This is a genomic window from Massilia haematophila (assembly GCF_042647645.1).
Taxonomy (GTDB): Bacteria; Pseudomonadota; Gammaproteobacteria; order Burkholderiales; family Burkholderiaceae_D; genus Telluria; species Telluria haematophila.
Genome location: NZ_JBHRVV010000001.1, coordinates 1 through 112933 on the forward strand (window position 1 = coordinate 1; position 112933 = coordinate 112933).

106 protein-coding genes, 1 other RNA gene and 5 pseudogenes (1 of these 112 cut by a window edge) are annotated in these 112933 nt (G+C 65.1%); 66 read left to right on the forward strand and 46 right to left on the reverse strand.

Annotated elements, in window-relative coordinates; translation table 11 throughout:
* Positions 1-469 precede the first annotated feature (469 nt).
* The 5 genes and pseudogenes from ACFOPH_RS00005 to ACFOPH_RS00025 all read left to right on the forward strand — a co-directional run bounded on the left by ACFOPH_RS00005 (position 470) and on the right by ACFOPH_RS00025 (position 2493).
* Complete coding sequence (locus ACFOPH_RS00005) at positions 470-832, forward strand: hypothetical protein (RefSeq protein WP_379732700.1); 363 nt, start codon at positions 470-472, stop codon at positions 830-832.
* A gap of 34 nt (positions 833-866) precedes the next feature.
* A pseudogene (locus ACFOPH_RS00010) lies at positions 867-1549 on the forward strand (TraB/GumN family protein); the annotation flags it as partial.
* 71 nt (positions 1550-1620) lie between these two features.
* Positions 1621-1791: a hypothetical protein gene (locus ACFOPH_RS00015; RefSeq protein WP_379738002.1), complete on the forward strand. Its 171-nt coding sequence runs from the start codon at positions 1621-1623 to the stop codon at positions 1789-1791.
* Positions 1767-1940 carry a hypothetical protein gene (locus tag ACFOPH_RS00020; RefSeq protein WP_379732702.1) on the forward strand — a complete coding sequence of 58 codons (174 nt, stop codon included), beginning with the start codon at positions 1767-1769 and terminating at the stop codon, positions 1938-1940. The genes ACFOPH_RS00015 and ACFOPH_RS00020 overlap by 25 nt, the downstream gene beginning before the upstream one ends.
* 391 nt (positions 1941-2331) lie before the next feature.
* A complete protein-coding gene (locus ACFOPH_RS00025) occupies positions 2332-2493 on the forward strand; it encodes a hypothetical protein (protein ID WP_379732704.1) in 162 nt (53 codons plus the stop codon).
* 556 nt (positions 2494-3049) lie between these two features.
* Here the strand turns inward: ACFOPH_RS00025 and ACFOPH_RS00030 are convergent.
* The 6 genes and pseudogenes from ACFOPH_RS00030 to ACFOPH_RS00055 all read right to left on the reverse strand — a co-directional run bounded on the left by ACFOPH_RS00030 (position 3050) and on the right by ACFOPH_RS00055 (position 7304).
* Positions 3050-3448, reverse strand: a complete 399-nt coding sequence (locus ACFOPH_RS00030; protein ID WP_379732706.1) for a VanZ family protein — start codon at positions 3446-3448, stop codon at positions 3050-3052.
* Positions 3449-3538: 90 nt separating this feature from the next.
* On the reverse strand, positions 3539-3742 hold the full coding sequence (locus tag ACFOPH_RS00035) for a hypothetical protein (RefSeq protein ID WP_379732708.1): 204 nt from the start codon (positions 3740-3742) through the stop codon (positions 3539-3541).
* A gap of 708 nt (positions 3743-4450) precedes the next feature.
* Positions 4451-5118, reverse strand: a pseudogene (locus tag ACFOPH_RS00040) (SDR family NAD(P)-dependent oxidoreductase).
* Positions 5119-5354: 236 nt separating this feature from the next.
* On the reverse strand, positions 5355-5786 hold the full coding sequence (locus ACFOPH_RS00045; RefSeq protein ID WP_379732710.1) for a TPM domain-containing protein: 432 nt from the start codon (positions 5784-5786) through the stop codon (positions 5355-5357).
* Between the two features lie 291 nt (positions 5787-6077).
* Positions 6078-6614 carry a TPM domain-containing protein gene (locus ACFOPH_RS00050; RefSeq protein ID WP_379732712.1) on the reverse strand — a complete coding sequence of 179 codons (537 nt, stop codon included), beginning with the start codon at positions 6612-6614 and terminating at the stop codon, positions 6078-6080.
* A 12-nt stretch (positions 6615-6626) separates the two neighbouring features.
* Positions 6627-7304, reverse strand: coding sequence for a LemA family protein (locus ACFOPH_RS00055; protein ID WP_379732714.1), 678 nt, complete (start codon positions 7302-7304; stop codon positions 6627-6629).
* A gap of 79 nt (positions 7305-7383) precedes the next feature.
* Here ACFOPH_RS00055 and pyrF point away from each other — a divergent pair.
* A pseudogene (gene pyrF, locus ACFOPH_RS00060) lies at positions 7384-8203 on the forward strand (orotidine-5'-phosphate decarboxylase).
* 240 nt (positions 8204-8443) lie between these two features.
* Here the strand turns inward: pyrF and sbcB are convergent.
* Together sbcB and ACFOPH_RS00070 are read right to left on the reverse strand one after the other, a co-directional pair.
* A complete protein-coding gene (sbcB, locus tag ACFOPH_RS00065) occupies positions 8444-9898 on the reverse strand; it encodes an exodeoxyribonuclease I (protein ID WP_379732716.1) in 1455 nt (484 codons plus the stop codon).
* A 66-nt stretch (positions 9899-9964) separates the two neighbouring features.
* A complete protein-coding gene (locus ACFOPH_RS00070) occupies positions 9965-10930 on the reverse strand; it encodes a GGDEF domain-containing protein (RefSeq protein WP_312552232.1) in 966 nt (321 codons plus the stop codon).
* Positions 10931-11036: 106 nt separating this feature from the next.
* Between ACFOPH_RS00070 and ACFOPH_RS00075 the strand changes: the two genes are divergently transcribed.
* The gene (locus tag ACFOPH_RS00075) at positions 11037-11846 is read left to right on the forward strand and encodes a helical backbone metal receptor (protein WP_379732718.1); all 810 of its coding nucleotides are present in this window, start codon (positions 11037-11039) and stop codon (positions 11844-11846) included.
* Positions 11847-11897: 51 nt separating this feature from the next.
* On the opposite strand, the gene ACFOPH_RS00080 is transcribed toward ACFOPH_RS00075, so the two are convergent.
* The 3 genes from ACFOPH_RS00080 to ACFOPH_RS00090 all read right to left on the reverse strand — a co-directional run bounded on the left by ACFOPH_RS00080 (position 11898) and on the right by ACFOPH_RS00090 (position 14820).
* Positions 11898-12275, reverse strand: coding sequence for an HPF/RaiA family ribosome-associated protein (locus ACFOPH_RS00080; RefSeq protein ID WP_379732720.1), 378 nt, complete (start codon positions 12273-12275; stop codon positions 11898-11900).
* 107 nt (positions 12276-12382) lie between these two features.
* Positions 12383-13633, reverse strand: a complete 1251-nt coding sequence (locus tag ACFOPH_RS00085; protein WP_379732722.1) for an MFS transporter — start codon at positions 13631-13633, stop codon at positions 12383-12385.
* A 158-nt stretch (positions 13634-13791) separates the two neighbouring features.
* Positions 13792-14820 (reverse strand): CDP-6-deoxy-delta-3,4-glucoseen reductase, encoded by a 1029-nt coding sequence (locus ACFOPH_RS00090; RefSeq protein WP_312552239.1) that lies wholly within the window; start codon positions 14818-14820, stop codon positions 13792-13794.
* A 160-nt stretch (positions 14821-14980) separates the two neighbouring features.
* On the opposite strand from ACFOPH_RS00090, the gene ACFOPH_RS00095 reads away from it, so the two are divergent.
* The 3 genes from ACFOPH_RS00095 to ACFOPH_RS00105 all read left to right on the forward strand — a co-directional run bounded on the left by ACFOPH_RS00095 (position 14981) and on the right by ACFOPH_RS00105 (position 16740).
* Entirely contained in the window at positions 14981-15871 is an 891-nt protein-coding gene (locus tag ACFOPH_RS00095; protein WP_379732724.1) for an NAD(P)H-binding protein, read from the forward strand.
* A gap of 19 nt (positions 15872-15890) precedes the next feature.
* Complete coding sequence (locus ACFOPH_RS00100) at positions 15891-16094, forward strand: hypothetical protein (protein ID WP_312554391.1); 204 nt, start codon at positions 15891-15893, stop codon at positions 16092-16094.
* 382 nt (positions 16095-16476) lie between these two features.
* Entirely contained in the window at positions 16477-16740 is a 264-nt protein-coding gene (locus ACFOPH_RS00105) for a hypothetical protein (RefSeq protein WP_312554394.1), read from the forward strand.
* A 160-nt stretch (positions 16741-16900) separates the two neighbouring features.
* Here the strand turns inward: ACFOPH_RS00105 and ACFOPH_RS00110 are convergent, their stop codons facing one another.
* The 3 genes from ACFOPH_RS00110 to ACFOPH_RS00120 all read right to left on the reverse strand — a co-directional run bounded on the left by ACFOPH_RS00110 (position 16901) and on the right by ACFOPH_RS00120 (position 21771).
* The gene (locus ACFOPH_RS00110; RefSeq protein WP_379732727.1) at positions 16901-17758 is read right to left on the reverse strand and encodes a glycine-rich domain-containing protein-like; all 858 of its coding nucleotides are present in this window, start codon (positions 17756-17758) and stop codon (positions 16901-16903) included.
* 232 nt (positions 17759-17990) lie between these two features.
* The gene (locus ACFOPH_RS00115) at positions 17991-19841 is read right to left on the reverse strand and encodes a CHASE domain-containing protein (RefSeq protein ID WP_312550253.1); all 1851 of its coding nucleotides are present in this window, start codon (positions 19839-19841) and stop codon (positions 17991-17993) included.
* Between the two features lie 172 nt (positions 19842-20013).
* A complete protein-coding gene (locus ACFOPH_RS00120) occupies positions 20014-21771 on the reverse strand; it encodes a glutamine--tRNA ligase/YqeY domain fusion protein (RefSeq protein WP_312550252.1) in 1758 nt (585 codons plus the stop codon).
* A 240-nt stretch (positions 21772-22011) separates the two neighbouring features.
* On the opposite strand from ACFOPH_RS00120, the gene ACFOPH_RS00125 reads away from it, so the two are divergent.
* From ACFOPH_RS00125 to ACFOPH_RS00170, 10 genes are all read left to right on the forward strand, one after another.
* Entirely contained in the window at positions 22012-22302 is a 291-nt protein-coding gene (locus ACFOPH_RS00125) for a DnaJ domain-containing protein (RefSeq protein ID WP_312550251.1), read from the forward strand.
* 65 nt (positions 22303-22367) lie between these two features.
* Entirely contained in the window at positions 22368-22883 is a 516-nt protein-coding gene (locus ACFOPH_RS00130) for a hypothetical protein (protein ID WP_312550250.1), read from the forward strand.
* A complete protein-coding gene (locus ACFOPH_RS00135) occupies positions 22880-23656 on the forward strand; it encodes a hypothetical protein (protein ID WP_312550249.1) in 777 nt (258 codons plus the stop codon). Before ACFOPH_RS00130 ends, ACFOPH_RS00135 begins: the two co-directional genes overlap by 4 nt.
* 17 nt (positions 23657-23673) lie before the next feature.
* Positions 23674-24552, forward strand: coding sequence for a hypothetical protein (locus tag ACFOPH_RS00140; RefSeq protein WP_312550248.1), 879 nt, complete (start codon positions 23674-23676; stop codon positions 24550-24552).
* 169 nt (positions 24553-24721) lie between these two features.
* Positions 24722-25936 carry an MFS transporter gene (locus ACFOPH_RS00145; RefSeq protein ID WP_379732731.1) on the forward strand — a complete coding sequence of 405 codons (1215 nt, stop codon included), beginning with the start codon at positions 24722-24724 and terminating at the stop codon, positions 25934-25936.
* A gap of 136 nt (positions 25937-26072) precedes the next feature.
* Positions 26073-28718: a type VI secretion system Vgr family protein gene (locus tag ACFOPH_RS00150; RefSeq protein WP_379732733.1), complete on the forward strand. Its 2646-nt coding sequence runs from the start codon at positions 26073-26075 to the stop codon at positions 28716-28718.
* A 133-nt stretch (positions 28719-28851) separates the two neighbouring features.
* Positions 28852-29718: a hypothetical protein gene (locus tag ACFOPH_RS00155; RefSeq protein WP_379732735.1), complete on the forward strand. Its 867-nt coding sequence runs from the start codon at positions 28852-28854 to the stop codon at positions 29716-29718.
* 31 nt (positions 29719-29749) lie between these two features.
* Positions 29750-30334 (forward strand): hypothetical protein, encoded by a 585-nt coding sequence (locus tag ACFOPH_RS00160; protein ID WP_379732737.1) that lies wholly within the window; start codon positions 29750-29752, stop codon positions 30332-30334.
* 80 nt (positions 30335-30414) lie between these two features.
* Positions 30415-31374 (forward strand): hypothetical protein, encoded by a 960-nt coding sequence (locus ACFOPH_RS00165; RefSeq protein ID WP_379732739.1) that lies wholly within the window; start codon positions 30415-30417, stop codon positions 31372-31374.
* 161 nt (positions 31375-31535) lie between these two features.
* A complete protein-coding gene (locus tag ACFOPH_RS00170) occupies positions 31536-31862 on the forward strand; it encodes a hypothetical protein (protein ID WP_379732741.1) in 327 nt (108 codons plus the stop codon).
* 78 nt (positions 31863-31940) lie between these two features.
* On the opposite strand, the gene ACFOPH_RS00175 is transcribed toward ACFOPH_RS00170, so the two are convergent.
* The 3 genes from ACFOPH_RS00175 to ACFOPH_RS00185 all read right to left on the reverse strand — a co-directional run bounded on the left by ACFOPH_RS00175 (position 31941) and on the right by ACFOPH_RS00185 (position 37538).
* The gene (locus ACFOPH_RS00175; RefSeq protein ID WP_379732743.1) at positions 31941-33179 is read right to left on the reverse strand and encodes a CaiB/BaiF CoA transferase family protein; all 1239 of its coding nucleotides are present in this window, start codon (positions 33177-33179) and stop codon (positions 31941-31943) included.
* A 52-nt stretch (positions 33180-33231) separates the two neighbouring features.
* The gene (locus ACFOPH_RS00180; RefSeq protein WP_379732745.1) at positions 33232-34986 is read right to left on the reverse strand and encodes a cation:proton antiporter domain-containing protein; all 1755 of its coding nucleotides are present in this window, start codon (positions 34984-34986) and stop codon (positions 33232-33234) included.
* A 230-nt stretch (positions 34987-35216) separates the two neighbouring features.
* Positions 35217-37538, reverse strand: a complete 2322-nt coding sequence (locus tag ACFOPH_RS00185) for a family 1 glycosylhydrolase (RefSeq protein WP_379732747.1) — start codon at positions 37536-37538, stop codon at positions 35217-35219.
* Positions 37539-37851: 313 nt separating this feature from the next.
* Between ACFOPH_RS00185 and trpS the strand changes: the two genes are divergently transcribed.
* Complete coding sequence (gene trpS, locus ACFOPH_RS00190) at positions 37852-38895, forward strand: tryptophan--tRNA ligase (protein ID WP_312550240.1); 1044 nt, start codon at positions 37852-37854, stop codon at positions 38893-38895.
* Between the two features lie 112 nt (positions 38896-39007).
* Positions 39008-39211: pseudogene (locus tag ACFOPH_RS00195) on the forward strand (serine endopeptidase); the annotation flags it as partial.
* A gap of 10 nt (positions 39212-39221) precedes the next feature.
* On the opposite strand, the gene ACFOPH_RS00200 reads toward ACFOPH_RS00195, so the two are convergent.
* The gene (locus ACFOPH_RS00200; protein ID WP_379737834.1) at positions 39222-39686 is read right to left on the reverse strand and encodes a DUF3597 domain-containing protein; all 465 of its coding nucleotides are present in this window, start codon (positions 39684-39686) and stop codon (positions 39222-39224) included.
* A gap of 668 nt (positions 39687-40354) precedes the next feature.
* Here ACFOPH_RS00200 and ACFOPH_RS00205 point away from each other — a divergent pair.
* The 3 genes from ACFOPH_RS00205 to alaS all read left to right on the forward strand — a co-directional run bounded on the left by ACFOPH_RS00205 (position 40355) and on the right by alaS (position 44525).
* Complete coding sequence (locus ACFOPH_RS00205) at positions 40355-40696, forward strand: DUF1294 domain-containing protein (RefSeq protein WP_312552126.1); 342 nt, start codon at positions 40355-40357, stop codon at positions 40694-40696.
* The gene (ugpQ, locus tag ACFOPH_RS00210; protein WP_379732750.1) at positions 40693-41460 is read left to right on the forward strand and encodes a glycerophosphodiester phosphodiesterase; all 768 of its coding nucleotides are present in this window, start codon (positions 40693-40695) and stop codon (positions 41458-41460) included. Before ACFOPH_RS00205 ends, ugpQ begins: the two co-directional genes overlap by 4 nt.
* A gap of 455 nt (positions 41461-41915) precedes the next feature.
* Positions 41916-44525 (forward strand): alanine--tRNA ligase, encoded by a 2610-nt coding sequence (gene alaS, locus ACFOPH_RS00215; RefSeq protein WP_312552130.1) that lies wholly within the window; start codon positions 41916-41918, stop codon positions 44523-44525.
* Between the two features lie 48 nt (positions 44526-44573).
* Here alaS and ACFOPH_RS00220 read toward each other — a convergent pair whose 3' ends face one another.
* On the reverse strand, positions 44574-45785 hold the full coding sequence (locus ACFOPH_RS00220) for an ISL3 family transposase (protein ID WP_379732752.1): 1212 nt from the start codon (positions 45783-45785) through the stop codon (positions 44574-44576).
* Between the two features lie 236 nt (positions 45786-46021).
* Between ACFOPH_RS00220 and ACFOPH_RS00225 the strand changes: the two genes are divergently transcribed.
* The 8 genes from ACFOPH_RS00225 to ACFOPH_RS00260 all read left to right on the forward strand — a co-directional run bounded on the left by ACFOPH_RS00225 (position 46022) and on the right by ACFOPH_RS00260 (position 54605).
* Positions 46022-47026: an OmpA family protein gene (locus ACFOPH_RS00225; RefSeq protein WP_312552132.1), complete on the forward strand. Its 1005-nt coding sequence runs from the start codon at positions 46022-46024 to the stop codon at positions 47024-47026.
* Between the two features lie 227 nt (positions 47027-47253).
* On the forward strand, positions 47254-47481 hold the full coding sequence (locus ACFOPH_RS00230) for a sulfurtransferase TusA family protein (RefSeq protein WP_290423782.1): 228 nt from the start codon (positions 47254-47256) through the stop codon (positions 47479-47481).
* A gap of 207 nt (positions 47482-47688) precedes the next feature.
* Positions 47689-48438 carry an electron transfer flavoprotein subunit beta/FixA family protein gene (locus tag ACFOPH_RS00235; RefSeq protein ID WP_312552134.1) on the forward strand — a complete coding sequence of 250 codons (750 nt, stop codon included), beginning with the start codon at positions 47689-47691 and terminating at the stop codon, positions 48436-48438.
* Positions 48439-48474: 36 nt separating this feature from the next.
* Entirely contained in the window at positions 48475-49407 is a 933-nt protein-coding gene (locus tag ACFOPH_RS00240) for an electron transfer flavoprotein subunit alpha/FixB family protein (RefSeq protein ID WP_312552136.1), read from the forward strand.
* Positions 49408-49609: 202 nt separating this feature from the next.
* Positions 49610-51400, forward strand: a complete 1791-nt coding sequence (locus ACFOPH_RS00245; RefSeq protein ID WP_379732755.1) for an acyl-CoA dehydrogenase — start codon at positions 49610-49612, stop codon at positions 51398-51400.
* A 126-nt stretch (positions 51401-51526) separates the two neighbouring features.
* Entirely contained in the window at positions 51527-52864 is a 1338-nt protein-coding gene (locus tag ACFOPH_RS00250) for an IS4 family transposase (RefSeq protein WP_379732757.1), read from the forward strand.
* 270 nt (positions 52865-53134) lie between these two features.
* On the forward strand, positions 53135-53683 hold the full coding sequence (locus ACFOPH_RS00255) for a hypothetical protein (protein WP_379732759.1): 549 nt from the start codon (positions 53135-53137) through the stop codon (positions 53681-53683).
* 268 nt (positions 53684-53951) lie between these two features.
* Complete coding sequence (locus tag ACFOPH_RS00260; RefSeq protein ID WP_379732761.1) at positions 53952-54605, forward strand: hypothetical protein; 654 nt, start codon at positions 53952-53954, stop codon at positions 54603-54605.
* A 13-nt stretch (positions 54606-54618) separates the two neighbouring features.
* Here the strand turns inward: ACFOPH_RS00260 and ACFOPH_RS00265 are convergent, their stop codons facing one another.
* Positions 54619-55032 (reverse strand): NINE protein, encoded by a 414-nt coding sequence (locus ACFOPH_RS00265; protein WP_312551532.1) that lies wholly within the window; start codon positions 55030-55032, stop codon positions 54619-54621.
* Positions 55033-55306: 274 nt separating this feature from the next.
* On the opposite strand from ACFOPH_RS00265, the gene rpsP reads away from it, so the two are divergent.
* From rpsP to ACFOPH_RS00315, 10 genes are all read left to right on the forward strand, one after another.
* Positions 55307-55555 carry a 30S ribosomal protein S16 gene (gene rpsP / locus ACFOPH_RS00270; protein ID WP_312551530.1) on the forward strand — a complete coding sequence of 83 codons (249 nt, stop codon included), beginning with the start codon at positions 55307-55309 and terminating at the stop codon, positions 55553-55555.
* A gap of 17 nt (positions 55556-55572) precedes the next feature.
* A complete protein-coding gene (rimM, locus tag ACFOPH_RS00275) occupies positions 55573-56139 on the forward strand; it encodes a ribosome maturation factor RimM (RefSeq protein ID WP_312551529.1) in 567 nt (188 codons plus the stop codon).
* A gap of 26 nt (positions 56140-56165) precedes the next feature.
* Positions 56166-56915, forward strand: coding sequence for a tRNA (guanosine(37)-N1)-methyltransferase TrmD (gene trmD / locus ACFOPH_RS00280; RefSeq protein ID WP_312551528.1), 750 nt, complete (start codon positions 56166-56168; stop codon positions 56913-56915).
* 126 nt (positions 56916-57041) lie between these two features.
* The gene (rplS, locus tag ACFOPH_RS00285; protein ID WP_312551527.1) at positions 57042-57428 is read left to right on the forward strand and encodes a 50S ribosomal protein L19; all 387 of its coding nucleotides are present in this window, start codon (positions 57042-57044) and stop codon (positions 57426-57428) included.
* 81 nt (positions 57429-57509) lie between these two features.
* A complete protein-coding gene (locus ACFOPH_RS00290; protein ID WP_312551526.1) occupies positions 57510-58181 on the forward strand; it encodes a CoA pyrophosphatase in 672 nt (223 codons plus the stop codon).
* Between the two features lie 104 nt (positions 58182-58285).
* Positions 58286-59245 (forward strand): CobD/CbiB family protein, encoded by a 960-nt coding sequence (locus tag ACFOPH_RS00295; protein ID WP_312551525.1) that lies wholly within the window; start codon positions 58286-58288, stop codon positions 59243-59245.
* A gap of 212 nt (positions 59246-59457) precedes the next feature.
* Positions 59458-59805 (forward strand): DUF3579 domain-containing protein, encoded by a 348-nt coding sequence (locus ACFOPH_RS00300; RefSeq protein ID WP_312551523.1) that lies wholly within the window; start codon positions 59458-59460, stop codon positions 59803-59805.
* Positions 59806-59969: 164 nt separating this feature from the next.
* Positions 59970-60419, forward strand: a complete 450-nt coding sequence (locus ACFOPH_RS00305; protein WP_312551522.1) for a CBS domain-containing protein — start codon at positions 59970-59972, stop codon at positions 60417-60419.
* Between the two features lie 125 nt (positions 60420-60544).
* Positions 60545-63295 carry a M16 family metallopeptidase gene (locus ACFOPH_RS00310; protein ID WP_379732765.1) on the forward strand — a complete coding sequence of 917 codons (2751 nt, stop codon included), beginning with the start codon at positions 60545-60547 and terminating at the stop codon, positions 63293-63295.
* 122 nt (positions 63296-63417) lie between these two features.
* Positions 63418-64206 carry a glucose 1-dehydrogenase gene (locus ACFOPH_RS00315; protein ID WP_312551520.1) on the forward strand — a complete coding sequence of 263 codons (789 nt, stop codon included), beginning with the start codon at positions 63418-63420 and terminating at the stop codon, positions 64204-64206.
* On the opposite strand, the gene ACFOPH_RS00320 is transcribed toward ACFOPH_RS00315, so the two are convergent.
* The 7 genes from ACFOPH_RS00320 to ACFOPH_RS00350 all read right to left on the reverse strand — a co-directional run bounded on the left by ACFOPH_RS00320 (position 64203) and on the right by ACFOPH_RS00350 (position 72188).
* The gene (locus ACFOPH_RS00320) at positions 64203-64724 is read right to left on the reverse strand and encodes a GNAT family N-acetyltransferase (RefSeq protein ID WP_379732767.1); all 522 of its coding nucleotides are present in this window, start codon (positions 64722-64724) and stop codon (positions 64203-64205) included. The genes ACFOPH_RS00315 and ACFOPH_RS00320 overlap by 4 nt on opposite strands.
* Before the next feature lie 119 nt (positions 64725-64843).
* Complete coding sequence (locus tag ACFOPH_RS00325) at positions 64844-65914, reverse strand: flavodoxin family protein (protein WP_379732769.1); 1071 nt, start codon at positions 65912-65914, stop codon at positions 64844-64846.
* Between the two features lie 146 nt (positions 65915-66060).
* Positions 66061-67380 (reverse strand): tetratricopeptide repeat protein, encoded by a 1320-nt coding sequence (locus tag ACFOPH_RS00330; RefSeq protein ID WP_312551514.1) that lies wholly within the window; start codon positions 67378-67380, stop codon positions 66061-66063.
* A gap of 247 nt (positions 67381-67627) precedes the next feature.
* Positions 67628-69190, reverse strand: coding sequence for a beta-N-acetylhexosaminidase (gene nagZ, locus ACFOPH_RS00335; RefSeq protein ID WP_379732771.1), 1563 nt, complete (start codon positions 69188-69190; stop codon positions 67628-67630).
* Positions 69191-69208: 18 nt separating this feature from the next.
* Positions 69209-70219 carry an SIS domain-containing protein gene (locus ACFOPH_RS00340; RefSeq protein ID WP_312552589.1) on the reverse strand — a complete coding sequence of 337 codons (1011 nt, stop codon included), beginning with the start codon at positions 70217-70219 and terminating at the stop codon, positions 69209-69211.
* Positions 70220-70227: 8 nt separating this feature from the next.
* A complete protein-coding gene (gene nagA / locus ACFOPH_RS00345; protein WP_312552578.1) occupies positions 70228-71313 on the reverse strand; it encodes an N-acetylglucosamine-6-phosphate deacetylase in 1086 nt (361 codons plus the stop codon).
* Positions 71310-72188 carry a BadF/BadG/BcrA/BcrD ATPase family protein gene (locus tag ACFOPH_RS00350; protein WP_312552579.1) on the reverse strand — a complete coding sequence of 293 codons (879 nt, stop codon included), beginning with the start codon at positions 72186-72188 and terminating at the stop codon, positions 71310-71312. Before ACFOPH_RS00350 ends, nagA begins: the two co-directional genes overlap by 4 nt.
* A 411-nt stretch (positions 72189-72599) precedes the next feature.
* Between ACFOPH_RS00350 and ACFOPH_RS00355 the strand changes: the two genes are divergently transcribed.
* Positions 72600-73643 (forward strand): IS110 family transposase, encoded by a 1044-nt coding sequence (locus ACFOPH_RS00355; protein WP_379732773.1) that lies wholly within the window; start codon positions 72600-72602, stop codon positions 73641-73643.
* Positions 73644-73953: 310 nt separating this feature from the next.
* On the opposite strand, the gene ACFOPH_RS00360 is transcribed toward ACFOPH_RS00355, so the two are convergent.
* Positions 73954-75282, reverse strand: coding sequence for a head GIN domain-containing protein (locus ACFOPH_RS00360; protein ID WP_379732775.1), 1329 nt, complete (start codon positions 75280-75282; stop codon positions 73954-73956).
* A 177-nt stretch (positions 75283-75459) separates the two neighbouring features.
* Here ACFOPH_RS00360 and ACFOPH_RS00365 point away from each other — a divergent pair, with 177 nt between their 5' ends.
* The 7 genes from ACFOPH_RS00365 to ACFOPH_RS00395 all read left to right on the forward strand — a co-directional run bounded on the left by ACFOPH_RS00365 (position 75460) and on the right by ACFOPH_RS00395 (position 80395).
* The gene (locus tag ACFOPH_RS00365; protein WP_312552582.1) at positions 75460-76284 is read left to right on the forward strand and encodes a metal-dependent hydrolase; all 825 of its coding nucleotides are present in this window, start codon (positions 75460-75462) and stop codon (positions 76282-76284) included.
* Between the two features lie 82 nt (positions 76285-76366).
* On the forward strand, positions 76367-76552 hold the full coding sequence (locus ACFOPH_RS00370) for a hypothetical protein (RefSeq protein WP_312552584.1): 186 nt from the start codon (positions 76367-76369) through the stop codon (positions 76550-76552).
* Positions 76549-77043: a hypothetical protein gene (locus ACFOPH_RS00375; RefSeq protein ID WP_312552586.1), complete on the forward strand. Its 495-nt coding sequence runs from the start codon at positions 76549-76551 to the stop codon at positions 77041-77043. Before ACFOPH_RS00370 ends, ACFOPH_RS00375 begins: the two co-directional genes overlap by 4 nt.
* Before the next feature lie 9 nt (positions 77044-77052).
* The gene (locus ACFOPH_RS00380) at positions 77053-78681 is read left to right on the forward strand and encodes an AAA family ATPase (RefSeq protein ID WP_379732778.1); all 1629 of its coding nucleotides are present in this window, start codon (positions 77053-77055) and stop codon (positions 78679-78681) included.
* 1 nt (position 78682) lies between these two features.
* Entirely contained in the window at positions 78683-79612 is a 930-nt protein-coding gene (locus tag ACFOPH_RS00385) for a general secretion pathway protein GspB (protein WP_379732780.1), read from the forward strand.
* On the forward strand, positions 79599-80159 hold the full coding sequence (gene mobB / locus ACFOPH_RS00390) for a molybdopterin-guanine dinucleotide biosynthesis protein B (protein WP_312553909.1): 561 nt from the start codon (positions 79599-79601) through the stop codon (positions 80157-80159). Before ACFOPH_RS00385 ends, mobB begins: the two co-directional genes overlap by 14 nt.
* A 35-nt stretch (positions 80160-80194) precedes the next feature.
* The gene (locus ACFOPH_RS00395) at positions 80195-80395 is read left to right on the forward strand and encodes a YjfB family protein (protein WP_312553911.1); all 201 of its coding nucleotides are present in this window, start codon (positions 80195-80197) and stop codon (positions 80393-80395) included.
* Between the two features lie 214 nt (positions 80396-80609).
* Here the strand turns inward: ACFOPH_RS00395 and ACFOPH_RS00400 are convergent, their stop codons facing one another.
* The 3 genes from ACFOPH_RS00400 to fumC all read right to left on the reverse strand — a co-directional run bounded on the left by ACFOPH_RS00400 (position 80610) and on the right by fumC (position 82790).
* Positions 80610-80897 (reverse strand): DUF883 domain-containing protein, encoded by a 288-nt coding sequence (locus ACFOPH_RS00400; protein WP_312553914.1) that lies wholly within the window; start codon positions 80895-80897, stop codon positions 80610-80612.
* Positions 80898-81116: 219 nt separating this feature from the next.
* A complete protein-coding gene (locus ACFOPH_RS00405; protein WP_312553916.1) occupies positions 81117-81329 on the reverse strand; it encodes an RNA-binding S4 domain-containing protein in 213 nt (70 codons plus the stop codon).
* 66 nt (positions 81330-81395) lie between these two features.
* Positions 81396-82790: a class II fumarate hydratase gene (gene fumC / locus ACFOPH_RS00410; protein ID WP_379732783.1), complete on the reverse strand. Its 1395-nt coding sequence runs from the start codon at positions 82788-82790 to the stop codon at positions 81396-81398.
* Positions 82791-82878: 88 nt separating this feature from the next.
* Here fumC and ACFOPH_RS00415 point away from each other — a divergent pair, with 88 nt between their 5' ends.
* On the forward strand, positions 82879-84138 hold the full coding sequence (locus tag ACFOPH_RS00415) for a FimV/HubP-related protein (protein ID WP_379732785.1): 1260 nt from the start codon (positions 82879-82881) through the stop codon (positions 84136-84138).
* A gap of 518 nt (positions 84139-84656) precedes the next feature.
* On the opposite strand, the gene ACFOPH_RS00420 is transcribed toward ACFOPH_RS00415, so the two are convergent.
* Complete coding sequence (locus ACFOPH_RS00420) at positions 84657-84914, reverse strand: flagellar protein FliT (RefSeq protein WP_379732787.1); 258 nt, start codon at positions 84912-84914, stop codon at positions 84657-84659.
* 325 nt (positions 84915-85239) lie between these two features.
* Between ACFOPH_RS00420 and ACFOPH_RS00425 the strand changes: the two genes are divergently transcribed.
* The 3 genes from ACFOPH_RS00425 to ACFOPH_RS00435 are packed head-to-tail and all read left to right on the forward strand — an operon-like array spanning position 85240 to position 88298.
* Complete coding sequence (locus ACFOPH_RS00425; protein WP_379732789.1) at positions 85240-87357, forward strand: M13 family metallopeptidase; 2118 nt, start codon at positions 85240-85242, stop codon at positions 87355-87357.
* A gap of 58 nt (positions 87358-87415) precedes the next feature.
* Entirely contained in the window at positions 87416-88084 is a 669-nt protein-coding gene (locus tag ACFOPH_RS00430; RefSeq protein WP_379732791.1) for a class I SAM-dependent methyltransferase, read from the forward strand.
* Positions 88085-88121: 37 nt separating this feature from the next.
* Positions 88122-88298, forward strand: coding sequence for a CsbD family protein (locus ACFOPH_RS00435; protein ID WP_312553581.1), 177 nt, complete (start codon positions 88122-88124; stop codon positions 88296-88298).
* Between the two features lie 200 nt (positions 88299-88498).
* Here the strand turns inward: ACFOPH_RS00435 and ACFOPH_RS00440 are convergent, their stop codons facing one another.
* Complete coding sequence (locus tag ACFOPH_RS00440; protein ID WP_379732793.1) at positions 88499-89593, reverse strand: AI-2E family transporter; 1095 nt, start codon at positions 89591-89593, stop codon at positions 88499-88501.
* Between the two features lie 206 nt (positions 89594-89799).
* Here ACFOPH_RS00440 and ACFOPH_RS00445 point away from each other — a divergent pair, with 206 nt between their 5' ends.
* On the forward strand, positions 89800-89985 hold the full coding sequence (locus ACFOPH_RS00445) for a CsbD family protein (protein ID WP_312553585.1): 186 nt from the start codon (positions 89800-89802) through the stop codon (positions 89983-89985).
* 126 nt (positions 89986-90111) lie between these two features.
* Here the strand turns inward: ACFOPH_RS00445 and ACFOPH_RS00450 are convergent, their stop codons facing one another.
* From ACFOPH_RS00450 to ACFOPH_RS00460, 3 genes are all read right to left on the reverse strand, one after another.
* The gene (locus ACFOPH_RS00450; protein WP_379732795.1) at positions 90112-91311 is read right to left on the reverse strand and encodes a hypothetical protein; all 1200 of its coding nucleotides are present in this window, start codon (positions 91309-91311) and stop codon (positions 90112-90114) included.
* A gap of 368 nt (positions 91312-91679) precedes the next feature.
* Positions 91680-93899 carry a S9 family peptidase gene (locus tag ACFOPH_RS00455; RefSeq protein ID WP_379732797.1) on the reverse strand — a complete coding sequence of 740 codons (2220 nt, stop codon included), beginning with the start codon at positions 93897-93899 and terminating at the stop codon, positions 91680-91682.
* Positions 93900-93998: 99 nt separating this feature from the next.
* Positions 93999-95402: an MATE family efflux transporter gene (locus ACFOPH_RS00460; protein ID WP_312548977.1), complete on the reverse strand. Its 1404-nt coding sequence runs from the start codon at positions 95400-95402 to the stop codon at positions 93999-94001.
* A gap of 217 nt (positions 95403-95619) precedes the next feature.
* Between ACFOPH_RS00460 and ACFOPH_RS00465 the strand changes: the two genes are divergently transcribed.
* From ACFOPH_RS00465 to ACFOPH_RS00485, 5 genes are all read left to right on the forward strand, one after another.
* Positions 95620-96525 (forward strand): DnaJ C-terminal domain-containing protein, encoded by a 906-nt coding sequence (locus ACFOPH_RS00465; protein WP_379732799.1) that lies wholly within the window; start codon positions 95620-95622, stop codon positions 96523-96525.
* An 11-nt stretch (positions 96526-96536) separates the two neighbouring features.
* The gene (locus ACFOPH_RS00470) at positions 96537-96848 is read left to right on the forward strand and encodes a chaperone modulator CbpM (protein WP_312548979.1); all 312 of its coding nucleotides are present in this window, start codon (positions 96537-96539) and stop codon (positions 96846-96848) included.
* A gap of 81 nt (positions 96849-96929) precedes the next feature.
* Positions 96930-97559, forward strand: a complete 630-nt coding sequence (locus tag ACFOPH_RS00475; protein WP_312548980.1) for a type 1 glutamine amidotransferase domain-containing protein — start codon at positions 96930-96932, stop codon at positions 97557-97559.
* A 166-nt stretch (positions 97560-97725) separates the two neighbouring features.
* Positions 97726-98055 carry a type II toxin-antitoxin system PrlF family antitoxin gene (locus ACFOPH_RS00480; RefSeq protein ID WP_379732802.1) on the forward strand — a complete coding sequence of 110 codons (330 nt, stop codon included), beginning with the start codon at positions 97726-97728 and terminating at the stop codon, positions 98053-98055.
* Positions 98052-98561: a type II toxin-antitoxin system YhaV family toxin gene (locus ACFOPH_RS00485; protein ID WP_312548982.1), complete on the forward strand. Its 510-nt coding sequence runs from the start codon at positions 98052-98054 to the stop codon at positions 98559-98561. Before ACFOPH_RS00480 ends, ACFOPH_RS00485 begins: the two co-directional genes overlap by 4 nt.
* 360 nt (positions 98562-98921) lie before the next feature.
* Here ACFOPH_RS00485 and ACFOPH_RS00490 read toward each other — a convergent pair whose 3' ends face one another.
* The 7 genes from ACFOPH_RS00490 to ACFOPH_RS00520 all read right to left on the reverse strand — a co-directional run bounded on the left by ACFOPH_RS00490 (position 98922) and on the right by ACFOPH_RS00520 (position 102886).
* Positions 98922-99179: a hypothetical protein gene (locus ACFOPH_RS00490; protein ID WP_379732804.1), complete on the reverse strand. Its 258-nt coding sequence runs from the start codon at positions 99177-99179 to the stop codon at positions 98922-98924.
* 138 nt (positions 99180-99317) lie between these two features.
* A complete protein-coding gene (locus ACFOPH_RS00495) occupies positions 99318-99929 on the reverse strand; it encodes a restriction endonuclease (protein ID WP_379732806.1) in 612 nt (203 codons plus the stop codon).
* A gap of 24 nt (positions 99930-99953) precedes the next feature.
* Positions 99954-100448 (reverse strand): T6SS effector amidase Tae4 family protein, encoded by a 495-nt coding sequence (locus ACFOPH_RS00500; protein WP_312548986.1) that lies wholly within the window; start codon positions 100446-100448, stop codon positions 99954-99956.
* Positions 100445-100867, reverse strand: a complete 423-nt coding sequence (locus tag ACFOPH_RS00505) for a Rap1a/Tai family immunity protein (protein WP_312548987.1) — start codon at positions 100865-100867, stop codon at positions 100445-100447. The genes ACFOPH_RS00500 and ACFOPH_RS00505 overlap by 4 nt, the downstream gene beginning before the upstream one ends.
* A complete protein-coding gene (locus ACFOPH_RS00510) occupies positions 100867-101358 on the reverse strand; it encodes an Hcp family type VI secretion system effector (RefSeq protein WP_312548988.1) in 492 nt (163 codons plus the stop codon). Before ACFOPH_RS00510 ends, ACFOPH_RS00505 begins: the two co-directional genes overlap by 1 nt.
* Positions 101359-101712: 354 nt before the next feature.
* Positions 101713-102071, reverse strand: a transfer-messenger RNA (tmRNA) gene (ssrA, locus tag ACFOPH_RS00515).
* 185 nt (positions 102072-102256) lie between these two features.
* Positions 102257-102886, reverse strand: a complete 630-nt coding sequence (locus ACFOPH_RS00520) for a glycine zipper 2TM domain-containing protein (RefSeq protein WP_379732809.1) — start codon at positions 102884-102886, stop codon at positions 102257-102259.
* A gap of 261 nt (positions 102887-103147) precedes the next feature.
* Here ACFOPH_RS00520 and ACFOPH_RS00525 point away from each other — a divergent pair, with 261 nt between their 5' ends.
* Positions 103148-104191, forward strand: a complete 1044-nt coding sequence (locus ACFOPH_RS00525) for an IS110 family transposase (protein ID WP_379732773.1) — start codon at positions 103148-103150, stop codon at positions 104189-104191.
* Positions 104192-104469: 278 nt separating this feature from the next.
* On the opposite strand, the gene ACFOPH_RS00530 is transcribed toward ACFOPH_RS00525, so the two are convergent.
* The 3 genes from ACFOPH_RS00530 to ompA all read right to left on the reverse strand — a co-directional run bounded on the left by ACFOPH_RS00530 (position 104470) and on the right by ompA (position 106723).
* A complete protein-coding gene (locus tag ACFOPH_RS00530; protein ID WP_379732811.1) occupies positions 104470-105177 on the reverse strand; it encodes an HAD family hydrolase in 708 nt (235 codons plus the stop codon).
* A 13-nt stretch (positions 105178-105190) separates the two neighbouring features.
* Positions 105191-105895, reverse strand: a complete 705-nt coding sequence (ubiG, locus tag ACFOPH_RS00535) for a bifunctional 2-polyprenyl-6-hydroxyphenol methylase/3-demethylubiquinol 3-O-methyltransferase UbiG (RefSeq protein ID WP_312548992.1) — start codon at positions 105893-105895, stop codon at positions 105191-105193.
* Between the two features lie 117 nt (positions 105896-106012).
* Positions 106013-106723 (reverse strand): outer membrane protein OmpA, encoded by a 711-nt coding sequence (gene ompA / locus ACFOPH_RS00540; RefSeq protein WP_312548993.1) that lies wholly within the window; start codon positions 106721-106723, stop codon positions 106013-106015.
* A gap of 397 nt (positions 106724-107120) precedes the next feature.
* Between ompA and gyrA the strand changes: the two genes are divergently transcribed.
* The 4 genes and pseudogenes from gyrA to hisC all read left to right on the forward strand — a co-directional run.
* On the forward strand, positions 107121-109736 hold the full coding sequence (gene gyrA / locus ACFOPH_RS00545; protein ID WP_379732813.1) for a DNA gyrase subunit A: 2616 nt from the start codon (positions 107121-107123) through the stop codon (positions 109734-109736).
* Positions 109737-109899: 163 nt separating this feature from the next.
* Positions 109900-110997, forward strand: a complete 1098-nt coding sequence (gene serC / locus ACFOPH_RS00550; RefSeq protein WP_379732815.1) for a 3-phosphoserine/phosphohydroxythreonine transaminase — start codon at positions 109900-109902, stop codon at positions 110995-110997.
* Between the two features lie 181 nt (positions 110998-111178).
* Positions 111179-112247, forward strand: a pseudogene (gene pheA / locus ACFOPH_RS00555) (prephenate dehydratase).
* A 25-nt stretch (positions 112248-112272) separates the two neighbouring features.
* Positions 112273-112933, forward strand: the 5' portion of a protein-coding gene (hisC, locus tag ACFOPH_RS00560; protein WP_312548997.1) for a histidinol-phosphate transaminase. 443 nt of this gene lie beyond the right edge of the window; 661 of the gene's 1104 nt are visible here — the first part of the coding sequence; it begins with the start codon at positions 112273-112275; its stop codon lies off the right edge, out of view.

The window sequence follows — 112933 nt, forward strand, 5'->3', positions numbered from 1 at the left end:
GGAGCTCGATCCGCGCCTGGTGGTCTACGACTGCATGGACGAGCTGGCTTCGTTCAAGAAGGCGCCGCGCCAGCTGCTGCAGCGGCGAGTCGGCGCTGCTCAACTGGCCGACCTGGTGTTCGCGGCGGGCCCAGCCTGTACGAGGCCAAGCGCCACGCCATCCGAGCAGTGCATGCTTCCGAGCAGCGTCGATGTCGAGCACTTCCGCCAGGCGCAAGGCGCCATGGCAGTCATCCGGCGCAGGAGGCCATCCCCCATCCGCGGCTCGGCTTCTACGGGGGTCATCGACGAGCGCGTCGACTCGAGCTGGTGGGGCGCTGGCCGACGCCATCCCGACTGGAGTGGTGGCTGGTGGACCGGTGGTGAAGATCAACGAGGACGACCTGCCGCGCCGGCCGAACATCCATTACCTCGGCCAGGGACTACGCCGACCTGCCGGCCTTCCTCGCAGGCTGGGACGTGTGCCTGAATGCCGTTCGCGATCAACGAGGCGACCCGCTTCATCAGCCCGACCAAGGTGCTCGAGTACATGGCTGCCGAGCTGCCCATCGTCAGCACCCGATCGCGGACGTGGTGGGACCCTACGGCGGGATGGTGGCGATCGCCGACGGCGCCGATGCATTCGGGGCGGCCTGCGCCGCCGCGGCTCGCGCTCGCACCGTCCGACCGCGAGGCCAAGGCGGCGGCAATGCGCGAGCAGGTGGCGCGGGGCCTCGTGTGGAGCGCACGGCCCAGGCGATGGCGGCCCTGCTCGACGCCGCGCCTATGCCAGGCCGCGCAGGGCGACGAGGAAGCCGCCAGCGCGCAGGTGGCCAGGCCGGCGCTCGCCTGAGGACCTTGCGGACGGGCTTGCCGGGGGATGCATCATGGGGCGTGGCGAGCATGGTGGCGGCGCCCGGCGGCCCTGCCGGCGCGCTTGCTCGCTGCGCTGCTGGCCATGGCGCCGCTCCAGGCGCCACAGGCCGGCACGCTTGCAGCGATGCCCGAGTCGCCGCTTGAGTCGCCGCTCGAATACCTCTCGCGTCGAGCGAGATGCCGCCCCGCGATGCCGACACTGCGCAGATGCCGACGGGCCGGCGCCGGTGCGGGCCGCCACCAGGGCGGCTTCATCGGATCAGCGGCCATGGCCGGGGGCCTATCTGTTCGGCACCGTCCACGTCGGTCAATCGTCGTTCTATCCGCTGGCGCCGGAAGCGCAGCGCGTGCTGGCCGGCGCCGATCACCTGGTGGTCGAGCTCGACACGGGCGCGAACGAGTCCTTTACGCAGGCGGTCGCAGGCATGGCGCTATCCCGACGGCGGCAACATCGCAAGCGCCTGGCGCCGGACACCCTGGCGCGCTTGAGCGACGCCCTGCACGCGGAAGGCGTCAGCGTGGCCAGCATGGCCACCTGAAACCCTGGCTGATCGCCAACCTGCTGCTGAGCATGCGGCTCGAGCGCGAAGGCTTTCGCCGCAGCGAAGGCGTCGAGGAAAAGCTGCTGACGCAGGCGCGCCGGCGCGGCATCAAGGTCGTCCAGCTCGAGAGCGCCGATACCCAGCTGGCATTGTTCGACAGCATGAACGACATCGAATCCGAGCGTTACCTGCGCGAGACGCTCGACGGACTGGCGATGGCAGCGTGCTGCGCAAGGCGGGGCGGATCATCGAAGCCTGGCGCAAGGGCGAGCCCGCCGCGCTCGACGCGCTGCTCGCGGAGGCAACGGCAGGCGGCACGACGATTGCCGACTTCACACGGCGCAAGCTCCTGGGCGGCGCAACGCGGACATGGCCACCCACATCGACGACTTGATGACCCACAGCGGTGGCGTGATCTTCGTGGGCGTCGGCTTGTTGCACCTGCTGGGCGACAACGGGCTGCCGCCTTGCTCGCGCAACGCGGTTACCTGGTCGAAAGGGTGTATTGAGCGGACCGCGGAGGGCTGCGTGCCGGCGCGTTGAGTGTGCGGACCCTTGCCCACTGCGGGTCGGCTCCCCCCGTGCTTTCCACGTGCCCGCATCGCCGTCCGCGAGGCCCTTCCTGCGTCACACGGAAACGCTTCCGACGCATGGCTTGGACCTGGCCCGAACCTTGGCCCGGGCTGTGGCCGCGCCATGCCCTCACTACTGGATGGCGCCGCCGCTGATGGTCACGCGGTCGCCGCTGCGAAAGGCGGGAGTGGTCTCCTGGGTGACGATCTCGGTGCTGCCGTCGTCCATGCGCAGGGTAACGCGGTAGACGCGGTTCCGAGTCTATCGAGCCGCTGGCGCTGCCGCCGACCGCCGCGGGCCCCGGCGCCGGCGCCGCTGATGCCGCTGGCCGGCCGCGGCACGGTTTCGATCGAGACCCACGGTGGCGTTCGGGCTCGCGCTCGCCGCGGTGGCGCTGCCGGCGCTGGTGCTGCCCTGGGCGCTGCCGGTGGCGGAATCGCTGGTGGCGCCAGCTGCGCCGGCTTCGCCCATGCTGCCCGTGGGCCCGGTGCCCGAGCTGCCGGAGGTGCTGGACTGGTCGTAGCCGCTCTCGAGGTGCCGGAACTGCCTGAGGTGCGCTGGTGCCGCTGGTGCCGGAGCTGCCCGAGGAGCCGGACTGGTCGTAGCGCGATGCCGAGGTGCCAGAGGTTCCGGACGTACCCGAGGAACCCGACGTGCCTGAAGAGCCCGAGGAACCGAGGAACCCGAGGACCCCGAGGACCCCGAGACCCCGAGGAGCCGCCGCCCGGCCTCCCGAGCCGCTCGTGCCGGTGCCTTCGCCGGTGCCCGACATGCCGCCGGGCCGCTGTGCCGTCGCTCCGCTGTCGAGCTGCCGCTGGCGCCTTCGCCACCGCGCCCATGCCATGCTGGAACAGCCGGCCAGGCCAAGCGCTATGGCCAGGAAGCCCGCAGGACCACGCTCTGTTGTTTTTGCTTCATGATCGACTCCTTCGTTGGATTTTGTCAGTGGGTATGCGTGACGATGTCGTCTGCCACTCGGGTAAGAGGCGCAAACGGGCACGACGTTCCAGCTGACCCGAGTTGGCACTGAGCCAAATCAAGCCATACGAGAAGGGCGAAACTCAAGTGTTTCCGGCGGCTCAGCCGCGTTCCAGCTCGGCCCTGGGCAGGACCATCCACAGGATCGCGCAGGCGACGACGGCGGCGCTGCAGTCGACCAGCCAGTCGTGCACGTCGGCACCGCGGTAGGGGAAGAAGCTCTGGACCAGCTCGTCGATGGCGCCCATTACGGCGATCGCGGCCACGCTCGAGCGGCTGCGTGCGGCGGCGCTGCCGCGTCCGGCCGTGAACACAGCAGGGCCAGGGGTCGCATAGGCGGCCGAGTGCAGGACCAGTCCCGACGCATACTGGCCGACATCGGCGCGGGCGCCGGGAATCGAGCCGGCGACCACGATGGCGGCGAACATCGCGATCGCACAGCCATAGCGCAACTTGCGCAGGCGCGGGTCGAGAAGGAGGAAGTACAGGACGGGAGGCATGGTCGACAAGCTGGCAAAATGTCAACCATACCATGCCCGCGACCGCGCATCCGCACGATCGCCGCTGGACGGTAACGAGGGGAGCGAAGCTCAGATGCTCAGCGCGGGCTCGCCGTTGGCGTACTGGGCGTCGAAGCAGCTTTCGCACTCGGCGCAGAAAGTGGGCCAAGCGTACCGAGGTCTGGGCAACACGAGTTTCAGGTTGCAGCGTTGGCACTTGGGACAGATTTCGCGCACGCTGCCGAAGGTCAGGAGGGTCAGGGGAACCTGCTCGCCGTCCAGGTGGTCGATCACGACCAACGGGTTCAGCTCGCGGAGAATCAGGTTGTCGGCGCCGTCATGGCAACGGCGGCTGGAGAAGGCTGAGGGGTATGCTTGTCAGGATGTTGAAAACTCATCGGTCCGGCTCCCTTCTGTCTGGTTGGCATGGCAGCGTGCGTTGCCGATACGCGCGAAGCGCACCGACGACACGTGCGAACTTCATCATAGTCAAATGCCCACGGTGTGCAAGGTCTCGGTCGGGACTTCGCCTCGGAAGCCCACAAAAAAATGCCCGCCAGGAGAGAAGTGGCGGGCAAACCCAAGATCGGGCCAAGAGACGATGTTCGGTGGGTGTGCGACGCGCGGGGCGCCACACCGGTCTGCAATCACGCATATCGGTTGCGTGTACTGCAGATGAATTCAGTATAGGCAGGGTTTGTGACGCAGGCATGACACAGCGCAAGCAACGACGCGATGAACTGAACGGTCCGCTAGAGGAATGGTCGAGCACGTATGCTGGGTTGTCCGTGCTACGGGAACCAGTTGTTTGAGGAAGACGAACGATATGGGCAAAAAAAAAGCCCGCTGTTTGCGCGGGCTTAAAACTATTTTCTTGGAGGAGAATAGTGGAGACAGGTGCATTATGCTGCGTTGCGATATATATGTCTAATTGCAAATACAGATACCTGACATGCGCAGTGTGAATATTGTTGGGTTGCACTGCTTGTTTCCATAAAAGGATCAGTCGCGTACCGGCACCGTATAGTTCAGCGGCATGCGTCCGCCGTCGGCGCACAGGGTCTGGCCGGTGATGTAGGACGCATCGTCGCTGGCCAGGAAAGCGGCGATCGCGGCCACTTCCTCGGGCTCGCCGCAACGGCCCAGCGGGTGTGCGCGAGAGGATGGTGTGACGCGCTTCCGGACTGCCCAGCACGGCCTGCTTGGCCAGCTCGGTGAGGATGGTGCCGGGGCCGATCGCGTTCACGCGGATGCCGTGCTGCGCCAAACTGATCGCGGCCACGCGGTGAGCTGGTTGACGCCGCCCTTCGATACCACGTAGGGCACCTGGTTCGGGATCACCAGTTCCGCGTTCACGCTCGACATGTTGATAATGCAGCCGCTGTTGCGCTTGACCATGTCGCGCGCCGCCGCCTGGCTGCACAGGAACATCGATTTCAGGTTAATGCGCAGCACGCGGTCGAAGTCTTCTTCAAGCAGGTCGAGGAAGTCGGCGGCATGGGTCACGCCGGCATTGTTGACCAGGAGTCGATGTGGCCGAAGGCCTCGATGGTGGCGGCGAACAGGGCGTCGACATCGGACTTCTGGCTGACGTCGGCACAAAAGAAGCGGGCGGCGTCGCCCAGGGCCGCGGCCGCAGCCGCGCCTTCCGGACGCACGTCGGCCAGCATCACGCGCGCGCCTTCGCGCACCAGGCGCTGGGCAGGCCAGGCCGATGCTGGCTGGCGCCGGTCACGAGGGCGGTCTTGTTGGCAAGTTTCATGGCTGGTCTTTCACGGATTCAGAAAGCCATGATTGTACTGCCCGTCCCCTCAGATCATGATCGGATTGTCGGGCAGTTCGTTGGAGCGCTCGCCGTTGGCCGGGAAGTGTTCGCGCAGCAGCGAATTGACCTGCTCGATCGCGGTCAGCGAGCCTGGTGGAAATCGCCGCGCCGGAAGCCCTCGGTCATGGTGCGGCACACGCCTTGCCAGGTGGCGGCGTCGATCCTGCGGTCGATGCCGCGGTCGGCCACGATGTCGACCTTGTGGTCGGCCAGGTTCACGTAGATCAGCACGCCGCAATTGTCCTCGGTGTCCCAGACGCCATAGTCGGCGAACAGGGCGAGGGCGCGCTGGCGGTTGGTCACGCCGTCCCAGATCTCGTCGGTGGGCAGGGCTTTCTCGACGATGAAGCGCACTTCGCCGCGGTGGGTGCGTTCGCCGGCGGTGATGGCCTCGGCCACGGCGGTGAGGGTTTCATCCGGGAAGGCGCGCTGCGCGGCGGCCTTGGTGCTTCGCCAGTGGCGCAGCACGCGTCCCAGGCGTTCGCCGAACGATCCTTGCGTTGCTTTCGTCATTACCAGTCTCCCGAGCGCGCCGCCGCCGTCGAAGGTGCCGCCGCCGCGGAGAAGCCGCCCCCGCCGAATCCGCCGCCGCCCGAAAAGCCGCCGAAGCCGCCACCGCCGCCCGGCCCATGTTGCCGATGATATTGCCGAGGATGAAACCGGTGGCGCCGCTGCCCCAGCCGCCGCGCGACAGGCGCGTGCGGCGCGGGCGGAACATCGAGCGCACCAGCATGAAGCCGAATACCAACATCAGGATACCGAACATACCGACCCCGCCTCCATCGTCGTTGTTCCCCGCCGGCGCTACCTGCTGGGCCGGCGCGGGAAATCGCTCCGGTTCAGCAGCGTGGCAATGGCGCCCACGCCTGCGACCAGGCCCTCGTAGTAATGGTTTTGCCGAAAATGCGGCGCGATCGTGTCCTGCAGGATGCGCTTGCTCTGGGCGTCGGTCAGCACGCCCTGCACGCCGCGTCCGGCCTCGATGCGCAGGCGCCGCAGCGAGCTCGGATTGTCGCGCGCGACCAGCAGCAGCACGCCGTCGTCCACGCCCTTGCGGCCCAGCTTCCAGGCGTCCGCCACGCGAATGCCGAACTGCTCGATCGCTTCCGGCTCGGTCGACTTCACCAGCAATACGGCGATCTGGCTGCCGGTTTTCGCCTCGTAATCGGCAAGTACCGCCTCCAGGCGCTGGTGCTGGCTGGCGTCGAGCATGCCGGCTTCGTCGGTCACATGGCCGGCCAGGGGCGGCACTTCCTTCAGCTGCGCCTGGGCCGGTCCGGCCAGCATGCAGGCCAGCGTAGTGGCCAGCACATACAACCACAGCGTGCGCAGGATCGTCATCGCGTGCCGGCCTTATTTGCCGAAGTCGACCGTCGGCGCGGTCGAGATCGCTTTTTCGTTCTCGACCGTGAACGAAGGCTTGGCTTCGTAGCCGAACATCATGGCCGTCAGGTTGGTCGGGAACTTGCGCACGGTGACGTTGTAGTCCTGGACCGAGGCGATGTAGCGCTGACGCGCCACCGTGATGCGGTTCTCGGTGCCTTCCAGCTGCGACTGCAGGTCGCGGAAGCTGGTATCGGCCTTCAGGTCGGGGTATTTCTCGGACACGGCCATCAGGCGCGACAGCGCGCCCGACAGTTCGCCCTGCACCTGCTGGAATTTCTGGAAGGCTTCCGGATTGTTCAGCACTTCCGGCGTGATCTGGAAGCTGGTCGCGGCGGCGCGCGCGCGCGTGACCGCTTCCAGGGTCTCGCGTTCGTGCGAGGCATAGCCCTTGACCGTGTTCACCAGGTTCGGGATCAGGTCGGCGCGGCGCTGGTACTGGTTGACGACTTCGCCCCAGGCCGCCTTGGTGGCCTCGTCCTTGGTCTGGAATTCGTTGTAGCCGCAGCCCGAGAGCAGCGAACCGGCCAGCAGGGCGCGGCCAGGATGCGGGCCCAGCGCGAGAAGAGGGAAGACGTCATCATGTTCTTGTCCATACGAGTTGTCGAATGAATAAAAATACCCCAAGACCATATTTGCCAGTCGCACGGCCGTGCCCGGCGGAGGCTGCGGTGCGGCCGACGGGTACAATATTGGGTTTGCAATGACACTGTTACAAGGGCCCGACGTGAATTTCATCAATAAGCTAACCGCAGCCTGGACCCGCAACGATTCGCTGCTGTGCGTGGGGCTGGACCCCGACCTGGCGCGCTTTCCCGCGCACCTGAAGGATACGCCGGACGGCATTGTCCGCTTCTGCAAGGCGATCATCGACGCTACCGCCGATTTGGCATGCGCCTTCAAGCCCCAGATCGCCTACTTCGCCGCGCTCGGCGCGGAAGACCAGCTCGAAGAGATCTGCCGCTACCTGCGCGAGACCTATCCGCACATCCCGCTGATCCTCGACGCCAAGCGCGGCGACATCGGCGCCACCGCCCGCCAGTACGCGCGCGAGGCGTTCGACCGCTACGGCGCGGACGCGGTGACGGTCAATCCCTACATGGGCTTCGATTCGGTCGAGCCCTACATGGAGTGGGCCGACCGCGGCGTGATCGTGCTGTGCCGCACCTCGAACGCGGGCGGCTCGGACCTGCAGTTCCTCGACGTCGGCGGCCAGCCGCTGTACCAGCACGTGGCGCGCCTGGTGGCGGAGAAGTGGAACCGCAACGGCCAATGCGCGCTGGTGGTGGGCGCGACCTTCCCGGAAGAGCTGGCCCAGGTGCGCGCGCTGGTCGGCGACATGCCATTGCTGGTGCCGGGCATCGGCGCCCAGGGCGGGGACGTGGCCGCGACCGTGCGTTCGGGCGGACCGCGAACGGGGCCGGATGATGATCAATTCGTCGCGCGCGATCCTGTACGCGGCGCCGCAGGAGGGCGAGGATTTCGCGGCGGCGGCGCGGCGCGTGGCGCAGGAAACGCGGGACGAGATCAATCGGTATCGGGGGTGATTGGGTTTCCCGTCTCGAAGCATGTGGCGCTGTTGCGTGGGCCGTTAGCGGTCTTTTGAATCCGCGTGGGCTCGAGAGCCCACCCTACGGGAGACGCTATTGGCGAGCTCTACCAGGGTTTCGTATGAACTCGCCTGGAACGCCTCCCGTAGGGTGGGCACCTGTGCCCACGCGGATCATGCGAACCACTAGCCGAACAGGCAACAGCCTCACGCCGCCCGCACACCGCACGCACTGAGCTCAATACCGCTCCGGCGCAATCATCTCCACGTAGTCATACAGCGCCCCCAGGATTTCCTGCGCGCGCTCGTCCGCCGTCTCCGACAGCGCATCGATCTCGCCGAACAGCTGGTCCACCGTGCGCGCGTTGCCGGCGCCATCGTAGAGCCGCGCCGCGCGGTGTTCTTCCCAGCGCTGCATGTCCGCCTCGCTCAGGGTGTGCGGGAAGTTGCGGGCGCGGTAGCGGAACAGGAGGTCGGCCAGGCGCTCGTCCTCGAAGGAGGGGCGCATGCCCGCCAGGCGCTCGGGCGATTCGCCGCGCAGCGACTCCAGCTTGCGCCGGTCGCCATTGCTGACGAAGCCGCCGTACAGGTCCTCGTCGACGTCGACCTCGGTGTCGCTGCTCGCCGCCGGCTTCTGGAACACCTGGGCCCAGGTCGCGGCCATGCTCGGACCGCCCTGGGCCAGCTGGGCGTGGCTGCGCTGCTGCGCGAGATCCATGCCCCAGCGCTCGGCCATCGTCACGCTCAGGGTCTTCAGGTTGCCGACCAGCATCGGCGACTTGTTCAGGTGCACGCTTTTGATCGGCAGCCGCGTGACGCCTTCGGGCAGCTCGCTGCTGCGCGTGAACATGCGCAGGCGGATCGTCTCGACGTCGAGCCCGAACAGTTCGGACGGATCGTGGCGGCAATCCCAGACCAGGATCTCGTTCTTGTTGGTCGGATGCTGGGCCAGCGGCCACACCAGGGCCAGGCAGCCCTGTTCGGCCGGGAACATGCCCGACACGTGCAGGAAAGGCTGGCGCAGCGAGGGGTCGAGGTGCAGGCCCATCTCTTCGGCGACACGGTCCTTGCGCCGCAGTTCCAGGCAGAAATCGAACAGCTTGGGTTGCTTGCTGCGGATCAGGCGCGCCAGGGCGATGGTGGCGCGCACGTCCGACAGTGCGTCGTGCGCCGATTCGTGCGCCAGGCCGTTGGCGGCGCTCAGGTCTTCGAGGCGGAAGCTCGGCCGGCCGTCCGGATGGCGCGGCCACGCGATGCCGTCGGGACGCAGCGCATAGGCCATGCGCACCACGTCCAGCAGGTCCCAGCGCCCGCAATTGTTCTGCCACTCGCGCGCATACGGATCGATCAGGTTGCGCCAGAACAGGAAGCGCGTCACTTCGTCGTCGAAGCGGATCGTGTTGTAGCCGACGCCGATGGTGCCGGGTTCGCTGAAGGAGGCTTCGACCTGGCGCGCGAATTCGTGCTCGGGCACGCCCCGTTCCAGGCATTGCTGCGGCGTGATGCCGGTAATCAGGCAGGACTGCGGATCGGGCAGGTAATCGTGCGCCGGCTGGCAATAGAGCATGACCGGCTCGCCGATCTCGTTCAGTTCGGCATCGGTGCGGATCGCCGCGAACTGCGCCGGGCGGTCGCGGCGCGGCTGGGCGCCGAAGGTTTCGTAGTCGTGCCAGAGGAAGGTGTGGGTGCTCATCGAAGTCCGTGTGTCAGGGTCCGCACGGATTGTCGGGGCGCCGCCCCGATCCGTCAACCGCCCGGCTCACAGGCTCACGCAATTGCGTCCGGCTTCCTTGGCGCGGTAGAGGGCGGCGTCCGCGGCTTCGATCAGGGCGGTCTCGTCGCCGTTCGGGTCGAGCATGGCGACGCCGAAGCAGGCCGTCAGGTGCGGCATCGGCACGCGCATGTCGGGGAACAGCACGACCTCGCGCATCTGCTGGCACAGGCGGTCGGCCACCATCCGCGCCAGCTCGCCGCTGGTGTCGGGCAGCACCGCCAGCAGTTCCTCGCCGCCATAGCGCACCGCAAAGTCCGACGGGCGCAGGCCATCGCGGATGACGTTCGCCGCCGCACACAGGGCGGCATCGCCGACCAGGTGGCCGTGGGTGTCGTTGAACTTCTTGAAGTTGTCGAGGTCGATCATGAGCAGGGCCAGCGGGCTGCCCTGGGTGCGCGCCCGCGCCACCAGCTTCGGCAGCATGTCGGCCAGCCAGGTGCGGTTGTACAGGCCGGTGAGGGTGTCGTTCAGCGACAATTGGCGGTAGAACTCACCGAGCTTCTGGCGCCGGCGCAGCAGGGCATTGGCGGCGCGGATGCGGAAGGACAGCAGGCGCAGCAGGTTGCGCGCCACCGCGTTCGAGTGGTCGATCAGTTCCCAGGCCAGGTCCGATTCGATCACCAGCAAGTGGCTGTCCTCGACCGCGCGCACGGCATCGAGGTTGACGGCGTCGTCCAGCACCGATTGCTCGCCCACGCTTTCGCCGGCCAGGATGCGGTTGACGCTGCCGTCCGACGCGCCGGCATGGCCGTCGGTCTCGACTTCCAGCATGCCCGAGAGCACGATGTACAGGCGCGCACGGACCGTGTCCTCGATCGGTTCGCCCGCGCTCACCCGCACCACCTCGCAATCGGCGAGCGCGCTCGCCGCGGCGGCCACGTCGGCGCCACGAAACAATTGCAGGTCCTCGACCTGGTAGCCCGACTGTGCAAAGTTACCGATGTGTTCCAAGACGAACTCCTCCGCGTGGTGGCTAAGACATACACATTGCATGATAAACCATGATTGTGGCTAGTCTGACTGGTGTTTCGGAAACATCGGTGTTCCAATAGCGGCCATGCATCCATCCCACACCCATCTCGTCGACGCGCTCGGCGTTGCCCATGTTCCCGCGCCCGGTGCGCGCATCGTTTCGCTCGTCCCTTCGATCACCGAACTGCTGTGCGATCTGGGCCTGGCCGGGCAAGTCGTCGGCCGCACCGGTTTCTGCATCCACCCTGCGCAGATCGTGCAGGCCATCCCGAAGGTGGGCGGCACCAAGGACGTGAACGTCGAGAAGATCCGCAAGCTGGCGCCGACCCACCTGGTGGTGAATATCGACGAAAACGAAAAGCCGACCGTCGAGGAACTGGCCCGATTCGTGCCGAACATCGTCGTCACCCATCCGCTGGCGCCGCGCGACAACCTGGCGCTGGCACGCCTGATGGGCGGCATCTTCGGCGCCACCGCGCAGGCCGAGGCCTGGTGCGCGGCCTTCGAGGCGGAACATGCGGCGCTGCAGGCGCAGGGGCGTGGCCCGGAACGCACGGTGTTGTACTGCATCTGGCAGGATCCGTGGATGAGCGTTTCGCGCGACACCTATATTGCGCGCATGCTCGGCGAGCTGGGGTGGAAGGTGCCGGACCTGGGCGAGGCGCGTTATCCGCGTTTCTCCTGGTCCGACGCGCTCGTGTCCGGGCTGGACGCGGTGCTGCTGTCGACCGAACCCTACCGCTTCACGCAGGCGCACGCGGATGCGCTCGAGAAGCAGGTCGGCATCCCGGTGTTCCTGGTCGATGGGGAGATGATGTCCTGGTATGGCAGCCGGGCACTGGCCGGATTGCGCTACCTGCGCGAGGTGAGGGGTATGGTCGAGGGCAAGGGTTAAAGCGGCGCCCGCCCGGAAGCCGGGCGGGCGGACCTCATCTGTCGCGGGCGATCAGGAATCGGTCAGGTGCTTGTCGGCCAGCGCGTCGACCGCCGGGGCGGCATGGCCGTGGCGATCCTTGTCCTGCAGGCGGCCGAGGGTGCTGTCGAGGGCGCGCGCCAGCTTGGCGCTGGCGTTCTTGATCGACTGGCGCAGGTCGTCGGCGTGCTCGCGCACGACGACCGGCTGGTAGCCGCGCACGCGTGCTTCCAGCGTGCAGCCATTGCCGCCGTCGGCATGCTTTTCGCGGTTTTCATTGGTCAGGTGAACTTCGACGCCGGTCAGGTAGTCCTCGAAGCGGCCGATGGCGGCGCGCAGGACGGTCTCGACGTGTTCGTCCAGGCCCTGGTGGTTCTCGATGGTGCGGTCGGTGTTGACGTTGATTTGCATAAGTGGCTCCGTATTCATCTGTTCTGGAGCCGATCTTACTCTTTTTGCCATTTTCGGCGCGCCCGGCTGGCGTCGCTCAGGTCTTGCGCGCGCTTTTCTCACGCTTCTTACGCCTCCCGCGCTTCCTTCTCGTGATGAGGGAAGCGGTCCATCTTCGACAGCACCGGGAACAGCACGGCCCAGAGGCCAGTGACCGCGAGCGTCGCCGCGCCGCCGAGCAGGATCGCGCGCACCAGGCCGAACCAGCCGGCGGTGATGCCCGACTCGAATTCGCCCAGTTCATTGGACGCGCCGATGAAGACCGCGTTCACGGCGCTGACGCGGCCGCGGATCTCGTCCGGCGTCTCGTACTGCACCAGCAGGTGGCGCACGTAGACGCTGACCATGTCGCCGGCGCCGAGGACGAACAGGGCGCCCAGCGCCACCGGGAAGTGGCTGGTCGATCCGAGCGTCAGGACCGCCAGGCCGAACAGCGCGACGCCGCCGAACATCCAGGCGCCGACGCGGCGCCGGATCGGGAAGAAGGCCAGGGCAATGGAACAGAGCGCAGCGCCGGCGCCGGGCGCGGTGCGCAGCCAGCCGAGCGCCGTCGGGCCGGCGTGCAGCACGTCGTGGGCATAGGCGGGCAGCAGGGCGGTGGCGCCGCCGAACAGCACCGCGAACAGGTCGAGCGAGATCGCGCCCAGCACGATCGGGCGCGAGCGGACGAAGCGCAGGCCCTCGAGCAGGGTATGCCAGCTGGCCGGCTGCGTGCTCTTCGCCTGGGGCGCGCTCTTCGCCGAGGCCATCAGGGTCACCGACACCGCCAGCAGCAGCGCCGACACGGTGTACACGAAAGTCGGGCCGAACACGTACAGCAGGCCGCCCAGCACCGGACCGGCGATCACGGCCACGTGGAAGGTCGAGGAGGAGAGGGCGACGGCCTGGCCGAAATCCTGGTCCGGCACCAGGTTGCGCAGCACCGCCTGCGAGGCCGGCATCATGAAGGCGCGCGCACTGCCGAACAGCACCAGCACCGCGAACACCGGCCACACCACGCTGCTGCCGCTCCAGGTAAAGGCCAGCAGCAGGCCGCTGACCAGCAGCTGCACCAGCATGCACAGCACGATGATGCGGCGCCGGTCATGGCGGTCGGCCACGTGGCCGGCCCACAGGATCAGCACCAGGAAGGGCGCGAACTGGGCCAGGCCGATCAGGCCGAGGTCGAACAGGCTGCCGGTGATCTGGTAGACCTGCCAGCCGACGGCGACGCTTTGCATCTGGACGGCCAGCGTGCCGAGGAAACGGGCGGACAGGTAAAACGAGAGGTTGCGGTTGCGCAGGACGCCGAGGCCGCCGCTTGGGGACAACAGGGACATGGGAGGGAGCACATTACTGGCAAGAAGTTGCCAATTGTGCCTGAATCAGGACGGTGGTGCCGATGATGCGTCGGGTGGGCGGGGGCCAACATGACGCGGACGTCACGCGTGGGCACGTCATTGATGCCCCCGGCATCAATGACCCCACCCTACGCGGCTTATCCCTGCGCCAGGTCGGCCTCGGTCGTGAACGAATCGGCAAAGAACTCGTCCGCCGGCAGGCCGCACTGCGCCACGTACTCGCTGCGCGCGGCATCGACCATCACCGGCGCGCCGCAGGCATACACCTGGTAACCGGACAGGTCCGGGATGTCCTGCATGACGGCGGCGTGCACGTAGCCGGTGCGTCCAGTCCAGTTGTCCTCAGGCAGCGCGTCCGAAATGACCGGGATGTACTGGAAATCGGGCAGGGTCGTGGTCCAGGCCTGGCACAGCTCGTCCATGTACAGGTCCTGGGGACGGCGGCCGCCCCAGTACAGGCGTACCGGACGAGTTGATTTCAGGTGCATCAGGTGCTCGACCAGGGCCTTGACCGGCGCGAAGCCGGTGCCCGAGGCCAGCAGCACGATCGGCTTGTCGGATTCTTCACGCAGGAAGAAGGTGCCGAGCGGGCCTTCGAAGCGCAGGATGTCGCGCTCCTTCATGGCGCCGAACACGTGGTCGGTGAACAGGCCGCCCGGCAGGTGGCGGATGTGCAGCTCGAGCGGACGCTCCAGCGAAGGCGCGCTGGCGATGCTGTAGGCGCGGCGCTTGCCGTCCTTCAGCAGGAATTCGACGTACTGGCCGGCGCGGTAGGCCAGGGCCTCGTTGGCCGGCAATTGCAGGGTGACGATCGCCACGTCCGGCGCGGCGCGGGTGATGCTCTGGACCCGGGTCGGCATCTTGCGCACCGGGTAGTCGCTGCTGCCGCCGACCTCGCGCGCCTCGATCACCACGTCGCCTTCCGGCACCGCGCAGCAGAACAGCGAGAAGCCCTGCAGCTTTTCCTGCTCGCTCAGGGCGCGCTGCTGGTGCGGCTTGTGGGAGACGAGGCCGTCGACGACCTTGCCCTTGCACGAGCCGCAGGCGCCATTCTTGCAGCCGTAGGGCAGGCCGACGCCGGCGCGGATCGCGGCCGCGAGCACGGTTTCGTCGGACTCGCACGCGAATTGGTGGCCGCTGGGCTGGACAGTGATCTGGAACGTCATGTTTGGATTCTTGGAGATAAATAAACGCGAAAGATGGCTAGTCAGCGGAATGTGTATTCCGCTGCAATGGAAGTGGGCTATTTTACACGGCGCGTGCAGGAGGGGCGCCCGAGGCGCGGCCGCTCCGCGCATGCCGTCAGTTCGGCGCGGCTCGCATACAATGCCTGCCGTGAATACCAAATCCTTGAAACGGCCACGCCTGCTGCTGGTCGGCTGCGGCGACGTCGGCATGCGCCTGCTGCCGCTGCTCTCCGGGCGCTTTCGCGTCTTCGCCGTGACGCGCGACCCCGAACGCTGCGCAGCGCTGCGCGCGCTGGGCGCGGTGCCGGTCGTTGCCGACCTCGACCAGCCGGCCACGCTGGCGCGCCTGCGCGGCCTGGCCCGCCAGGTCGTCCACCTGGCGCCGCCCCAGCCCAGCGGCGCTCACGACCGGCGCACGCGCAACCTGGCCGCGGTGTTGTCGGCGGGCACGCGCCTGGTCTACGTCAGCACGACCGGCGTGTACGGCGACTGCGGCGGCGCCCTGGTGCACGAGACCCGCAGCGTGGCGCCGAAGAACGACCGCGCCCGGCGCCGGGTGGATGCCGAGCGCACCTTGCGCGCCTGGGCGCGCCGCACCGGCGGGCAGCTCTCCATCCTGCGCGTGCCGGGCATCTACGCGCTCGACCGCCTGCCGCTGCAGCGCCTGCGCGAGGGCACGCCTGCATTGCGGCCTGAGGACGACGTCTACACCAACCACATCCAGGCCGACGACCTGGCGCGCATTGTCGCGCTGGCGCTGTTTCGCGGCCTGCCGAACCGGGTCTACCACGCGGTCGACGACACGCGCATGCGGATGGGCGATTATTTCGACGCGGTGGCCGACGCCTTCGACTTGCCGCGCCCGCCGCGCCTGGCGCGCGACGCCCTGCGCGAACAGGTGTCGCCGGTGCTGCTGTCCTTCATGTCGGAGTCGCGCCGCCTGGACAACGGGCGCCTGGGCGAACTGGGTGTGCGCCTGCGCTACCCGGACGTCGCCGCTGCGCTGGCGCAGTGGCGGCTGGTAAAATAGCGACATGAAGGAAACCGATATGACCTACGAAGAATACCTGGATGAAGTGACGACCCTGATCGTCGAAAAATACGATCTCGACGACGAGGCCGCGATCAAGATCGTCGTCGATGCCCAGGAGCGGGGCTATTTCATTGCCCACGACGACCAGAAATCGATGCGCACCCTCGAGCGCGCCCACGACGACGCGCGCGCCCTGTTCAAGGCCAGCCGCAAGAAGTAAGCCCGCCACGGGCGCCGTCCGGCGTCCGCCCCATCGCCTCCATTTCATCTTTTCCGCCCGTCCGCGCGCCGGGCCGGCGCCGCCATGGCGTCCGTCTTTCCATCGACCCGGTTCGTGTTGCAGCCGTGCCGTGCCTACGCATCAGCGGCCAGGCTGGGCCTGCGCACGCCATGTCTGTCGGAAAACTTCCACATTTTCCCTTCTGTCTGTAGGGGAAATCCTACAGTTGCTTGAATAAAATCTAACTTTCCCATTATCATTACAAGCTTGAAAAATCACCGTACAAACGGTGCTGTTTTGCTCTGCAGAAGCAATTTCTTACGTTCAAAATGTAGATGTAAGAAATTACGCACGGAGTGTGATAATTAGAAAGAATTCGGAAATGCCTATCAGAAGACTGCCGGAAGGCTCAGCCTACGACCCAAATCGCGTCCTCGACGCCATCATCGCCAAACTGCAACTGAAGAACGACGCCGCCCTGTCGCGCGCGCTGGAAGTCGCACCGCCGGTGATCAGCAAGATCCGCCACAACACCCTGCCGATCGGCGCCACCATCCTGCTGCGCATGCACGAAATCAGCGATTTCAGCATTCGCGAACTGCGTGCGCTGATGGTCGCACCGGGTGCGGAGATGTCGGCTGCCTGAAAAAAGAGCCGGCTCGGGGCCGGCTCGATGAAGGGCAGGTCGTGCGCCATGCCCGATGCTTCATGTCCATGCATGTCTGTCGCCGTTGCGCCGTCCTGGCAGACGGCGCCGGCGGCTATCCCTGCCTAGCCCCGCCTCGGCAGGGCCCGCGCGACCTGGCTCAGGCAGCCAGGGGCGCCCGGCCGCACCAGGCGGTCTGCACCTCGGCAGCGGTATTGGCCGGAGCACGGCCGCACCAGGCGCTCTGGACTTCGGCGGCGGTATGCGCAGGCGCCCGGCCACACCAGGCGGTCTGGGCCTCGACGGCGGTATTGGCCGGTGCCCGGCCGCACCAGGCGGTCTGTACTTCGGCGGTGGTATTGGCCGGAGCACGGCCGCACCATGCCGTCTTCTTCGCGCCGGCTGCGGCCGGTGCGCGACCGCACCACGCGGTTTCCTGCGCCGCTTCCGGCGCGCGTCCACACCATGCGGTCCGGACCGCTGCCGCGATGGCGGTGACGGGCGAGCGTCCGCACCAGGCGGGCTGGCCCGCGCCTTCGGCAGCGGTGACCGGAGCGCGGCCGCACCACGCGGCCTGGGCGGCGGCGCTCGCCACGTCCTGGGGCGCGCGGCCGCACCAGGCGGCGTCGGCCTGCTTCAGGTAGGGCTCGCCGAAGGTCGACTCGTACAGTTCGCGCATGCGTTGGCCGGCCTGTTCCTGCACCGCGATGTCGTCCTCGCCGCGCAGGCCGATGTAGGGATAGTGATGCAGGAAGTAGCCGAAGGCCTGTTCGCAGTCGCTGGCGTACTTCATGGTGTCGAGGATGTGGTAGTGCCAGAAAGTGTCGACGTCCACCAGCGGCGCCGTTTCTTCGTTCGGGAAGGCTTTCATCAGGTACAGGAAGCGGCGGTATTCGGTTTCCGTCGCGTTCGCCCGTTCGAGCGACCAGCCTTCTCCGGACTCCTTGTGCATCAGCTTGACTTTAATCGGGTTCAAATCCAGGGCGGCGATCGCTTCGAAATCGTTATTCGCGTTCATGTTTCATCCTTTTGTTTTGGATACTGCGTCGTTATTGTGATTTGGTGTTCCCTAGGATGACGAAGTCGTGCTGACTGATGGTTTGGCCCTCCTTCTCGTCGAGTACAGTCTGTAGTGAAAAATGCCCGGTTTGACGCACCACATTGATGACCATTCTCTACCCCAAACTTGCGGAAATTGTTGATTATTCGCAAGTTGAGTGATGTCAAGCAATTGCGTGTCGCAAAATTCGCTACAGGCTTTCGAAGACCTGGGCGGGCCTGGGGGACGTGGGCGCTGGCTGGGACACGGAGATCAGGTTGTCGGCAGTCGGGATCGATACGTGGACTGTCGTGCCGGCGTTCGGCCGGCTGGTGATCAGGCATTTGCCGCCGAGGATGCGCACGCGCTCCTCGATACCGACCAGGCCGAAGGAGCCAGGCTTCTGGCTGCCGCTCCTGGCCAGTCCGATACCGTTGTCGCTGACCGTCATCGAGATCGACTCCGCGTCGAGCGCGAGCTCGACCCGCACGGCAGTGGCGCGCGCGTGGCGCGAAACGTTCGTCAACGACTCCTGCAGGATGCGGAACAGGGTGGTAGCGCAGCGGTCGCTCACATGTAATTCGCGGCCGTCGGACACCAGTTCGCAGGCGATCCCGGTACGGCGCTGGAACTCGGCGATCTGCCAGTCGACCGCGGCGGTCAAGCCCAGGTCCAGTACGTGAGGGCGCAAATCGTTGATGATCTGGCGCACGCTCTTGATGGTGGCGTCGATCTGCTCGAGCGTCCAGCGTGCCCGCGCATGCAGGCGCGGGTGACGGCGGCTGGTGCGCGAGGCCAGCAAGTCGGCCTCGATGCGCAGGGCCAGCAGGTTCTGGCCGAGGTCGTCATGGATCTCGCGCGCGATGCGCTTGCGCTCGTTTTCCTTGATGGTTTCGGCATGCGCCGCCAGGCGCCGCAGGTTGTCGTTGGTCTTCTGCAGCTTCGCTTCGCTGGCGCGCAATTCCTCCGTCATTTCCTCGGCCAGTCCGATGGCGCGGCGGCGCGAAGAACTCAGGGTCTGGAATAGCGCATACAGCAGGGCGGTACCGGTCGCTCCCGCCAGCATCGCCACCCAGGGCAGGTAGCTGTCGATTTCCGAATACATGCTGTGCTTGGCGACGCGGAAATCGATATCCCAGCCGCGTCCGCTCACACCCACCGGCAGCAGGGCGCGGAACATGTCCGGCTCGTGTTCGCGCGCCTGGGGCTGGTTGTCGAAGAACACGGTGCGCTGGTAGACGCCGGGCGGCCCGCCGAGCTCTTCGACCGGACTCAAGCCGGAAATGACCAGCCGGGTCGAATGCTTCGGCATGTTGTCCAGCACGCCTTGCGCCAGGCGCGAGACGCTAAAGCCGATGCCGACCGAGCCGATGTAGGCCGCGCGGCGCTGGCCGACGTCGTTCAGCGGCATGGCCGGACGGTAGACCGGCATGCGCATGCCCAGTCCGCTGGTGTGGGGCTTGATCGCCACCCGCGTGCCCGAGGTCGAGGCGTCGCCGGTGTCGCGCGAGTGCGCCAGCGCCAGGGCGACCGCGGGCCGCGCCTGCAGGTCGATGCCGACCCGGTCGGCGCGCGCCGTGCTCGGCTCGATGTAGGTCAGTACCGTGTATTCGGGACGGCGGCCAGCGGGCCGGATGCGGAAATCCATGCCTTTCGCGCCGAGCTCGCGCCGCAGCTGCGCTTCGACGGCGGGACGCTCGGCGTCGCTGAAGGTGCGCGCAAAATTGATCGTCTCGACGCCGGGGAAATGGTTTTCCAGGTCGAGGCCGGCGACGTAATGGCGGAATTCCTCGCTGGTGACCTCGTCGCCCGCGAGAAACAGGCTGGCGGTGCCGCGCAGCAGGTCCGCATAGCTCTTGATGCGGCTGTCCAGGATCGACTGGACACCGCGCGCCATGTGCAGGAAGCGTTCGTGGGCGTCATTCTCGATCGCGCTGCTGGTACTGATGTGCAGGCCGGTTCCGACGCCGAGCGACAGCAGGGCACCCAGCCAGGAGCCGAGCTTGATCGATGCGATTTTCTGCGCAAACTCGACCACGATCCCCATCTTTTCTGCTCCCAATCGTTATTCATTACTTCATTTTTGATTTCGATCAGAATCGCGCAGACGGACACGCCTGTTACCTATCAGTTCTGACAGGTTGCGTGCGGTTCGGTGGCCACATGAAAAATCCCGCCGCGGCGGGGCCGGGGCGGGATTGTGCTGTGGTTCTTGTTCCGGAGCGGAACCGGCTTTACTTGCCGCCCCAGCTGTCCTTCAGCGTGGTGACGCGGTTGAAGACCGGCTTGCCCGGTTGCGAATCGACGCGGTCGGCCACGAAATAGCCGTGGCGCTCGAACTGGAAGCGCTGGTCGGCCACGGCCGCGGCCATGCCCGGCTCGAGGTAGGCGGTGACGGTTTCCAGCGCGTTCGGGTTCAGCGCGGCCTTGAAGTCCTTGCCGCCGGCATCCGGCTGCGGGTCGAGGAACAGGCGGTCGTAGAGGCGCACTTCCGCTTCCAGGGCGGCGGCGGCGCTGACCCAGGTGATGTTGCCCTTGACCTTGTAGTTGTCCGCGCCCGGCGTGCCCGACTTCGAATCCTCGAAGTATTTCACGCGCACGGCGGTCACGTTACCGTTCTCGTCCTTGTCGTAGCCGGTGCACTCGACCACGAAGCCGTACTTCAGGCGCACGCGGGCGCCCGGCTGCTCGCCGACTGGCGGGGTGAAGCGGTGGTAGCCCTTGGTCGGGGTTTCCATGAAGTCTTCCTGCTCGATCCACAGCTCGCGCGTGAACGGGAAGCTGCGCTGCCCCATTTCCGGGTGGTGCGGGTGGACGGGCGAGGTGCACGCGACCGATTCGCCTTCCGGGAAGTTTTCGACGATCAGTTTCAAAGGACGCAGCACGGCGATCGCGCGTGGCGCCTTCGGGTCGAGGTCGTCGCGCAGCGCGCCTTCGAGCGTGCTCATGTCGATCCAGCCGTCGGCCTTCGAGACGCCGATGCGCTCGCAGAACAGCTGGATCGATTCCGGCGTGTAGCCGCGGCGGCGCAGGCCGACGATGGTCGGCATGCGCGGGTCGTCCCAGCCGGTGACGATGCCGTCGTCCACCAGCGAACGCAGCTTGCGCTTGGAGGTGACGACATAGGTCAGGTTCAGGCGCGCGAATTCGTACTGGCGCGGCACCGGGCGCTGGAAGAAGCCGCCTTCGGCCAGGGTCTCGACCAGCCAGTCGTAGAACGGGCGGTGGTCCTGGAATTCCAGGGTGCACAGCGAGTGGGTGATGTTCTCGATCGCGTCCGAGATCGGGTGCGTGTAGTCGTACATCGGGTAGATGCACCAGTCGTCGCCCGTGCGGTGGTGATGCGCGTGGCGGATGCGGTACAGGGCCGGGTCGCGGTTGGTCATGATCGGCGAGGACATCGCGTCCTCGCTCATCTTCGCGCGCAGGATGTGTTCGCCGTCCTTGTACTTGCCGGCCTTCATGTCGCGGAACAGTTGCAGCGATTCCTCGACCGGGCGGTTGCGGTAGGGCGAATTGGTGCCCGGCGTACCGAAGTTGCCGCGGTTCCTGGACATGTCCTCGGCGCTCTGGCTGTCGACATAGGCATAGCCCTTCTGGATCAGGTACTCGGCCATCTCGTACAGCTTGTCGAAGTAGTCGGAGGCGTAGTGCAGGAATTCCTCGCCGCCTTGCTCCCAGGTGAAGCCCAGCCACTTGACGCTGTCCATGATGGTGTCGACGTATTCCTGGTCTTCCTTCTCCGGATTGGTGTCGTCGAAGCGCAGGTGGCAGCGGCCGTTGTAGTCGCGCGCCAGGCCGAAGTTCAGGCAGATCGATTTCGCGTGGCCGACGTGCAGGTAGCCGTTCGGCTCCGGTGGGAAGCGCGTGATGACTTGCGGCATGCCGTCGCGCTTGTGGGTGCCTGCCGCCAGGTCGTTCTCGACGATGGCGCGCACAAAGTTCGACGAAGGCGCGTTCGCCGCCGCCGCGTTGTTCTTATCAATGCTCATGAAAGAAGGTGTCTGGATAGCTAAAGTTCCGGGCATTTTACCGTAGACAAGGGCGCCGCGGTCCGCCTATGTGGTGGAGCGCACGGTTCGCGCCGGCGCCCAGGCAGATACTTGAGGCCAATGTCGCCGCTTGCAAGGCTGCGTGCTGTCTGGCGCGCCCATGGCCACGCTGTCAAGTTGGCGTTTTCTATAGGATAATCTCGTTTTGCCGTTTTTCGGCTATAGCCGGAGAGTTCCAAATTGGAAAATTTATACGCGATCCTCGGCGTCGCGCCGAACGCCAGCGACGACGAGATCAAGAAGGTCTACCGCTCGCTGGCCATGCGCTACCACCCCGACCGCAACCAGGCGCCGGGCGCGGAGGCGCGCTTCAAGGCCGTCACCAAGGCTTACGAGATCCTGTCGGACCCCGCCAAGCGCGAGGAATACAACCAGAGCGTGAACCACCGCATCGTGCTCGACCCCGAGGCCGAGGCCTTCGAGCTGTGGCGCTCGCTGTTCGCGCTGAACGGCGTGACGCTGCAGGCGTAAGCACGGCCGCCGGGGCAGGACGCCCTGAACGAACGCCACTGAACCCCGCATACAGGACAAACAAGATGAAAAGAGTACATCCCGAATTCGCCTACCAGTCGCGCGAACTGGAAGGCCAGATCGACGGCACCCTGGGCGACCCGCCCAACCGCAAGAACTACGACATGATGGTCGACGCGCTGGTGTCGGAATACGCCGGCGGTTCCGGCATCGACGACGTCAACCTGATGGCCTTCGCGCTCGTTGACAAGATTCGCTTCAAGGACCCGAAAGGCCTGCTGCGCGAAGCGGCGGACTATGAGGGCGACGACCCGGCGCGCGTGTTCGCGATGGCCGAGTGCGAGGGCGAGGACGGCGCCGCCATGTACGCCGCCATGACCGAGAACCATCCGGAACTGGCGCGCCAGGCGATCATCACCGCCTTCCTCTACAAGCACCAGGGCCGCTGGGCCGACGACGACCAGTCGCTCGACCAGTTGGCCGAGGGCGACGACGGCGACGACGACGACAACGACGGCATGGACGACAGCGCCGCGACGGACGACTTCACCCAGATCTTCGACCAGGGAGAACGTGAATGAACGACAAAGCCAATCTGCCGGCGCTGACCAAGCAGGTCAGCGAACTGGTGCTGGCCGGCTCGCTGCAGCACGCTGAAGAGGCGTTCTCGCAGGCGGCCGACGAACACGGCGACTACGCCGTGGCCGAGGTGCTGTCGACCCTGCCGCCGCAGGTGACCGCGCTGCACCTGGCCGGCTTCGACGGCGCCAAGACCTCGCTCGCGACGCTGCTGGTGCCGCCCAAGGCCTGGGCCGAAAGCCTGGCCTACATGGCCGCCACCTGGCCGGACGACATGATCGAGGACGACCCCGAGCGCATCGCCGAGGGCCTGTTCAACCACGTGCACGGCGTCGTCTACGCCAGCGACGACGAGGACCGCCGCCACGAGTTGCTGCTTGAGGCCTCCGCCACCGACCACGGCGCCACCGTGTTCGCGATCCTGTGGTCGCTCGCGCCGAAGGAAATCATGGAAGTGGCCGGCGAAATCAACCTGAAGGGCCGCTACGTGACCGGCCAGACTTCGTCCGACAGCGACATCGTGCCGCTGGCGGTCGACCTGGCCAAGGCCAGCGAGGACGGCTGGGAACGCTCGCTGATCGAACTGTTCCCGGAATTCCGCCACAGCGCCGAGATGGCCGACGCCGAGTTCCCGGACGATCCGGACGAGGACCCGGAATTCCAGCAGCGCAGCACGCGCGAGCTGCTGTACCGCCTGCGCAAGCAGGTGCCGTCGACCCGTACCATGCCGCGTCGCAGCACGCGCAAGAGCATGGGCACGGACATCTTCTCGTGAGCGGGGATCGCCAAGCAATGCTGCCTGCAATCGTCATCGAAAAGCCGCCCCGGCTGGTGCGCGCGATCAAGCTGCTCGCTGCCGAGGACCCCGAGGAAGCGGCGATCCTGGCCGACGAGCTCTCGGGGATCACCGCCATGGTGGCCGGGAAGTTCACCAACGACCGCACCGCCGAAGGCATCGGACGCGCGCTGCTGCTGACCGTCGGCGGCGTCTCGCTGGGCCTGGAAAGCATCATGTCGGAAGAGGGCGAGGAAAAGGACGAGGTCGCGCTCGACATCCTGATCGAGGACGGCGCCGAGTACGTGTTCCAGTCGGGCTTCCGCCTGGTGCGCGAACTGGCCGCGCTGCCCGAGGACAGCCTGGTCGGCGAGTACGACCTGGACCCGGTGTATGCGCAGCGCCGCCTGAAGGAGCTGTTCGTCGACCTGTGCACCGCCGACCCGGGCGAAAGCTGGTCCGGCTACGAGCGCTACCTCGGCCAGCTGCGCCAGCGCCAGCAGGTGCAGGCCATCGTCCATGCCGCCCAGTGGCTGCGCCGCAACCACTACGAGGGCCCGGTCAGCGACCCGGACCTGAACGCCGAGGGCGTGATCGCGCTGGCGATCATCTTCGCGGTCGAAGGCGGCGGACGCATCGTCGCGCGCACCGGCCAGAAGGAGTTCGAACGCTTCGTGAAGTCGGTACGCAAGAACAATCCCGACTTCGAGGCCGGCTGGGCCCAGCTGCTGGAAAAGGTCCCGGCGCCGCACCGCGCGATCATCGCCGAGCGCATTGGCACCTACCGCGAGAGCTGCACCGTGTTGAAGAGCCTCGGCACGAAAGCGCCGATGAAGCAGCTGGTGGCCGAGCTGGAAAACTACGCCGGCTCGGAGCTGGACGCGGAATACCCGTAAACCTGACGCCTGCCCGCGGCGTGGCCCTAGGGTGGGCGGCTCCGCCCTGGACCCGGCACATCGCGAACGCATGCGCCGCCCACGCGTTCGACGATTGCATACATCGACGCGGCGGTGCATCGGCATCCGATCTTGCGTATGATGAGCGATCCAGCATCAGGATTCGCCCATGTCTTCACCCGCCATCGCCGCCGGCAGCACTGACTTCAAACGCGTCAACCGCGCCATGGCCTTCGGTGGGTTCTCCACTTTCGCACTGCTCTACAGCGTCCAGCCCCTGATGCCGCTGCTGGCGCGCGACTTCGCCCTCACGCCTGCGCAAAGCAGCCTGGCGCTGTCGATCTCCACCGGCCCGCTGGCCCTGGCCCTGCTGGTCTCGAGCATCCTGTCCGACCGCTTCGGACGCAAGCCCCTGATGGCCGCCTCGATGTTCAGCGGCGGCCTGCTCACCCTGCTGGCCGCCTTCACCCATGACTACGTCCAGCTGCTGGCGCTGCGCGCCCTGATGGGCTTCATGCTGGGCGGGATGCCCGCCGTGGCGATGGCCTACCTCAGCGAGGAAATCGAAGGCAGCTCGCTCGGCCTGGCGATGGGCATGTACATCAGCGGCAGCGCCTTCGGCGGCATGTTCGGGCGCGTGCTGGCCTCGGTCATCAGCGACTTCTATTCCTGGCGCGCCGCGCTGGGCGTCCTGGGCGCGGCCGGCCTGTATGCGGCCTGGGAATTCCGGCGCAGCCTGCCGGCCTCGCGCCGCTTCCGGCCGGGGCAGGGCGGCCTGGCGGGATTGATCGACGGCGCCCGCCGCCACCTGCGCGACCCCGGCCTGCCTTTCCTGTTCATGCTGGCCTTCCTGCTGATGGGCTCGTTCGTCAGCCTGTACAACTACATCGGCTACCGGCTGCTGGGACCGGAATTCCACCTGCGCCAGAGCGCGGTCGGCGCGCTCTCGGTGCTCTACCTGCTCGGCATCTTCAGCTCGGTCTGGGCGGGCCGCCTGGCCGACCGGCTGGGGCGGCGCAATGTCTTGTGGCTGGTGATGTCGGTGATGCTGGCCGGGCTGCTGCTCACGCTGGCAGGCAACCTGCTCGCCATCGTCGCCGGCGTCGGCCTGTACACCTTCGGCTTCTTCGCCTCGCATTCGGTCGCCAGCAGCTGGGTCGGCCGGCGCGCCCGTCCTCCGCAGGCGCTGGCGTCCGCCCTCTACCTGTTCTTCTACTACCTCGGCTCGAGCGTGGTCGGCTGGTTCTCGGGCTACATGTGGGAGCATTTCGGCTGGCTCGGCGTGGTCGGCCTGCTGGGCGCGGTCCTGGTCCTGGCAATGCTGATCGCCTTGCGCCTGCGCGGCCTGGCGCCGCTCGAACCCGGTACTTCCGCCACGCCGTAAGCCAGACCAGGGATTTCATCAGGGCATGATCTGGATCATGCCTAGCGGCATCATCGTACTGTTTGCCTCCGGTAAGATCGTCGATTGGACAGTCCAGTCACGATTGCGAAGGAGTCTTGCCGATGGTGTCGCTCCCATGAATTTCCCTTCCGAACCTGGCGCGCTCGGCCTGTTCGGCACTGGCCTCAGCCAGCATGCGCACCTGATCACCCTCAGTACCGCCCAGGACAGCGCGCTGCCCGAAACGCTTGCCGCCGAAAGCTTCACCGGACACGAGGCGGTCAACGACCTGTTCCGCTTCGAGGTCGACGCGCTCGGCACCTCGACCGACCTCGACCTGTCCCTGTTCCTCGGCGAAGAGCTGACGATCCGCCTGCTGCAACCGGACGGCAGCCGCCGCGCCTGGCACGGCATGTGCACCCAGGCGGCCTGGCTGGGCGCGGACGGCGGCCTGGCGCGCTACCGCCTGCGGCTGGAACCCGCGCTGGCGCTGCTCGGCCTGCGCCGCGACAGCTACCTCTTCCAGGACAAGAACGTGCGCGACATGGTCGTGGAACTGCTGGCCGACTACCCGCAGGTGCGCTTCGATTTCGACATTACCCAGGAGCTTGCGCCGCGCCCGGTGTGCACGCAGTACCGCGAGAGCGATCTGGTTTTTCTGCGGCGCCTGCTGGCGTCCGAAGGGCTGAGTTGGCGTTTCGAGCATGACCAGAAGCAGGACCAGGGGCAGGGCGATGGCGACGGCCACGCGCGGCATCGCCTGCTGGTTTTCGACAGCCGCGCCCGCGCGCCGGCGACGCCAGGCGGCGACAGCATCCGCTTCCACGGCGTGCGCGCGACCGAGCAGGACGACGCGATCGACGCCTTCGGCGCTTGTCGCAGGGTACGCGCGAACGTGGTCGCCATCGGCAGCTGGGACCCGGCCCAACTGGTCGCGCCGGCTGCCGAGCACCAATCGATCCTCGACGCCGGCGCGCTGCCGGAACTGGCGCTCTACGACGGCAGCGGCGAACGCCATGCCCCCAGCCGCGCCGCGGCCGACGCGCACGCGGAACTGATGCTCGAGGCGCTCGAGCTGGAGAACAAGCTGTTCGAGGGCGCGGGCGCGGTGCGGCGCCTGGCGGCGGGACACGCATTCGCGCTGACCCGGCATGCGCGCTATCCGGAAGGCGACAACATGTTCACCGTCCTGTCGGTGCGCCACGAAGCCCGCAACAACTTCCGGACCGGGATCGACGGCCCGGCCCCAGGCGCCGTCGAGAACGGCCCTTACCGCAACAGCTTCGCCTGCGTGCGCGCGGCGGTACCGATCGTCCCCGGCGCGACCGCGCTACGCGACAGGCCGACCGCGCCCGGCCCGCAATGCGCGCTCGTGGTCGGGCTGGCGGAGGCGGTCGCGACGACGACGCGCGATCATCAAGTAAAAGTCCAGTTCGCATGGCAGCGCGGCCAGGGCGCCAATCGCGGCGGCCTGGCGCACGACACCGACGAAAAAGGCTGCGCGCCCGGCAACGCCGCCTCAGGCACCTGGGTGCGCGTGGCCGAAGCCCTGGCCGGACCGAACTGGGGCACGGTGTTCACGCCCAGGATCGGCACCGAAGTGCTGGTCGATTTCATCGAAGGCGACATCGACCGCCCGGTGATCGTCGCCCAGCTCTACAACGGCGTCGACCAGCCGCCTTTCGCCGCCGGCGTCGGCTCGAACGCCAACCACGCGGGCGTGCTGTCGGGAATCCACTGCCACGGTTTCGACGGCGGCGGCTACAACCAGTGGCAGCTCGACGACGCGACCGGCCAGGTCCGTACGCGCCTTGCCACCAGTTGCGCGGCGACCCAGCTGAACCTCGGCTACCTGATCCACCAATCCCCCGGCTCGGCGCAGCGCGGCGCCTGGCGCGGCAGCGGCTTCGAGCTGCGCACCGATGCCTGGGCCGTGATCCGCGGCGGCGAGGGCGTGCTGCTCTCGACCAGCGCCCGTGCGCGCGAGGGCTCCGGCGTCACCTCGACCCAGATGGATGCGGCGGAAGCGGTCTCGCTGTTCAAGAGCGCGCAGTCGCTGGCGACGACGCTCGGAGACGCGGCGGCGCAGCAGCAGGCCCTGTTCAGCAAGGACGCGGCCAAGGCGCAGGCGGATTTCATCGAGCAGATCGACCCGGAGGCGAAAGGCAAGTACGAGGGCGCAGTCGGTGGACACAGCGCACTGAAAGCCAAATCGGGATCGCGCGAACTCGATGGCGGCCAGCCGGTCGAGAAATTCGGTTCTTCGATCGTGCTGATGGACGCAGCCGCCAGCATCAACTGGGCCACGCCGGCATCGACCGTGGTGTACGCGGGGCAGCAGCTGCACTGGACCACGCAGTCGGACCTGCACCTGGCTGCGGCACATACGGTGTCGTCGGTAGCCGGGAATGCTTTCAACTTGTTTACGCATTCGGGCGGCATCCAGGCGATTGCCGGGAACGGGCCGGTGTCATTGCAGGCGCATACCGATCAGCTGGAGATTTTGGGGGACAAGGAGATCACCGTGATCTCGGTGAATGACTGCATCGAGATCAAGGCCAAGCATAAGATCGTGCTGCAGGCGGGGCAGTCGGCGATCACGCTGGAGGGGGGGGGCGATATTACGTTTGCTTGTCCGGGGAAGTTTACCGTTAAAGGTGGGAAGCATTTGTTTGATGGTGGCGCTTCGCACGCCGCGACATCGCCAAAACTACCCGATTCGCGTCTCAAGCTGTTTGACGAAGCTTTTGTTATCAATGACCCAGATGGACGGCCTGTCTGAGGAATGCCTTATCGAATAAAACGTGCTGACGGTACTTTCGAAGAGGGGATTACTGACGAGTTAGGGCAAACCCATTTAGTTAGTGGGGTGGAAATGGAAGAGTTGGAGATATATGCCACATGGGGTGAGCGCAATGTCTGAACAAACAAAGAGGTTAGGAAGTTCGAAAACGTCTCCCGTAGACAACAAAGTGCGCCAAGTTGTGATTTTGCCAGGAAAGCCTTCAAAAGACTTTATTTTGGACGCCAAGTGTCTGATCGTCGTCGTTGGCGGGCGTGTCAGCATGTCTGCCGCAGATTTGCCGGGTGATGCGGTTGGGGAATATACATGGGCTACTGAAAGCAACAAAATCAGGCTTATCAATAAGCAAGGAAACATTTTGGTCATTGAGGCGCTAAATATACCTAGTGATCGTCGGGGGCAGGAAGAAATTGTCGTGACTCGCACTGCCCCCGACGGCACCATACACAAAAAGACGGTCGCCCTTACTGTCGCGAGAGTACTATTTGGTCCAGATCCACAACAAAGTTACGGATATGATGACTTTGATCGTCCAGCAATTCAAATTGATCATCATGTTTCTGTACGAAGTGCTAGCGAGACGTTTATTAAAGTAAAAATCGAAGGAGGCGCACTCGGTAACGACTTTAACTTCATATGTGATGATCCGACTACCTGTGCAACGGACGCCGGGCCACCAAATGCCGAGTTTGCATTGCGAATCAAAGCACACTCATGGCAAAGTAAGTCAACAATATTGAAGGTAATCGCTAAATGCCCCGCTGCCACTGTATTTGCGCAAATTAATCTCCATGTCTATGCCGAGAACGTGCTTCAGGTACTCGTGGCAAAAGTGGCTGACTCTCAATCTACATTAACAGCTTTAAGGTACCCAAGCGCTGACTATGCCGCCCATCAAAAAAAAGCAAACGAAAAGTTGAAGGAAGCAGTGGTGAAATGTGAATTAATGAACTTCAGCGAGAAGGGGGGGCGTCACTGATGTCGCTTTTGATCAAGATGGCAGCGGTGCATTGAGTTTCGATATCAATGCCGGAGGTGGTGCGGCCTTCAATTTGATCAACCAAGCTGTAAAGACAAAAAGCCCTGAGCAGCACCGAGTAGTCATTGTCCGGAATATGCGCTCATTCTATTATCTTAGTCGTGCAGCGAAAAAAGGCGATGTGACTATCTTTGTTCGCGGGAATAATGTTTTTAAATCAGAAATGCCACTCGGCAATGGATTCAATAAAGAAATTGTAGATGTCGTTCGCAGCAGTGGAAACATTGCTCACTTGGCTGCGCCGCTGAAATTCGATCATGCAGTTGGCGAACCTTTGGAGTTTCCGGCAGCGGGATGGTCGACTGATCCAATCATTATTGCCGAAGGCGCTGCGCCAGATCTTATTATAAAGTGGACAGTTTTGCATGAGGTCGGACACAGTGGTTTGGAATTGCAGGACGTCATCGACCCAACCGATTTGATGCATTTCGATCAAAGTATTACTAATGCGCGCTTGCGCTATTGTCCGCGAGATAGTCAATATAGCCCCGGTGAAAAGGAGAATCAATGGGAAACCGTCCCCCGTCCATTGCCTGGTCGCCCTCCAGTAAAGTAAGGAATAGTGGGTTTGTGTGCTTGTTAGTGGTTGTCTTGGGTTATCCGCCCTGCGCGGGCGCGTACGTGAGGGAGGACGAGATGTATAAAAGAGCTCAACAGTACATTTCTGAGTTTAAGGATGGTAAGGAGTTCGACAGAAGCAGCGCCATTGAAGGCATCGTTAGAAATCAAAATATCGACAGGGCGAATCTATACGTATTGATCAAGGAACTCGCTGCCGGTACGTCTCACGTGCGCGAGAATATTGTCAAACTATTGGAAAAAATCGGCTTGGAGCTTGACTCTCCACAGCCAGACAAGTTTCGGATTATTCGCGATCACGCGATTATCAAAGCCCTATTGGTCGAGGGATTTGCTAAGGATGATGCCGCTTCCGATGCTGCGGCAACAGTCCTGCGTGAACGATGCCAGCCTTCCGACTTGGCTGCTTTTGGTAATATTTATTTGAGATCGCTACAGGCAGGCAAAGGTGATTATCTCTATCTTGTTGCCAAAGCGAAAGTCGCGGCGGCTCGCCCCTACATTGAAGCGTTGGCAGAACTGGACAAATGGCGCGGACAGGAAGAAGCACTCAAGGTAATTAATATTGTCCGGGCAGCGTTGGGTGATACCGATCTCGAAGATCAGTTCATGCAGGCCACATTTGAGGCAGAACGAAACGCCCCGCCAGCGCCGGCCAATCGGTTCTATGATGTCGGTTCAGCCAAGGATGGCAAACAGGTAGCAGCCGCTTTGGCCACATTAGGGCTCATCGGAACACGTCGATCCTTGATCACCGCGTGCGGTTATTTGCGCTCGCAAATGAAAACATACGTGCCCAACCAACGAGAGCGCTCGATTCGCTATCACGCGTTGGATGCACTGCGATACAACTACCCTGATGAGCGTGTGTTGTATCGTCCTAGCACATTGGATGAGTGGGCAGCAGCGGAGACATTCTGTACACAAACCCTTGGCGCCAAGTTTGATGGGCCGACCCCCGATCTCCCACCCGATCACGTGTTTCCTGCAGGAGTATCGCGGCCATTGAAACGGTAAGGGCAGTACCCTGCAGTTGGGAGCGCGCAGGTGGTATAGCGCCTCCGCGAATGCCTAGCAGGAAGTGGCCCTGCAGTTACTCCCCAGCTACTGTGTTCGCATATCGCATGGATTCTCGGTCAGCGCTAAAATCAACCGCTCTCTTTCCAAAGGAGGTCATCATGCTGCAAGCAAACGAAATCCAGCAACGCTACAGCCACCTGCAGCAGACCCTCGGCGAAGCCGAGCAGGCCTGCATGGCGTCGCAGGATACACCGCCGGAAATGCGCGACTGTATTCAGCGTATTTCGCGCGAGCTGAAACAGGCGCAGGATGTGATGCAGTCGAACGACGAGGCGCGGATCGTCCAGTGCGTCGACAGCCTGGAAGACATGGGCGACGAGGCCAAGCGCATGAGCCGTTCGATGCCGCAGATGCCGGCGCACCTCGAGGCGATGGTCACCCGCGTGCACGCCGAGCTGTCCGACTTCAAGCACAAGCTGCACTAAGCCCTGCACCAGGCCCTGTACTAAGCCCGTTTTAACCGGGCCGGGCCCGCGCGGCAGGGGCGGGCCGAGGCAGGGCGCCTACACCACGCCCTTGCCGCGCAGCGCCGCGATCTCGTCGCCGTTCTTGCCCAGCACATCGCGCAGCACCTCGTCGGTGTGCTCGCCCAGCAGCGGCGGCGCTTTCGCGCTCGTCGCCGGCGTGGCCGACATCTTCATCGGGCTGCGCACCAGCGTCACCTTGCCGGCGCTCGGGTGCGGCAGCTCCACCGCCATCTCCCTCGCACGCACCTGCTCGTTGGCGAAGACTTCGCCGACGTCGTTGATCGGCCCGCAGGGCACGCCCACTTCTTCCAGCATCGCGATCCATTCGTCGCGCCGGCGCGTCGCCACCATCTCGGCCAGCAGCGGTACCAGCACGTCGCGGTTCTGCACGCGCAGCGGGTTGGTGGCGAAGCGCGGGTCGCGCGCCAGTTCGGGGCGGCCGCCGGCCTCGACGAACTTCTGGTACTGGCCGTCGTTCCCGGAGGCGACGATGATGTGGCCGTCGCTGCAGGCGAAGGTCTGGTAGGGCACGATGTTGGCGTGGGCGTTGCCCCAGCGCTTGGGCGGCTTGCCGCTGTTCAGGTAGTTGCTGCCGACGTTGGCCAGCATCGCGACCTGGGTGTCGAGCAGGGCCATGTCGATGTACTGGCCCTCGCCGGTACGGTCGCGGTGGGTCAGTGCGGCCAGCACCGCGATGGTCGCGTACATGCCGGTCATCAGGTCGGTCAGGGCGACACCCGCCTTTTGCGGGCCGCCGCCGGGCAGTTCGTCGCGTTCGCCCGTCACCGACATCAGGCCGCCCATGCCCTGGATCAGGAAGTCGTAGCCGGCGCGATGCGCATACGGCCCGTCCTGGCCGAAGCCGGTGATCGAGCAATAGACCAGGTCCGGCTTGACCGCCTTCAGCGATGCGTAGTCCAGGCCGTAGCGCTTCAGGTGCCCGACCTTGAAGTTTTCCAGCACCACGTCCGAATGGCGCGCCAGTTCGCGCACCAGCGCCTGGCCTTCCGTGCTGGCGATATCGACCGTCACCGAGCGCTTGCCGCGGTTGGCGGACAGGTAGTAGGCGGCCTCGCTGGTGTCGTTCCCTGCGGCATCCTTGGCGTACGGCGGGCCCCAGGCGCGGGTGTCGTCGCCGCTGCCGGGACGCTCGATCTTGATCACGTCGGCGCCGAGGTCGGCCAGGTTCTGCGAGCACCAGGGGCCGGCCAGCACGCGCGAGAGGTCGAGCACGCGGATATGGCCGAGTGCCTTCGGGGTTCCGGAATCAGTCATGGTGTTTATTTACCAAGTTCGTCGAGCGCCGATTATAGCCGGGCGCGGCGGGTCACCTGTCCGCCTTGCCCAGCAGCTGGGCCACGAACAGGTCGCGTTCGCGGTCGACGATGCCGTCGACGACGCGCTCGTCCAGGCCCATCGCTTCGAGCACGAAGGCCGACAATTGCAGGCTGGCCTCGAGCGTCTCGGGCACGACCACGGTGGCGCCGGCCTGCTTCAGGATGCGCGCGTGCTTTTCGTCGCGCGAGCGTACGAACAAGGGAACGTGCGGGAAATCGCGCCGGATGCCCTGCACCGCCTGCAGGGCGGAGGCCGGGTGGTCCATCGTCAGCACGATGGCCGGCGCCTCCTCGGCGTGCACGCGCCGCAGCAGCTCGCAGCGCGCGGCATTGCCGAAGTAGACCGGGACGCCTTGCGCGTGCAGCTTCGACACCAGCTTGGCGTCGTTTTCGAAGGCGATGTAGTCGATGCGCTGGGCGGCCAGCAGCCGGGCCAGCTGCTGGCCCACGCGTCCGAAGCCGGCGATGATGATGCGCCCGCGGGCGGAACCGAGCGCCTCTTCGTCGGCGCTGGCCGCCTGCGCCTGTTCGCTGCGCTGCGCGCGTTCGCCGATGGCGCGGCCCAGGCGCGCCAGCAGCGGCGTGACGAACATCGACAGGCCGACCGCCAGCATGGCGCGCGCGGCCAGGCCGGGGCCGAGCAGTTTGGCCGAGACGGCGAAGCCGATCACGATGAAGGCGAACTCGCCGCCCTGGCCCAGCAGCAGGCCGCCCTCGATGGCCTTGGGCCAGGGCAGGCGGCCGATGCGGAAGATCACGGCGATCACCAGCGCCTTGATCGCCACCAGGCCGAGCACCGCGCCGGCCAGCCACAGCGGCGCCTCGACGACCTGGCGCGTGTCCATCTGCATCCCGACAGTCATGAAGAACAGGCCCATGAGCAGGCCCTTGAAGGGCTCGATCATCAGCTCGACCTCGTGCTTGAATTCGGTCTCGGCCAGCAGCAGGCCGGCGATCAGGGCGCCGAGCGCCATCGACAGTCCGGCGGCGGCCGACAGGGCGGCGATGCCGAAGGTGCTCAGCAGGATCAGGGCCATAAAGACGTCGGGCTGGCGGTGGCGCGCGAAGGCCTTGAACAGCGGGTGGATGACGCGCCCGCCGACCAGGTAGATGAGGGCGATGGCGCCGCCGGCCTTGGCCACCGTCACCACGGCCAGCATGACGGCGCCGTCGCCGCTTCCCCGCGCCAGCGCCCCGATCAGGATCAGGATCGGCACCACCGCCAGGTCCTGCAGCATCAGCACGGCGAAAACCGCCTGGCCGAGGCGGGTGCCGGTGCTGTGCTGCTCGCTCATCAGCTGCATGACGACCGCGGTCGACGACAGCGCGAGCACCAGGCCGAGAATGACGGCGGTCGCAAACGGTGCGTCGAGCATCAGCACCACCGCGGCGCCGATCAGGGCCGCGCTGGCCAATACCTGGAGCGAGCCGGCGCCGAACACCCAGCGCCGCAGCGCCCACAGGCGCGCGGCCGACAGCTCCAGGCCGATCATGAACATCAGGAACAGCACGCCGATCTCGGCCAGCATCGATACGCCTTCTCCGCTGGGGAAGGTGATCCAGCCCAGCCACGGGAACTGGCCGGCGGACAGCGCCACGCCGAAAGGGCCGAGCAGGGTGCCGACCGCGAGGAAGCCGAGCACCTGGTTGATGCGCAGGCGTTGCAGCGTCGGGATCAGGATGCCGGCGAGGATCAGGAACAGCAGGATTTCGCGCAGGAAGGGGAAGGCGTGTTGCTCTTGCACGGATGGGGGCCTTTGCGGTTGTTGGCTTGCATTGGCATTTTATAACGGCGGAATGACGAGCTTGAGCAAATCCGTAGGGTATGCCATGGAGGCCGAGGGCCTCCATGGCATACCCACGCGTGGACGATGAGCAGGCGCAACGCTTTATAGACGCCAACACGAGACGCCAACACGACGCACACGTCACGCGTGGGCACGTTATTGAGGCCCCCGGCCTCAATAACCCCACCCTACCGCATATGAAACGCCTCGGCCGGCGTTTCCTCCTGCTGGCGATGGCCGCTGGCCACCGGCTGGCGCGATTCGGCGGTCTTGACCAGTTCCTCGTACTCCGGATCGTCGACGCCGCGCAGTTCGAGATAGCGGTCGAGCGCGTTGTCCAGCTTCGGCAGCAGGATCGCGCGTTCGCTGTGCAGCACGCTGTATGCAGGACGCGCCGCCGCCATTCCCATCGCCATCCCAGGCTGCCCTTCCAGGCCGTCGGTGGCGATGCCGGCCTTCTGGGCCGCCATCTTCGCCAGTTCGTACCAGGTCACGGCGCCGACGTTGTTCAGGTGCCAGACGCCGCTTTCGCGGTCGACCGCGAGATCCAGGCAGGTGTGCACCAGGTCCGGCACATAGGTTGGCGAGACCGTCATGTCGTTGGCGGCCACGAAGCGTTCCCCGCGTTCGAGCGCGCCCAGCGCCAGGGTCACGAAGTTGTGCCGGTCCCAGGGGCCGAAGAAGGCGCTGGTGCGCACCACCAGGGCGCCCGGCTGCTTGTCCAGCACGGCAGTTTCCGATTGCGCCTTGCTGCGTCCGTAGACGTTCAGCGGCGACACCGGATCGCTCTCGACATACGGGCGGTCGTGGCGGCCGTCGAACACCAGGTCGCTCGAGAAGGTGGTCAGGTGCACGTCGTGGCGGGCGCAGGCCTCGGCCAGGATCGCGGCGCCGACCGTGTTCTCGCGGAAGCAGCGCTCGGCTTCCTGTTCGGCGTCGTCCACGCGCACGTAGCCGCAGGTGTTGATGACGGCCCAGGGCTTGTGGTGCGCCAGTGCCCGCTCGACCGAGTCCGGATCGGCGATATCCATGTCGTGGCGCGAGAGCAGCTTGTAGGCCAGGTTGCGCTTCTGGCAGACGCGGGCAAAGGCGCGGCCCAGGGTGCCGGAGGCGCCGGTGATCAGGATCGGGGCGGCGCTGGCGCCGGCCAGGCGCTGGCTCGGGGCCGCGATCGAGGCGAGGGCGGCCGGCGTGGCAACCGGCGGGCACAGGAAACGGCCCGGACGGCGCCACCAGCCCTGGCCGCGCAGCACCGGGTTCGTCAGCGGCTGGCCGCTCGCCAGCTCGCGCATCATGCGCGCCAGCGCGGTCGGGCGCGGCAGCGGGGAGCGCACGTCGAAGGGACCGGGTTCGTAGTAGCCGCGGTTCTCGGTCACCAGGCTGTTCCAGTCGAAGGAGCCGAGCAGCGACCAGACCGTGACGGCGCGGATGTCGACGCCGTTGTCGCGCGCCGTGTGCGCCGCCTGCCAGATCTCCAGCAGCCAGCGCAGCTGGTCTTCGCGGTTGGCGTCGATGTGGGCTTCGGTGATCGCCAGCGGCAGGCGGTAGCGCTCCCAGACTTCGGACAGCAGCGGGCCGATGCCGGCGGTCGGCGTGGCCAGCGCGCGCGAGGCCTCGATGTCGGCGCAGGGGATGCCGTCGGCCACGCCGCGGTGGTGCTGCGGGTAGCGCTCGGGGCGATGGTCGAGCCAGCGCTCGCTGGTGACGTAGTAATTCACGCCGATGACGTCGGGCGGGCAGGGGTTGTCGCGGAACCAGAGGAATTCGGCCGCGTCGATGCCGGTGCCGACCAGGTAATTCCAGAGCTTGTGCCCAGGCTTGACCATGCCGCACAGCAGGTCCCAGGCCAGCCAGCGGCGCTCGTTGTAGAAGTCGGCGACGCGGGCCAGTTCCGGCGTGCTGTAGGTCTTGCCGAGGTCGTCGGTCTGGACCAGCTTGGCGTTCGGGTTGACCTTGCGGATTTCGCGCATGCACAGCACCACGGCGCGGCATTGCACCAGCAGGGCCTGGATGAAGCTGCGGTCGTCGCGCGCGTGCGGGTACCAGACACCGTACAGGCCGGCGAAGCGGGCGGTGGTGCAGGGTTCGTTGACCGGGGTGTAGTACTCGAGCCAGGGGTAGCGCGCGGCGACCGCGGCGGCGTACTCGGCCAGGCGCTCGGGGAAGGCCGGGTCGAGCAGGCTGGTGTCGCGCGGGCCGCTGCCGTGGTGCACCAGGCCGGCGATCGGCGTCACGCCGGCTTCACGCAGGGCCGGCAGGCGCTCGTCCGGCCAGCTCCAGTCGGCCTTGTCGACGCCGTCCGGCGCGGTGCGTTCCCAGAGTACGGGGTAGCGAATGGCACGAATGCCGAGCGAGGCGAAGCGTTGGACGTCGCAGGCGCGTTGGGCGTGACCGTTGCGGTCGAGCTGGCTGAAGTAGTCGTCGCGGACGCGGTTGACGGTGCACTCGAGGCCGCCCCAGAGTTCCAGGGGGCGGGTTTGGCTGTTCGGGCTCGTATTAGTATTCATCATTCACCACTCTTTAAAATTTTGACAACAAAAACTTTTTAGATGGCCGCCGAAAGCAAAAGGTTCGGACAGGTTGCACCGGGTCCCCCGAGCCCGGTGAGCGAGGCGCTTGCCGTGAAGACGGTTGACAGCGGGGCGCCAACCTGCAAACATGCCATCCATGAATTTTCTGAACCCGCATATCTCGTTTTGCAACTGGTGGCGCCGCTGACAGCGCGCGGCCCAGTAGAGAAGATGTGACTCAATGAACGCCGCCTCGATTCAGGTGGCGTTTTCGTTTGCGCGGCAGGATCGAGGCTCAACCCAAGGAAACTCGATGAGCTTGCAAGACACCCCAGCAAACGCCCCAGGCACCCCGGCTCCGGCACACGTGATCCTCACCGGCGACCGGCCGACCGGTCCGCTGCACCTCGGCCACTATGTGGGCAGCCTGCGCAATCGCGTGGCTTACCAGGACCAGTACCGCCAGTTCGTCATGCTCGCCGACGCCCAGGCGCTCACCGACAACATGGATGACACCGGCAAGGTACATCGCAACGTTGTCGAAGTGGCGCTCGATTACCTCGCGGTCGGTATCGATCCGTCGCGCTCCACGATCTTCATCCAGTCCCAGGTCCCGGAACTGGCCGAGTTGACATTTTATTATTTGAACCTCGTGACCGTCGCACGCTTGGAGCGCAACCCGACTGTCAAGACGGAAATCCAGCTGCGCGGTTTCGAGCGCGACATCCCGGCCGGCTTCCTGACCTACCCAGCCAGCCAGGCCTCCGACATCAGCGCTTTCAAGGCGACCCTGGTGCCGGTGGGCGAGGACCAGATCCCGATGATCGAGCAGTGCAACGAGATCGTGCGCCGCATGAACCGCATCGCCAAGCGCGACATCCTGGTCGAGTGCAAGGCCCTGGTGCCGGAAATCGGCCGCCTGCCTGGCATCGACGGCAAGGCCAAGATGAGCAAGTCGCTCGGCAACACCATCAACCTGGGCGACAGCGCCGACCAGATCCGCGCCGCCGTCAAGCAGGTCTACACCGACCCGCTGCACCTGAAGGTGTCCGACCCGGGCCACCTGGAAGGCAACGTCGCCTTCCTCTACCTCGACGCCTTCGACCCGGAGAAGGAAGCGCTGGAAGAGATGAAGGCCCATTACGTGCGCGGCGGCCTGGGCGACAGCGTCGTCAAGAAACGCCTCGACACCGTGCTGCAGGACATGCTGGCCCCGATCCGCGCGCGCCGCGAAGAGTACGCCCAGGACAAGGGGCAAGTGCTGGCCATGCTGAAGGAAGGCACGATGAAGGCGCGCGAAGTGGCGGCGCAAACCATGGACGAAGTGCGCCGCGCACTGGGGCTGTCGTACTTCTGATGCTTTCGTAGGGGGCGGCTGTACCCGGCGGCGTGCAGTCACGCTGCCGGGGCGCCGCCCACGCGTTCATGCGGCGGCAGATAGCCGCGACGTTTTCATGTGCGTTGAACGCGACCTGGCGCTGGCGCGGCTGGGCAAGAGCGTCTGCCCGGGCTGCGAACGCGCGGTGGACGTGAAGGACACCGCGATCGACTACTGCCCGCACTGCGGCATCGGCCTGTTCGACCGCTGCGGCTGCTGCGCCACGCGCAAGAACGCGTTCGCGCGGTTCCGCTTCAGCTGCGGAACCGCCGTGAACACGACCCTCGCAGATTGAGCGTGCTGGCTTAGTCCTGCAGGTCGGCCGGCACCTTGCCGCCGTTCTCGGCCAGCTTCTTCATGACCTGCTTGTGCAGCCAGATGTTCATCGTGGCCGAGTCGCTGGTGTCGCCGGTGTAGTGCAGTTCGGCGGCCAGCTCTTTGCGCGCCTGCAGGCTGGAGTCGAGATCGAGCAGCTTGAGCAGGTCGACGATCGAGGTGCGCCAGTTCAGCTGCTGGCCCGAGGCCTTCTGCTTGTTGGTCAGGATTTCCTCGACGTCCACCTGCTGGGCCAGGGTGGCGGCCGGGCCGGTGGCGGCTGGCGTCACCTGGGTCGGCTGGCCGGTCTGCTGGGCCTGGGCGGTGGCCGGCGGCTGCGGAATGTTCTGCTGGCCGCCCGGCGCGGCGGCCGGCGCCGACGCCGGGGTCGATGCCGATGCCGGCGCGGATTTCTGCGGGAAGATCTTGTGGAAGATGTTGCTTAGCATGCCCATGTCTTTCTCCTTTTCTGGGGTTGGATTGCGGCGCTGGATGCCCTGCGCCATGGCGCCGAGCGCGACGGCGAGCGCGGTGGCGCCGATTGCCTTCACTGCGGTCGGGTGCTCGGCATAGAACTCGCCCATGCGGTCGAGGATGCCCGGGTTTTCCTGCTGCGCCTTCTCGGCGATTTCCTTCACCTGTTCCGGTGAGACCTGCGAGGCCTGTTCCGGCGTCACGCGTCCGCCCGTATTGCCGCCGAACAAACCGCCCAGCTTGCCCATCAGGCCGGGGCCGGCGCCGGCGATCAATTGGTTGAGCATGCCGGCGCGCTGGTCCGGGTTGCTGTTGCCGAACATCTGGGCCAGCATCTGCGGGAAGGGCGGCGTCTGGTCGGAACGCAGGGCCTGGATCACGCCCTGCGCGAGCGTTTCGCGCGGCGCGGCCTGGGCGGCGCGGTCGAAGTCGTCGGACGCTTGCGCCGGGTTGGCGGCGGCGCCGCCGAGATATTGTCCAAGCAAATTCCCTAAATCAAAACCCATGTGACCTCCTGCTTGAATGACGTTGAAAGGGGAGGATAGGCCGTCCACAGCCGGGTTTCGGTACGGTGGCGAACGCACGACATATAAAAACTTTAAGACGCTGCCTGCTGGTAATGTCCAGCTTGCCGCGCTAAGCTGGTGCGATGCCTTATCTGCCCCTCCTTGCCTTTGCCTTCGTCTACGCGGCCGCGACCCTTGCCTGGGACCTGCCGCCGCTGGTCGGGGCGGCCTACGTCGTCACCAGCCTGACCTGTTTCGTCGCCTACGCGCTCGACAAGTCGGCGGCGCGGCACGGCGCCTGGCGTACGCCCGAGCGTACCCTGCTGGTGCTGGGCCTGGTCGGCGGCTGGCCGGGCGCCTTGCTGGCCCAGCAGTGGTTGCGCCACAAATCGTCCAAGCGCTCGTTCCTGAAGATGTTCTGGGCGACGGTGGCGGCCAACGTGGCCGGCTTCGTCTATTTCTCGTCCCGCCTGGCGGCCGCATGAATCCGCCCGGCGCCTGGCGCTATCCCCGCGTGCTGGCCCACCGCGGCGGCGGCACGCTGGCGCCGGAAAACACCATGGCCGGGCTGGTTGAAGGCATGCGGCGCGGCTTTCGCGCCATCGAATACGACGTCATGCTGGCGCGCGACGGCGTGCCGGTGGTGATGCACGACCCCTTCCTCGGCCGCACCGTGGCCGGTTCCGGCAACGTGTTCGACTACGACGCCCTGGAACTGGCGGCGATGGACGCCGGCGGCTGGTTCGCGCGCCGCTACGACGGCGAGCCGGTGCCGCTGCTCGTCGAGTTCGCCCAGTTCTGCAAGGCGCATGGCGTCTGGCAGAACATGGAGATCAAGCCCGCGCCCGGTTACGAGATCGAGACCGGCGGCGCGGTGGCGCGCATTGCAGCGGGCATGTTCGGCGACGAGATCGCGGCCGGGCAGTGGGCAGCGGTGCCGCTGCTGTCCTCGTTCAGCGAGCTGGCGCTGGAGTCGGCGCGCGAGGTGGCGCCGCTAGTCCCGCGCGCGCTCCTGATGAGCGAACTGCCGCCGGACTGGGAGCGCCGCGCGCACGCGGTCGATGCGGTGGCGATCCATGTCAATCACCGGCACCTGACGCCCGAGCTGGCGCAGGCGGTACGGGCGGCCGGGTTCGGGTTGTTCTGTTATACGGTCGACGAACCGGCGCGGGCCAGGGAGTTGCTGAGGTGGGGCGTGGAAGCGTTTTGTACCGACCGGATCGACCTGATCGGGCCGGATTTTTCGTAGGGTGGGCTCCCGAGCCCACGCGGTCTCACCCTGCGATCATGCGCGCCTTGGAGAAAAGCGCATGCATACGCACGTGGGGCTGTTGCCTGTGCCGTTATCGGTATCTTGAATCCGCGTGGGCTCGAGAGCCCACCCTACGGAACATGCTATCGACTACCGGCGATAAAAAACGCTGGTTCTCGTAGGGTGGGCTCTTGAGCCCACGCGGTCTCACCCTGCGATCAATCGGCGCCTTCGAGAAAAGCGCGTGCTTACGCACGTGGGGCTGTTGCCTGTGCTATTAGAGGCGCGCTAAATCCGCGTGGGCTCGAGAGCCCACCCTACGGGAGGCGCCGCGGACTACCGGTGACAAAACCCGCTAACGGGGCCGCTCGCACGGCGCGTTAATAAGTCACCAGTGACTGATATAATCGTTGCTTTATATACCGTACTGCTCTCTTTCCGCACCCCACAACATGAAATCCTCCGAAATTCGCGAAAAGTTCCTCAAGTTCTTTGAGTCCAAGGGCCATACGATCGTACGGTCCAGCCCGCTCGTGCCGGGCAACGATCCGACCATGTTGTTGACCAACAGCGGAATGGTGCAGTTCAAGGACGTCTTCCTCGGCCTGGACACGCGCCCGTACAAGCGCGCCACCACCGTGCAGCGCTGCGTGCGCGCCGGCGGCAAGCACAACGACCTGGAAAACGTCGGCTACACCGCGCGTCACCACACCTTCTTCGAAATGCTGGGTAACTTCAGCTTCGGCGACTACTTCAAGCGCGACGCGATCAACTTTTGTTGGGAGCTGCTGACAAAAGTTTACATGCTGCCGGCCGAGAAGCTGACCGTCACCGTCTACTTCGAGGACGACGAAGCCTACGACATCTGGGCCAACGAGATCGGCGTGCCGAAAGAGCGCATCATCCGCATCGGCGACAACAAGGGCGCGCGCTACGCCTCGGACAACTTCTGGCAGATGGCCGACACCGGCCCTTGCGGTCCGTGCACCGAAGTGTTCTACGACCACGGCGCCGACATCTGGGGCGGTCCTCCGGGCTCGCCGGAAGAAGACGGCGACCGCTTCATCGAGATCTGGAACCTGGTGTTCATGCAGTTCAACCGCGACGAAGCCGGCGTGCTGACCCCGCTGCCGAAGCCGTCGATCGACACCGGCATGGGCATGGAGCGCCTGGCCGCCGTGCTGCAGCACGTGCACTCGAACTACGAGATCGACCTGTTCCAGAATCTGATCCGCGCGGCCGCCCGCGAAACCGGCGCGTCCGACCTGGAAAACAACTCGCTGAAAGTCATCGCCGACCACATCCGCGCCGCTTCCTTCCTGATCGTCGATGGCATCATCCCGAGCAGCGAAGGCCACGGTTACGTCCTGCGCCGCATCATCCGCCGCGCGCTGCGCCACGGCCACAAGCTGGGCCAGACCAAGCCTTTCTTCTACAAGCTGGTGGCAGACCTGGACATCGAGATGGGCGAAGCCTATCCGGAACTGCGCGAAGCCAAAGAGCGCGTCGCGCAGGTGCTGAAGGCCGAGGAAGAGCGTTTCGGCGAGACCCTGGAAAACGGCATGAAGATCCTGGAAGCCCAGCTGGCCAAGGATCCCAAGAACCTGGACGGCGCCACCGCCTTCACCCTGTACGACACCTACGGCTTCCCGCTGGACCTGACCGCCGACATCTGCCGTGAGCGTGGCGTGACGCTGGACGAAGCCGGCTTCGCCGAGGCGATGGAGCAGCAGAAGAAGACCGCGCGCGCCGCCGGCAAGTTCAAGATGGCCGCCAAGGTCGAGTACGCGGGCGACAAGACCAAGTTCGTCGGCTACGAGTCGCTGGTCCACAACACCCACGTGCTGGCGCTGTACAGCGAAGGCGTGTCGGTGCAGGAGCTGAAGGAAGGCCAGGAAGGCATCGTGGTGCTCGACACCACCCCGTTCTACGCCGAATCGGGCGGCCAGGTCGGTGACCATGGCGTCATCGCCTCCGCTGCCGGCCAGTTCGAGGTCGAGGACACCCTGAAGATCCAGGCCGAGGTGTTCGGCCACCATGGCGTGCTGCGTAGCGGCGCCTTGAGGGTCGGCGACACCGTGGACGCCCAGGTCGACCAGGCCAAGCGCGCGCGCACCATCCGCAACCACTCGGCCACCCACCTGATGCACAAGGCCCTGCGCGAAGTGCTGGGTTCCCACGTGCAGCAGAAGGGCTCGCTGGTCGATCCGGACAAGACCCGCTTCGACTTCAGCCACAACGCGCCGATGACCCCTGAGCAGATCGCCCAGGTCGAGCAGATCGTCAACCGCGAGATCCTGGAAAACCATCCGACCCAGGCGCAGCACATGAGCTTCGACGACGCCGTCAAGCATGGCGCCATGGCCCTCTTCGGCGAGAAGTACGGCGACCAGGTGCGCGTGCTCGACATCGGCTCGTCGAAAGAGCTGTGCGGCGGCGTCCACGTGACCCGCACCGGCGACATCGGCCTGTTCAAGATCGTGTCGGAAGGCGGCGTCGCCGCCGGCATCCGCCGCGTGGAAGCGGTGACGGGCGAAGGCGCCCTGGCCTGGGTCCAGGCGACCAACGCCAAGCTGCTCGCCGCCGCCTCGGCTTTGAAGACCGGTCCGGACGAACTGCCGTCGCGCATCGCCCAGGTCCAGGACCAGGTCAAGGTGCTGGAGAAGGAAGTGTCGGCGCTGAAGTCGAAACTGGCCGCCGGCCAGGGCGACGAGCTGGTCAACAAGGCGGTCGACGTGAACGGCATCAAGGTGCTGGCCGCAACCATGGAAGGCGCCGACGTCGCCACCCTGCGCGAAGCGATGGACAAGCTGAAGGACAAGCTGAAGACCGCGGCCATCGTGCTGGCGTCCGTGGCCGACGGCAAGGTCAGCCTGATCGCGGGCGTGACCAAGGACGCAACCGGCAAAGTGAAGGCCGGCGAGCTGGTCAACTTCGTCGCCCAGCAGGTGGGCGGCAAGGGCGGCGGCCGTCCGGACATGGCGCAGGCCGGCGGTACCGATCCGGCAGGCCTGCCGCAGGCTTTGGCGGGCGTGGCCGGCTGGGTCGGCGAACGCGCATAAGCTTTACCTGCTTCAGGAAACGCCGCCTCGTGCGGCGTTTTTTTTGGTTCATCGCACTTTGCCGGGGAACGCATCCTTGATTTTCAGGAAGAAGTAGGATGCGTCCCGAAAACCGTAGGCCATGCGCTTGATGACCTTGATGCGGTTGTTGACGCCTTCAAGGATCGATGAGCTCATCGGATAGATGGCTGATGCCAGGATGCCGCGGCGATATTTGGCCAGGCGTTTGGCAAACTGGATCAGCGGTGCGATCTGGCTTTGCAAGGCGAGCTTGAGCCAGGCTTTCCACCGCCGGGCACCGTCCCGGACTGATGGCGCATACCAGATTTCCTTCAGCTCGGTCTTGAGCAGGTAAACCGTTGCCAAGGGCTGGTTGGCAGCCAACAGCTCTTCGAGCTTGACGGCCTGCTCGGCCTTGAGGTTGTCACGATTGCGCAGTAACAGCCAGCGACTGCGCTTGATGACCTGGCGGGCTTTTGGTTCGGCACGCAAGGCATTGGCCTGGTCGACACGAACCCGGTCGACCACTTCGCGACCGAAGCGCGCCACCACATGAAACAGGTCGTAGACGACTTCTGCGTTTGGACATTGCTGGCGAACTTCGAGGTCCATGGCCGTGTTCATATCCATGGCAACGGCTTCGATCCGCTGGCAGCCTTCCTCTCCCAGCAACTCGAAGAACGGCCGAATCGCTTCCCGGCTATTGCCTTCTCCCACCCATAGCACCCGCATTCGTTCGGCATCCAGGGCGACAGTGGCGTACCGGTGCCCCTTGTGCAGGGCGAATTCGTCCATGACCAAGCGCCGTACGCCTTCTGCCGAGAAGCCACCATGCAGGTGCTGCAAGCGCCGATGATCGATGTCCTTGATGGTATGCCAGTGCAGGCCGGTCAACCGGGCCACATGGGCTATCGGAAGCAGCTGTGCCAGCGCCTCCACCCAGAGGCGCACGCGGTGCGTGATGCGCGCCCGGCGGTCGAGCCAAACAATGTGCTCGGCTACCCGTGCGTCGCAGTGATGGCAGTCCAGTCGCCGCACCGGCACATCGAGCCAGACACGCCTATCCAGAATGTCGCGGTCACGCACCTTACGCCTTCGGCGCTCATGAACCAGAGCGCAAGGCTGGCGGCATGCCCCGCACAAAGCTTCGCTTGAAGGGCTGGTATCGAGAACGATTAACAGCGACCCGTCCTCTTGTTCGTGGACGGCATCGACAATATGGCCTTCCCAAAACGGGACAGACGGCATAGCATTGAGCATGGCGGTGGTTTGACAGACTGATTTGTTTGGCGACTATCAATCTACCAACATCAGACCTCCGCCACCACCTCCTGCTCAGTTCGTCAATCCCGTCTTCCCCCATTCCCCGCGAAGAACCTTTTTTTTCGCCTTACGCACGGCGCGCACGATTGCTTTATGCATAGTAACTAGGCGTTGCCGGGGCGGCAGCTCGTCCATAGAATCTCGTGTTTATTTACTATTTCAGGGGAGTGAACATGCGCGGGCTTCGACTGGCTGGACTGGTGTTGTGCTTGGGATCGGCATCGCTCGCCTACGGCAAGATGCCGGCGGCGGACACGGTGAAGGGAGCGAAGGACCACCCTTTGCTGTCGCGCTTCGAAGGGGCGAAGCTGGTGGGGTACGACGTCAAGGAATTCGACGAAGCGATGCTCCCGGCCGGCAAGCGCATTTATGACAGCAAGGAGCGGCGCGCCAGCTTCGAAAAATCGTTCCAGCTCGAAGGAAAGGTCACCCGCATTGCCTATGTGGTGCCGCGCGAGCGCTCGACGCTGGAAGTGATGCGCAACTACGAAGCCGCCTTGGCCAAGGCCGGCCTGAAGACCGCGTTCGCCTGCATCAAGGAAGCCTGCGGCGACGACATCGGCGACTACTGGTGGGACAAGCGCCTGAGCAATGGTTTCATCAAGGGCGACATCCCGTCGAGCATCTTTATCGCAGGGCCCCGCCAGGGCCGCTACATGGTGGCGGAGGGCAAGCGTCCGGACGGCGCGCCGGTCCATGTCGCCGTGCTGGCGCTGCCTCCATATAAGGATGACGAAGGCGGCGTCTATCTCGAGATCGTCGAAGGCAAAGCCATGGAAAGCGGCAAGGTCGCCGCCAGCCTGAACGCGGCCGAGATGGCCAAGGGCATCGCCAACGAGGGCAAGGTGGCGGTGTATGGCGTCTACTTCGACACCGGCAAGGCCGAGGTGAAGCCGGATTCGAAGCCGGCGCTGGCCGAGATGGCCAAGCTGCTGCAGCAGGATCCGAAGCTGAAGGTCTTCGTGGTCGGCCATACCGACAACCAGGGCGTGCTGGCCCAGAACCTGGCCCTGTCGCAGCAGCGCGCCGATGCCGTGGTCAAGGCCCTGGCCGAGGGCCACAAGGTCGATCCGAAGCGCCTGTCGGCCAAGGGCGTGGCCGCCTATGCGCCGCTGGCATCGAACCGCGCCGAGGAAGGGCGCCGGAAGAACCGCCGCGTCGAACTTGTCGAGCAGTAGGCGCGCCGCACCACGGCGGTGCTTGTCTTTACCCAGGTGTCATGGTTTGGTGCGCTGAATGTGGCAAGTTTTACATTTGGTTGTGGACGTGCAACAATGTGTGACTATTTTGGTGCGCTGCGTCATACTGCGTGAATTGGAGTAGTATGCAGTTTCCGGCACCACCCTTTTAGCATCACCCACCGAGCAGGCAAGCGATGAGCGACATGACTATCGACATTGACACCATGGAATTCCAGAAAGACCTGGATGCGCGCGGGCTGAATTGTCCTCTGCCCATCCTGAAAGCCAAGAAGGCGCTCGCGGAGATGGAGAGCGGACAGGTGCTGCGCATCGTGGCCACCGACACCGGTTCCGTGCGCGATTTCCAGGCGTTCGCCAAGCAGACCGGCAATGCCCTCCTGGCGCATACCGCCGAGAACGGCGAATTCACCTTTCTGATGCGCCGCAAATAAAGTGGTTCGGCGCGCGGCGCCACCTGGCGGGGCAGGGTCATTGCCTCGTCTGTTCCCTTTGATGTCCCCTGAACACCGCGATTTGGAAGATTCACTCTAGCCAAAAATCGCACGATCGTGCTTTAATTCGGTCTCGCAGCAGTTTATCTCTTATAATCTAGGCCACTTTAGTCAAGTCTACCTCTTCAATTTTTCAAAGGCACACCCATGAAAGTCCTGGTACCCGTCAAACGCGTGGTCGACTACAACGTCAAGGTCCGCGTCAAGTCCGACGGCAGTGGCGTCGATATCGCCAACGTCAAAATGTCGATGAACCCGTTCGATGAGATCGCACTCGAAGAAGCGACCCGCCTGAAGGAAGCCGGCAAGGTCACCGAAGTGGTGGCTGTCTCCGTCGGTGTGCCGCAGTGCCAGGAAACCCTGCGCACCGGCATGGCGATCGGCGCCGACCGCGGCATCCTGGTGGAAACCGCCGTCGAGACCGAGCCGCTGGCCGTGGCCAAGATCATGAAGGCGCTGGCCGAGAAAGAGCAGCCGCAGCTGATCATCCTGGGCAAGCAGGCGATCGACGACGATTCGAACCAGACCGGCCAGATGCTGGCAGCCCTGCTGGGCTGGCCGCAGGCGACCTTCGCCTCGAAAGTGGTGCTGGAAGACGGCAAGGTGACCGTGACCCGCGAAGTCGACGGCGGCCTGGAAACCGTGGCCCTGACCCTGCCTGCGATCGTCACCACCGACCTGCGCCTGAACGAGCCGCGCTACGTGACGCTGCCGAACATCATGAAGGCCAAGAAGAAGCCGCTGGAAACCGTCAAGCCGGAAGACCTGGGCGTCGACGTCAGCCCGCGCCTGAAGACCCTGAAGGTCGCCGAGCCGGCCAAGCGTTCGGCCGGCGTGAAGGTGCCGGACGTCGCGACCCTGGTCCAGAAGCTGCGCACCGAAGCCAAAGTCATCTAAGCGGCCTTGCCGTCACTATCAAACATAGGAAACATCATGGTCGCATTAGTAATTGCTGAACACGACAATGGCTCCCTGAAGGGCGCAACCCACAACACCGTGACCGCAGCGTCCCAGTGCGGCGGCGAAGTCCACGTGCTGGTCGCCGGTTCGAACTGCGGCGCCGCCGCCGAAGCCGCCGCGCAGATCGCCGGCGTCACCAAGGTGCTGGTCGCCGACGCGCCGCACTTCGCCGACGGCCTGGCCGAGAACGTGGCCGAGCAGATCCTGGCTGTTGCCGGCAACTATTCGCACATCCTGGCCCCGGCCACCGCCTACGGCAAGAACATCCTGCCGCGCGTCGCCGCCAAGCTGGACGTGGCCCAGATCTCGGAAATCACCAAGGTCGACTCCCCGGACACCTTCGAGCGCCCGATCTACGCCGGTAACGCCATCGCGACCGTGCAGTCGAGCGACAGCGTGAAGGTCATCACCGTGCGCGGCACCGGTTTCGACGCTGCCGCCGCCAGCGGCGGTTCGGCTGCCGTGGAACAAATCGCCGCCGTCGCCGACGTCGGCAAGTCGGCCTTCGTCGGCCGCGAGCTGGCCAAGTCGGACCGTCCGGAACTGACCGCCGCCAAGATCGTCGTTTCGGGCGGCCGCGGCATGGGTTCGGGCGACAACTTCAAGATCCTCGAACCGCTGGCCGACAAGCTGGGCGCCGCCATGGGCGCCTCGCGCGCCGCGGTCGACGCCGGCTACGTGCCGAACGACTGGCAGGTCGGCCAGACCGGCAAGATCGTCGCGCCGTCGCTGTACATCGCCGTCGGCATCTCGGGCGCGATCCAGCACCTGGCCGGCATGAAGGACTCGAAGACCATCGTCGCCATCAACAAGGATCCGGAAGCGCCGATCTTCTCGGTGGCCGACTACGGTCTCGTTGGCGACCTGTTCGAAGTGATTCCGGCACTCGTGAAAGAACTGGGTTAATCGTAGGGTGGGCTCTTGAGCCCACGCGGTGATCGTTATCGGCTCCGATCTCGTGTCGTGCTCGACGATCTCGCTGTCACGTATCACCGCGTGGGGACGAGTCCCCACCCTACAACCCCGCGAACAACACTCAGGCCACGCTGGTCCGGCAATTCGCCAGGCTGCCGTGGCCTGATTCACATCCAAATCTGAGGAGATCAAGGTGAGCTACCAAGCCCCGATCAAAGACATGCTGTTCGTCCTGAACGAACTGGCCGGCCTGGACCAAGTGAGCCAGCTGCCGGGCTGCGAAGACGCCACCAGCGACACCGTGGAAGCGGTGCTGGAAGAGAACGCGAAGTTCTGCGGCGAGGTCGTCGCCCCGCTGAACCACCCGAGCGACAAGGAGCCGAGCTTCTGGCACGACGGCCAGGTGACCACCTCGGCCGGCTTCAAGGTCGCCTTCCAGGCCTTTGGCGAATCCGGCTGGCAGGGCGTGCAGCACCCGAGCGAATTCGGCGGCCAGGGCCTGCCGAAGATCGTCGCCACGCCGTGCACCGAAATGCTCAACGCCGCCTCGATCTCGTTCGCACTGGTGGCCCTCTTGACCGACGGCGCCATCGAGGCGCTGCTGACCGCAGGTTCCGACGAGCAGAAGGCGCGCTTCCTCGAGCCCCTGATCTCGGGCAAGTGGACCGGCACCATGAACCTGACCGAGCCGCAGGCCGGTTCGGATCTCGCCGCCGTGCGCACCCGCGCCGTGCCCCAGGGCGACGGCACCTACAAGATCTTCGGCACCAAGATCTTCATCACCTACGGCGAGCACGACATGGCCGAGAACATCATCCACCTGGTGCTGGCGCGCACGCCGGACGCGCCGCCGGGCGTGAAGGGGATCTCGCTGTTCATCGTGCCGAAGTTCCTGATCAACGAAGATGGCTCGCTGGGCGAGCGCAACGACGCCCACTGCGTCTCGATCGAGCACAAGCTGGGCATCAAGGCCAGCCCGACCGCCGTGCTGCAATTCGGCGACAACGGCGGCGCCATCGGCACCCTGGTGGGCGAAGAGAACCGTGGCCTGGAATACATGTTCATCATGATGAACGCGGCCCGCTTCGGCGTCGGCATGCAGGGCATCGGCCTGGCCGAGCGCGCCTACCAGCACGCGGTGGCCTATGCCAAGGACCGCGTGCAGTCGCGCGACCTGGCCGGTTCCAGCGGCCCGGTCGCCATCATCCACCATCCGGACGTGCGCCGCATGCTGATGTCGATGCGCGCCCAGACCGAGGCGGCGCGCGCGCTGGCCTACGTCGGCGCCGGCATCTCGGACGTGGCCCACTACCACGCCGACGAAGCGACCCGAAAGGCGAACCTGGCGGTCTATGAGTACCTGGTCCCGATCATCAAGGGCTGGTCGACCGAGATGAGCGAGAACGTGGCGCGCGACGGCGTGCAGGTCCACGGCGGCATGGGCTTCATCGAGGAGACCGGCGCGGCCCAGCACTACCGCGACGCCAAGATCCTCACCATCTACGAAGGCACGACCGCGATCCAGGCCAACGACCTGGTCGGCCGCAAGACCGTGCGCGATGGCGGCGCGGTGGCGAAATCCATCATCGCCCAGGTGCGCGAGACCGAAGCGGCTTTGGCTGAAGTGCAGGGCGCCGACTTTGCAGCGATCCGCAAGCAGCTGGCGGCGGGTTCCGTCGCGCTGGAAGAGGTGGTGGACTTCGTGGTCGCCAACGTGAAGTCGGACATCAAGGGCGTGTTCGCCGGTTCCGTGCTCTACCTGAAGCTGGCCGGCATCGTGCTGGGCGGCTGGCAGATGGCGCGCGCGGCCCTGGTCGCCCAGCGCAAGCTCGACGCCGGCGAAGGCGATGCCGCTTTCCTGCGCGCGAAGATCGCCACCGCGCGCTTCTTCGCCGACCACATCCTGTCGCAGGCCGCCGGCATGCGCAGCGCGATCGTCGAAGGCAGCGCCGGCGTGCTGGCGCTGGACGTCGAACAGTTCTGATGCCTGGACAGGGTGGGGTGCCCTGGCGCCCTGCCCACGATGCCATGAAGCGGCCCGCGTGCTAATGCCGGTCACTTAAGGCATTGACCAGTCGGCGGTTTGAGCTAAAACGGATTCACGATCAACGTGAATCCGTTTTTTATTATGGCTCTCCAACTTGACCTGGACTATGCGGCTGAGCTGGCACCGCATGAGTTTGAACGCTTCGCCAGCCTGATCGATCCAGCCTGGATCGACGAAGCCTTGCAGCAGACCAGGACAGTGTCATTGCGGCGGCGGCGCTTGCCGGCCGAACGCATGGTCTGGCTGGTCATCGGCCTGGCTCTGTTTCGCAATGAACCGATCTGGCATATCGTCCAGCAGCTCGATTTGGCCGAGGGCCCGACACCCAGTGCTCCCGTGCCCAGTGCTGCTGTAGCAGGGCGAGAGCGCCTTGGTGAGGCACCGATGGCATGGTTGTTCGAACGCTTGGCAAGCTGCTGGGGGAGCACTGCCATACCTGAACAAGGGCTGTTTCATGGGTTGCGCAGTTACGCCGTCGACGGCGTGGTGTGGTCGCTGCCCGACACACCAGCCAACGGTGAAAAGTTTGGCCGAGGCTCGAACGCGCATTGCAAAGGCGCTTGGCCACAATTGCGCGCAGTCTGCTTGATGGACACCTACACTCACCTGATCCGCGCTGCCGAGTTTGGCGACTACGGCACCTCAGAGCTGAGCTTTGCCAAATCACTGATGCATAAGGTGCCAGATGGATCGTTGACGATCTTCGATCGTGCCTATCTCTCGGCAACCCTTCTTCTGGACTGGCAGCAGGCAGGTGAGCAAAGACATTGGCTCATGCGGGCTAGAAGCGGATTGCGTTATGAAGTGGTCTGCCAGTTTGCCCCTGACGACTGCCTGGTGAGTTTCGAGGTATCCCAGCAGGCACGCAAGCAGCGACCGGATTTGCCATCGCATTGGCAAGCACGACTCATTACCTGCATGGTTGGTGGAGAGCGCCGGCAGTACCTTACCTCTCTGTGGGACGCGCACCGTTTTCCAGCGCGTGAGATCGTTGCGCACTACATGCAGCGCTGGGAGATCGAATTAGGTTTCAGGGAAATCAAACAAGGCATGCAGAAGAATGCGACGACACTGCGCAGCAAGTTGCCTGCGCTGGTACGCCAGGAAGTATGGGGCACGCTCATCGCCTACAACCTGCTGCGCCATGAAATTGCCCAAATGGCCGATGAACTACACGTACCGCCACAACGCCTAAGCTTCCAGTGGCTGGCCCTGGCCATTACCACGGCCCTGTACCACTGGCCTCTGCAAACGCCTGGCACCTTCCCCAAGCGTCTGGCACTGCTACGCGAGCAGGCACGCGCCTATCTCTTGCCAGAACGTCGAACGCGGTCCTATCCCAGAGTCGTCAAACAGTGCAGATCCAAGTTTCCAATGAAAAATGCCAGTCAGCTTAACTGACTGGCATTAGCCCGCGTGCCGCTTTTTTCATGGCTGCGGCCGTCCTGGGAAGCTGCGCGGCCAGGATCGCAATGTTTTGCAAACATGTTTCAAGATGCAAATATCATACTTTGAAAATCATATTAAATCGAAGAAAATATGCCTATAAGACAGTAAAGGCAAATTTAGTTCCGATCAAAGCGAGCTCATCTTTAGTGAACTAACTTGTACCCAAGCCGCGCATGAGCCGCGCGGCTCCCCGATCTCAGCGGCTCGACGAGGAGATACACCATGGGTACCGAGAATCAGTACGACGACAAGCACGACAATGGTCATGATCGCGACCACGACCACGACCATGACCACGATCATGGCCATGACAGGGAGTGCCGCCACCGGCACGACCATGACGACGGCAAGCATCGCGACAAGGGGGAATACCGCGAGCACTACAAGTACCGCGAATACTGGAAGGTGCGCGACTACGACGACGACAAGCACGATCACCACAAGCACGACAAGCACGACAAGCACGACAAGCACGACAAGCACGACAAGTACGATCGCGACGACAGGAAGGAGCGCGATGCCCCGTCGCACCACATCCACGAACTCGAGAAGTCGATCAAGACCCTGGCCGACGCGCTGGCCACGCTCGGCCGCGGGGCGCACCTGCTGGAGCTGCAGCGCATCATCCACCACCCGGGCTGGACTTCGCCGGCCGAGCTGGCGTTCGTGAATGCGATCCTCGATCACCTCAGCGTCGAGGTGTGCACCATCGAGCGCCTGCAGGCCGACCTCGTCGAGGCTGCGCGCAAGGTGAAGAAGGACCGTCACTGACGGCAGGCGCGCCGGGTGCGCAGGAATGCGCGGCGCACCGGCATCGTCGCGGCAGGCTTGCCGCCGCAAGCGGTGCGGAGCCCGATTTCCGCACCGCTTGCCTTTCCGATGGCATGGCGAGCGTCGGCAGGATCCGCGCCCGCGGGTTTTGCGGTTCCGATCCGCTGAGCTTGATCTGGCTTAAACGAAGCGTTACGGCCGCGTTCGTAACATCGGCTCATCCACTGAACCCGCCCGCTCTCGCGAGCAGGCCAACCCGGGAGCCGATATGTCACCGACGATTGCACGTTCCAGTCTGTATCTCGCCATGAGCTTTTGTGCGCTGTTGCTGGCCGCCTGCGGCGGCGACAGTTCCTCCCCTGCCGCCAGCGATCCGCCGCCGACGCAGGTCGATCCGCCGCCACCATCCGCGCCCCAGCCGCCGCCGGTCGCGCTGGCCGACAGTCATACCGACCTGGTGCCCGCCACCATCGGCAGTCCGCCGGGCTGGCCGACCTGGAGCGGTACCGGCCAGCCGGTCGGCGATATCGTCTGCCTGACCAACATCAATTACCACATCCATGCGCTGGTATCGATCTACAAGGACGGCGTGCGCCAGGGCCTGCCCGACAACATCGGCCGCAGCGGCTGCACCTATGAACTGCATACGCACGACGTGACGGGCGTGGTGCATATCGAAGCGAGCGCGCCCACGAAGTTCACGCTCGGCCAGTTCTTCGCCCTGTGGCGCCAGCCCTTGGCGGGGAGCGGCACGGCAGGGCTGGCGGGGCCGATCCGCTTCTACATCATCGACAGGGAAACGCTGACGCCCTACACGGGCGACCCCGGCGAGATCGAATTGACGGCCCAGCGCGAGATCGTCATCGTCAGCGGCACGCCGCCGGCGACGCTGCCGCGCTATCGCTGGCCAGAGGGAATTTAAGAGGCCAGCATTGTCAGCCGTAGGCCCCGCCCGTATACATCAGGTCGAACAAGCGGGCGATGGTCGCGATCAGCACGGTGGCGCCGATCATCAGGGCGGCGACCAGCAGCACGGCCAGGATCCAGTTCGAGCGCGAGCGCGTGCCCGAACCTGGATTGAAGCGCGCATCCCACTTGTCGTCCGGCGTCAGGCCAATCACCAGCGCCGCGATGAAGGCGACGATGTAGGAGAGCAGCAGGGGCAGCAGGGCAAAGAAGACGTCCATGTTGCCTTCCGTCTGGCTATAGACCAGGCCGGCGATTGGCAGGCTGCAGGCGTGCAGCAAACCAATGCGATCGACGTTTCCGTGCAAATAGAAGCGGTGCGCGCCCAGTCCGCCGAGGGTCAATGCCAGTGCCGTAGCCAAAGTCTTGTTCTTGTGTGACATGCCAAAAGGAATTTGTTACACGAAGGCGCAAGTATGGTTCAAAAATGTGCCAAAAGCATCATTTTTTATGTAAATGCTATGTATCAACTTGTATGCACGGGCGACAAGGCGCCAGGAGGGAGGTAGCGGTAGCGCAAAAAATCAGGGATAATGCCCCATTCGGCCGGGACCGCGCGCCCTGTTGTCCGCCTTTTACCATTTCACTTGCTGATCTGCGGCATTGCGCGCTATAATCGTCGGCTTTCTCCGTCCAGTACAACTTTTTGGAATTATTATGGTCGTTATCCGTTTGGCTCGTGGCGGCGCAAAAAAGCGCCCGTTCTTCAACATCGTTGCAACCGATTCGCGTAACCGTCGCGATGGCCGTTTCATCGAGCGCATCGGCTTCTACAACCCGATGGCTTCGGGCGCTGAAGTCGGCCTGAAGATCACCGCGGACCGTCTGGCCTACTGGCAAGGCGTTGGCGCACAACTGTCGCCGACCGTTGCTCGCCTGGTTGCCCAGCAGAACCCGGCTGCCTAAGTAAAGCTGTTCCTGGTTTGAGCGATTCGGCTGCAAGCGGGGCACAAGCCCCCGACGACCTGACCCAGGTCGGGTATGTCTCAGGCGCCTACGGCATTGCCGGCGCCATCCGCGTTACTCCGTTCTCGGTGGACGCGGACGCTTTGCTGAACGTGAAAACCTGGTGGCTCGACAAGCCGAGCCTGCGGTCCGTCACCGTGCGGACCGCGAAGATGCATGGCGGCGACGTGGTCGCCACCCTGGTCGGGATGAGTGACCGCAACCTGGCGGAGGCGCTGAAAGGCGCAGCCGTCCATGTGTCGCGCAGTCAGTTTCCCGAGCTTGAGGAAGACGAGTATTACTGGAGTGACCTGATCGGCATGGATGCGGTCAACCTGCAGGGCGAAGCCCTGGGCAAGGTGATCGACATGATGAGCAACGGCGCGCAATCGATCCTGCGCATCGCGCCCGTCCCTGATCCGGCAGCCAGCGACAAGGCGCCAGAGCGTCTCGTAGAGCGCCTGGTTCCGTTCGTGGACCAGTTCGTGAAAACCGTCGACCTGAAAGAAAAGAAGATTACCCTGGATTGGGGTCTCGACTTTTGATCCCTCCAACCCGAAGCGAGGTCCCGATGCAGTTCGACGTCGTGAGCTTGTTTCCCGAGATGTTTGCCGCATTGACGCAGTCGGGCGTGACCCGGCGCGCTTTCGAGCAGGAACGCTGGGGCCTGAAGCTGTGGAATCCGCGCGATTTCACCCAGGACCGCCACCGCACCGTGGATGACCGCCCGTATGGCGGCGGCCCCGGGATGGTGATGCTGGCGAAGCCGCTCGAGGCAACGATCAATGCGGCCAAGGCGCGCCAGGCCGAACTCGGCTTGCCCGCGCCGCGCGTGGTATTCATGTCGCCGCAAGGCAAACCGCTGACGCACGAACGCGTGATGGCGCTGAAGGACGAGCCTGGTCTCGTCATCCTCTGCGGCCGTTACGAGGCGGTCGACCAGCGCTTGCTGGACCGTGTCGTCGACGAGGAAATTTCCCTCGGCGACTTCGTTCTCTCCGGCGGCGAATTGCCGGCGATGGCCTTGATGGATGCGGTGGTGCGGCAATTGCCGGGCGTGCTGGGCGACGATGCCTCGGCGGTCGAAGACAGTTTCGTCAACGGCCTGCTCGATTCGCCGCACTACACCCGTCCCGAAGTGTACGAAGGCGTGCCTGTGCCCCCGGTCCTGATGGGCGGCAACCACGCAGAGATTACCAAGTGGCGCCGCCAGCGCATGCTGGAGGCGACTGCGAAGAAGCGTCCGGAACTGCTGGATGCGGCGCGCAAGGCGGGCCGCCTCACGGCAGCCGACGAAAAGTTCTTGGCCACGCTCTCCTGAGAGCAGGCCGGAAAAAGGCACCGATCCCGGTGCAAGACCTGCGGGCATGTTGCCCGTGCGTTCAACCCCATCCTCTACCGGGCAACCAGTACAGCGCCGGCAAGATGGTTTTTGGAGTCATAAGAAATGAATCTGATTCAGCAACTCGAGCAGGAAGAAATCGCGCGCCTCGGCCGCAACATTCCTGATTTCGCACCTGGCGACACCGTGATCGTCAACGTCAACGTCGTCGAAGGCAACCGCAAGCGCGCCCAGGCATACGAAGGCGTCGTCATCTCGCGTCGCAACCGTGGCCTGAACTCGAACTTCATCGTTCGCAAGATCTCGTCGGGCGAAGGCGTGGAACGTACGTTCCAGCTGTACTCCCCGCTGATCGCTTCGATCGAAGTCAAGCGCCGCGGCGACGTTCGTCGTGCGAAGCTGTACTACCTGCGTGAGCGTTCGGGCAAATCGGCACGTATCAAAGAGAAACTGCCGCAGCGCCGCGTCGCTACCACCACTGCCGCTGAGTAATAGCGTCTGTGGAATGAAAAAGGCATCCTTCGGGATGCCTTTTTCTTTTTGATTCTTCCTTTTTGTTTAAAGGAAATATTTTTGGCCAAGCTGCTTCTCGATCCAACCCGCCTGCCGGTCGATGCCATCGCCGGCGAACCGCCGGTCGACCCGGCGCTCCTCACCGCGGCGCGCCTGCGCACGCGTTTTGCCGAGGCGCGCCGCGCCTGGGACCCTGAAACCGCGGAGGAAACGCCTTTCCAGCCTGGCCTGACGCTGCGCCGCGCCGCCGTCCTGGTGCCCCTGGTCGATCGCCCCACAGGCTTGACCGTGTTGCTCACCCAGCGCACCGCGCATTTGACCAGCCACGCCGGCCAGATCAGCTTCCCGGGCGGACGCGCCGAAGAAATCGATTCGTCGCCGATCGAGACCGCGCTGCGCGAATCGGAAGAGGAGATCGGCCTGCACCGCCGCCACGTCGAGATCGTCGGCGTGCTGCCGGAATACGTGACCGCCAGCGCCTACCGGGTGCGCCCGGTGGTCGCCCTGGTGACGCCGCCGTTCGAGCTGCGCGCCGACCCCAACGAAGTGGCCGAGATCTTCGAGGTGCCCCTTGGCTTCCTGATGAACGGCGCCAACCACCAGCGCATGTCCTTCGAGCTGCCGGAAGGGGCGGGGCGGCGCAGCTTCTATGCCATGCCCTACGAGCGCTTCTTCATCTGGGGCGCGACTGCGGGCATGTTGCGGAACCTGTTCCATTTCCTGCGCGCTTGATACTTTTGCTTCACAGTTAGTTACCAGTCCGGATTTGATTATGGCCCGCGTCTGCGCTATCGTAGCGGGCAGCGTAGTGTTGCCATAACAAAAGAAGGATTTGCATGACATTTTTTTCCATTCTGTGCGCCCTGCTGATCGAGCAGTTGAAGCCCCTGCGCGCGGATAACCAGGTCTACGGCGGCATCAAGACGCTCGCGATGCGCATCGAAGGCTGGTTCAATGCCGGCGAGCCGAAGAATGGCCGCATGGGATGGATCCTGATGATGCTGACGCTGGTGCTGCCGGTCGCCATCATTTACTGGGTACTGCAATACTACGGCCTGGTCTTTCTTGCTTTCGCCTGGAACGTGCTCGTCGTCTACCTGACGCTGGGGTTCCGCCACTATAGCCATTACTTCACCTCGATCCAGTTGGCCCTGAACCAGGGCGACGAGGCCACCGCGCGCGCACTGCTGGCGGAATGGACGCGGCTCGACACGGTCGGCATGGACGCCCAGGAAATCGCGCGCATCGCCGTCGAAAAGTCGCTGATCACCACCCATCGCAGCGTGTTCGGCGTATTTTTCTGGTTCCTGATGCCGGGCGGCCCGGCCTGCGCCGTGCTCTACCGCGTGTCCGAATACCTGGCGCGCGCCTGGAACGAACCCGAGCACATGCGTAACGAGGCGTTCGGCCAGTTCGCCGCCAAGGCCTTCTACTGGATCGACTGGATCCCGGTGCGCCTGACCGCGGTCGCCTTTGCCGTGGTCGGCAATTTCGAGGACGCGATCTATGCCTGGCGCAACTTCGCCAACCGCTGGGCCGACGAATCGCGCGGCATCATCCTGGCCGCTGGCGGCGGGGCGATGGGCGTACGCCTGGGCACGCCGCAGGAAAATGCCCCGCAACTGTTGCCGGCCGATGCGGCGACGGTGGACCTGTCCGACGTCGAGACCGATGTCCTGCCGGGAGAGGAGCCGAGCCTGCGCGCACTGCAAAGCACGGTGGGACTTGTCTGGCGTGCCCTGATACTATGGATGATCCTGCTCCTGCTCTTGTCGAGCGTGGTCTGGCTCGGCTAAACGTCAGGAAACGCTGCCATGACGGCGCGGCAAGGCCGCGCCGTACCAGCGCATTGTCGTCGACAATGCGTGTTCGCCCCGCGTCGTTGAGGGGGGACGCCGGTCCTGCGGCCTAAAGTTGTCGAGACAAGACTCGTCCCCAGGTCTTCTATAAGATATAATACTGCCGTTGTTCTCATCCACGCAGTATTCTTGTATCAGCAAGCAGCACTATGGCCGAGTTACCGCATACCGGGAACGAAGGCGCCACTGGCGAATTCTTCATCCTGGGAATCACGAATAAAGGCAAGCAGTTCCGCCCGAGCGATTGGGCGGAGCGCCTGTGCGGGGTCATGTCCTGCTTCCGTCCCGAGGGCAGTGGCGGCCGCAATGCCCACCTCCAGTTTTCCCCTTACGTACATCCGACCGTGGTGAACGGCGTCAAGGCCGTCGTGGTGGACAATGCGCTCCAGAAGGCCGAACCGCTGGCCTATCACTTCGTCGTCAATTTCGCCAAGGATAACGACCTGCAAGTGGTCGATGCCTGCTTCGTCGAATTGCCGGGCGATCCAAAACTGTAGGCAGGTCGAATCACGGTTTGAGCCAGATCAAGCCGGCTGCCATTTCCCGCATTAGCTTGAACCTACAGGGTGTCGGCACGGTCGCCTTCGTTCGGTGGGCAACACCTGCCTGCCTTGCGACCCGCTGCCGGCCTGCGCCCCTGTCGACAAAAGGGGAGGGCACCATGAACATCGGCGAAATCTGTACTGTCCAGACCATCACCTGCGCGCGCGACGAGACCGTGCAGGGCGCGGCGCTGCTGATGCGCAAGCACCATGTCGGCGACCTGATCGTGGTCGACCATCTCGACGGCCAGGCGGTTCCGGCCGGCATCGTCACCGACCGCGACATCGTGGTGTCGGTCGTCGCGCTCGGGCTCGATCCCGATGGCCTGCAGGTCGGCGACATCATGAGCGACGATCTCCTGACCTGCGGCGAGGACGACGACGTCTACGCCACCATCGAGCAGATGCGCCTGCGCGGCATCCGGCGCGTGCCGCTGGTGAACCGGGCGGGCGGCCTGAGCGGCATCGTCAGCGCCGACGACCTGCTCGAATTCCTGGCCGAGGAAATGGGCGACCTGTCGCGCATCAGCGCCAACCAGCAGGCCCACGAAAAACGCGCCCGGCATTAGGGAAGCACGACGCAATAGTGCGCGGCAGCATCACCCGAATCGGCCATCTGTTACCATCGGCCCTGGCGCGTCGCCGGGCGGCGGCGCTTGCGCGTCCTCGCGGGCGCACCACCTGACGGGACCCCATGAACCTGATGCGTTACCAGCGCGGCCTGCCTGCGCACCTGACCGCCGGCGCCTTAGCTTTCTTCACCCTCGGCAGCGCCTGGGCGGCGCCGCTGCCCAAGGGCGTCACGCTCGGCCCCTCGGTCGAGGGCATCACCGAATACCGGCTCGCCAACGGCTTGAAGGTCCTGCTGTTTCCCGACGCGTCGCGTCCCACCGTCACCGTCAACGTGACCTACCTGGTCGGCTCGCGCCACGAGAACTACGGCGAGACCGGCATGGCCCACCTGCTCGAGCACCTGATGTTCAAGGGCTCGCGCAAGAACCGCGACATCACGCGCCAGTTCGCCGACCGCGGCATGGACTTCAACGGCACCACCTCCCTCGACCGCACCAACTACTACGAGGTGTTCCAGGCCTCGAAGGACAACCTGGACTGGGCGCTGCAGATGGAGGCCGACCGCATGACCGGTTCCTTCATCGCGCAGAAGGACCTGGATTCGGAAATGACGGTCGTGCGCAACGAATACGAGAGCGGCGAGAATTCGCCGTCGGGCGTACTGGTAAAACGCATGCAGAGCGTGGCCTACGACTGGCACAGCTATGGCCGCTCGACCATCGGCAACCGCAGCGATATCGAGAACGTGCGCATCGCCAACCTGCAAGCCTTCTACCGCACCTATTACCAGCCCGACAATGCCGTGCTGCTGGTGGCCGGCAAGTTCGATCCCGACGCCACCCTGGCCAGGATCAGCCGCCTGTTCGGCGTGATCCCGAAACCGAAGCGTACATTGCCGGCGTTCTGGACGGTCGAGCCGCCCCAGGACGGCGAACGCAGCTTCGCGGTGCGGCGCCAGGGCGACGTCCAGATCGTCATGCTGGGCTACAAGGTGCCGTCCGCGATCCACGACGACAGCGACGTCATGGCGTTTGCCTCGACCATCCTGGGCGACGTGCCCACCGGCCGCCTGCACAAGAGCCTGGTCGAGACGGGCAAGGCCAGCCAGGTGTTCAGCTTCGGCCAGACCGGCTATGCGCCCGGCCTGCAGTACGTCGGCGCGGTGCTCAAGAAGGGCGAGCCGGTCGAGCCGCTGCGCGACGCATTGACCCAGGCCGTGGAGAGCTTCGGCGACACGCCGCCGACGCCGGCCGAGATGGAACGCGTGCGCCGCCTCTACGAGAACGAGATGGAGCGGAGCCTGAACGATCCGCAGCGGGTCGGCGTGGCGCTGTCGGAGACCATTGCGCTGGGCGACTGGCGCCTGTTCTTCACCGGGCGCGAGCGCATCAAGACCATCACGGCCGAGGAAGTGGCGGCGGTGGCGAAGCGTTACTTCCGGCGCGACAACCGCGTCACCGGCACCTTCATCCCCGACGATGCGCCGCAGCGGGTGGTGGTCCCGGCGGCGCCCAGCGTCGAGAGCATCCTCGAGAAATTCAAGCCGAGCGCCTCGACCTTCGTGTCCGAGGACTTCGATCCCAGCCAGGCCAACATCATGCGGCGCACGCAGCTGGCGACGGCAGGCGGCGTGAAACTGGCGCTGCTGCCGAAGAAGAACCGCGGCGAAGCCGTCACGGTCGACCTGCGCCAGCACATCGGCGACGAAAAGAACCTGTTCGGCACCGGCGCGGTTCCCGAGCTGACCGCCGCCATGCTGATGCGCGGCACTAGCCGCTACACCCGCGAGCAGCTGGCCGACGAGTTCGACCGCCTGAAGATCGCCGGCAGCCTGTCCCACTTCCAGACCACGCGCGAGCACCTGCCCGAGGCGCTGCGCCTGGTCGCGCACGTGCTGAAGGAGGCGAGCTTCCCCCAGGCCGAGTTCGAGCAGCTGCAGCGCCAGGCCATCGTCGGCCTGGAGGCGAGCCGCAACGAACCTTCGGCCCTGGCCAGCCGCGCGCTGTCCCAGCACTTCGACCTCTACCCGGAGGGCGACGTGCGCCATGCGAATACCTTCGAGGAAGACATGGCCGAGCTGAAGGCGGCCAAGCTGGGGGACCTGACCGACTTCCACCGCCGCTACTACGGCAGCGTGCCGGCCGAGATGGCGATCGTCGGCGACTTCGACGCGGCCGCCGTCGCGCCGCTGGTCGAGGAACTGTTCGGGGCCTGGAAAGCGCAGGAGAACGTGGCCCCGGTGCTGCGCCGCTACGCCGCGATCGCGCCGCTGGCGAAGACCATCGACACCCCGGACAAGGAAAACGGCGTCTACCTGGCGCGCCTGAACCTGGACCTGAACATCGACGATCCCGACTACCCCGCGCTGATGCTGGCCAACTACATGTTCGGCGAGGGCGGCCTGCGCTCGCGCCTGATGGACCGCATCCGCCAGAAGGACGGCCTGTCGTATGGCGGCGGCTCGCAGCTCGATGCCGGCGACCTCGACCGCGCAGGCAGCTTCATGATCAGCGCCATCGCCGCGCCGCAGAACCTGCAAAAGCTCGACGCCGCCGTGCGCGAGGAACTGGCGCGCGCGGTCAAGGACGGCTTCAGCGCCGCCGAACTGGCCGGCGCCAAGTCGGGCTTGATGCAGCAGCGCGTGCAGACCCGTGCCGACGACGGCGCCCTGGCGACCGGCTGGACCTCCTACCTGTACCGCGGCCGCACCTACGAGTGGTCGCGTGAATTCGAGGCGAAGCTGATGGCGGTGACCCCGGCGCAGCTAAATGCGGCCTTCCGCAAGGCGATCGACCCGGCCAGGCTGTCGGTGGTGCTGGCCGGCGACCAGGATAAAGCCAAGGACAAGGCGGCTGCGGTCAAGGCGCCCTGAACCGCCCTGGCCGAAACGTTGCGTCCTGGGGACGGTATATTGATGAATATGGGCCGTGCAGCTATGATGTTGCCCTTAAGCATCACTTAAGGTTTATTTCAAGTGTCCAGGAGTCGTAGTACATGAAGGGCAATAGCAAAGCGGCGCCAGGCGCAATCTCGTTCGCGGGCAAGGTGGCGCTGGTCACCGGCGGCGCCAGCGGCATCGGGCGCGCGACGGCGCTGGCGTTCGGTCGCGCCGGCGCCTCGGTGGTGATCGCCGACGTCTCGGTCGACGGCGGCCACGCGACCGCGGCGATGATCGTCGAGAACGGCGGCAAGGCCTTGTTCGTGCAGGCCGACGTGACCCGCGCCGCCGAGGTCGAGACCCTGCTCGACAAGACCGTCTACCACTATGGCCGCCTCGACTGCGCGGTCAACTGCGCGGCGCTGCAGGCCGTGCCCGCGCGCCTGGACGAGCTCGACGAGGAAGAGTTCGACCGCCTGCTGGCCGTCAACGTGAAGGGCGTCTGGCTGTCGATGAAGTACCAGCTGCGCCAGATGGTCAAGCAGGGCGGGGGCACCATCGTCAACCTGTCTTCCAGCTACGGCCTGGTCGGCGCGCCCTTGCAGGGCGCCTATGCGGCGAGCAAGCACGCCCTGGCCGGCCTGACCAAGAGCGCGGCGGCCGAGTATGCGAAGGACGGCATCCGCGTCAATGCGGTGTCCCCGGGCGCGGTGCGCACCCCGATGCTGGCGCGCGTCCTCGGCGGCGAAGCCGCGGTGGAAAAGAAGCTGCGCGCCGCCCATCCGATGAACCGCTTCGCCGAACCGGGCGAGATCGCGAACGCTGCCCTGTGGCTGTGTTCCGATCAATCGTCCTTCGTCACCGGCCACGAGCTGGCCGCGGACGGCGGTTTCACCGCGGTTTAATCCTCCAGCACCAGCCGCATCGGCTGCAGCATCAGGCCCGACCCTGGCCGCATCGGCACCGGAGCATTCACCGCCCTGAACCCGGCGCGCTCGTACAGGCGGACCGCCGCCGAATTGCCGCGCGTGACCTCGAGCTCGACGAAACGCGCGTTGCGTTCGCGCGCCCAGCCCAGCGCCGCGTCCAGCAAACCCCGGGCCGCGCCGCGTCCGCGGCATTCCGGCGCCACCCACATCTGGTAGAGGTGCACCAGCGCCGGGTTGACGCCATCCATTTTCGCCCAGACCAGTCCGGCGGGCTTGCCGTCGAGCTCGGCCACCAGCGGACAATCCTTGCCCGAGACTGCGGCGGCCGCCAGGCGCGCAGCCCATTCCTCGGGCGTGCGCGCGCTTTCGGCCTCCAGCGTGCTGTAGAAGGCGTCGGGAGACTCGGCCAGCGAGCGCAGGCGCAAGTCGCGGTAGGCGGCCCATTCGTCCGGGTAGAGCGGACGGATCCGGGGAGCTGGTCGTGGTGCATTCATGACAGGCAAATAGTATTTTTATATTGCAACAATATTACCATGTCACCGCACTTCATGTTCGATACCCCGGCGTGCGGCAGACCGCATCCGCCACACGTTGATGTCGGACGGAGGAGGGCTTATTTCGGGCGTGGCGCGCGCAGGCGCCCGCCGGGCGGCACCACGCGTCCGGCGCGCAGGCCGTCCACCGTCAGCGCCACCGCGCGCGCCACGTTGCGCACTTCTTCCTGGAAGGCGGTGTCGCGGTCGAGCGTCTCGTGGCTGTCCGCATAGGATTCGTAGTAGCCGACGAAGCGGTCGAGCTGGCCGAAGCTGCCCGAGTCGACCAGTCCCATCCAGTTCAGCCAGTCCGACAGCGAGCGCCGCGTGCCCTCGATGCCGGCGACGTCGCCGTGCACCACCAGGCCGAAGGCGCGCCCGGCCAGGTGTTTCGGGTAGTCCCAGCCGTCCAGCTCCATGCGCTTGGCCTTCGCGGCGTCCTTGCCCCCGGTCGAGCTGGGATCGGGATTGCCGCCGTCGGCACAGACCAGGCGGTCGATCATCAGCTTGAGCACCGCCGGCGCCTGGTACCAGTAGACCGGGGTCAGGATGATGACGCCATGCGCCGCCACCCAGCGCTCGTAGATCTCGTTCATCCAGTCGCCGGTCTGGCGCTCGGCGTGGTTCGGGTAGCAGCTGCACGGCCAGTGGCACAGCGGCATGGCGGTCGAGACGCAGGCCTTGCAGGGATGGATGTGGCGGTCGTAGTCGGAAATGAGGCGGCTCAGGTCGAGCACGTCGGTCTCGAGGCCCTGGGCAGCCAGGGTGTCGCGCGCGATCTGCGTCAGGCGCCAGGTCTTCGAGATCTCGCCCGGACAGCTGCCGTCGTTGCGCGCGGCGCCGTTGACCAGCAGGATGCGGCTCGGCGTGGCGGGGTCCTTCTGGCGCGCCTCGGCCGCGCGCAAACGCTCGTGCGCTTCCTTCCACTCGATCGACAGGTCGTAGTCGGGATCGGCAAAGCCGGGGCCGGCCTTCACCGTGCGCGGCGCCTTGCGCTTGTCGTGATAGGCCTGCCAGGCCACTTCCTCGACCGCCGCCAGCTGGTCCGCCACCGCCTCGAACGCCGGGTCGAAGAACTGGTCGATGAACTTGCGATGGAATGCTTCCCGCTCCAGCCTTGGACCCGCCTGTCCCTTACGCACCGTCGTCATGCCGCCTCCCCATTGATGACGCGATTATCGGCCCGGCCGGGCTGGGCGGATGTACGCTCGCGCACGGTTGCGAACATAAAAGGCGCGCATAAAAAAAGCGGGCGGCGCTTGCAGCGCTCGCCCGCCTTTCGCGGTAGCGGAAAGGCTTACTGGCCGGCTGGCGCCGCGGCCGCGGTAGCCTGCGCGCCGGCCGGCTGGTTCAGCAGCATGACCCACAGGCGCGCCGCGTCGGCGTAGCCGCCGCTCGCCTTGACGCTCTCGAAGGTCTTGACTGCCTCGTCCTTGCGGCCGGCCTTGGACTGGGCGATGCCCAGGCGCAGCTTGGCTTCGTCAGGCTGCTTCAGGCCGCCCTTGGCGATACCCTGCTGGATGAAGCCGATGCCCTTGTCGTGCTGGCCCATGGTGGAGTAGGCCCAGCCCAGGTTGACCAGGCCCGCGCCGTTCTTCGACTTGGCGGCCGACGCTTCGCCGCTGGCGATGTTCTTGGCGTCGTCGGCAGCGCCCTTGTTGGCGCGGTCGCGCAGCTGGCCATGGGCCTTGGCGTTCGCGCCCTTGCCCAGCACGCCTGCCGCGTAGCCGGCGTCCATCACGTTCTTCGCTTCGGTCGGGAAGCCGTCGCGCAGGGCGGTTTCGGCCAGGTCGACGTAGTCTTCCTCGCGCATGGTCTTGGTGGCGGCGAACAGCAGGCGCAGCACGGTCATGTAGTTGTCCTGGCTGAAGCCCGGCTTCTTGATGACGCCGACGCGGACCAGCTCGTTCCAGTACTCGTCGCTCGGGTAGTAGGTGACCATTTTCTCGACGGCGCTGGCGTAGCCGGCATTGTCCTTCGATTCATGGGTCGAGCTGAGCAGGAGCTTCATGTCTTCCTGGCTCGGGGCCTTGCCGGCCTTTTCGGCCTCGGCAACGACCTGCTGCAGTTCGGTCTTGGCGCCGGCATAGTCCTTGTTCAGGTACATCGCACGCACCAGCAGCGGACGCGCGGTGGTCATGTCGCCGCCCATTTCCTGGTAGCGCTTGAGCTGCTCGACGGTGGCGCCGTAGTTCTTCGCCTTGTACTGGATGTCGGCGATCGCCAGCACCAGCTTGGCCTGCGATTCCTTCGGCTCGAAGCCGGACTTGAGGACTTCCTCGGCGGCGCTGGCGACGCCTGCGTCGTTGCCGCTGATCGAGGCCAGCACCATCTTCACGCGGTTGACCGCGTAGGTTTCGTACGGGGTCTTGTTCGGGAGCGCTTCCGCCTGGTTGACGCGGTTCTGCAGTTCGGCAGTGTTCTTGGCGGCGACCAGTTGCTGGACCTGGTTCGAATCGATCAGCTTGTACAGTTCCGGACGCACGGTGTTGGCCGGCGCGGCGGCTGCGGCGTTCTCGGTTTTTTGGGCGTGGGCGCTCGTCATCAGGGCAGGCGCACTGTTCAGGCCGACGGCAGCCAGCAGCAGGCAAAGGCGAGCGAGGCGGAATTGGGACATGAATGATCCTTCTAAAAGTTGAGCGGTAGAAAATCCGCGGCAAGATGGCGATTCTGCCAACCTTGAACAAACGCGCATTGTCCCATAAAACAGGCGGGACCCTGCGGCGCAATTGTGCCGCAGGGCGCGCGCTCGCGGTGGTGCGGTTACATTGCGTTACCGCGCTTAGTTACGCGAGCTTAGTTACGTGAGCTTAGTTACGTGAGCTTACTTACGCCAGATGAACCGGGCGCACTGCATGCGCGCATCAGAAACCCGGCACCGGGCAGCGGCCCTCGGCGTCGATCTCGCCGGCCAGCCAGGCGTTGACCGCGTCGAGCGCGGGCGCCGCGAAGCCATAGGTCATCAGGGCCGGGGCGTCGAAGTCGAGCGCCTGGTAGGGATTCCACAGCGCCAGGTGCAGGTCCGGGCGCCAGGTGTTGCGCGCGTGCTCGCCGTAGCGGCGGCGCGAGGTCGAGGCCAGGATGGTGAAGCGGCCGTCCTGGGGCAGGGTGTTCCAGTCGAAGCTGTCGGCGTCGGCGAAGGTGACCAGGTCGACCTCGAACAGGCGGCCAAGCGAGGCGGCGATGGCGGCGGCCGGCACGCCGGCTTCCGAGACGCCGTCGCTGACCACGTCCTGGCGCGCCACCAGGCGGATCTTGCTGCCCGGGGCCGGACGGCGCACCGCGCCGCGCGCGCTCAAACCGCGGCGCCAGGCGCGCGCCATCAGCGCGCGGTCGGCGGCATCGGTGCTGTAGACCGGGGCTTCGTCGGCGCCGGGCGCGCCGTCGACCCGGGCGGCCACGCCCGCCGCCACCGCGGCCGGCGCATCCTGGCCGGCGCCGGCGGGATGGGCCTTGGCCAGCGCCGCCAGGCGCGCCAGTTTCGCTTCGACCTGCGCCATCGGCAGTTCGCCCGAGGCAATCGCGGCGGCGATCGCGGCCACGGTTTCTTCCTGGGTTTCGCGCGAACCGATCGCCATCACCATGTCGGCGCCGGCCACCAGCGCGCGCACCGCGGCCTGGCCGGCGCCGTAGCGGTGGGCGATCGCGTGCATGTCCATGCCGTCGGTGATCACCACGCCCTGGTAATGCCACTGCTCGCGCAGGATGCCGGTCAGGATCGGCCGCGACATCGTCGCCGGGTACTCGGGGTCGAGCGCCGGGTAGACGATGTGGGCGGTCATCATGGCCGGCGCCGAGGAGGAGGCCATGCGGAAGGGCGCGAACTCGAAGCGCTCCAGTTCGGCGAGCGGCTTGTCGACGGTCGGCAGCGCGCGGTGCGAGTCGACGTGGGTGTCGCCGTGGCCCGGGAAGTGCTTGACGCAGCAGGCCACGCCCTCGGATTCGCTGCCGTCCATCCAGGCCAGCGCAATGCGGGTCGCGGTTTCCGGATCGGCGCCGAAGGAGCGCTCGGCGATCACCGGATTGTGCTGGTTGTTGTTCAGGTCCAGCACCGGGGCGAAGTTCCAGTTGAAGCCGAGCGAACGCACCGCGCGCGCCACCGCCGCCCCGACTTCGCGCGCCAGCAGCGGATCGTTGGCCGCGCCCAGGGCCATGGCCGAGGGCGGCGCCGGCACCCAGGTCGAGCGCACCACGGCGCCGCCTTCCTGGTCGAGCGCGATCAGGGCCTGCTCGCCCATCACGGCGCGCAGGGCGCCGGTGAAGCGGGTCAGCTGGGCCGCGTCCGTCATGTTCTGGCGGAACAGGCAGGCGCCGCGCACCGCGTTCTCGTGCAGGAAGGCGGCCGTGTCCGCGTCCAGCTCGGTGCCGAACAGGCGCACCATGATCAGCCGGCCGGCGATGCGCCGCAATTCGCTCAGTTCGTCCATGGTCGTCCCTTCGTTGGCTTAGTTGGTCTTGGTGACTTTGCTCAGGTGGCGCGGGCGGTCCGGATCGAGGCCGCGTGCCTTCGACAGCTGGGCCGCCATCACGTAGAAGGCCTGGATCGCGACGATCGGGTCGAGGTCCGGCGTGGCCGCCACCGGCAGGGTCAGGTCGCGATCAAGCACGTCCTCGGGCGCGGCCAGCAGCACGCGTGCGCCGCGTCCGCGCATCTCGGCGGCCAGCGCCAGCAGGCCAGCCTGGGCCGGACCGCGGGTGGCGAAGATCAACAGCGGATAGCCTTCCTCGATCAGCGCCATCGGGCCGTGCTTGATCTCGGCGCCGGAGAAGGCTTCTGCCTGCAGGGCCGAGGTTTCCTTGAATTTCAGGGCCGCTTCCAGCGCGATCGGGAAGCTGATGCCGCGGCCGACGACCATGATGTTGCGCGCCGGCGCCAGCACCTCGATCGCGGCCGACCAGTCGACCTGGCTGGCTGCGCGCAGCGCATCGGGCAAGGCGGCGATGCCGGCCTTCAGCTCGGCGTCGTCCTGCCACTCGGCGACCAGGCGCGCGCCGGCGACCAGGCTGGCGATGAAGCTCTTGGTCGCTGCCACGCTCTGCTCTTTGCCTGCGTGCAGCGGCATGGTCCAGGCGGCGCTTTGCGCCAGCGGCGATTCGGCATCGTTCACCAGCGCCACGGTGGTGGCGCCGCCGTCGCGGAAGTACCGGATCGGCTCGACCACGTCCGGGCTCTGGCCCGATTGCGAGATCGAGATCGCCAGCGTGTCGCGGGTGACCAGCGGCGACTTGTACAGGGTGACGAGCGACATCGGCAGCGAGGTCACCAGGCGGCCCAGGCGCGACATGATCAGGTAGGCGACGTAGCCCGAGGCGTGGTCCGAACTGCCGCGCGCGACGGTGACGGCGCTGTGGAAGCTGGTCGACCTCAGCGTGCGCCCGAGTTCGGCGTAGCGCTCCACGTCCTGGGTCAATTGCAGGGCAACGCAATCGCCGGCGGACATGGCTTCTTGCAGCATCAGTGAGGTCACAGCATTTCTCCTTCGATATAGACGGCTTTGATATTCAGTTCGCGGTCGAGCACCACGAAGTCGGCATGGCAGCCCGGGGCCAGGCGCCCGCGCAGCTTTTCGCCGAGGTAGTCGGCTGCATTCGTCGAGACGCGGCGTGCGGCGTCGGCCAGCGGCAGGCCGATCTTGACCAGGTTGCGCAGCGCCTGGTCCATGGTCAGCGTCGAGCCAGCCAGCGTGCCGTCGGCCAGGCGCACGCCGCCCATGCATTTATGGACGACCTGGCGTCCGAGCATGTATTCGCCGTCCGGCATGCCGGCGGCGGCGGTCGAATCGGTCACGCAGAACAGGTGCGGGATCGAACGCAGGGCGACCTTGATCGCGCCCGGATGCACGTGCAGCAGGTCGGGGATGATCTCGGCGTACTGCGCATGCGCCAGCGCCGCGCCGACCATGCCCGGCTCGCGGTGGTGCAGGCCCGGCATCGCGTTGAACAGGTGGGTGAAGCCGGCCGCGCCGTGTTCCAGCGCGGCGACGCCGTCCTCGTAGGAACCGCTGGTGTGGCCGACCTGGACCCGGATGCCGGCGTCCGACAGCGCGCGCACCAGTTCCAGGTGGCCGTGGATCTCGGGCGCCACCGTGATCACGCGCATCGGCGCCAGGCGCTCGTAGGCTTCGACCTCGGCCAGCGTGGCTTCCTTGGCGAACGGCGGCTGGGCGCCGAGCTTGGCGGAATTGATGTACGGGCCTTCCAGGTGCACGCCGAGGATGCGCGCTTCGCCCCGGCCGCGCGTCTTGCAGGCGGCGCCGATGGCGGTCAATGCGCGCTCGATGTCCTCGGGCGGCGCGGTCATGGTGGTGGCCAGGAGACTGGTGGTGCCGTGCTTCGCATGCAGGGCGGCGATCACGTGCGGGGCGTCGCCTCCTTCCATCATGTCGCGTCCGGCGCCGCCGTGCACGTGCACGTCGATGAAGCCGGGCAGGATGTAGTCGTCGCCGTTCGCGTCCGGATCGGCGGGAGCGCCGGCGATGGCGTCGACGGCGGCGCCGAAGCGCAGTTCGCCGTGGATCCAGCCGTCGGGTGTGAGGATGTTGCCTTTCATTGCGCCTTTTCCTTCAGGTGCTGTTCGATCATGCGCAGTGCGCCGCGCGCCGAGTCGCCGCGGGGCGGGGTGCAGCGTGCGCGCGTTTCCTCCGGCAGCCAGGCCAGCAGGACCTCGCCCAGGCCGCCGCACAGGGCCAGCGGCAGGCGCCCGCTCGGGTCGAGCGCGCGGGCGATGCCGGCCACTTCGCGTCCGGCGTGTTCGAGGATGGCGCGCGCCACCGGATCGGACTCGCCGTGGGCGACCACGAAGCGCGCCAGGCTGGCGTAGGCGGTCTGGTTGGCGCGTCCGAGCCAGATCTGCACCGCGTCGCGGTTGCCGCCGCAGGCCGCGATGACATCATTCGCAAAAGCGCCGCCTTCGACGCGGCCGTCGAGCACCTGCTCGATGTGGTTCAGGGCGCGCAGGCCCATCCAGGCGCCGCTGGCTTCGTCGCCGGCGGGGAAGCCCCAGCCGCCGACTTCGACCTTGGTGCCGTCTTCCAGCATCGCTTCGCCGACGCTGCCGGTGCCGATCGCGACGATGGCGCCGGGACGGCCGTCGTGCGCGCCCATCAGGGTGGTGAAGCCGTCGGTGTCGAGCACCAGGGCGGCGAAACCGGGATCGGCGGCGACGAACTGGGCCGCCCATTCCTTGTTGTGGACGCCCGCGAGGCCGAGGCCGATGGCCATGCAGGACAGAGGAGGGTTGCCGACGTCGGCGGCGGCGCAGGCTTCGCCGATCGCGGACAGGATGGTGGTCCAGGCCTTGGCCACGCCTTGCGACAGGGCCGACGGGCCGGCGCTGGCCTGGGCCAGCTCGACGCCGTCGGGGCTTGCTACGCGCACGCGGGTGCCGGTGCCGCCGCCGTCGACGCCGATGAGGTATTCGATCATGTGGAAAATGAGATGCCGGGGAGGTCAGGGCACTATAGGGAGGCGGTCCCGGCTTGTCAACAGGTATTTAACTGGTATTGTATTTTCAGTGCGGAGCATACCTCCATAAGCCCAGGTTATGAATCTAAGTGATTGATATAGAAGAGCTTATGCTGGTATGGGAATTGGTATGGTCGGGTGCCTGGATGCGCCCGCGTAACGCTGTTGTAGGGTGGGCTCCCGAGCCCACGCGGTATGGTACGTATCCTCACCACTGGCGACGCCGATGGGTCGCTCCGCTATTCAAACGGTGAGACCGCGTGGGCTCGAGAGCCCACCCTAATGTGATGGACTCCACCCTCCTGATATCGGCATCATTGTGCCAAGCGTGCCAGATTGGACTGGCAAGCTAAAACAAGAGGGGGAGTCACCATGAATGCTAGCGCAAAAGTGGTTGGTTTGGATATTGCGAAGGACGTGTTCTTCGCGGTCGGGCTCGATGGACACGGCAAGCGGGTGTTCAAGCGTAAGCTTTCTCGAGACCAGGTGCTTGCGCAGTTCGCGCAGATGGCCCCGGCGATGATTGGTATCGAAGCCTGCGCAGGTTCGCATTACTGGGCACGCAAGCTCGTGGAAATGGGGCACGACGCCAAACTGATTGCGGCCCAACACGTCAGGGCATATGTCACTGGTAACAAAAACGACATGAACGACGCTGCTGCAATTGCCGAGGCACGCTCGCGCGGTTCGACCAAGTATGTGCCGATCAATACGGCTGCACAGCAAGATTTACAGATGCTGCACCGCGCTCGCAGCGCCCTGATGACAGAACGGGTGGCGATGATCAACAGGATCCGGGCATTTGCCGGCGAATATGGCCGGGTATTTCCCAAGCGCGTGGAAAGATTGCGCGACGGACTGAAAGCATGGCTGAACGATCCGGACAATGGTTTGTCTGGTATGGCCCTGGAGACATTCCGGGAGCTCAAGGCCCAGCTGGACGACAAGGACGAGAGGATTCAGGCGTACGACCGACGTTTGAATCAGGCAGCCAGGTCGGAACTGGCGAAGAAACTGATGGAAGTGCCGGGTGTAGGGCCGTTGACGGCAACGGCAGTGCAGGCAACGATCGCCGATCCGCACCACTACAAGAGCGCGCGAGACTTTGCAGCGAATTTAGGCCTCGTGCCACGCGAGCATAGCAGTGGAGGCAAGCAGCGCTTGTATGGCATTACCTGCAGGGGCGACAGCTACCTGCGCACCCTGCTCATACACGGAGCGCGCAGTGCGCTGAGAACAGCAAGCGGCAAGCCCGACAAGCTGCTGCAATGGGCAACAAGGCTGGCAGAACGGCGCAGTTTCAACGTTGCCGCGACTGCGCTGGCCAACAAGATGGCCAGGGTGATCTGGGCGCTGATCGCGCACGGACGTCCTTATGTTCCGGCCTGGTCGAAAGACACGCCCAGGCCGGCCTGAAAAGACTGTCGAGTAACTCAGCAACAACAAGGAGCAATCGCCAAGTTTGCGACGAGAAGAACGAATGATGCCAACAGGTCGAACCGGCGTCGGGTGAATCCGTAAACTGTAGTGGCCATCAAGGCCGTCACCCTATGAGGATCCTGACGCGCGTATCACATCAGGGCCAGAGCACTGGAAACGCTCAACATACAGGCCGAATAGATACAAGCAAACTCTTCCTAACGGCAAAAATTCAATCTTCTTCTTGCAAATCGGGTGGAGTCCATAGATACGAAACCCGGCACGTACCGTGGCCGTCGTCCGACAATCACTCCACCTGGCGCCGGCCGCGTCCGACCAGCATCACGTTGTCCTGCTCGCCGTCGCGCACCTGGTTCACCGCGGCGCTGCCGGGGCCGCGCACATCGATGTCGGACTGGCGCACGCTCAGGCGGCGCGCCTGCAGCGTGCCGGAGCCGCTCAGCTCGGCCCGGATACGGTCGGCGTGGCCTTCCAGGCGCACGTTGCCCGGGCCGCGCATCTGCAGCTGCACGCGCTTGCCCTCGACCCTGGCGGCCAGGTCGCCCGAGCCGTGCAGGGCGGCGTCGAGCGTGTCCGAGACCCTGGCCAGCGCGACGTTGCCGGGGCCGCCGCTGTCGATCGTGGCGTTGCGCACCGCCAGGCTTTCCCCTTCCAGTGCACCCGAGCCGCTGACCACGGCGCGCAGCTCGTCGGCGCTGCCGCTCAAGCTTGCGTTGCCCGGGCCGCTCAGGCGCAGCACCGCGCGGCCGGCCTGCAGGCCGCGCGCCTCGAGGTCGCCCGCGCCGTGCACTTCCGCCTCGAGCTGGCGGATGGCGCCGCCAACGCAGGCATTGCCCGGCCCGCGCTGGACGGTCGCGACTTTCTCGGCTTGCAGGTCGCAGCCCTCGAAGTCGCCCGAGCCGCTCACCTCGGCACGCAGGTCGCGCGCGCTGCCGCGCAGCCGGGCATTGCCCGGACCGCTGATGCGGGCCACGGCGCGCGCCAGGTCCAGCGCCTCGGCCTCGAAGTCGCCCGAGCCGCTGACGCGCGCCGACAGTTCCTTGCCGATGCCGGCCGCCTTGACGTCGCCGGGGCCGGACATCTTCAGGTCGAGCTTGTCCGCCTTCAGCTGGCGCAGGTCGAGGTCGCCGCTGCCGCTGCTGGTCACCAGCAGCTCGCGCACCGCGCCGCGCGCCCGCACGTCGCCCGGTCCGATTGATGCCAGGCTGAAGCGTTCGCCGCCAACCTGCTCGAGTTCGACGTCGCCGCTGCCGCCCGTGTTCAGGCTGCGCAGGTTGGCCGCGCCGATGCGCACCACGACCTGCTCACGCTTCTTGTCCGGGCCGAGGTGGATGCCCCAGCGCGACTTCTGGCGCACGTACAAGGTGCCGCCGCGCACCTCGGATTCGATCCCGGCCAGCGCGCTCGGCGCGCCCGACAGTTCGAGGGAGGGCGCGCCGGCACTGACGATCACGCGGAAGGGGCCCGACAGGTCGAGCGCGTGGAAGGGCGTGACCGTGCGTTTCTCGAGCGTCGGCGCCGGGCGCTGGTCCTGGGCGGTCACGGGTTGCAGCAGGAGGGTGCCGGCGCAGAACGCGACGGCGGCCAGGGCGGTGTGCTTGATCCGGGTGTGCATGGCTTCCTTGTTGTTTTTGTGATGAAGAGACTCCAGGTTAAAGGGAAATCAACGACACTACGCCGTCCAGACGATGGACGAACGGATTTTGGGTGTCAACTGTCGAAGTGGGGAGCTGAACGGCGCGCCGGTTCCTTGTATTTTGATCATTGGATGCGCGCCTGTAGAGGAATTCGCATGTCCACGCTGACTATCCGCAAGATCGATGTCGACCTGTCGCAGGGCTTCGGCCGCCACTGGAATGGCGGCGATGCTTATCGCACCCAGCTGTTCAACGCGCTGTCGATGAGTTTCCCTCGCGGCGAGCAATTGTTCATCGATGCCGTGCGCGACGTGCCGCAGGCATGCCTGAGCGACCCGCGCCTGCGCGCCGAGGTCAAGGACTTCATCGGCCAGGAAGCCACCCACCGCCACCTTCACGTGCAATACAACCGGCAGCTCGAGCGCCAGGGCCTGCCCTATACGCGCGAGGAAAAGCTCAAGAAACGCCTGGCGCGTGTCGATAAACTGGGTGTGCTGGACCGGCTGGCGATCACCTGCGCGCTGGAGCACTACACGGCGCTGCTGGCCGACGGCGTGCTGCGCCACCCCGACTGGCTCGAAGGCGCCGAGCCGCAGATGCGCACCCTGTGGTCCTGGCATGCGGTCGAGGAAACCGAGCACAAGGGCGTGGCCTTCGACGCCTACGTCGCGGCCGGCGGCGGCTACCGGCGCCGGGTGGCCTGGTACCTGCACGCGAGCATGGTGTTTGCCTACGACAGCTTCCTGCAGACCGTGCACAACCTGCGCAACGACGGCCAGTTGTTCCGCCTGCGCACCTGGGGCAGCGCGCTGAAAACCTGGTTCGGGCGCAGCGGGCTGGCCTGGCACCTGGCCGGGCCGGTGCTGAGCTATCTGTCGCCGCGCTTTCACCCATGGCGGCACGATAACCGCAAGCTGATCGAAACGTGGCTCGAACACAACAGCGGCGCATGGCGTCCCGTACGGGCACCGGGCGCCTGAAGCTGTCCTGCCGGCCCGGGCGGCAAGCTGTCATAATGTGGATTCCTGTGGGTTGCAGGACGGAGCGAGTAAGGAGAAAGCAGTGATTCGTTACATGGGCACGCGCAAGAACGACGCAGGCGCGACTGTCTACGTGTTCCTCGTGAATGGCCTCGAAAAAGAGGTCCGGGAGCACGCACTCAAGCAGCACCCGGGCTGCTACGAGGCCTTGCCGGCAGCGGCCAAGGCGAAGATCGCCGCCAACCGCGACTGGCTGTCGAAGGCGTGAGGCGGCTTCCGGGCATCGCTGCGGCCGTCGGGAGGGTGGCAGTCTGCGCCGGTGCGCTGGCTGGCGCCCCCGCACTGGCGCAGACGCTGCCGTCGACCTTCGCGCCGACGATCGGCAGCGCGCTGCTGTGCCGCAGCGCGCTCGACAATGCCTATTTCCACTCCTACCTGACCGGCGCCTTCGGCCCGGCCTACAAGCACGAGGGCGGGGCCTACTGGTTCAGGCTCGACGCCACCCTGTGGGGCAAGGCGGTGAAGGAAGTCATGGTCAGCGACGACACCAGCCCCCTGGTATTCGTCGCCGCCGTCGCCGACAGCAAGCCGGAAGAGCTGGAAGAGGCGATCCGCGCCAGCGCCGGCATCCGCCACCGCGCGGTCGACGCTTCGGCCTTTCCCTTACGCGTATCAAATCCCGGCAGCGTCATCGCTTATCAGAACAACAAATCCAAAATATACTGCGCGAGGTATAAACCTCTGCCGCCAGGGCCTTAAGTCTTTCTCATGTACACCCACTACTTCAGCCTGAAGAGCGCACCGTTCTCGATCGCGCCCGACCCGCGCTACCTGTTCATGAGCGAGCGCCACCGCGAGGCGCTGGCCCATTTGCTGTACGGAATCGGCAGCGGCGGCGGCTTCGTCCTGCTGACCGGCGAGATCGGCGCCGGCAAGACCACGGTCTGCCGCTGCTTCATCGAGCAGGTGCCGGAAAATTGCCGCCTGGCCTATATCTTCAATCCGAAACTGAGCGTGGGCGAACTGCTGCAGTCGGTGTGCGAGGAGTTCGGCATCGCCGTCCAGGCCGGGCAGGGCGGGGTGAAAGCCTATGTCGACGCCATCAACGACTACCTGCTGGCCTCGCACGCCCAGGGGCGCAACAACGTGCTCGTCATCGACGAGGCGCAGAACCTGTCGGCCGAAGTGCTGGAGCAGTTGCGCCTGCTGACCAACCTGGAAACCAGCGAGCGCAAGCTGCTGCAGATCATCCTGATCGGCCAGCCGGAACTGCGCACCATCCTCGCGCGTCCGGAGCTGGAGCAACTGGCCCAGCGCGTGATCGCACGCTACCACCTGGGGCCGCTGTCCGAGCCCGAGACCGGCGCCTACATCGCGCACCGGATGGCGGTCGCCGGCGCCCAGGGCGCGCCGGTGTTTCCGGCGTCCAGCGTGCCGCTCATCCACCGCATCACCCACGGCGTGCCGCGCCGCATCAACCTGCTGTGCGACCGCGCGCTGCTCGGCGCCTACGTCGAGAACAGCCGCGAGGTGACGCGCACGATCGTCCGCACCGCGGCCGCCGAAGTGTTTGCCGGCGAAGCCACGGTCAAGCCGGCGCGCTGGCCGCTGGTCGCCGGCGCCGTGCTGGCCGGTGCCGCGCTGAGCGCCGCCGCGGCCTGGCAGGTGCTGCCGCACGGCGCGACGGCGCCGTCCGCCGCTGCACCGTCCGCCAACGCCGCGCGCGCCGACGTCGCCGGCGCCAAGGTCCTGCCGGCGCAAGCCGTTGCCCCGGCAAAGCTGAATTCTGCTGCTGTCGCCCTGCCGCGCGGCCATGCCGACCAGGCCACGGCCCTGCGCGCGCTGGCCGGGCTGTGGGACGCCAGCCTGGCGCTGGGCGAGCCCTGCCAGGCCGCGCTGCGTGCGGACCTGCGCTGCCACCAGGGCCGCGGCGGCATTTATGAACTGCGCCAGCTGGACCGGCCGGCCGTCATCACGCTGCGCGAGGGGGCGCTCACCAGCTATGCGGTCCTGGCCGGCATGGACGAGCGCACGGTGACGCTGGTCGTCGACGGCAAGCGCGAGCGGGTCGACCTGGCTGCGCTGGCGCCGCGCTTCACGGGCGAATTCACGACCTTCTGGAAGATCGCGCGCAGCTTCCGCGACCAGCTCGCGGTCGGCGACCAGGGGCCCGACGTCGACTGGCTGGCCGCCCGGCTGGCCCGGCTGAACGGGGCGCCGCCGCCGCCCTCGCGCCAGCCGTTCAGCGCCCACACGCACCAGCTGCTGCGCGCCTTCCAGGCCAAGCAGGACCTGAAGGCCGACGGCGTGGCCGGACCGCGCACCTGGATGCGCCTCAACCAGCTCACCGGCCTGGCCGAGCCGCGCCTCCTCGCCGCCACCGGAACGGGACAATAAGATGTCGTACATTCTCGAAGCACTCAAGAAGGCGCAGGCCGAGCGCCAGCTGGGCAGCGCCCCGGATATCCATGCGCCGGCGCCGGTGCATGCCGTGCCGCCGGCCGCTGTCAACCGCAAGCCGCTCCTGCTCGGGCTGTCCGCCGGGATCGTGATCGCCGGCGTGGCCGGCGCGCTGGCCTGGCGTGCGCAGGCGCCGGCCGGGCCGGCAGCGCAGGAGGGGCAAGTCCAGGCGCGCGCGCAAGCGCCGGTGCTGGCCCCCGCTGCGACCCCCGCTGCGCCCCCCGCTACGACCCCCGCTGCGACCCCCGCTGCGCCCGCGGTAGAACCAGTTCCAGCCGCGACGCCTGCACTTGCGCCTGTACCTGCGCCTGCGCCCGCGGCAGCGCCGGTTCCAGCCGCGGCACGCACGCCAGTTGCTGCGCCGTCCAGGGGGGCCGAGCCGGCGCCGCCACGCCCGGCGCCGGCGCCGGCGCCAGCGCCGGTGCCGGCTGTCGCATCGCGGCCGGTGCCGGCCGCCCAGGTTCCGCCTGCCGTGGTCGCGCCGCCGCGCACGCCGGCGCCGGCTGCCCGCGATGTCGCTGCGTCTTCCTCCCCATCCGCCCCGGCGCGCGATGCGATCCCCGCTGCGGTCTACCTGCCTGCGCCCAGCCGTGCCCCCGATCCCGCTCCGGTCGCGCGCGCGCCCGAGCCGGCCGAGGAACACCTGCGCACCTTCCAGCAACTGCCCGACGCCCTGCAGCGCGAGATCCCGCGGGTGAGCGTCGGCGGCTACATCTATTCGCCGAATCCGGCCGACCGCCTGCTGCTGGTCGACAAAATGCTCCGCCGCGAGGGCGAGGAGCTGGCGCCCGGCCTGGTCCTGGAGCGCCTGATGCCGAAGTACGCGGTGATGAATTACCGGGGCAATCGCTACCGTGTCGGTTACTGATCCCGGCCTGGCGCTGGCCGTCGTCGGCTGGTCCGGCAGCGGCAAGACGACCCTGCTCGAATTCCTGGTCGGGCAGTTGGCGGCGCGCGGCCTGCGCGTAAACGTTCTCAAGCACAGCCACCACGACATCCTGCTCGAACCGCCGCACAAGGACAGCGCGCGCCTGCGCATGGCCGGGGCGGCCGAGGTGATGATCGCCTCGCCTTACCGCTACGCCATCATGCGCGAGCTGCGCGGGGAGCAGGAGCCCTCGCTGCGCGAGCAGCTGGCGCGCCTGGCGCCGGCCGACCTGACCCTGGTCGAGGGCTACAAGTGGGAACCGCTGCCGAAACTCGAGGTGTTTCGCCCGGCGCTCGGGCGGCCGTCCCTGTACCAGGACGATCCGCTGGTGGCGGCGGTGGCGTCGGATGTCGCGGCGCCCGCCGGCCTGCGCCCCGGGCTGCGCTGGCTGGATCTGAATGCGCCGGAAGAGGTCTTGGCCTGGCTCAGCGATTGGATGATGACAAACCCTAAAGTTTCTCTAAATCAGTCCGTTAATGGGGGATAGCCCTTCAACCGGGCATCACCCAACAGGAGACCGTCATGGACGTCCTCAGCATCGCCAAGCTGTCCACCACCATCGCCGAAACCGGCAACAAGCAGGAAGTTGCCATCGCAATGCTCAAGAAGCAGCAGGACATGCAGAAATCGATGGCAACCCAGCTCCTCGACGGCATCCAGCCGCCCCAGCCGGCGCAGAACCTGCCTGCTCACCTGGGCAAGAACGTCAATACCACCGCCTGAGGGCGCGCGCAGCCAGCGCCGGGTCGTCGGCGCGCTACGGCCGATCCGTCGCGCGGCACTAGGTGTAAGCAGGGAAGGGAAGCTGGATTGGAGCCGACGATCAATGTGTTGTCGGCAATGATACGTGCACAAAAGAGTGCACAAAAGAGTGTACAACGAGAGTGCACAACGAGAGTGCACAACGCGGCGCCTGGATGGCGCCGCGGATGGCGAATCAATGGAAAGCGCGCAGGATGCGTTCTTCGCCGGTCTTGTCGGCGTAGCGCTCGTTGGCCAGGCGGGTGGCTTCCATCATGCGGGTCAGTTGCGCATCTTCGAAGCGCGCGAGCTCTTCATTGGCAGCGTTGAGCGCCATGGCCAGCTTGGCGCGCGCGTTCTGGTACAGCACGCTGGTGTATTGATCGGTGTTCTTCAGCAGCTCTTCTGCGTTTTCAATCACCAGGCGCAGATCGCCGATCAAACGTTCCTGCGTTTGGGGGTGGTTTTGTTGCGGAGTCTCCATTGCGTTCACCTTTAGCCGGTTGATCACATCTTGGAGCACCTATCGAAACCGCCATGGCAGCGTTGCATCGTCTCGCCGTACCCCGTGCTGTCTTCGACGACGCGTGGGGAGGCCGCATGCCTTGCCTGAAGGTTTTGGTAGGCGCTCTTAAAATATAAACAAGGACTACCGGTCGCGTTTGTCTGATCGCAAACGTGCGCCGCTCAGCCCGGCAGCCCCTTACTGCACTGAAATCCGTACGTCGCCCAGGGTCACGGTCTGGCCGGCGCGAATTTTTGCGGTCTTGCGCAATTCCTGCTTGCCATCGACCGACACCGCGCCGCTGGCCACGATGTTCTTGCCGGCGCCGCCGCTGTCGCACAGGCCCACCAGTTTCAGCAGCTGGTTGAGTTCGACGAACTCGGATGTCAGTTCGAAAGTTGTTTGTTGCATTCTATCCTCGGGAAAAATTGTGGGGCGTACGCTTGAGAGCGCCGCTCAGGCTGCCCCACAAGTCGCTCACGCCGGGTCCGGCCGCGTCATCTCGATCGGAACGATCCACTGGTTGAACTGTTCCGCGCTGACGTGGCCCGATTGCAGGGCCGCCTCGCGCAGCGTGATGCCTTCGTGCTGCGCGTGCTTGGCGATCTGCGCGGCGCGATCATACCCGATGTGGGGCGCCAGTGCGGTCACCAGCATCAGCGACTGCTCCATCAGTTCGCCGATGCGCTTGCGGTTCGGCTCGATCCCCTTGGCGCAGTGCTCGTCGAAGGAGCGCATGCCGTCGGCCAGCAGGCGCGCGCTCTGCAGGAAGTTATGCGCGATCATCGGCTTGAACACGTTCAGCTCGAAGTTGCCCTGCGAACCGCCCACGGTAATCGCGACGTCGTTGCCGAACACCTGGCAGCACAGCATCGTCAGCGCTTCGCACTGGGTGGGATTGACCTTGCCCGGCATGATCGAGCTGCCTGGCTCGTTCTCGGGGATCGTGATCTCGCCCAGGCCCGAGCGCGGACCGGACGCCATCCAGCGCACGTCGTTGGCGATCTTCATGAGGGCGGTGGCCAGGGTCTTGAAGGCGCCGTGGGCGGCCACCATGGCGTCGTGGCCGGCCAGGGCCGCGAACTTGTTGGGCGCGCTCTTGAACGCGAGGCCGGTGCGCGAACCGATTTCGGCGGCGATGCGCGCGGCGAATTCGGGGTGGGCGTTCAGGCCGGTGCCGACCGCCGTGCCGCCTGCCGCCAGCGCGAGCAGGCCGGACAGGGAAGCGCGGATCGCCTGTTCGGCGAACTCGAGCTGGGCGACGTAGCCGGAGAATTCCTGGCCGAGCGTCAGCGGCGTCGCATCCTGCAGGTGGGTGCGGCCGATCTTGACGATGTCGGCGAAATCGCGCGACTTCACCTGCAGCGTGCCGCGCAGGCGCGCCAGCGCCGGCAGCACCTCCTTCGACACCGCGACCGCCGCCGCCACGTGCATCGCGGTGGGGAAGATGTCGTTCGAGGACTGGCCCATGTTGACGTGGTCGTTCGGGTGCAGCAGGCGCGCCTCGCCGCGCTCGCCGCCCATCAGCTCCGAGGCGCGGTTGGCCAGCACCTCGTTCATGTTCATGTTGCTTTGGGTGCCGGAGCCGGTCTGCCAGACGGCCAGCGGGAATTCCGTGGGATGGCGTCCCTCGAGCACCTCGTCGGCCGCCGCCATGATGGCGTCGGCCTTGTCCTTCGGCAGCTTGCCGAGCGAGCGGTTGACGGCGGCCGCCGCGCGCTTGACCTGGGCCAGCGCGGCCACCAGTTCCGGCGCCATCTTCTCGGTCGAGATGTGGAAATGGTGCAGGGAACGCTGGGTCTGGGCGCCCCAGAGCTGGCCGGCCGGTACCTCGATCGGGCCAAAGCTGTCTTTTTCGATGCGGTTGTCCATTGGCTTGTCCTGTTATTTCGAAGGAGTTCGCTAAAGAGTGTATCCCAACACCCGTTAATTACGCTGAGGCTACAAATTCACTCCTGCTATGGCGATCCGCCCTTTTTACATCGTTCCCGCCGTCCTGCTCGCCTATGCGGCGCTCGGTCCCGTCCATGCCGCCGAACTGGGCGAGGCGCGGGTGCGCTCCCACATCGGGCAGGCGCTTGCCGCCGACGTCGAGCTGACCCTGGTCGAAGACCCGTCCAGGCCGGTGGCGGCGCGCCTGGCGCATCCGGACGTCTACCGCGGCGCGAACATCGCGCTGCCGGCGCTGCTGTCCAGCCTCGACATTGCTGTGATACGGCAGGGCGGCAAACAGTTCCTGCACCTGACGTCGAGCAAGCCGGTCGAGAGCCGCCACCTGCACGTCTACCTGGAGCTGGTCGACGGCGGCCAGCGCAACGTGCGCCTGGTGACGCTGTGGTTTACGCCGGACCCGCATCCGGCGCCGGCACCCGCAGCCGCACCTGTGCCCACGCCTGCGCTTGCGCCTGCACCTGCACCTGCGCCGCTTCCGGCGCCGGTCGTGACGGCGGCGCCAGTGGCGGCGCCGGCGAAAGCGTCGACGGATGCGGCGCCGGCCAAGGCCGTGCGCAAGCCGGCGCCGCCGAAGCGCCGCGCCGCGCCGGCGCAAGCGCAGGATGTGCAGGCGCCGTCGGCCGTGGCCGCGCCAAAGGATGCGACGCCCGCGCCGAAGCGGCCTGCCGCCATCCCGGCTGGGCACGCGGCCGAGCACGCGGCCGGGCACGCGGCCGGATCCGATGCGCCCGCCGCCTGCGCCCCTCAGCCGGCCGAGGTCCAGGCGCAGGCCCAGGCCTGCGCCGTGCTCGGCGCGAAGAACGAGGCGCTGCGCCAGGAACTGGGCCAGCTCGAGGAAAAGGTCAAGGTGCTGCAGGTCGCGACCGGCGTGAAATCGGCCGCCGAAGCCGCGGCGCAGGACGCGCCAAAGCCGGACGCCCAAGCGAAGCCGGCGCCGCGCATCCAGCGCAAGCCGAAGCCGGCGCCGCCGCCCAATGAGCCGACGCCCTGGCTGGCGATCGCGGCCGGCATCGCGGCCGTGCTGGCGCTGCTGGGCGTGGCCGTGCTGCTGCGCCGCCGGCGCGCGCAGGCCGGCCAGGTCTTGAGGACGGCGCGCGAGCCGGAAGTCGTCGTCCTGCCACAGGACGGCACGGCGGAAACGAAGCCGAGTCTGATGGCGGCCGTCAAGGCGCGCCTGATGGCGGTCCGCCGCAACAGGCCGGCGCCGCAGGCCCCAGCCGAGGCGCCGGAAAACGTGGACGAAAAAATAATTGTTCGGCCGGAATAGGGGCGCGCACAAATCGTCTACACAAGCTGATTAATTCGGTTATACTGGCCTCGTTGGTTAACAAAACCACAAAAAACGGCACAGGGTCCGGCGCAGCCACCACCGATAGCGTGGCGCGATAAACGGACGTACGTCGCAAGACGCCTGTCTCCGGAAGCGGTCTCGCTGCCAACAGCGGCAGGAGACGCCGGATGCAACCGGCAAAGAGGCGATCACCAGCACTAGCCTGGTGCTCGCTCTCCGAATTCATGCGGCGGGAGTCTTCCTGTCGCAGCAAAAAAAGCGCCTGCGGGCGCTTTTTTTGTTGGGTGGCGACTTGTTGGGTGGCGACTGGTCGGGAGCATTGCCCGGTAGGGTGGGCGGGACCGGCGGTCCCGCCCACGCGGGGATACGCGGCGGCACGGTCCTCGCGAACGATATGGCGACCTCCAATCACCGCCGCGTGGGCGGAGGGCTGCCCACCCTAGGGACAACAAAAAAGCGCCCGCAGGCGCTTTCTTCTTATTTGGGAACCAGGCTCAGTGCGCGCGCATCGCGCGGTCGAGCTGACCCATCCAGGGTTCGGTCACGTCGCGGATGGCGCGGTCGTTGGCCATGATCTGCTTGAGCAGGTCGATCTTGCGCAGGCGGCGTTCGCCGTTCAGCGCGGGGACGCCGGTCGCGGCGGCGCCAGCCTGGGCGGCGCACTGGCCCTGCAGGCTGTCGAAGCCGTTCCAGTCCCCCGAGGTCGCCGCAGCGGCCATCTTGCCAGTCAGGCCGGCAATATTTTCGTACATAGCGAGGACTTCATTCTGGTTCATGTTGGCACCGCGACAATAGTTTTCCGGCCGGATGACCGCTTGTCTTCCTTTTACGGCAGCGGCATCCAGAACTTTAGCCCTTTTGCTAAAAAAATTTGAAAGATATGTTGGCAAGGCGATGCGCCCGGCTTTCATGCTCCAGGCCGACACCCCGTTTTCCTGCGCCACGCGCGGCTCCCGTCGAGGTGCGCGATGCGAATATGATGGAAAATGATGTGGCCAAGTACTTCGGCCGTGTGAGCAACCACATCCGCGCCGCGCTGGCGCCGCAACAGTCACCGGAAACGAAAACGAGGAATCCATGAAGACACGTCCGACCCTGCTCCAGACCAGCATCGCCCTGGCCCTGTGCGGCGCCCTGGCCACGCCCGCGGTCGCCGCCGGCCAGGCCGCCGCGCAGCCGGCGGCGCCAGCCGAGAAGCAAGCCGAAAAACAGGCCGATACGCCCGCCAATACGCCCGCCAATAAGCCCGCCCACAAGCCGGCCGGCATGACCGTGCTGCCGGGCGACGACTTCTTCGCCTACACCAACGGCGACTGGCTGGCGAAGACCGAGATCCCGGCCGACCGCGGCTCCTGGAGCGCGATGGGTGCGCTGGCCGAGGACACCAATACCCGCATCGCCAAGATGATCGAGGAGCTGGGCGCGGCCAAGGATACGAGCGGCGAGGCGCGCAAGGTGGCCGATTTCTACGCCGCCTACATGGACGAGGCGGCGATCGAGAAGCGCGGCCTGGCGCCGATCAAGCCGATGCTGGCGCAGATCGCCGCGATCAAGGACAAGGCGGCGCTGGTGCGGGCGCTGGGCGCCTCGGTGCGCGCCGACGTCGACCCGCTCAACGCCACCGACTTCTTCACCGAGAACCTGTTCGGCGTCTGGATCGCCCAGGGCTTGACCGATCCGACGCGCAACCTGCCTTACCTGCTGCAGGGCGGCCTGGGCATGCCCGACCGCGCCTACTACCTCGAGAACAATGCGCGCATGGCCGAGCTGCGCACCAAGTACCAGCAGCACATCGCCGCGATGCTGAAGCTGGCCGGCTTCGACAAGGCCGAGGAACGCGCCGCGCGCGTGTTCGAGCTCGAACTGGCGCTGGCGCAAACCCATGCCACGCGCGAGGAGTCGAGCGACATCCAGAAGTCGAACAATGTCTGGACCCTGAAGGACTTCGCCAGCCGCGCGCCGGGCGTGGACTGGAATGCCTTCTTCAAGGCCGCGCAACTATCCGGCCAGGAGCGCTTCCAGGTCTACCACCCGAGCGCGGTGACGGGCGCGGCGCGCCTGCTGGCCGACGCGGACGTGGCCACCTGGCGCGACTACCTGGCCTTCCACAAGCTGAACCAATACGCCAGCCTGCTGCCCAAGGCTTACGCCGACCAGCGCTTCGAATTCAACGGCAAGGCCCTGACCGGCACCCCGCAGCAGTCGGTGCGCTGGAAGCGCGCGCTGGCCGCCACCAACGAGGCGATGGACGAGGCGGTCGGCAAGATCTACGTCGGCCGCTATTTCCCGGCCGAGGACAAGGCGCGCGTGCAGAAGATGGTCGCCAACATCATCGACGCCTTCAGCCGCCGCATCGACAAGCTCGAGTGGATGGCGCCGGCCACCCGCGCCCAGGCCCAGGCCAAGGTGAAGTCGCTGTACGTGGGCGTGGGCTACCCGGACCGCTGGAAATCCTACGATGGTCTCGCGGTCAGGCGCGACGACGCCTTCGGCAACGCCGTACGCGCCGAACACTTCCACTACCAGCAGGAACTGGCCAAGTTGAAGCGCAAGCCCGAGCGCACCGAGTGGGCCATGCCGCCGCAACTGGTGAACGCGGTGAACCTGCCGCTGCAGAACGCGCTGAACTTCCCGGCCGCCATCCTGCAGCCGCCGTTCTTCGACCCGAAGGCGCCGGATGCACAGAACTACGGCGCGATCGGCTCCATCATCGGCCACGAGATCAGCCATAGCTTCGACGACCAGGGCGCCCAGTTCGATGCCCAGGGCCGCCTGCGCGACTGGTGGACGAAGGAAGACCTGGCCCACTTCAAGGCCGCGTCAAGCAAGCTGGTGGCGCAGTACAACACCTATAAACCCTTCCCGGACCTGGCGGTCAACGGCCAGCTGACCCTGAGCGAAAACCTGGCCGACCTGGCCGGCCTGGAAGCGGCCTTCGATGCCTATAAAGCTTCGCCGGAAGGCAAGAGTGCGGGCGTCGAGGGCGAGCGCCGCTTCTTCACCGGCTTCGCCCAGGGCTGGCGCACCAAGATGCGCGAAGCCTCGCTGCGCCGCATCGTGCTGACCGACGGCCATGCCCCGGCCCAGTACCGCACCTACATCGTGCGCAACCTGGATGCCTGGTACCAGGCCTTCGACGTCAAGCCGGGCCAGGCGCTCTACCTGGCGCCGCAGGAGCGCGTGCGCATCTGGTAAGCTCGCGGGAGGGCGGCGCCGGCATCGCGCCGGCGCCGCCTGTTTTTTTCGGATAGCCATGAACCAGAACCTCGACGACAGTCTGGACGATATTTCGCGCCGCACGCTCGACCATTACGAGCGCCATGCCCGGCAATTCTTTGCCGGCACCATCGACCACGACGTCAGCCAGAACGTCGCGGCCCTGCTGGGCGCCATCGAAGGCCCAGGCTCGTTCACGCTGCTCGACCTGGGCTGCGGGCCGGGACGCGACCTGAAGACCTTTGCCATGCTCGGCCACCGCGCCATCGGCCTGGACGGATCAGGCGAATTCGTCGCGATGGCGCGGGAGTACAGCGGCTGCGAAGTCTGGCACCAGGATTTCCTGCACCTGGACCTGCCGCCGGAACGGTTCGACGGCGTGTTCGCCAACGCATCGCTATTCCACGTGCCCAGCAGGGCATTGCCCGCCGTGCTGGCCGCGCTCTACGGCACGCTGAAACCGGGCGGTGTGCTGTTCAGCTCGAATCCGCGCGGGCACAACGAGGAAGGCTGGAGCGGACCGCGCTACGGCAGCTGGTACGACTACCCGACGTGGGAGCGCCACCTGGTCGCCGCGGGTTTCGCGCCGCTCTACCATTACTACCGCCCCGAGGGCTTGCCGCGCGAACAGCAACCCTGGCTGGCCAGCTTGTGGCGCAAACCCAATGTTAACGAACGTACAGAGAGCGCCGGCGATACGGCCTAAGGTGGGACCTCGTTTCACTCAACCAAAGAGGCATGACATGAACGAGGACCAAATCAAAGGCAAGGCCAAGGACATTGGCGGCAAGATCCAGGAAAAGGTCGGCGAAGCCGTCGGTAGCCGCCAGCAGCAGTCGGAAGGCCTGTCGAACCAGGCGGAAGGCAAGGTCCAGGAAAAAGTGGGCGACGTGAAGGACATCGTCAAGGGCAACCGCTGATCCGATTCCTCTTGTAGTGCAACAGCCGCGATGCGTCGCGGCTGTTTTGTTTTTGGACCCGGCGCCGGTTCAACTGCGACTGATCAGATGACAGCGATCTCCGCGCGGGCGGCTTCGCCGCCCACCCTACGTAGGGTGGGCACCTGTGCCCACGCGGCGATACGCGACGCTCGCACGGCCCCGAAACGCACCGCTATCCACTACGCCGTCTCCGACTCCTCCACCTTGTCCCCCAGCACATCCTCCACATACAGCATCTGCACCAGCACCTTGAGCGCCGCCGCCAGCGGTGTCGCCAGCGCCACGCCGGCAAAGCCGAACAGGGTGCCGAACACCAGCTGCATCACGATGGTCAGCGCCGGCGGCAGGTCGACGGCGCGCGATTCGATCAGCGGCTGCAGCAGATAGCCCTCGACCAGCTGCACGCCGGTGAACAGCAGGATTGTATACAGCGCCAGGTCCGGGCTGATGGAGAACGCGATCAGCACCGCCGGGATGCCGGCCAGGATCGGGCCGAGATAGGGAACGAAATCCAGCAGCCCGGCAATGATGCCGAGCAGCAGGCCGAGCGGCACGCCCAGCAGACCCAGGCCGACCGAGGTGGCGACACCGACGATCAGCATCGAGATCGACTTGCCGAGCAGCCAGCTGCCCAGCGTGTCGCCCATCTTCGTCATCACCTGGCGCGCACGCGGACGCTTTGCCTGCGGCACCAGCTTGATGAAGCCGTTCGTGTACAGGTGCGGCGAGGCGGCGAAATAGATGCCGACGAAGAGGATGATCACCACGTTGCCCAGGGCGCCGATGACGCCGCCGAAGAACAGCCCGGCGTTCGGCACCAGCGAGGACATCTGCTTGAGCGCCTGCTCCGGCGGCGGCAATTCGGCCGCCACGCGCTGCAGCAGGGGATGCTGCTTGACGAACTCCTGCAGTTTCTCGAGCGACTGCGGCACCGTCTCGGCCAGCTTGGTCGACTGCTCGGCGATCTGCGGCGCCATCGCCCAGCCGCCCACGCCAATGATGGCGAACAGCAGCAGCACCACGACCGCCAGTGCGATCTGGCGTTTCATCTTCGTGCGCTGCGCCAGCATGGCGCTCAGTTTATAAAGCAGCACCGCGAACAGGACGCAGGCGAAGACCAGCAGCAGGGCGTCGGCGGCGAGCCAGACCGCGGCCAGTCCCAGGATGAAGAGAGCAGCAACGCCGTTGATGATGGCCGTGCGCCGCATCAGCCCGCGCTTGGGCGTGACATCCGCCTCGGTGGCGGACGATGGGGAAAGGGATTGTTCGCTCATGGTTGGTTTGATTATCAAAAGGATAATTCAACACTACCACTCCGCCACCTTGCCCGGCGCATGGATGAGCAGCGCGTGGTGCGGGCCGGATATGGACGAGCTGTGTGCGTGGCCGTACAGATGGGCAGGGTGCGCGGGCGTATTCTGGACCCATCGCGCGGCACATTGACCGCGCTTTATTTGACTAACCTGTAAGGAGAACCATCATGAACAAGGACCAAGTCGAAGGCAAACTGCAAGACATCGGTGGCAAGATCCAGGAAGAAGCCGGCAAGCTGGTCGGCAACCGCGAACAGGAAGCCAAGGGCCTGAAGAACCAGGTCGAGGGCAAGACCCAGGAAAAATATGGCGATGCCAAGGAAGTGCTGAAGGACGGCATCGACCGCGCATGATGCGCCGGGGGGCGCCAGCGCCCCCATGAAGAAACGGGCCCCGGCGTTCAGCGCGCCGGGGCCCGTTTTTCTTTCACCTTTTTTCATCCTGCCGTCGCGCTTGCGGCGCGCAGCGGATGGCGCCGCTTACTTCACTTCGTAGGCGCCGATGTCGATCGTGCCGCCCAGGGTCGAACGCGAGGCGTAGGACGCGGTGTGCTTGTAGCTTGCGGTGGCTTTCAGCGACAGGCCGCCGTCCGAGCTGCCCGGGTTCGAGCCGGCATTGACGATCTGGGTGCCGGACGCCGGACGCAGGTCGTAGGCTGCCTTGTTGACGAAGTCGCCCGAGACCGAACGGTAGTTGGTCTTCTGCACCGCGGAGGACTGGGTGGTGACCGTGCCGCCGCCGCTGAAGATGTTGTTGATCAGCTTGGCCGGGGTCGCCGCGTTGCGGACCGTAACGAAGGTGCCGCGCGAGCTTTCGTCGTTCACGAAGGTATTGTTGATCACGTACAGGTCGGTCTTGCGGTCGCCCACGCCTTCTTCGCCGTAGGACACCATGGCCGGGTTGTTGTTCGAGGCCGGCTGCATGATCACGTTGCCGATGATGTAGGTGGTGCCGCCGTTCGGCACGTTGATCTCGTAGCTCGGTTTGCCGGCCTTGGTGCTGCCGGTCTCGCCCGAACGCAGGCTCGAGAAGCGGTTGTACGCGATCATGTTGTACAGGGCGCGCGACTTCAGGTTGTGGCCGACGTTGGCGTCGTGCGAGAAGTTGTAGCGGAAGTAGAGCTTGGCGACCTTGCCGATGTAGAGGTTGTGGCTGTAGCCGTCGCCGTAACCGTTGCGGCCGAACTCGGTGTATTCGATGGTCACGGTGCTGGCGGTATTGGCGCCGCTGAGGATGCCGTTCTCGTTATCGTGCAGGAAGCTATTGCGCAGCGTGAAGTTGGTGCCTTCGAGGCGCAGGGCGGCGCCGTTCTTGTCGGCCACCTTGGCGCCATACATCTCGACGTTGTCGACGGTGACGTTGTTGCCCTGGATGACCCAGGTGCCTTTCGACAGGGCGGCCTTGCCGTTGGCGTTGATCTTCGGGCGGCCGTTCACGCCGCGAATGGTCAGGTTGCTGGCCTTGACGGCGCAGACGTCGCCGGAATAGGTGGCAGCCTGGATTTCGACCACGTCGCCGGTCTTGGCGGCGGCGAAAGCCTTGCATGGGGTAGCGTAAGTCTTGCCTGAGCCGACGCTGAGAGTGGCGGCCGAGGCGGGTGCTGCAAAGGCGGCGCCAACGACCAGGGCGGAGACGGCGAAAGCGATGCGGTTGGTGGCGTTGCTGCGAATCGATTGCATGGTATTCCTCGTGTAGTGCGCGCTTGTGGAAGCGTCTGTGAGATCAGGAACGCGCAGAATACCGTGCGGAATTAATTCTGTGGGGACATAATTTGTTACTGGAAACTGAACAGCCGAGTTCCAAAAAGACACATTCCTATAGGAAAAAAACTGATTTTGAGCATCTAAATCGGGTAGAAAAAAATTTGTATAGCGTTGTTTTTGCGAGACAAAAATTGTTGACTTTTTTTGTAATGACGGAATATTTAATTCCAACTCGGAAATACTTTTTTTCCATGCGGAAAATTTTAAGGGCCTGAAAACCGCTATGGGAGCGGCTTTCAGGCCCTTTTGACAAGGCGGCGACGACTTGCCGCAGTGACGGAAGATCAGTTCGGTGCGGTGCCGCCCAGGTTCTTTTTGAAGAAGGCTTCGATCAGGCCATATACGTGACGCTGGCTGGTGCGGCCCGAGATACCATGCTTGGCGCCCGGGTAGGTCATCAGGTCGAACTGCACGTTGCGCTTGACGAGCTCGTCGATCAGGCGGGTGCTGTTGGTGAACAGGACGTTGTCGTCGGCCATGCCGTGGATCAGCAGCAGCGGCGACTTCAGGCCGTCCAGGTGGGCGAACACGCCGCTGCGCTCATAGGCCGCAGGATCCGACTTCGGCGTGGCACCGACGAACTGCTCGGTATAGTGGGTGTCGTACAGCGCCCAGTCGGTCACCGGCGCCACCGATACGCCCATCGCGATCTTGTCCGAGGCAGCTGCCAGCAGACGCAGCGTCATGAAGCCGCCATAGCTCCAGCCGAACACGCCGACGCGCTTCGGATCGACGAAGCTCTGCTGGGCCAGCCACTCGATGCCGGTGACCTGGTCTTCGACTTCGTTCTTGCCCAGGTTGTTGTAGATGACGTCGGTGAAGGCGCGCTCGCGGCGGCCCGAACCGCGGTTGTCCAGGCGGAAGGCCACGAACCCTTGCTGGGCCATGTACTGGTCGAAATAGTTACCCCAGGTGCGGGTCACGCGCTGCGAGTGCGGGCCGCCGTAGGTGAACAGGAAGACCGGATAGCGCTTCGTCGGGTCGAAGTTGGCCGGCTTGATCATCGAATAGTGCAGGATCTGGCCATCCTTGGCCTTGATGGTGCCGTATTCGGTCGGCAGGTGGTCCGGCAGGTATTTCGCGTAAGGGTGGTTCGCGTTCAGCTCGTTATGCGCGAGCCACTCGACCATGGCGCCGTCGGCGCGGCGGATCGACACTTGCGGCGGGGTGCGCGGATCGGAATAGGTGTCCACGAAAATCTTGCCGTTGTTGGCAAAACTGGCTTCATGCCAGCCGTCGCCCTTGGTGATGCGGGCCGGCTTGTCGGCCGTGCTGCCGTCCAGCGCCAGCGCATAGGTCTGCTTGTCGATCACGGCGTCGCGGTTCGAGGCGACGTAGACCTTGCCGGCCTTCTCGTCCACGGCCAGCACGTCGTCGATGCCCCATTCGCCGCGCGAGATCGGGTGCAGCAGCTTGCCGTTCAGGTCGTACAGGTAGAGGTGGTTGCGGCCGCTGCGCTCCGAAGCCCAGATAAAGGCCGGGCGGTTCTTCAGGAAGCGCAGGTCGTTGTGGATGCTGACCCAGGTCGGCGAGGTTTCGGTGAGCAGGGGGCGCTGTTGCAGGGTGGCGGCATCGACCGCGACCAGGTCCAGGCGCTTCTGGTCGCGCGTCTGGCGCTGGTAGGCCAGGATCTTGCCGTCCGCGCTCCAGTCGGCGCGCACCAGGTAGATGTCCTTTTCCGGACCGAGGTCGATTCTCCGCGAAACGCCGGTCTCAGGCGAGACGATGAACAGGTCGACCAGCACGTTCGGGTCGCCGGCGGCAGGGTAGTGCTGGTCGATCACCTCGGTGCGGTCGGCGAAGATCTCGAAGCGGCGCGCCACCGGCACCGGCGCTTCGTCGTAGCGCTTGTAGGCGATCGCGGAGTCGTCCGGCGCCCAGTAGTAGCCGGTGGTCTGGCTCATCTCTTCCTGCGCGATGAACTCGGCCTCGCCGTTGTGCACGGTGCCCTTGCCGTCGGTGGTGAGCTGGCGCTCGGCGCCGGTCTTCAGGTCGATCACGACCAGGTTCTGGTTGCGCACGAACGAGACGTAGCGGCCCTTCGGCGAGATCTTCGGATCGAGCACATTGCCCGACGCCACCTTGCGCGCGGCATCCGGCTTCGCCACGTCGACCAGGTAGAGGTCGCCGGCGATCGGCACCAGCAGCTGCTTGCCGTCGGGCGACCAGCTATAGCTGATGATGCCCGACAGGCTGGCGGTACGCGCCCGTTCGCGGCGCGCCTTTTCCTCGAGCGAGAGCTCCTCGTTGGGGACCAGCTTCTTGGAGTCGACCAGGCGGCGCGTGGTCTTGTCCTTCATGTTGTATTCCCACAGGTCCTGCTGGAACTGGTTGTCGTCGCGGCCGCGCAGGAAGGTCACGCGTTCGCCGTCGGGCGACACTTTCAGGGTTTTGACGCCCGGACCGGCGAGCGAGGTTTCGCCGTGGATACGGTCGAGCGTGAGGCGTTCGGCGGACGCGGGCGCGGCCGCAAGCGCGGCCAGGAGGCAGAGGAGAAGGCGCATTGATTGTCTCGTTAGTTTTGGCTAAATGCAACGGACGAGACAATACCAGAGTGGCACCCTAAAAGCAGTATGTACCCCCTGAATGCAACAGCTTTCGCTTCAATGCGCCGCTGCGCGCACTTTCTGCCGCGACAGCCGGTCGAAGGACCAGGTCAGCAGCACCGCGGCGATCGTCAGTCCCAGCACCAGGCCGATCCAGAAACCCGTGGTTTCCATCGGCGCGGCGGGCGCCAGGCCGAACCAGGACGGTGCGATGCCGAGGATATAGCCGAGCGGCAGCGAGAAGCCCCAGAAGGCGACCAGCTGGATGATCATCGGCGGACGCGTCACCTGGTAGCCGCGGATCGCCGAGGCGGTGGCGACCTGGGTCGCGTCCGACAGCTGGAACAGGGCCGCGAACAGCAGCAGGTGCACGCAGGCCTCCTGCACCGCCGGGTCCGAGGTATAGGCGCGCGCGATTTCCCAGCGGAAGATCGCGATGCAGGCCGCCGACAGCACGCCGAAGGCCACCGACATGCCGACGCCGACCCAGGCGACGAAGCGCGCCCGCTGCGGATTGCCTTCGCCCATCGCCTGGCCGACGCGGGTGAGCAAACCGATGCCGAAGCTGAGCGGCACCATGAACACCAGGGACGCGAAGTTCAGCGCGATCTGGTGCGCCGAGACCTGGACCACGCCAAAGCGCGCCACCATCAGGCTGATCAGGCCAAAGGCGCTGACCTCGGCAAAATAGGTGACGCCGATCGGCAGGCCGAGGCGAAACATGTTCTTCAGCTCGGCCCAGTCCGGACCTTCCCACTGCGTGAACGGATAGGTCATGCGGTAGGCGCTGGATAGTTTTGTCCAGGCGACCATGGCGAACAGCATCAGCCACATGCCGACCGCGGTCGACACCGCGCAGCCGACCGCGCCCAGCTTCGGAAAGCCCCAGTTGCCGAATACCAGCAACCAGTTGCTGGCGATGTTGAACAGCAGGCCGAAGATGGCGATGATCATGATCGGCTTGGTCTGGTTGATGCTCGTCGTATAGCCGTACAGCGCGCGGTAGCAGGCGAAGGCCGGCATGCCGATGCTGATCACGTGCAGGAACAGCGAGGCGCGGTCGGCCACGGCCTGGCCCAGGCCGATGTGGTCGAACAGCAGGGTGCACAGGTTGGCCAGCAGGCAGGCGACCAGGCCGACGATCAGGCCTTTCCACAGCGACTGGCGCACCGAGTGCGGGATCTTGTCGTAGCGTCCGCCGCCGAGCTCGTGGGCGACGACGGTGTTAATCGACATCATCGTGCCCATCACGGTGACCAGCACGATCGACCACACCGAGGTGCCGAGCGAGACCGCGGCCAGCTCGTCGGCGCTGACGTGGCCCGTCATCGCCACGTCGGCCACGCCCATGCCCACGGTTGCCAGTTGCCCGACCAGCATCGGCCACGACAGCTTCCAGAGCGTGGCGATTTCGGTGCGGACGGGAGAGGGCGTGGCGGCGAGCGTGGTGCTGGTGGTCATGGGCAAATTCTTGTTCTTGGAAACCCGCGATTTTACCGGTTAAGCAGGCGGACGGTGGCAGGGACTGTCTGATGTGCGCCGCAGTCGCGCACGCGCTGTGTTCAACTTTGATTTTCCGCCCCGCGCCCCCATCTGCCAGGCAGACGGCAGCGTACGCCGTGGGCATCGTTCGACACGGCTGCGTTGCGACCATGAACACACATTGCGGGAGTGCGCTGTGGAATACAAGAATTATTACCAGACCCTTGGCGTCGACAGGAATGCATCCGCGGACGACATCAAGAAGGCGTATCGCAAGATGGTGCGCAAGTACCATCCCGATGTCAGCAAGCACGCGGACGCGGACCAGAAGACCAAGGAAATCAACGAAGCTTATGAAGTGCTCGGCAACGCGGAAAAGCGCGCGGCCTATGACGGACTCGGCCGTGGCCACCATGCCGGCGAGCAGTTCCGTCCGCCGCCGGACTGGGGCGAGCAGTACGACTTTGCCGGCGCCGGTACGGACGATTTCTTTGCCGACCTGTTCGCGCACGTCGGCCGTACGCGCCGCGGCGGCAGCTTCCAGATGCGCGGCGACGACATCCACGCCGCGATCACGATCGACCTGGTCGACGCCTACCAGGGTACGACGCGCACGGTGAGCCTGCGCGTGCCGCGCCAGGAGGGACCGGGACGCGCCAGCATGCAGGAGAAAAAGCTCAACGTCACCATCCCGCGCGGCGTTACGCCTGGCCAGCAGTTGCGCCTCGCCGGCCAGGGTCACGAGGGGCATGGCGGCGGGCCGCCGGGCGACCTCTACCTGGAGATCCAGTTCGCACCCGACCCGCGCTACCGCGTCGAGGGCACCCACGTCTATGAAAATGTGCCGGTGACGCCCTGGGAAGCCGCGCTCGGCGAAAAGGTGGCGGTGCCGACGCCGTCGGGCACGGTCGAAGTATCGGTGCCGGCGGGCTCGCAGAGCGGGCGCAAGCTGCGCCTGAAGGGCCGGGGCATCCCTGGCAATCCGCCGGGCGACCTTTACCTCATCCTCGACGTCGTGCTGCCGCTGGCAAACGACGACAAGGCGCGCGCGCTCTACCAGGCGATGGCGCGCGACCTGGCTTTCAATCCGCGATCCGCATGAGGAGGTGAACCATGTTTGCGAACGACACGCTGACCGGGGTGTTGATCGACGAGGTGGCGCTGAGCCTGGACGAACTCGCGCGCGCCTGCAGCGTCGAGCCGGACTGGGTGGTGCGCCACGTGCAGGCAGGCGTGCTGGGCACGGCGCCCGCGCTGGAAACGGCGCAGTGGCGCTTCCGCAGCGGCGACCTGGCGCGGGCACGCCGCCTGCTCGACCTGGAGCGCCATTTCGACGCCGACCAGGAACTGGCCGCGCTCGTTATCGACCTTGCCGACGAGGTCAGGCGCCTGCGTGCCCGGCTGCGCGTACTCGGCATGGAGTAAGGACCGAAGCGCGCGCCGTGTACGCATGCGTCCTCCTACAATCGATAGCAAATGATTCACATTTTTTGATATGGAGGTTGTATGGAGCAGAACATTCATGGGAGCGTCGATTTGCCCGTCGAAGGCGTCGATATTTCGCACACGCTGCAGGGCAAGCGCGTCGCCGTGCTGATGACGGACGGCGTGGAGCAGGTCGAATACACCGGACCGCGCAGCTTCCTGGAGCAGCAGGGCGCGCAGGTGATTTTGATCTCGCCGAAAGCCGCGGGCGAGGAAGTGCAGGGCGTGAACCACGACACCCCGGGCGACAAGTTCAGGGTCGAGATGAACGTCAAGGACGCGCAGCCGGCCGACTTCGATGCGCTGGTGCTGCCGGGCGGGGAAGAGAACCCGAAGCAGCTGCGCAAGGATGCCGACTCGGTGGCCTTCGTGCGTGAGTTCTATGCGGCGGACAAGCCGATCGCCGCGATCTGCCATGGGCCGTGGGTGCTGATCGATGCCGGGATTGCCGAGTCGAAGAACCTGACCAGCTATCCGGAGATCCAGGACGACATGCGTGCGGCCGGGGCGGAGTGGGTGGATCAGGAAGTGGTGATCGACGAGAAGCTGATCACGAGCCGCAAGCCGGATGATATTCCGGCGTTTAATGATGCGCTGTTCAAGGCGCTGAGGGTGGATGCGCAGGGGGCGGATATGGGGCCGAGTTCGTAAGTTACAGCGCGCCCGATTGGGCGCGTTTTTCTGCCGGCTCCCATCATTTTCGGTAGCTGCAGAGCAGGACACTGATGGTCATCGCTGCTGGTAATGCACTTGCATTGACTTGGTAAGGCGATTGCATTACCATGCACGCATCTACCCATTTTGACCGGAGAGCGCTATGGCTGCCACCCTCGAAGTCGAATCCACGTTAACCGACCGTTATCAGACCACGGTCCCGGAAACCGTACGCCGCGCGCTCCAGCTTGGCAAGCGCGACAAGATCCAGTACACCATTCGCCCCAGCGGCGAGGTCGTGCTGACGCGCGTCGAACCCGCCGTAGAGGATGACCCGGTGCTGGGGTCTTTCCTTGGTTTTCTCGCCCGCGACATCGCCAGTCATCCAGAGCGTCTGCAGGCCGTCGACGCCAGTTTCGTGCAGCGGCTCCAGTCGCTGACCAGTGGCGTTGAGGTCGATCTTGACGCTGCCCTGTCGGCGGACGATGAATGAGCGCGGACAAACCCGCGCCTTTGGTCATTCACGGCTGGACGATTTTTGCTCATCCGTTGTTCCTGGCTCAGCTTGAGACGCTCGCTCAACAGGTCGACTCCCTTAAACAGAAAGACCCGGTCGGGTACGTGAAGAAAAACGCCAGCAAACGATTGGCGGCGATCATCAGGCTGGCGTTCGACATTATCCCGCAAGACCCGGCACGACCAGAATATCGGCAAGGTAATACCCTCGGTGAAGATCACAAGCATTGGTTCCGCGCCAAGTTTTTCCAGCAGTACCGGTTGTTCTTCCGTTACCACGCTCCTGGCAAGATGATCGTGTTCGCGTGGGTCAATGATGAGGATACCAAACGCGCCTACGAGAGCAGCGATGACGCCTATCGGGTGTTCCGCAGGATGCTCGATAGCGGCCGTCCACCTGATGACTGGGACCAGTTGCTGGCCGAGGCATGCTCCGGAGGGCAGCGACTGCAGGAGTTCGCTGTGGGCATTGCTCTGCACTAAGGTTTGACTGCAGTGGTGAACAGCGTCGTCACAGGCGTCCGTCCTGTACAGTTCTAAACCCCTGCTCGCCTTTGCGCCGGCATGCGCGAAGGCGTTCGCAGACTCACTGCTACGCAGTTCGAATGCCCTGCTCAAAGCAGGTATTCAAAAACAATGCCCCGCCGGCGCAAGCCGGTGGGGCTTGTTTTTGAATACTGGTAGAGGCGGAAGGAATCAAACCCGCGTACTTCTCACCCTACATAAGCCGTTGAACTTTGACAGTTCGCGCACTGAGCTGACTTGCCGACAGTGTCGCACTTGGTACACTGGTATGGGATTCTAACATTGAGCTACACGACCTAGCCGCTGCAGAATCTTTTGCTAACCTTGATGAACGTGTTCGTGAGTAATGCCATCGCAAATTTCGCCTGAGAACCGAAGTGCCATGTGACACCCGGTTGCTTGCCATTGAAGTAATGTTTTGCCGTCCGGTAAGCCGGAAACCGATGAGGGCGGACCGACCTCAGCGATAATTTCGTCTTTGGTACGTCCCGAAAGCGTACCTAACGCAACGAATTTGGCATGCAATTGTTTGCCTGGGTTAGTCACCATCGCCATTTGAATTGCGCCTGCGATCATGATCACTGCAGTGATTCCGATGAACCATCCAAAAGAATCCAATTTTACCTCCCGAGTAACTTACATTAAAAATTTACTTTCTTAGATTACATTCTTTTTTTACTGGAAATTCCACCAAATGTAACGGTGTTTAAAGAATTAGAGACGTGATTTTGGCGACACTAGCCCTTGCGCTTCTTCGAGGAAATGTATGCCGATGTGCTTTATGAGATACGATGTCGCGAGACGCCGATATCGAAGTGAGTCATGAGCTGCGCAAGCGCCGTTGCGCTCATCGAAACGACTTTTGTGTCGATGCGTGAAGCATATTCGAATGCATCGACGTGAAGGCTGACGTCGTAATGAAGACGCTTTTCGTGCGCGCTGACCTTGCAGAGCACCTACAAATTCTCGGTTATCACGCTGTCCCACTGAGCCTTGCCAGCGTTTAGCCTGGAGGTAGATCGCATCTAGCCCGAGCCGGTCTATGATGATTTCGTCGATGCCACTAACGCCACCCCCTGTGTCAGAATAGTTTTCGCAAGTCTCCTGCGTGTAATCGAAATATCGACGGCCAAAGCCCCTGCGTTCACCGCGTTCCACATCGATGTAAAACAGCCGGACGCGGCCAACGTCTTCAGTCTGATCGGCTTCGTCTTGCGCGATCACCGTGCCTTCGGTGATATACAGGTAATGCGACGGGTCATTGTCCTCTAACTCAGCCTCGCCTCCACAGAATCGCAGGACGATATAGTAATCGTTGATCAGCATATAGCTTAGAGCACCTGAGTGATGTCACTTCAGCGGCCAGAACCATACCTCGCGCGATGACCAGTAGCAGCCAGTTGCCGTGCCGTCGATCTCATTTCCGCAACGGAGATACCGGCCCCAACGATCCCTTGACACGATAGCGATGTGCCCTTGGGGATTCTGGTCGCCGTAGATGCTGAAGAAGGAAACGATGCCCTGCTGGCTTCCGATCGCGCGCTCGGCCTCCTGGCCGCTCTTGAATTTAGCGGGCTGCCCGACTTGGCGCACCAACCATGCGCTCAGGGCGCGTTGCCGCGTCTCGATGGACCGACCCTTGTATTTCCCGGCCTTGATCGGCCATCTGCCGGGGTTGGGGTAGCCGGCGCCGAGGAGTGCCAGGCTTATGCGGATCGCGCATGTGTTGTAGAAGTTCGGGTCGGTGATATTCTCCGGATACCCTATCCAGTGATAGAGCTCATCTCGGCCGACGCTGTCGGTGTCCGGGAAGTGCATCCGCAAGTTGGCATACGGTACCTTCATTGTGGTCTCCGCTGGTTTGCCGGGCAGGGCCAGGTCTTGCGCCAGACTGCGACGATGAGCTCTGCAGCGCTGCGGCGGAGCTCTGCGGCTGGCAGGCGCTGCAGCATGCGGCGGGCGTCCGCGTCCATTTCGTGTGGCAATGGGGAGGCCTGCGCGCTAGGGCACCACTCCTTGCCCCGGGTTGCGTCGTGCACGCCCTGAATAAAGCCGCGCACGAGTTCGCCGTTCGACATGTCGATGTATTCAGCGGCGATCGCACGCGTGCGGAACGGGCTTTCAGGTGACCACGACACGTCCGCTGGGTCCACGTTGCCCATCAGCTTGACTAGAGTCTCGCCGGTCATCTGTGGCGCCGGCACGCCCGGCTGGGCGATGCAGGGCGCGACCACCAGGAGCCCGAATAGGATCGGCGCGCGCATCACGCAATCCTGTTTGTGGCCAAGTCCCAGCCGCCGGCGGTATTGCCGTTGCTGCCGCCGCCGATCTTCTGCTGGGTGTACTTCCAGCGGACCTTTGAGAATTTCAGGCCAAGGCTCTCGCCGGGGAAATCTCCGCCTCCGAAGCTGGGTGCGATGTGCGCGATCAGGACGTTTTCCAGCTCAACCTCGAAATACTTGACCGGCTCGCCGGCGCCGTCGGCGCGCTGCATTTCCAGCTTGGCTTTGGGGATCGTCTTCCCGCAGGCGCAGACCTGCGCCAGGATTGGCGAGGCCAAGTCAACCAGCTTGGTAATACTGATTTCGCTGAGCTCGGCACGCTCCGCAGTGTGGCCACCGCCGGTCGATGCCGTTGCGCTTTTGGGCTGGGTGATGGACCAGTTGACCGAGGTGCACTCGATCCAGGCGGTGTGCTTTGAGTCGGTCGACTCGCCTTTGATGCCGTCCAGTTGCAGGTAGTAGTCTGTTGCCATGATGCCTCCGTCGTGGTGATGGGGCATTCTGGCTTTGTTGTGTTTGCTGCAAGTTGGGTGGGGTCAATCGTTTGGCGACGGTAAGTCAAGCGCTGAGCGCCCCGGTAATGTGTTGGTGCTTGTTGTGGAGGCGAAAGGCAAGAAATCGCTACGCGATTTCCCTCTAGTCAGCCGAATCGGAGAGCCCTTGCGCCCGAAGGCGCAAGGTCGCTCGCAGGCTCGCTGCTGCGCAGCTCGAAACCCCTGCTCGCCCCTCGTCCGTACCGTCCAAGAGTTCTATTCGCTCATCTGCAACGAAGTATTCAAAAACAAAGCCCCGCCGGCTTGCGCCGGCGGGGCTTTGTTTTTGAATACTGGTGGAGGCGGAGGGAATCGAACCCTCGTCCGCAAGCACTCTACAGACAGTTCTACATACTTAGCACTATCAATTAATTTAACCTGGACAACGGGGATGTGCACCCTTTGTACAAGCGAGTCACCTTAAATTTCGGAAGCACCCAAGTGACCCAAGTGATTCCTAGCCTCTGTAAATGACTCTACTTGCCTTGCGGCCCACCCCAGAGGCGAGGTAGTGTAGAGCTAGCAGCGATTAGGCTGCGAGTGCGTACGAGTTATCGTTTGCAGTTATTGATTTCTGGGTGTATTTACGAGGTAACCAGCCCTCGGTATGCCCTGCGCTGCTTTGCAACCCACGTCGAAACCAGGTCGCCCCCCAACGAAAGAAACTTCATTGTACTCCAAACTCGTGTCAAGTGCACCCGAGAGTACGGTCCGATGCACACTTTGCTCCGTGGCGTGACGATCTGTTTCAAACCTCTGCGCCATCGGTGCGACATGGCCTATCTGGGGTGAAACCGCGGTTTTTCAACCCCGGTTCCTTCCATGCTGGTCGCTATGCTTACTGGCCGTTGCGCTTGGCGATCTCGTTGCCGACGTAGCCGCCGCCGATGACGCCGGCCAGGGTGGCGAGTTTCTTGCCGTTGCCGCCGCCGACCTGGTTGCCGATCAGGCCGCCGATGACGGCGCCGGTGGCGACGCCGACGTAGTTCGGGCCTTGCTGCACCGGTGCCGGAGTCGGGGCAGGCGGAGCGGCGCGGTAGACCGGCTCGGCGTAGCGGACCGGTTGCGGGGCAGGGCGGTGCTCGACCACGCGCGGCTTCTGCACCACGGTTTCCTTGATCACGGTCTGCTTCACCACCGGCGCCGGTTCCTGCTTCACCACGACCACCGGGGCGGCGCTGCCGGCCGGGAGGTTCGCTGCCTGGACGTAGGTCGTCGTGCCCGGGGCTGCGCTGACCACCACTGGCTGGGCCGGCAGGGCGGCCTGCTGCAGTTGGGCGACCGGGGCGACGCCCTGGCCGGCGGCCAGCGGCAAGGCGGCGGTCGGGGTCAGCGCGGGTTGGGCTTCCGGGGCGCTGCGCGAGCTTGGCAGCAGGCCTGCGATGGCGGCGGCGCCGGTCAGGCTGACAATGACTACCGAAGCGGCTGCGGCGGCCATCAGGGGGTGAATGCGGTTGGTGGTGGTCATGTTCTCTGCTCCTCGTGGTGTTGCGTTGTTCGATGAGTGCAGATTACCGAAAGGACCTGTTACATGGTAGACACTGGGCTGTTTCAGTCGTAATCAGATGTAAGCGTGCAAGAGGCAGCGCGAATGCGCGTCCGCTGGGTGAACGCGTGGGTGGGGAACCCGCCCACCCTAATGTGATGGACTCCACCCTCCTGATATCGGCATCATTGTGCCAAGCGTGCCAGATTGGGCTGGCAAGCTAAAACAAGAGGGGGAGTCACCATGAATGCTAGCGCAAAAGTCGTTGGTTTGGATATTGCGAAGGACGTGTTCTTCGCGGTCGGGCTCGATGGACACGGCAAGCGGGTGTTCAAGCGTAAGCTTTCTCGAGACCAGGTGCTTGCGCAGTTCGCGCAGATGGCCCCGGCGATGATTGGTATCGAAGCCTGCGCAGGTTCGCATTACTGGGCACGCAAGCTCGTGGAAATGGGGCACGACGCCAAACTGATTGCGGCCCAACACGTCAGGGCATATGTCACTGGTAACAAAAACGACATGAACGACGCTGCTGCAATTGCCGAGGCACGCTCGCGCGGTTCGACCAAGTATGTGCCGATCAATACGGCTGCACAGCAAGATTTACAGATGCTGCACCGCGCTCGCAGCGCCCTGATGACAGAACGGGTGGCGATGATCAACAGGATCCGGGCATTTGCCGGCGAATATGGCCGGGTATTTCCCAAGCGCGTGGAAAGATTGCGCGACGGACTGAAAGCATGGCTGAACGATCCGGACAATGGTTTGTCTGGTATGGCCCTGGAGACATTCCGGGAGCTCAAGGCCCAGCTGGACGACAAGGACGAGAGGATTCAGGCGTACGACCGACGTTTGAATCAGGCAGCCAGGTCGGAACTGGCGAAGAAACTGATGGAAGTGCCGGGTGTAGGGCCGTTGACGGCAACGGCAGTGCAGGCAACGATCGCCGATCCGCACCACTACAAGAGCGCGCGAGACTTTGCAGCGAATTTAGGCCTCGTGCCACGCGAGCATAGCAGTGGAGGCAAGCAGCGCTTGTATGGCATTACCTGCAGGGGCGACAGCTACCTGCGCACCCTGCTCATACACGGAGCGCGCAGTGCGCTGAGAACAGCAAGCGGCAAGCCCGACAAGCTGCTGCAATGGGCAACAAGGCTGGCAGAACGGCGCAGTTTCAACGTTGCCGCGACTGCGCTGGCCAACAAGATGGCCAGGGTGATCTGGGCGTTGATCGCGCACGGACGTCCTTATGTTCCGGCCTGGTCGAAAGACACGCCCAGGCCGGCCTGAAAAGACTGTCGAGTAACTCAGCAACAACAAGGAGCAACTGCCAAGTTTGCGACGAGAAGAACGAATGATGCCAACAGGTCGAACCGGCGTCGGGTGAATCCGTAAACTGTAGTGGCCATCAAGGCCGTCACCCTATGAGGATCCTGACGCGCGTATCACATCAGGGCCAGAGCACTGGAAACGCTCAACATACAGGCCGAATAGATACAAGCAAACTCTTCCTAACGGCAAAAATTCAATCTTCTTCTTGCAAATCGGGTGGAGTCCATAGATACGGTTCAGGCGACCGAGGCGGTGCGCATGTTGGCCGGGGCCAGCGAACGCAGCAGGTCGAGCAGCTCGAACGGGGTGGTGCAGAGGAAGTCGGCGCCCCAGGTCGAGGGTTCGACGGCGCCGCAGTAGCCCCAGGCGCAGGCGACGGTCACCATGCCCGCGGCGCGGCCGGCTTCGATGTCGCGCAGGTCGTCGCCGGCGTACCAGCAGTGCTCGGGTGCGATGCCGAGACGGCGCGCGCCTTCCAGCAGCGGGGCTGGATGGGGCTTGGCGAAGGGCATGGTGTCGCCCGACACGATGCAGCCCGCGTGGTCAAGTCGAATCTGCGGAATCAGGGGATCGGTGAAGCGCGCGGGCTTGTTGGTGACCACGCCCCAGGCCATGCCGGCGTCCTGGATGCCCTGCAACAGTGCATCGACGCCCTCGAACAGGGTGCTTTCGACCGCCATGTTGTCCTGGTAGCGGTCGAACCATTGCAGGCGCAATTCCTCGTAGCCCTCGTCGCCGGGGGCGAGGCCGAAGGCGGCGCCGATCATGCCGCGCGCGCCGGCCGAGGCGGTCGGGCGCAGGACGGCGTACGGGGTCGGTTCGAGGCCGCGCTCGGTGCGCAGCCAGTTGACGGCCGCGGCCAGGTCGGGCGCGGTGTCGGCCAGGGTGCCGTCGAGGTCGAACAGGACGGCGCGCGGGGCCGGCATCACAGCAAGGGAACTCATGGTCGGGAATCGTTCAGTCGAGCGGTCGGGTGCACGCCACCATGTAGTTCACGTCGGTGTCGTTGTTGAGCGAGTAGATCTTGGTGAGCGGGTTGTAGCTCAGGCCCTTCATGCCGTCGACCTGCAGGCCAGCGGCGCGGGCGAACTGCGACAGCTCGGCCGGCGTGATGAACTTGCCGTAGTCGTGGGTGCCGCGCGGCAGCATGCGCAGCACGTATTCGGCGCCGATCACGGCCAGCAGGTAGGCCTTCGGATTGCGGTTGATGGTCGAGAAGAAGACCTTGCCGCCCGGCTTCACCAGCGTGGTGGCAGCGCGCACGATCGAGGCCGGGTCGGGTACGTGCTCGAGCATTTCCATGCAAGTCACGACGTCGAACTGGCCCGGCTCGGCCGCTGCCATCTCTTCGGCCGCGATGTGCTTGTAGCGCACTTCGACGCCCGACTCCAGGCTGTGCAGGTCGGCCACTTTCAGGGCCTTTTTCGACAGGTCGATGCCGGTGACTTTCGCGCCCTTGCGCGCCATCGATTCGGACAGCACGCCGCCGCCGCAACCGATGTCGATCACGTTCTTGCCGGCCAGCGGCGCGCGCGCGTTGATCCATTCAAGGCGCAGCGGGTTGATTTCGTGGAGCGGGCGAAATTCGGAAGTCGGGTCCCACCAGCGGTGGGCCAGTTCGCTGAATTTCGAGATTTCAAGAGGGTCGGCGTTCGTATTCATAGGTCGGAATAATAGCGGGAAATACCCGGCTGCGAGGTACAAAATGCGCGGGATGAAAAAAACCCCGCCGCAGCGGGGTTCGGTCACAGCATCCAGCGAGGCTGGCGGGGCTGGAGATTACTGCTGGCGGGTACGGGTACCGACCACTTCGATCTCGACGCGGCGGTTCTTCGCACGGCCTTCCGACGACTTGTTGTCGGCGACCGGCTGCTTCTCGCCCTTGCCTTCGGTGTAGATGCGGTTTGCATCGACGCCCTTGCCTTGCAGGTAAGCCTTGACGGCTTCGGCGCGGCGGATCGACAGCTTGTCGTTGTAGGCATCGGTGCCGATCGAGTCGGTGTGGCCGACGGCGATGATGACTTCCAGGTTCATGTCGCCCAGCTTCGAGGTCAGTTCGTCCAGCGAAGCCTTGCCTTCCGGCTTCAGGACGGCCTTGTCGAAGTCGAAGAATGCATCAGCCGAGTAGCTCACTTTTTCCGAGGTCGGGACCGGTGCCGGGGCCGGAGCCGGGGCTGGTGCCGGGGCTGGCGCGGCGACCGGTGGCGGCGGCGGAGCGACGCACTTGCCGTTTTCCAGCTTCTCAGGCGGGACGCACAGCGGCGCGTCGCAGCCCGGGACCGCGTCGGCCGGGGTCCAGTAGCCGGTACGCCAGCACAGGCCGAAAGGATCGCGCGCGATCACGCCGCGGCTGTCCTGGACGTAGGCGCTGTACGGCTTGTTCGCCTGGATGTCGGTCGTCAGCGGAGCGTACGGCGGCGCACTTTGTGCCAGGGCGCTGCCGGCGATCGCCGCCGAGGCTGCGAGCATGAGGGTTGCAATCTTCTTCATATTTTTCTTCCTTTCGGTTTTATATCTTCCCGTTGCGAAACGTAAGTTATTCGCAGCGACGTATGCAGAATATTAACATCTGTCCAGTTGCGTCCGTTTCGCATTGTGAAACAAGCAATTAACTTCTCGTCCATTTTGCCACATACGCTACAGACGCACGAACGCAGGGCGCCCAATTGCGGTGCATCATAATTTCACTCGTTGTTTCTGCGCAACAATCTATTGTCAGAACGTGCAAGCTTGACGAATGTTTATGACAGGCATGTGTCAAAGCGTCAATTGTGCGCGTTTGGCAAGCGGCCGCTATTGCCTCCGATTTACGCTACGGCGGGGCGCGCATGGTAAAATCCTTCGCTTGTAACTCATAACCACAGCCTGAAAGCAGTCGACCCGCCCAATGGATCAATTCGCAAAAGAAACAGTCCCAATTTCCCTCGAAGAAGAGATGCGCAAGAGCTATCTCGATTACGCGATGAGCGTGATCGTGGGCCGTGCGCTGCCGGATGTGCGCGATGGCCTGAAGCCGGTGCACCGCCGCGTCCTGTATTCGATGCACGAAAGTAACTACGCGCACAACCGCCCGTACGTCAAGTGCGCGCGCGTGGTCGGCGACACCATGGGTAAGTACCACCCGCACGGCGACTCGTCGATCTACGACACGCTGGTGCGCATGGCGCAGGACTTTTCGCTGCGCTACACGCTGGTCGACGGCCAGGGCAACTTCGGTTCGATCGACGGCGACAGCGCCGCGGCGATGCGTTACACCGAATGCCGCCTGGACAAGATTTCGAGCGAACTGCTGGCCGACATCGACAAGGACACGGTCGACTACCAGCCGAACTATGACGGCAAGGAAAAAGAACCGACGGTCCTGCCGACCAAGATCCCGAACCTGCTGATCAACGGCTCCTCGGGCATCGCGGTCGGCATGGCGACCAACATCCCGCCGCACAACCTGTCCGAAGTCATCAACGGCGCCCAGCACCTGCTGCGCAACCCGGACTGCACCATCGACGAGCTGATCGAGCTGATCCCGGCGCCGGACTTCCCGACCGCCGGCATCATCTATGGCGTCTCGGGCGTGCGCGACGGCTACCGCACTGGCCGCGGCCGCGTGGTGATGCGCGCCAAGACCCACTTCGAGGAATACGGCAAGGATGGCGGCCGCGTGGCCATCATCATCGACGAGCTGCCGTACCAGGTAAATAAAAAGTCGCTGCTCGAGCGCATCGCCGAGAACGTGCGCGAGAAGAAGCTGGAAGGCATCTCCGACATTCGCGACGAGTCGGATAAATCGGGCATGCGCGTGGTCATCGAACTGAAGCGCGGCGAAGTGCCGGAAGTGGTGCTGAACAACCTGTACAAGCAGACCCAGCTGCAGGACACCTTCGGCATGAACATGGTGGCCCTGGTCAACGGCCAGCCGAAGCTCTTGAACCTCAAGCAGATGCTCGAGTGCTTCCTGTCGCACCGCCGCGAAGTGGTTACCCGCCGCACCGTGTTCGAGCTGCGCAAGGCGCGCGAACGCGGCCACATGCTGGAAGGCCTGGCTGTCGCGCTGGCCAACATCGACGACTTCATCGCCATCATCAAGGCCGCGCCGACGCCGCCGGTGGCAAAAATCGAACTGATGGGGCGCGCCTGGGATTCGTCCCTGGTGCGCGAGATGCTGACCCGCACCGACCTGGGCGCCTCCGGCGGCATCGAGGCTTTCCGCCCCGAGCACCTGCCGAAGCACTACGGCATGCAGCAGGACGGCCTGTACAAGCTGTCCGATGAGCAGGCCCAGGAAATCCTGCAGATGCGCCTGCAGCGCCTGACCGGCCTGGAGCAGGACAAGATCGTCAACGAGTACAAGGAAGTGATGGCCCACATCGCCGACCTGCTCGACATCCTGGCCAAGCCCGAGCGCGTCACGACCATCATCAGCGACGAGATGGCGCAGATCAAGAACGACTACACCGAGAACGGCAAGGACGCGCGCCGCTCGGCCATCGAGCACAACGCCAGCGACCTGGAAACCGAAGACCTGATCACGCCGCAGGACATGGTGGTCACGCTCTCGCACACCGGCTACATGAAGTCGCAGCCGATCTCCGAGTACCGCGCCCAGAAGCGCGGCGGCCGCGGCAAGCAGGCGATGGCGACCAAGGACGAGGACTGGATCGACCAGCTGTTCATCGCCAACACCCACGACTACATCCTGTGCTTCTCGAACCGCGGCCGCCTGTACTGGCTGAAGGTGTGGGAAGTACCGCAGGGCTCGCGCAACTCGCGCGGCAAGCCAATCGTGAACATGTTCCCGCTGCAGGACGGCGAGAAGATCACCGTGGTACTGCCGCTGTCGGGCGAAAACCGCACCTTCCCGGAAGACCACTATGTGTTCATGGCGACCTCGCTGGGCACGGTCAAGAAGACGCCTTTGCGCGACTTCAGCAACCCGCGCAAGGCAGGCATCATCGCGGTCGACCTCGACGATGGCGACGTGCTGGTGGGCGCCGCCCTGACCGACGGCCAGCACGACGTGATGCTGTTCTCGGACGGCGGCAAGGCCGTGCGTTTCGACGAGAACGACGTGCGCCCGATGGGCCGCACCGCACGCGGCGTGCGCGGCATGAACCTGGAAGAGGGTCAGAACGTGATCGCGCTGCTGGTGGCCGAGAACGAGCAGCAGTCGGTGCTCACCGCCACCGAGAACGGCTTCGGCAAGCGTACCCCGATCCTTGAATACACCCGCCACGGCCGCGGCACCAAGGGCATGATCGCGATCCAGCAGTCCGAGCGCAACGGCAAAGTCGTGGCCGCGACCCTGGTCGACGCCAACGACGAGATCATGCTGATCACCACCGGCGGCGTGCTGATCCGCACCCGCGTGTCGGAGATCCGCGAGATGGGCCGTGCGACCCAGGGCGTGACCCTGATCGCGGTCGAGGACGGCACCAAGCTGTCGGGCCTGCAGCGCATCGTCGAGACCGATCTCGAGGAAGTCGAACTCGAACAACCGCCGCAATGAGAGCAGGGCCGGGCATGATGCGAACGCGTGTTGTTGAACGATTCGATCCTGTCCCGGCTGTCGCTCGCTGTACCCCGAATGCCGCTTGCGGTGCGTGCCAGCCTGGTGCCGCCGCGGCGGCATTGTCATTTCAAGCCAGGACTGGCGCAAGAGGACAACGCCGATGACAAACATCTTCAATTTTTCCGCCGGCCCGGCCGTGCTCCCCAAGGAAGTGCTGCAGCAGGCCGCCAGCGAGATGCTCGACTGGCACGGCAGCGGCATGTCGGTGATGGAGATGAGTCACCGCGGTCCGGAATTCATCTCGATCTATCGACAGGCCGAAGCCGACCTGCGCGAACTGCTGGCGGTGCCGGCCAACTACAAGATCCTGTTCATGCAGGGCGGCGGGCTGGGCCAGAACGCCATCGTCCCGATGAACCTGGCGGGACGCGTGCGCGAACCGGCGACCATCGATTTCGTCCACACGGGTTCGTGGTCGGGTAAATCGATCAAGGAGGCAGCGCGCTATGCCAACGTGAACGTGGCTGCTTCGAGCCAGGGCGAAGGTTTTACCCGCGTGCCGCCGCAGAGCGAATGGAAGCTGACCGACGGCGCCGCCTACCTGCACGTCTGCACCAACGAAACCATCGACGGCGTGGAGTACAACTTATACGACTTCGCGCCGGAACTGCCGGACGGCGTGCCGCTGGTGGCGGACATGTCCTCGCACATTCTGTCGCGCCGGATCGACGTGTCGAAATACGGCGTGATCTTCGCCGGCGCCCAGAAGAACATCGGGCCCGCCGGCTTGACCCTGGTGATCGTGCGCGAGGACCTGCTCGAGCACGCGCTGGCCATCTGCCCCTCGGCTTTCCACTGGAAGACCGTGGCCGAGCACGAGTCGATGTTCAACACGCCGCCGACCTATGCGATCTATATCGCCGGCCTGGTATTTGCCTATCTGAAGGCCCAGGGTGGCGTGGCGGCCATGGAACAGCGTAATATCGAGAAGGCGCGGCTCTTGTATGCGGCGCTGGACGCCGACGATTTCTATCGGAACCGGGTGGCGCCCGAGAACCGCTCGCGCATGAACGTACCGTTCTACCTGCGCGACGAATCGCTGAACGAACGATTTCTGGCCGGCGCCAAGGCGCGCGGGCTGCTGCAACTGAAGGGCCACAAGTCCGTCGGAGGAATGCGGGCATCGATCTACAACGCGATGCCGATCGAAGGTGTGCAGGCACTGGTCGATTATTTGAACGAGTTTGCGGGGCGGTGATCGGCGGTTGATGGACCATCGATTCGCCGTTGGGCCGGTCGTAGGGTGGGCACTTGTGCCCACGCGGTACGTCGGTCGAGTATCAATGGCGCGTCCAACGCCCAAGCCGCCGCATGTCAAACGATGAGACCGCGTGGGCACAAGTGCCCACCCTACAACGGCCAACACAGTTAGCACAACAATGAACGACAAACTCAAACCCCTGCGCGAGCAGATCGATGCGATCGACGCGCAAATCCTCGACCTGCTGAGCCGGCGCGGCCGCCTGGCCCAGGAAGTCGGCCACGTCAAGGCCGAGACCGACGCGCCCGTGTTTCGCCCCGAGCGCGAAGCCCAGGTGCTGCGCGGCGTGGCCGAGCGCAACGGCGGGCCGCTCAACAGCCACGACCTGCAGACCATCTTCCGCGAAGTCATGTCGGCCTGCCGCGCGCTGGAAAAGCGCGTCACCGTCGCCTACCTGGGCCCGGCCGGCACCTTCAGCGAGCAGGCCGTCTACCAGCAGTTCGGGCGCGCCGTCGAAGGCCTGCCGTGCGCCTCGATCGACGAGGTGTTCCGCGCCACCGAGGCCGGCAGCGCCGACTTCGGCGTGGTCCCGGTCGAGAATTCGTCCGAAGGCGCGGTCAATCGCACGCTCGACCTGATGCTCGCCACCACGACCGTGATCAGCGGCGAAGTCTCGATCCCGGTCCACCACAGCTTGATGAGCAAGAGCGGGGGCATGGACGGCGTCACGCTGATCTGCGCCCATTCGCAGGCGCTGGCCCAGTGCCAGGTCTGGCTCAACCTGCATTACCCGAACATCGAGCGGCGCGCCGTCGCCTCGAACGCCGAAGCGGCCCTGCAGGCCAGCCGCGACCCCGCGCTCGCGGCGATTGCCAGCGACATGGCGGGGGCAGTACGGCCTCGGCGTGGTCCAGGCCCACATCCAGGACGATCCGCACAACCGCACGCGTTTTGTCGTGATCGGCCAGCACGCGACCACCCCGTCGGGCAAGGACCGCACCTCGCTGGTGCTGGCGGTGCCGAACCGGGCCGGCGCGGTCTACAATCTGCTGGCGCCGCTGGCGAAACACGGCGTGTCGATGTCGCGCTTCGAGTCGCGCCCGGCGCGCACCGGCGCCTGGGAGTATTACTTCTACGTCGACATCGAGGGTCACCGCCAGGATCCGGCCGTCGCCAGCGCGCTGGCCGAGCTCCAGGACAATGCCGCCTTCTTCAAGCTGCTCGGTTCCTACCCGGTCGGCCTTTAATTCTTATTTTTGTGAGACGAAACCCATGACGCAATTCGGTCCAGACTACGTTCGTGCCATCGCCCCTTACCAGGCCGGCAAACCCATCGCTGAAGTCGCCCGCGAGTTCGGTCTCGACGAAGCCAGCATCGTCAAGCTCGCCTCCAACGAGAACCCGTTCGGCGTGCCCGAGTCGAGCAAGGCGGCAATGGCCCAGGCCGCCGCCGAACTGGGGCGCTATCCCGATGCGAACGGCTTCGAGCTGAAGGCCGCGCTGTCGAAGCGCTACGACGTCCCGGCCGACTGGATCACCCTCGGCAACGGCAGCAACGACATCTTGGAAATCGCCGCCCACGCCTTTGTCCAGAAGGGCGAGTCGGTAGTGTTCGCGCAGTACTCGTTCGCGGTGTACGCGCTGGCCACGCAGGGCGTGGGCGGCCGCGCCATCGTGGTGCCGGCCGTGAACTACGGCCACGACCTCGACGCCATGGCCGCCGCCATCGAACCGGACACGCGCCTGGTCTATGTCGCCAACCCGAACAACCCGACCGGCACCTTCATCGATGCCGCGCAGATCGAGGCCTTCCTGAACAAGGTGCCGGCCAACGTCGTGGTCGTGCTGGACGAGGCCTACAACGAATACCTGGCGCCGGAGCACCAGTTCGAATCGAGCGCCTGGGTGCGCAAGTACCCGAACCTGATCGTCT

Coding starts and splice junctions, on each gene's coding strand:
- ACFOPH_RS00005 (WP_379732700.1), top strand. CDS start 470: ATGCCGTTCGCGATCAACGAGGCGACCCGCTTCATCAGCCCGACCAAG.
- ACFOPH_RS00020 (WP_379732702.1), top strand. CDS start 1,767: ATGGCCACCCACATCGACGACTTGATGACCCACAGCGGTGGCGTGATC.
- ACFOPH_RS00030 (WP_379732706.1), bottom strand. CDS start 3,448: ATGCCTCCCGTCCTGTACTTCCTCCTTCTCGACCCGCGCCTGCGCAAG.
- ACFOPH_RS00045 (WP_379732710.1), bottom strand. CDS start 5,786: ATGACGAAAGCAACGCAAGGATCGTTCGGCGAACGCCTGGGACGCGTG.
- ACFOPH_RS00050 (WP_379732712.1), bottom strand. CDS start 6,614: ATGACGATCCTGCGCACGCTGTGGTTGTATGTGCTGGCCACTACGCTG.
- sbcB (WP_379732716.1), bottom strand. CDS start 9,898: ATGAGCACCCACACCTTCCTCTGGCACGACTACGAAACCTTCGGCGCC.
- ACFOPH_RS00075 (WP_379732718.1), top strand. CDS start 11,037: ATGCATCCATCCCACACCCATCTCGTCGACGCGCTCGGCGTTGCCCAT.
- ACFOPH_RS00080 (WP_379732720.1), bottom strand. CDS start 12,275: ATGCAAATCAACGTCAACACCGACCGCACCATCGAGAACCACCAGGGC.
- ACFOPH_RS00085 (WP_379732722.1), bottom strand. CDS start 13,633: ATGTCCCTGTTGTCCCCAAGCGGCGGCCTCGGCGTCCTGCGCAACCGC.
- ACFOPH_RS00090 (WP_312552239.1), bottom strand. CDS start 14,820: ATGACGTTCCAGATCACTGTCCAGCCCAGCGGCCACCAATTCGCGTGC.
- ACFOPH_RS00095 (WP_379732724.1), top strand. CDS start 14,981: ATGCCTGCCGTGAATACCAAATCCTTGAAACGGCCACGCCTGCTGCTG.
- ACFOPH_RS00100 (WP_312554391.1), top strand. CDS start 15,891: ATGACCTACGAAGAATACCTGGATGAAGTGACGACCCTGATCGTCGAA.
- ACFOPH_RS00105 (WP_312554394.1), top strand. CDS start 16,477: ATGCCTATCAGAAGACTGCCGGAAGGCTCAGCCTACGACCCAAATCGC.
- ACFOPH_RS00110 (WP_379732727.1), bottom strand. CDS start 17,758: ATGAACGCGAATAACGATTTCGAAGCGATCGCCGCCCTGGATTTGAAC.
- ACFOPH_RS00120 (WP_312550252.1), bottom strand. CDS start 21,771: ATGAGCATTGATAAGAACAACGCGGCGGCGGCGAACGCGCCTTCGTCG.
- ACFOPH_RS00130 (WP_312550250.1), top strand. CDS start 22,368: ATGAAAAGAGTACATCCCGAATTCGCCTACCAGTCGCGCGAACTGGAA.
- ACFOPH_RS00135 (WP_312550249.1), top strand. CDS start 22,880: ATGAACGACAAAGCCAATCTGCCGGCGCTGACCAAGCAGGTCAGCGAA.
- ACFOPH_RS00140 (WP_312550248.1), top strand. CDS start 23,674: ATGCTGCCTGCAATCGTCATCGAAAAGCCGCCCCGGCTGGTGCGCGCG.
- ACFOPH_RS00145 (WP_379732731.1), top strand. CDS start 24,722: ATGTCTTCACCCGCCATCGCCGCCGGCAGCACTGACTTCAAACGCGTC.
- ACFOPH_RS00150 (WP_379732733.1), top strand. CDS start 26,073: ATGAATTTCCCTTCCGAACCTGGCGCGCTCGGCCTGTTCGGCACTGGC.
- ACFOPH_RS00155 (WP_379732735.1), top strand. CDS start 28,852: ATGTCTGAACAAACAAAGAGGTTAGGAAGTTCGAAAACGTCTCCCGTA.
- ACFOPH_RS00165 (WP_379732739.1), top strand. CDS start 30,415: ATGTATAAAAGAGCTCAACAGTACATTTCTGAGTTTAAGGATGGTAAG.
- ACFOPH_RS00170 (WP_379732741.1), top strand. CDS start 31,536: ATGCTGCAAGCAAACGAAATCCAGCAACGCTACAGCCACCTGCAGCAG.
- ACFOPH_RS00175 (WP_379732743.1), bottom strand. CDS start 33,179: ATGACTGATTCCGGAACCCCGAAGGCACTCGGCCATATCCGCGTGCTC.
- ACFOPH_RS00185 (WP_379732747.1), bottom strand. CDS start 37,538: ATGATGAATACTAATACGAGCCCGAACAGCCAAACCCGCCCCCTGGAA.
- trpS (WP_312550240.1), top strand. CDS start 37,852: ATGAGCTTGCAAGACACCCCAGCAAACGCCCCAGGCACCCCGGCTCCG.
- ACFOPH_RS00200 (WP_379737834.1), bottom strand. CDS start 39,686: ATGGGCATGCTAAGCAACATCTTCCACAAGATCTTCCCGCAGAAATCC.
- ACFOPH_RS00205 (WP_312552126.1), top strand. CDS start 40,355: ATGCCTTATCTGCCCCTCCTTGCCTTTGCCTTCGTCTACGCGGCCGCG.
- ugpQ (WP_379732750.1), top strand. CDS start 40,693: ATGAATCCGCCCGGCGCCTGGCGCTATCCCCGCGTGCTGGCCCACCGC.
- alaS (WP_312552130.1), top strand. CDS start 41,916: ATGAAATCCTCCGAAATTCGCGAAAAGTTCCTCAAGTTCTTTGAGTCC.
- ACFOPH_RS00220 (WP_379732752.1), bottom strand. CDS start 45,785: ATGCTCAATGCTATGCCGTCTGTCCCGTTTTGGGAAGGCCATATTGTC.
- ACFOPH_RS00225 (WP_312552132.1), top strand. CDS start 46,022: ATGCGCGGGCTTCGACTGGCTGGACTGGTGTTGTGCTTGGGATCGGCA.
- ACFOPH_RS00230 (WP_290423782.1), top strand. CDS start 47,254: ATGGAATTCCAGAAAGACCTGGATGCGCGCGGGCTGAATTGTCCTCTG.
- ACFOPH_RS00235 (WP_312552134.1), top strand. CDS start 47,689: ATGAAAGTCCTGGTACCCGTCAAACGCGTGGTCGACTACAACGTCAAG.
- ACFOPH_RS00240 (WP_312552136.1), top strand. CDS start 48,475: ATGGTCGCATTAGTAATTGCTGAACACGACAATGGCTCCCTGAAGGGC.
- ACFOPH_RS00255 (WP_379732759.1), top strand. CDS start 53,135: ATGGGTACCGAGAATCAGTACGACGACAAGCACGACAATGGTCATGAT.
- ACFOPH_RS00260 (WP_379732761.1), top strand. CDS start 53,952: ATGTCACCGACGATTGCACGTTCCAGTCTGTATCTCGCCATGAGCTTT.
- ACFOPH_RS00265 (WP_312551532.1), bottom strand. CDS start 55,032: ATGTCACACAAGAACAAGACTTTGGCTACGGCACTGGCATTGACCCTC.
- rpsP (WP_312551530.1), top strand. CDS start 55,307: ATGGTCGTTATCCGTTTGGCTCGTGGCGGCGCAAAAAAGCGCCCGTTC.
- trmD (WP_312551528.1), top strand. CDS start 56,166: ATGCAGTTCGACGTCGTGAGCTTGTTTCCCGAGATGTTTGCCGCATTG.
- rplS (WP_312551527.1), top strand. CDS start 57,042: ATGAATCTGATTCAGCAACTCGAGCAGGAAGAAATCGCGCGCCTCGGC.
- ACFOPH_RS00295 (WP_312551525.1), top strand. CDS start 58,286: ATGACATTTTTTTCCATTCTGTGCGCCCTGCTGATCGAGCAGTTGAAG.
- ACFOPH_RS00300 (WP_312551523.1), top strand. CDS start 59,458: ATGGCCGAGTTACCGCATACCGGGAACGAAGGCGCCACTGGCGAATTC.
- ACFOPH_RS00305 (WP_312551522.1), top strand. CDS start 59,970: ATGAACATCGGCGAAATCTGTACTGTCCAGACCATCACCTGCGCGCGC.
- ACFOPH_RS00310 (WP_379732765.1), top strand. CDS start 60,545: ATGAACCTGATGCGTTACCAGCGCGGCCTGCCTGCGCACCTGACCGCC.
- ACFOPH_RS00315 (WP_312551520.1), top strand. CDS start 63,418: ATGAAGGGCAATAGCAAAGCGGCGCCAGGCGCAATCTCGTTCGCGGGC.
- ACFOPH_RS00320 (WP_379732767.1), bottom strand. CDS start 64,724: ATGAATGCACCACGACCAGCTCCCCGGATCCGTCCGCTCTACCCGGAC.
- ACFOPH_RS00325 (WP_379732769.1), bottom strand. CDS start 65,914: ATGACGACGGTGCGTAAGGGACAGGCGGGTCCAAGGCTGGAGCGGGAA.
- ACFOPH_RS00330 (WP_312551514.1), bottom strand. CDS start 67,380: ATGTCCCAATTCCGCCTCGCTCGCCTTTGCCTGCTGCTGGCTGCCGTC.
- nagZ (WP_379732771.1), bottom strand. CDS start 69,190: ATGGACGAACTGAGCGAATTGCGGCGCATCGCCGGCCGGCTGATCATG.
- ACFOPH_RS00340 (WP_312552589.1), bottom strand. CDS start 70,219: ATGCTGCAAGAAGCCATGTCCGCCGGCGATTGCGTTGCCCTGCAATTG.
- nagA (WP_312552578.1), bottom strand. CDS start 71,313: ATGAAAGGCAACATCCTCACACCCGACGGCTGGATCCACGGCGAACTG.
- ACFOPH_RS00350 (WP_312552579.1), bottom strand. CDS start 72,188: ATGATCGAATACCTCATCGGCGTCGACGGCGGCGGCACCGGCACCCGC.
- ACFOPH_RS00355 (WP_379732773.1), top strand. CDS start 72,600: ATGAATGCTAGCGCAAAAGTGGTTGGTTTGGATATTGCGAAGGACGTG.
- ACFOPH_RS00360 (WP_379732775.1), bottom strand. CDS start 75,282: ATGCACACCCGGATCAAGCACACCGCCCTGGCCGCCGTCGCGTTCTGC.
- ACFOPH_RS00365 (WP_312552582.1), top strand. CDS start 75,460: ATGTCCACGCTGACTATCCGCAAGATCGATGTCGACCTGTCGCAGGGC.
- ACFOPH_RS00380 (WP_379732778.1), top strand. CDS start 77,053: ATGTACACCCACTACTTCAGCCTGAAGAGCGCACCGTTCTCGATCGCG.
- ACFOPH_RS00385 (WP_379732780.1), top strand. CDS start 78,683: ATGTCGTACATTCTCGAAGCACTCAAGAAGGCGCAGGCCGAGCGCCAG.
- ACFOPH_RS00395 (WP_312553911.1), top strand. CDS start 80,195: ATGGACGTCCTCAGCATCGCCAAGCTGTCCACCACCATCGCCGAAACC.
- ACFOPH_RS00400 (WP_312553914.1), bottom strand. CDS start 80,897: ATGGAGACTCCGCAACAAAACCACCCCCAAACGCAGGAACGTTTGATC.
- ACFOPH_RS00405 (WP_312553916.1), bottom strand. CDS start 81,329: ATGCAACAAACAACTTTCGAACTGACATCCGAGTTCGTCGAACTCAAC.
- fumC (WP_379732783.1), bottom strand. CDS start 82,790: ATGGACAACCGCATCGAAAAAGACAGCTTTGGCCCGATCGAGGTACCG.
- ACFOPH_RS00415 (WP_379732785.1), top strand. CDS start 82,879: ATGGCGATCCGCCCTTTTTACATCGTTCCCGCCGTCCTGCTCGCCTAT.
- ACFOPH_RS00420 (WP_379732787.1), bottom strand. CDS start 84,914: ATGTACGAAAATATTGCCGGCCTGACTGGCAAGATGGCCGCTGCGGCG.
- ACFOPH_RS00425 (WP_379732789.1), top strand. CDS start 85,240: ATGAAGACACGTCCGACCCTGCTCCAGACCAGCATCGCCCTGGCCCTG.
- ACFOPH_RS00430 (WP_379732791.1), top strand. CDS start 87,416: ATGAACCAGAACCTCGACGACAGTCTGGACGATATTTCGCGCCGCACG.
- ACFOPH_RS00435 (WP_312553581.1), top strand. CDS start 88,122: ATGAACGAGGACCAAATCAAAGGCAAGGCCAAGGACATTGGCGGCAAG.
- ACFOPH_RS00440 (WP_379732793.1), bottom strand. CDS start 89,593: ATGAGCGAACAATCCCTTTCCCCATCGTCCGCCACCGAGGCGGATGTC.
- ACFOPH_RS00445 (WP_312553585.1), top strand. CDS start 89,800: ATGAACAAGGACCAAGTCGAAGGCAAACTGCAAGACATCGGTGGCAAG.
- ACFOPH_RS00450 (WP_379732795.1), bottom strand. CDS start 91,311: ATGCAATCGATTCGCAGCAACGCCACCAACCGCATCGCTTTCGCCGTC.
- ACFOPH_RS00455 (WP_379732797.1), bottom strand. CDS start 93,899: ATGCGCCTTCTCCTCTGCCTCCTGGCCGCGCTTGCGGCCGCGCCCGCG.
- ACFOPH_RS00460 (WP_312548977.1), bottom strand. CDS start 95,402: ATGACCACCAGCACCACGCTCGCCGCCACGCCCTCTCCCGTCCGCACC.
- ACFOPH_RS00470 (WP_312548979.1), top strand. CDS start 96,537: ATGTTTGCGAACGACACGCTGACCGGGGTGTTGATCGACGAGGTGGCG.
- ACFOPH_RS00475 (WP_312548980.1), top strand. CDS start 96,930: ATGGAGCAGAACATTCATGGGAGCGTCGATTTGCCCGTCGAAGGCGTC.
- ACFOPH_RS00480 (WP_379732802.1), top strand. CDS start 97,726: ATGGCTGCCACCCTCGAAGTCGAATCCACGTTAACCGACCGTTATCAG.
- ACFOPH_RS00485 (WP_312548982.1), top strand. CDS start 98,052: ATGAGCGCGGACAAACCCGCGCCTTTGGTCATTCACGGCTGGACGATT.
- ACFOPH_RS00490 (WP_379732804.1), bottom strand. CDS start 99,179: ATGATCGCAGGCGCAATTCAAATGGCGATGGTGACTAACCCAGGCAAA.
- ACFOPH_RS00495 (WP_379732806.1), bottom strand. CDS start 99,929: ATGCTGATCAACGATTACTATATCGTCCTGCGATTCTGTGGAGGCGAG.
- ACFOPH_RS00500 (WP_312548986.1), bottom strand. CDS start 100,448: ATGAAGGTACCGTATGCCAACTTGCGGATGCACTTCCCGGACACCGAC.
- ACFOPH_RS00505 (WP_312548987.1), bottom strand. CDS start 100,867: ATGCGCGCGCCGATCCTATTCGGGCTCCTGGTGGTCGCGCCCTGCATC.
- ACFOPH_RS00510 (WP_312548988.1), bottom strand. CDS start 101,358: ATGGCAACAGACTACTACCTGCAACTGGACGGCATCAAAGGCGAGTCG.
- ACFOPH_RS00520 (WP_379732809.1), bottom strand. CDS start 102,886: ATGACCACCACCAACCGCATTCACCCCCTGATGGCCGCCGCAGCCGCT.
- ACFOPH_RS00525 (WP_379732773.1), top strand. CDS start 103,148: ATGAATGCTAGCGCAAAAGTCGTTGGTTTGGATATTGCGAAGGACGTG.
- ACFOPH_RS00530 (WP_379732811.1), bottom strand. CDS start 105,177: ATGAGTTCCCTTGCTGTGATGCCGGCCCCGCGCGCCGTCCTGTTCGAC.
- ubiG (WP_312548992.1), bottom strand. CDS start 105,895: ATGAATACGAACGCCGACCCTCTTGAAATCTCGAAATTCAGCGAACTG.
- ompA (WP_312548993.1), bottom strand. CDS start 106,723: ATGAAGAAGATTGCAACCCTCATGCTCGCAGCCTCGGCGGCGATCGCC.
- gyrA (WP_379732813.1), top strand. CDS start 107,121: ATGGATCAATTCGCAAAAGAAACAGTCCCAATTTCCCTCGAAGAAGAG.
- serC (WP_379732815.1), top strand. CDS start 109,900: ATGACAAACATCTTCAATTTTTCCGCCGGCCCGGCCGTGCTCCCCAAG.